The organism is Microbacterium oxydans (assembly GCF_900095745.1).
Taxonomy (GTDB): domain Bacteria; phylum Actinomycetota; class Actinomycetes; order Actinomycetales; family Microbacteriaceae; genus Microbacterium; species Microbacterium oxydans_B.
The window spans coordinates 55,058-166,720 of sequence record NZ_FMIR01000014.1; the positions used below are offsets into that span (position 1 = coordinate 55,058).

At 70.0% G+C, this 111,663-nt stretch carries 109 protein-coding genes and 1 riboswitch (2 of these 110 only partly in view); of the genes, 45 read left to right on the plus strand and 64 right to left on the minus strand.

The window, feature by feature from the left end; translation table 11 throughout:
* From BQ2383_RS06705 to BQ2383_RS06720, 4 genes are all read left to right on the plus strand, one after another.
* A protein-coding gene (locus tag BQ2383_RS06705; RefSeq protein ID WP_091031498.1) for a FadR/GntR family transcriptional regulator crosses the window boundary here: on the plus strand, nucleotides 1-439 show its 3' portion. The gene continues 239 nt to the left of window position 1, outside the view; the window shows 439 of its 678 coding nt (coding positions 240-678); the start codon falls outside the window, past its left edge; its stop codon occupies nucleotides 437-439.
* A gap of 76 nt (nucleotides 440-515) precedes the next feature.
* Nucleotides 516-872 carry a cupin domain-containing protein gene (locus BQ2383_RS06710; protein WP_091031505.1) on the plus strand — a complete coding sequence of 119 codons (357 nt, stop codon included), beginning with the start codon at nucleotides 516-518 and terminating at the stop codon, nucleotides 870-872.
* Between the two features lie 43 nt (nucleotides 873-915).
* A complete protein-coding gene (locus BQ2383_RS06715; RefSeq protein ID WP_091032260.1) occupies nucleotides 916-1,974 on the plus strand; it encodes a PLP-dependent cysteine synthase family protein in 1,059 nt (352 codons plus the stop codon).
* A gap of 23 nt (nucleotides 1,975-1,997) precedes the next feature.
* Nucleotides 1,998-2,513 (plus strand): glycine cleavage system protein R, encoded by a 516-nt coding sequence (locus BQ2383_RS06720; RefSeq protein WP_091032263.1) that lies wholly within the window; start codon nucleotides 1,998-2,000, stop codon nucleotides 2,511-2,513.
* 78 nt (nucleotides 2,514-2,591) lie between these two features.
* Here the strand turns inward: BQ2383_RS06720 and BQ2383_RS06725 are convergent, their stop codons facing one another.
* The 3 genes from BQ2383_RS06725 to BQ2383_RS06735 are packed head-to-tail and all read right to left on the minus strand — an operon-like array spanning nucleotide 2,592 to nucleotide 5,679.
* Nucleotides 2,592-3,605 (minus strand): aldo/keto reductase family protein, encoded by a 1,014-nt coding sequence (locus BQ2383_RS06725; protein ID WP_091031509.1) that lies wholly within the window; start codon nucleotides 3,603-3,605, stop codon nucleotides 2,592-2,594.
* A 54-nt stretch (nucleotides 3,606-3,659) separates the two neighbouring features.
* Nucleotides 3,660-4,154 (minus strand): hypothetical protein, encoded by a 495-nt coding sequence (locus tag BQ2383_RS06730; protein WP_091031513.1) that lies wholly within the window; start codon nucleotides 4,152-4,154, stop codon nucleotides 3,660-3,662.
* 10 nt (nucleotides 4,155-4,164) lie between these two features.
* Nucleotides 4,165-5,679: a PLP-dependent aminotransferase family protein gene (locus BQ2383_RS06735; protein WP_244175927.1), complete on the minus strand. Its 1,515-nt coding sequence runs from the start codon at nucleotides 5,677-5,679 to the stop codon at nucleotides 4,165-4,167.
* Between the two features lie 19 nt (nucleotides 5,680-5,698).
* Here BQ2383_RS06735 and BQ2383_RS06740 point away from each other — a divergent pair, with 19 nt between their 5' ends.
* Nucleotides 5,699-5,983, plus strand: coding sequence for a hypothetical protein (locus BQ2383_RS06740; protein ID WP_091031516.1), 285 nt, complete (start codon nucleotides 5,699-5,701; stop codon nucleotides 5,981-5,983).
* Between the two features lie 36 nt (nucleotides 5,984-6,019).
* Here BQ2383_RS06740 and BQ2383_RS06745 read toward each other — a convergent pair whose 3' ends face one another.
* Nucleotides 6,020-7,522, minus strand: a complete 1,503-nt coding sequence (locus tag BQ2383_RS06745; RefSeq protein WP_091031519.1) for a DUF4407 domain-containing protein — start codon at nucleotides 7,520-7,522, stop codon at nucleotides 6,020-6,022.
* A gap of 83 nt (nucleotides 7,523-7,605) precedes the next feature.
* Nucleotides 7,606-8,178 (minus strand): TetR/AcrR family transcriptional regulator, encoded by a 573-nt coding sequence (locus BQ2383_RS06750; protein ID WP_091032268.1) that lies wholly within the window; start codon nucleotides 8,176-8,178, stop codon nucleotides 7,606-7,608.
* Nucleotides 8,179-8,244: 66 nt separating this feature from the next.
* Between BQ2383_RS06750 and BQ2383_RS06755 the strand changes: the two genes are divergently transcribed.
* Nucleotides 8,245-8,868, plus strand: a complete 624-nt coding sequence (locus BQ2383_RS06755; protein WP_091031521.1) for an NAD(P)H-dependent oxidoreductase — start codon at nucleotides 8,245-8,247, stop codon at nucleotides 8,866-8,868.
* On the opposite strand, the gene rlmN is transcribed toward BQ2383_RS06755, so the two are convergent.
* The 15 genes from rlmN to BQ2383_RS06830 all read right to left on the minus strand — a co-directional run bounded on the left by rlmN (nucleotide 8,817) and on the right by BQ2383_RS06830 (nucleotide 27,675).
* Nucleotides 8,817-10,118, minus strand: coding sequence for a 23S rRNA (adenine(2503)-C(2))-methyltransferase RlmN (gene rlmN / locus BQ2383_RS06760; RefSeq protein ID WP_208617631.1), 1,302 nt, complete (start codon nucleotides 10,116-10,118; stop codon nucleotides 8,817-8,819). The genes BQ2383_RS06755 and rlmN overlap by 52 nt on opposite strands.
* Before the next feature lie 61 nt (nucleotides 10,119-10,179).
* Nucleotides 10,180-12,090 (minus strand): 3D-(3,5/4)-trihydroxycyclohexane-1,2-dione acylhydrolase (decyclizing), encoded by a 1,911-nt coding sequence (gene iolD / locus BQ2383_RS06765; protein ID WP_208617632.1) that lies wholly within the window; start codon nucleotides 12,088-12,090, stop codon nucleotides 10,180-10,182.
* Complete coding sequence (iolB, locus tag BQ2383_RS06770; protein ID WP_091031524.1) at nucleotides 12,090-13,001, minus strand: 5-deoxy-glucuronate isomerase; 912 nt, start codon at nucleotides 12,999-13,001, stop codon at nucleotides 12,090-12,092. Before iolB ends, iolD begins: the two co-directional genes overlap by 1 nt.
* A gap of 25 nt (nucleotides 13,002-13,026) precedes the next feature.
* The gene (locus BQ2383_RS06775) at nucleotides 13,027-14,550 is read right to left on the minus strand and encodes a CoA-acylating methylmalonate-semialdehyde dehydrogenase (RefSeq protein ID WP_091031527.1); all 1,524 of its coding nucleotides are present in this window, start codon (nucleotides 14,548-14,550) and stop codon (nucleotides 13,027-13,029) included.
* Nucleotides 14,551-14,575: 25 nt separating this feature from the next.
* Nucleotides 14,576-15,475: a Cgl0159 family (beta/alpha)8-fold protein gene (locus BQ2383_RS06780; protein ID WP_091031531.1), complete on the minus strand. Its 900-nt coding sequence runs from the start codon at nucleotides 15,473-15,475 to the stop codon at nucleotides 14,576-14,578.
* A gap of 1 nt (nucleotide 15,476) precedes the next feature.
* The gene (gene iolC / locus BQ2383_RS06785) at nucleotides 15,477-16,433 is read right to left on the minus strand and encodes a 5-dehydro-2-deoxygluconokinase (protein WP_091031534.1); all 957 of its coding nucleotides are present in this window, start codon (nucleotides 16,431-16,433) and stop codon (nucleotides 15,477-15,479) included.
* Nucleotides 16,434-16,495: 62 nt separating this feature from the next.
* Entirely contained in the window at nucleotides 16,496-19,183 is a 2,688-nt protein-coding gene (locus tag BQ2383_RS06790; RefSeq protein WP_091031538.1) for a hypothetical protein, read from the minus strand.
* 48 nt (nucleotides 19,184-19,231) lie between these two features.
* On the minus strand, nucleotides 19,232-20,488 hold the full coding sequence (locus tag BQ2383_RS06795) for a CehA/McbA family metallohydrolase (RefSeq protein ID WP_091031541.1): 1,257 nt from the start codon (nucleotides 20,486-20,488) through the stop codon (nucleotides 19,232-19,234).
* A complete protein-coding gene (locus BQ2383_RS06800) occupies nucleotides 20,488-21,561 on the minus strand; it encodes an ABC transporter ATP-binding protein (RefSeq protein ID WP_091031545.1) in 1,074 nt (357 codons plus the stop codon). Before BQ2383_RS06800 ends, BQ2383_RS06795 begins: the two co-directional genes overlap by 1 nt.
* A complete protein-coding gene (locus tag BQ2383_RS06805; protein ID WP_205828681.1) occupies nucleotides 21,561-22,415 on the minus strand; it encodes a carbohydrate ABC transporter permease in 855 nt (284 codons plus the stop codon). Before BQ2383_RS06805 ends, BQ2383_RS06800 begins: the two co-directional genes overlap by 1 nt.
* Nucleotides 22,412-23,359: a carbohydrate ABC transporter permease gene (locus BQ2383_RS06810; RefSeq protein ID WP_091031549.1), complete on the minus strand. Its 948-nt coding sequence runs from the start codon at nucleotides 23,357-23,359 to the stop codon at nucleotides 22,412-22,414. Before BQ2383_RS06810 ends, BQ2383_RS06805 begins: the two co-directional genes overlap by 4 nt.
* Nucleotides 23,360-23,361: 2 nt before the next feature.
* A complete protein-coding gene (locus BQ2383_RS06815) occupies nucleotides 23,362-24,771 on the minus strand; it encodes an extracellular solute-binding protein (protein WP_091031553.1) in 1,410 nt (469 codons plus the stop codon).
* 62 nt (nucleotides 24,772-24,833) lie between these two features.
* Nucleotides 24,834-25,997 carry a Gfo/Idh/MocA family protein gene (locus tag BQ2383_RS06820; RefSeq protein ID WP_167381552.1) on the minus strand — a complete coding sequence of 388 codons (1,164 nt, stop codon included), beginning with the start codon at nucleotides 25,995-25,997 and terminating at the stop codon, nucleotides 24,834-24,836.
* A complete protein-coding gene (locus BQ2383_RS06825; protein ID WP_167381553.1) occupies nucleotides 25,994-26,902 on the minus strand; it encodes a TIM barrel protein in 909 nt (302 codons plus the stop codon). Before BQ2383_RS06825 ends, BQ2383_RS06820 begins: the two co-directional genes overlap by 4 nt.
* A 71-nt stretch (nucleotides 26,903-26,973) precedes the next feature.
* Nucleotides 26,974-27,675: an MgtC/SapB family protein gene (locus BQ2383_RS06830; protein ID WP_244175928.1), complete on the minus strand. Its 702-nt coding sequence runs from the start codon at nucleotides 27,673-27,675 to the stop codon at nucleotides 26,974-26,976.
* Nucleotides 27,676-27,846: 171 nt separating this feature from the next.
* Here BQ2383_RS06830 and BQ2383_RS06835 point away from each other — a divergent pair, with 171 nt between their 5' ends.
* From BQ2383_RS06835 to BQ2383_RS06855, 5 genes are all read left to right on the plus strand, one after another.
* Nucleotides 27,847-28,608 carry a GntR family transcriptional regulator gene (locus BQ2383_RS06835; protein ID WP_091031567.1) on the plus strand — a complete coding sequence of 254 codons (762 nt, stop codon included), beginning with the start codon at nucleotides 27,847-27,849 and terminating at the stop codon, nucleotides 28,606-28,608.
* A gap of 47 nt (nucleotides 28,609-28,655) precedes the next feature.
* The gene (locus BQ2383_RS06840; RefSeq protein ID WP_091031572.1) at nucleotides 28,656-29,213 is read left to right on the plus strand and encodes a ribosomal protein L7/L12; all 558 of its coding nucleotides are present in this window, start codon (nucleotides 28,656-28,658) and stop codon (nucleotides 29,211-29,213) included.
* Between the two features lie 83 nt (nucleotides 29,214-29,296).
* A complete protein-coding gene (locus tag BQ2383_RS06845) occupies nucleotides 29,297-29,935 on the plus strand; it encodes a bifunctional 4-hydroxy-2-oxoglutarate aldolase/2-dehydro-3-deoxy-phosphogluconate aldolase (RefSeq protein WP_091031574.1) in 639 nt (212 codons plus the stop codon).
* 40 nt (nucleotides 29,936-29,975) lie between these two features.
* On the plus strand, nucleotides 29,976-30,671 hold the full coding sequence (locus BQ2383_RS06850; RefSeq protein WP_091031577.1) for an ankyrin repeat domain-containing protein: 696 nt from the start codon (nucleotides 29,976-29,978) through the stop codon (nucleotides 30,669-30,671).
* A complete protein-coding gene (locus tag BQ2383_RS06855; RefSeq protein WP_091031580.1) occupies nucleotides 30,668-31,429 on the plus strand; it encodes a sulfite exporter TauE/SafE family protein in 762 nt (253 codons plus the stop codon). Before BQ2383_RS06850 ends, BQ2383_RS06855 begins: the two co-directional genes overlap by 4 nt.
* A gap of 16 nt (nucleotides 31,430-31,445) precedes the next feature.
* Here BQ2383_RS06855 and BQ2383_RS06860 read toward each other — a convergent pair whose 3' ends face one another.
* Nucleotides 31,446-32,276, minus strand: coding sequence for an SDR family oxidoreductase (locus tag BQ2383_RS06860; protein ID WP_091031583.1), 831 nt, complete (start codon nucleotides 32,274-32,276; stop codon nucleotides 31,446-31,448).
* A 44-nt stretch (nucleotides 32,277-32,320) separates the two neighbouring features.
* A complete protein-coding gene (locus BQ2383_RS06865) occupies nucleotides 32,321-33,079 on the minus strand; it encodes an SDR family NAD(P)-dependent oxidoreductase (protein ID WP_091031587.1) in 759 nt (252 codons plus the stop codon).
* 218 nt (nucleotides 33,080-33,297) lie between these two features.
* On the opposite strand from BQ2383_RS06865, the gene BQ2383_RS06870 reads away from it, so the two are divergent.
* A complete protein-coding gene (locus tag BQ2383_RS06870; protein ID WP_091031589.1) occupies nucleotides 33,298-34,032 on the plus strand; it encodes an aminoglycoside 3'-phosphotransferase in 735 nt (244 codons plus the stop codon).
* A 19-nt stretch (nucleotides 34,033-34,051) separates the two neighbouring features.
* Here BQ2383_RS06870 and BQ2383_RS06875 read toward each other — a convergent pair whose 3' ends face one another.
* The 3 genes from BQ2383_RS06875 to BQ2383_RS06885 all read right to left on the minus strand — a co-directional run bounded on the left by BQ2383_RS06875 (nucleotide 34,052) and on the right by BQ2383_RS06885 (nucleotide 36,941).
* Complete coding sequence (locus tag BQ2383_RS06875; RefSeq protein ID WP_091031592.1) at nucleotides 34,052-34,843, minus strand: energy-coupling factor transporter transmembrane component T family protein; 792 nt, start codon at nucleotides 34,841-34,843, stop codon at nucleotides 34,052-34,054.
* Entirely contained in the window at nucleotides 34,840-36,297 is a 1,458-nt protein-coding gene (locus tag BQ2383_RS06880) for an ABC transporter ATP-binding protein (RefSeq protein ID WP_091031596.1), read from the minus strand. The genes BQ2383_RS06875 and BQ2383_RS06880 overlap by 4 nt, the downstream gene beginning before the upstream one ends.
* Nucleotides 36,297-36,941 (minus strand): ECF transporter S component, encoded by a 645-nt coding sequence (locus BQ2383_RS06885; protein ID WP_091032280.1) that lies wholly within the window; start codon nucleotides 36,939-36,941, stop codon nucleotides 36,297-36,299. The genes BQ2383_RS06880 and BQ2383_RS06885 overlap by 1 nt, the downstream gene beginning before the upstream one ends.
* A riboswitch (TPP riboswitch) is annotated at nucleotides 36,932-37,043 on the minus strand. (Overlaps the previous gene by 10 nt.)
* Before the next feature lie 82 nt (nucleotides 37,044-37,125).
* On the opposite strand from BQ2383_RS06885, the gene BQ2383_RS06890 reads away from it, so the two are divergent.
* Entirely contained in the window at nucleotides 37,126-38,943 is a 1,818-nt protein-coding gene (locus tag BQ2383_RS06890) for a D-alanyl-D-alanine carboxypeptidase (protein WP_091031600.1), read from the plus strand.
* 174 nt (nucleotides 38,944-39,117) lie between these two features.
* Here BQ2383_RS06890 and BQ2383_RS06895 read toward each other — a convergent pair whose 3' ends face one another.
* Both BQ2383_RS06895 and BQ2383_RS06900 read right to left on the minus strand, forming a co-directional pair.
* The gene (locus BQ2383_RS06895) at nucleotides 39,118-41,382 is read right to left on the minus strand and encodes an ABC transporter ATP-binding protein (protein ID WP_091031603.1); all 2,265 of its coding nucleotides are present in this window, start codon (nucleotides 41,380-41,382) and stop codon (nucleotides 39,118-39,120) included.
* On the minus strand, nucleotides 41,379-43,106 hold the full coding sequence (locus BQ2383_RS06900) for an ABC transporter ATP-binding protein (RefSeq protein ID WP_091031608.1): 1,728 nt from the start codon (nucleotides 43,104-43,106) through the stop codon (nucleotides 41,379-41,381). Before BQ2383_RS06900 ends, BQ2383_RS06895 begins: the two co-directional genes overlap by 4 nt.
* A gap of 267 nt (nucleotides 43,107-43,373) precedes the next feature.
* Between BQ2383_RS06900 and BQ2383_RS06905 the strand changes: the two genes are divergently transcribed.
* Both BQ2383_RS06905 and BQ2383_RS06910 read left to right on the plus strand, forming a co-directional pair.
* Nucleotides 43,374-44,423, plus strand: coding sequence for a hypothetical protein (locus BQ2383_RS06905; protein WP_091031611.1), 1,050 nt, complete (start codon nucleotides 43,374-43,376; stop codon nucleotides 44,421-44,423).
* Nucleotides 44,420-44,818, plus strand: coding sequence for a GntR family transcriptional regulator (locus BQ2383_RS06910; RefSeq protein WP_091031614.1), 399 nt, complete (start codon nucleotides 44,420-44,422; stop codon nucleotides 44,816-44,818). Before BQ2383_RS06905 ends, BQ2383_RS06910 begins: the two co-directional genes overlap by 4 nt.
* 25 nt (nucleotides 44,819-44,843) lie before the next feature.
* On the opposite strand, the gene BQ2383_RS06915 is transcribed toward BQ2383_RS06910, so the two are convergent.
* Nucleotides 44,844-45,905, minus strand: coding sequence for an enoyl-CoA hydratase/isomerase family protein (locus tag BQ2383_RS06915; RefSeq protein ID WP_091031618.1), 1,062 nt, complete (start codon nucleotides 45,903-45,905; stop codon nucleotides 44,844-44,846).
* 109 nt (nucleotides 45,906-46,014) lie between these two features.
* On the opposite strand from BQ2383_RS06915, the gene BQ2383_RS19440 reads away from it, so the two are divergent.
* Entirely contained in the window at nucleotides 46,015-48,051 is a 2,037-nt protein-coding gene (locus tag BQ2383_RS19440; protein WP_208617633.1) for an ATP-binding cassette domain-containing protein, read from the plus strand.
* Nucleotides 48,052-48,152: 101 nt separating this feature from the next.
* On the opposite strand, the gene BQ2383_RS06925 is transcribed toward BQ2383_RS19440, so the two are convergent.
* The 11 genes from BQ2383_RS06925 to hemE form a co-directional block, all read right to left on the minus strand.
* The gene (locus BQ2383_RS06925) at nucleotides 48,153-48,602 is read right to left on the minus strand and encodes a hypothetical protein (RefSeq protein WP_091031622.1); all 450 of its coding nucleotides are present in this window, start codon (nucleotides 48,600-48,602) and stop codon (nucleotides 48,153-48,155) included.
* Between the two features lie 122 nt (nucleotides 48,603-48,724).
* Nucleotides 48,725-50,047 (minus strand): glutamate-1-semialdehyde 2,1-aminomutase, encoded by a 1,323-nt coding sequence (gene hemL / locus BQ2383_RS06930; protein WP_091031626.1) that lies wholly within the window; start codon nucleotides 50,045-50,047, stop codon nucleotides 48,725-48,727.
* An 18-nt stretch (nucleotides 50,048-50,065) separates the two neighbouring features.
* Nucleotides 50,066-51,043: a porphobilinogen synthase gene (gene hemB / locus BQ2383_RS06935; RefSeq protein WP_091031629.1), complete on the minus strand. Its 978-nt coding sequence runs from the start codon at nucleotides 51,041-51,043 to the stop codon at nucleotides 50,066-50,068.
* Nucleotides 51,040-51,837, minus strand: a complete 798-nt coding sequence (locus tag BQ2383_RS06940) for a uroporphyrinogen-III synthase (protein ID WP_091031633.1) — start codon at nucleotides 51,835-51,837, stop codon at nucleotides 51,040-51,042. The genes hemB and BQ2383_RS06940 overlap by 4 nt, the downstream gene beginning before the upstream one ends.
* A gap of 6 nt (nucleotides 51,838-51,843) precedes the next feature.
* Entirely contained in the window at nucleotides 51,844-52,833 is a 990-nt protein-coding gene (gene hemC, locus BQ2383_RS06945; protein WP_091031637.1) for a hydroxymethylbilane synthase, read from the minus strand.
* 5 nt (nucleotides 52,834-52,838) lie between these two features.
* Nucleotides 52,839-53,519: a hydrogen peroxide-dependent heme synthase gene (hemQ, locus tag BQ2383_RS06950; protein WP_091031640.1), complete on the minus strand. Its 681-nt coding sequence runs from the start codon at nucleotides 53,517-53,519 to the stop codon at nucleotides 52,839-52,841.
* A gap of 80 nt (nucleotides 53,520-53,599) precedes the next feature.
* Nucleotides 53,600-53,872: a hypothetical protein gene (locus BQ2383_RS06955; RefSeq protein WP_091031644.1), complete on the minus strand. Its 273-nt coding sequence runs from the start codon at nucleotides 53,870-53,872 to the stop codon at nucleotides 53,600-53,602.
* Nucleotides 53,859-54,266 carry a phage holin family protein gene (locus tag BQ2383_RS06960; RefSeq protein WP_029261236.1) on the minus strand — a complete coding sequence of 136 codons (408 nt, stop codon included), beginning with the start codon at nucleotides 54,264-54,266 and terminating at the stop codon, nucleotides 53,859-53,861. Before BQ2383_RS06960 ends, BQ2383_RS06955 begins: the two co-directional genes overlap by 14 nt.
* A 1-nt stretch (nucleotide 54,267) precedes the next feature.
* Complete coding sequence (locus BQ2383_RS06965; RefSeq protein ID WP_091031652.1) at nucleotides 54,268-54,705, minus strand: hypothetical protein; 438 nt, start codon at nucleotides 54,703-54,705, stop codon at nucleotides 54,268-54,270.
* A 150-nt stretch (nucleotides 54,706-54,855) separates the two neighbouring features.
* A complete protein-coding gene (locus tag BQ2383_RS06970; protein ID WP_091031655.1) occupies nucleotides 54,856-56,424 on the minus strand; it encodes a protoporphyrinogen/coproporphyrinogen oxidase in 1,569 nt (522 codons plus the stop codon).
* A 38-nt stretch (nucleotides 56,425-56,462) separates the two neighbouring features.
* Nucleotides 56,463-57,485, minus strand: coding sequence for a uroporphyrinogen decarboxylase (hemE, locus tag BQ2383_RS06975; protein ID WP_091031658.1), 1,023 nt, complete (start codon nucleotides 57,483-57,485; stop codon nucleotides 56,463-56,465).
* A gap of 87 nt (nucleotides 57,486-57,572) precedes the next feature.
* On the opposite strand from hemE, the gene BQ2383_RS06980 reads away from it, so the two are divergent.
* From BQ2383_RS06980 to BQ2383_RS06990, 3 genes are all read left to right on the plus strand, one after another.
* Nucleotides 57,573-58,874 carry a glutamyl-tRNA reductase gene (locus BQ2383_RS06980; RefSeq protein WP_091032283.1) on the plus strand — a complete coding sequence of 434 codons (1,302 nt, stop codon included), beginning with the start codon at nucleotides 57,573-57,575 and terminating at the stop codon, nucleotides 58,872-58,874.
* A gap of 120 nt (nucleotides 58,875-58,994) precedes the next feature.
* A complete protein-coding gene (locus tag BQ2383_RS06985) occupies nucleotides 58,995-59,567 on the plus strand; it encodes an HhH-GPD-type base excision DNA repair protein (RefSeq protein ID WP_091031661.1) in 573 nt (190 codons plus the stop codon).
* Entirely contained in the window at nucleotides 59,564-59,989 is a 426-nt protein-coding gene (locus BQ2383_RS06990) for a DUF1801 domain-containing protein (protein WP_091031663.1), read from the plus strand. Before BQ2383_RS06985 ends, BQ2383_RS06990 begins: the two co-directional genes overlap by 4 nt.
* A 28-nt stretch (nucleotides 59,990-60,017) precedes the next feature.
* On the opposite strand, the gene BQ2383_RS06995 is transcribed toward BQ2383_RS06990, so the two are convergent.
* Both BQ2383_RS06995 and BQ2383_RS07000 read right to left on the minus strand, forming a co-directional pair.
* On the minus strand, nucleotides 60,018-60,500 hold the full coding sequence (locus BQ2383_RS06995; protein WP_091031666.1) for a hypothetical protein: 483 nt from the start codon (nucleotides 60,498-60,500) through the stop codon (nucleotides 60,018-60,020).
* 70 nt (nucleotides 60,501-60,570) lie between these two features.
* Entirely contained in the window at nucleotides 60,571-61,728 is a 1,158-nt protein-coding gene (locus tag BQ2383_RS07000) for an epoxide hydrolase family protein (protein ID WP_091031668.1), read from the minus strand.
* Nucleotides 61,729-61,796: 68 nt separating this feature from the next.
* On the opposite strand from BQ2383_RS07000, the gene BQ2383_RS07005 reads away from it, so the two are divergent.
* The gene (locus BQ2383_RS07005; RefSeq protein WP_091031672.1) at nucleotides 61,797-62,756 is read left to right on the plus strand and encodes a helix-turn-helix transcriptional regulator; all 960 of its coding nucleotides are present in this window, start codon (nucleotides 61,797-61,799) and stop codon (nucleotides 62,754-62,756) included.
* Nucleotides 62,757-62,805: 49 nt separating this feature from the next.
* Here BQ2383_RS07005 and BQ2383_RS07010 read toward each other — a convergent pair whose 3' ends face one another.
* Nucleotides 62,806-64,191, minus strand: coding sequence for a glycine--tRNA ligase (locus tag BQ2383_RS07010; protein ID WP_091031676.1), 1,386 nt, complete (start codon nucleotides 64,189-64,191; stop codon nucleotides 62,806-62,808).
* A 113-nt stretch (nucleotides 64,192-64,304) separates the two neighbouring features.
* On the opposite strand from BQ2383_RS07010, the gene BQ2383_RS07015 reads away from it, so the two are divergent.
* Nucleotides 64,305-65,774, plus strand: a complete 1,470-nt coding sequence (locus BQ2383_RS07015) for a peptide MFS transporter (protein ID WP_091031678.1) — start codon at nucleotides 64,305-64,307, stop codon at nucleotides 65,772-65,774.
* A gap of 33 nt (nucleotides 65,775-65,807) precedes the next feature.
* On the opposite strand, the gene BQ2383_RS07020 is transcribed toward BQ2383_RS07015, so the two are convergent.
* Together BQ2383_RS07020 and BQ2383_RS07025 are read right to left on the minus strand one after the other, a co-directional pair.
* Entirely contained in the window at nucleotides 65,808-66,497 is a 690-nt protein-coding gene (locus BQ2383_RS07020) for a GNAT family N-acetyltransferase (RefSeq protein ID WP_091031681.1), read from the minus strand.
* 48 nt (nucleotides 66,498-66,545) lie between these two features.
* On the minus strand, nucleotides 66,546-67,871 hold the full coding sequence (locus tag BQ2383_RS07025) for an alpha-hydroxy-acid oxidizing protein (RefSeq protein ID WP_091031684.1): 1,326 nt from the start codon (nucleotides 67,869-67,871) through the stop codon (nucleotides 66,546-66,548).
* Between the two features lie 62 nt (nucleotides 67,872-67,933).
* Between BQ2383_RS07025 and BQ2383_RS07030 the strand changes: the two genes are divergently transcribed.
* Nucleotides 67,934-69,373 (plus strand): MFS transporter, encoded by a 1,440-nt coding sequence (locus BQ2383_RS07030; RefSeq protein ID WP_091031687.1) that lies wholly within the window; start codon nucleotides 67,934-67,936, stop codon nucleotides 69,371-69,373.
* Nucleotides 69,374-69,391: 18 nt separating this feature from the next.
* Here BQ2383_RS07030 and BQ2383_RS07035 read toward each other — a convergent pair whose 3' ends face one another.
* The 4 genes from BQ2383_RS07035 to BQ2383_RS07050 all read right to left on the minus strand — a co-directional run bounded on the left by BQ2383_RS07035 (nucleotide 69,392) and on the right by BQ2383_RS07050 (nucleotide 73,546).
* Nucleotides 69,392-69,793 carry a hypothetical protein gene (locus tag BQ2383_RS07035; protein ID WP_091031689.1) on the minus strand — a complete coding sequence of 134 codons (402 nt, stop codon included), beginning with the start codon at nucleotides 69,791-69,793 and terminating at the stop codon, nucleotides 69,392-69,394.
* Between the two features lie 29 nt (nucleotides 69,794-69,822).
* Nucleotides 69,823-70,785: a serine hydrolase gene (locus BQ2383_RS07040; protein WP_091031692.1), complete on the minus strand. Its 963-nt coding sequence runs from the start codon at nucleotides 70,783-70,785 to the stop codon at nucleotides 69,823-69,825.
* A gap of 112 nt (nucleotides 70,786-70,897) precedes the next feature.
* Entirely contained in the window at nucleotides 70,898-72,862 is a 1,965-nt protein-coding gene (locus tag BQ2383_RS07045) for a M13 family metallopeptidase (RefSeq protein ID WP_091031696.1), read from the minus strand.
* A gap of 135 nt (nucleotides 72,863-72,997) precedes the next feature.
* Nucleotides 72,998-73,546: a DUF1992 domain-containing protein gene (locus BQ2383_RS07050; RefSeq protein WP_237682262.1), complete on the minus strand. Its 549-nt coding sequence runs from the start codon at nucleotides 73,544-73,546 to the stop codon at nucleotides 72,998-73,000.
* A gap of 93 nt (nucleotides 73,547-73,639) precedes the next feature.
* On the opposite strand from BQ2383_RS07050, the gene BQ2383_RS07055 reads away from it, so the two are divergent.
* Together BQ2383_RS07055 and BQ2383_RS07060 are read left to right on the plus strand one after the other, a co-directional pair.
* Nucleotides 73,640-74,962, plus strand: coding sequence for an MATE family efflux transporter (locus BQ2383_RS07055; RefSeq protein ID WP_091031704.1), 1,323 nt, complete (start codon nucleotides 73,640-73,642; stop codon nucleotides 74,960-74,962).
* A 132-nt stretch (nucleotides 74,963-75,094) separates the two neighbouring features.
* On the plus strand, nucleotides 75,095-75,373 hold the full coding sequence (locus tag BQ2383_RS07060; RefSeq protein WP_029261253.1) for a hypothetical protein: 279 nt from the start codon (nucleotides 75,095-75,097) through the stop codon (nucleotides 75,371-75,373).
* A gap of 32 nt (nucleotides 75,374-75,405) precedes the next feature.
* On the opposite strand, the gene BQ2383_RS07065 is transcribed toward BQ2383_RS07060, so the two are convergent.
* Complete coding sequence (locus BQ2383_RS07065; protein ID WP_091032286.1) at nucleotides 75,406-75,873, minus strand: VOC family protein; 468 nt, start codon at nucleotides 75,871-75,873, stop codon at nucleotides 75,406-75,408.
* Between the two features lie 68 nt (nucleotides 75,874-75,941).
* Nucleotides 75,942-76,622: a TrmH family RNA methyltransferase gene (locus tag BQ2383_RS07070; protein WP_205828683.1), complete on the minus strand. Its 681-nt coding sequence runs from the start codon at nucleotides 76,620-76,622 to the stop codon at nucleotides 75,942-75,944.
* 95 nt (nucleotides 76,623-76,717) lie between these two features.
* Here BQ2383_RS07070 and BQ2383_RS07075 point away from each other — a divergent pair, with 95 nt between their 5' ends.
* The 6 genes from BQ2383_RS07075 to BQ2383_RS19305 are packed head-to-tail and all read left to right on the plus strand — an operon-like array spanning nucleotide 76,718 to nucleotide 80,565.
* Nucleotides 76,718-77,986 carry an Nramp family divalent metal transporter gene (locus BQ2383_RS07075; RefSeq protein ID WP_091031707.1) on the plus strand — a complete coding sequence of 423 codons (1,269 nt, stop codon included), beginning with the start codon at nucleotides 76,718-76,720 and terminating at the stop codon, nucleotides 77,984-77,986.
* 20 nt (nucleotides 77,987-78,006) lie between these two features.
* The gene (locus tag BQ2383_RS07080; RefSeq protein ID WP_091031712.1) at nucleotides 78,007-78,306 is read left to right on the plus strand and encodes a hypothetical protein; all 300 of its coding nucleotides are present in this window, start codon (nucleotides 78,007-78,009) and stop codon (nucleotides 78,304-78,306) included.
* Nucleotides 78,307-78,320: 14 nt separating this feature from the next.
* Nucleotides 78,321-78,953: a metal-dependent transcriptional regulator gene (locus tag BQ2383_RS07085; protein WP_091031716.1), complete on the plus strand. Its 633-nt coding sequence runs from the start codon at nucleotides 78,321-78,323 to the stop codon at nucleotides 78,951-78,953.
* Between the two features lie 53 nt (nucleotides 78,954-79,006).
* The gene (locus BQ2383_RS07090; protein ID WP_029261258.1) at nucleotides 79,007-79,819 is read left to right on the plus strand and encodes an HAD-IIA family hydrolase; all 813 of its coding nucleotides are present in this window, start codon (nucleotides 79,007-79,009) and stop codon (nucleotides 79,817-79,819) included.
* Nucleotides 79,820-79,822: 3 nt separating this feature from the next.
* Nucleotides 79,823-80,401 carry a YdeI/OmpD-associated family protein gene (locus BQ2383_RS07095; protein ID WP_091031718.1) on the plus strand — a complete coding sequence of 193 codons (579 nt, stop codon included), beginning with the start codon at nucleotides 79,823-79,825 and terminating at the stop codon, nucleotides 80,399-80,401.
* Entirely contained in the window at nucleotides 80,398-80,565 is a 168-nt protein-coding gene (locus BQ2383_RS19305; RefSeq protein WP_167381554.1) for a hypothetical protein, read from the plus strand. Before BQ2383_RS07095 ends, BQ2383_RS19305 begins: the two co-directional genes overlap by 4 nt.
* Nucleotides 80,566-80,584: 19 nt before the next feature.
* On the opposite strand, the gene BQ2383_RS07100 is transcribed toward BQ2383_RS19305, so the two are convergent.
* From BQ2383_RS07100 to BQ2383_RS07135, 8 genes are all read right to left on the minus strand, one after another.
* Nucleotides 80,585-82,213, minus strand: coding sequence for an ABC transporter ATP-binding protein (locus tag BQ2383_RS07100; RefSeq protein WP_091031722.1), 1,629 nt, complete (start codon nucleotides 82,211-82,213; stop codon nucleotides 80,585-80,587).
* On the minus strand, nucleotides 82,210-83,292 hold the full coding sequence (locus tag BQ2383_RS07105; RefSeq protein WP_091031726.1) for a serine hydrolase domain-containing protein: 1,083 nt from the start codon (nucleotides 83,290-83,292) through the stop codon (nucleotides 82,210-82,212). Before BQ2383_RS07105 ends, BQ2383_RS07100 begins: the two co-directional genes overlap by 4 nt.
* The gene (locus BQ2383_RS19310; RefSeq protein WP_091031729.1) at nucleotides 83,289-83,792 is read right to left on the minus strand and encodes a GNAT family N-acetyltransferase; all 504 of its coding nucleotides are present in this window, start codon (nucleotides 83,790-83,792) and stop codon (nucleotides 83,289-83,291) included. Before BQ2383_RS19310 ends, BQ2383_RS07105 begins: the two co-directional genes overlap by 4 nt.
* The gene (locus BQ2383_RS07115; protein WP_091031735.1) at nucleotides 83,789-84,979 is read right to left on the minus strand and encodes an anhydro-N-acetylmuramic acid kinase; all 1,191 of its coding nucleotides are present in this window, start codon (nucleotides 84,977-84,979) and stop codon (nucleotides 83,789-83,791) included. The genes BQ2383_RS19310 and BQ2383_RS07115 overlap by 4 nt, the downstream gene beginning before the upstream one ends.
* Nucleotides 84,979-85,884: an N-acetylmuramic acid 6-phosphate etherase gene (gene murQ / locus BQ2383_RS07120; protein ID WP_091031739.1), complete on the minus strand. Its 906-nt coding sequence runs from the start codon at nucleotides 85,882-85,884 to the stop codon at nucleotides 84,979-84,981. Before murQ ends, BQ2383_RS07115 begins: the two co-directional genes overlap by 1 nt.
* Nucleotides 85,881-86,768 (minus strand): ABC transporter permease, encoded by an 888-nt coding sequence (locus tag BQ2383_RS07125; RefSeq protein ID WP_091031742.1) that lies wholly within the window; start codon nucleotides 86,766-86,768, stop codon nucleotides 85,881-85,883. The genes murQ and BQ2383_RS07125 overlap by 4 nt, the downstream gene beginning before the upstream one ends.
* On the minus strand, nucleotides 86,765-87,736 hold the full coding sequence (locus BQ2383_RS07130; RefSeq protein ID WP_091031746.1) for an ABC transporter permease: 972 nt from the start codon (nucleotides 87,734-87,736) through the stop codon (nucleotides 86,765-86,767). The genes BQ2383_RS07125 and BQ2383_RS07130 overlap by 4 nt, the downstream gene beginning before the upstream one ends.
* A gap of 66 nt (nucleotides 87,737-87,802) precedes the next feature.
* Nucleotides 87,803-89,350 (minus strand): ABC transporter substrate-binding protein, encoded by a 1,548-nt coding sequence (locus tag BQ2383_RS07135; RefSeq protein ID WP_091031749.1) that lies wholly within the window; start codon nucleotides 89,348-89,350, stop codon nucleotides 87,803-87,805.
* Between the two features lie 166 nt (nucleotides 89,351-89,516).
* Here BQ2383_RS07135 and BQ2383_RS07140 point away from each other — a divergent pair, with 166 nt between their 5' ends.
* The 6 genes from BQ2383_RS07140 to BQ2383_RS07165 all read left to right on the plus strand — a co-directional run bounded on the left by BQ2383_RS07140 (nucleotide 89,517) and on the right by BQ2383_RS07165 (nucleotide 92,717).
* Nucleotides 89,517-90,419, plus strand: a complete 903-nt coding sequence (locus BQ2383_RS07140) for a MurR/RpiR family transcriptional regulator (protein WP_091031753.1) — start codon at nucleotides 89,517-89,519, stop codon at nucleotides 90,417-90,419.
* Nucleotides 90,416-91,561, plus strand: a complete 1,146-nt coding sequence (locus tag BQ2383_RS07145) for an MFS transporter (RefSeq protein WP_091031758.1) — start codon at nucleotides 90,416-90,418, stop codon at nucleotides 91,559-91,561. Before BQ2383_RS07140 ends, BQ2383_RS07145 begins: the two co-directional genes overlap by 4 nt.
* A 121-nt stretch (nucleotides 91,562-91,682) precedes the next feature.
* Entirely contained in the window at nucleotides 91,683-91,889 is a 207-nt protein-coding gene (locus BQ2383_RS07150) for a hypothetical protein (protein WP_091031761.1), read from the plus strand.
* 4 nt (nucleotides 91,890-91,893) lie between these two features.
* Nucleotides 91,894-92,133 carry a hypothetical protein gene (locus tag BQ2383_RS07155; protein WP_091031764.1) on the plus strand — a complete coding sequence of 80 codons (240 nt, stop codon included), beginning with the start codon at nucleotides 91,894-91,896 and terminating at the stop codon, nucleotides 92,131-92,133.
* Nucleotides 92,134-92,137: 4 nt separating this feature from the next.
* Nucleotides 92,138-92,410, plus strand: a complete 273-nt coding sequence (locus tag BQ2383_RS07160) for a hypothetical protein (RefSeq protein WP_091031768.1) — start codon at nucleotides 92,138-92,140, stop codon at nucleotides 92,408-92,410.
* A gap of 4 nt (nucleotides 92,411-92,414) precedes the next feature.
* Complete coding sequence (locus BQ2383_RS07165) at nucleotides 92,415-92,717, plus strand: hypothetical protein (protein WP_091031776.1); 303 nt, start codon at nucleotides 92,415-92,417, stop codon at nucleotides 92,715-92,717.
* Between the two features lie 18 nt (nucleotides 92,718-92,735).
* Here BQ2383_RS07165 and BQ2383_RS07170 read toward each other — a convergent pair whose 3' ends face one another.
* Both BQ2383_RS07170 and pyrE read right to left on the minus strand, forming a co-directional pair.
* On the minus strand, nucleotides 92,736-93,638 hold the full coding sequence (locus BQ2383_RS07170) for an ROK family protein (protein WP_091031782.1): 903 nt from the start codon (nucleotides 93,636-93,638) through the stop codon (nucleotides 92,736-92,738).
* Nucleotides 93,635-94,195: an orotate phosphoribosyltransferase gene (gene pyrE / locus BQ2383_RS07175; RefSeq protein ID WP_029262822.1), complete on the minus strand. Its 561-nt coding sequence runs from the start codon at nucleotides 94,193-94,195 to the stop codon at nucleotides 93,635-93,637. The genes BQ2383_RS07170 and pyrE overlap by 4 nt, the downstream gene beginning before the upstream one ends.
* 37 nt (nucleotides 94,196-94,232) lie before the next feature.
* On the opposite strand from pyrE, the gene BQ2383_RS07180 reads away from it, so the two are divergent.
* The gene (locus BQ2383_RS07180) at nucleotides 94,233-95,078 is read left to right on the plus strand and encodes an exodeoxyribonuclease III (protein ID WP_091031786.1); all 846 of its coding nucleotides are present in this window, start codon (nucleotides 94,233-94,235) and stop codon (nucleotides 95,076-95,078) included.
* Nucleotides 95,079-95,089: 11 nt separating this feature from the next.
* Nucleotides 95,090-95,899: a Cof-type HAD-IIB family hydrolase gene (locus BQ2383_RS07185; RefSeq protein ID WP_091031790.1), complete on the plus strand. Its 810-nt coding sequence runs from the start codon at nucleotides 95,090-95,092 to the stop codon at nucleotides 95,897-95,899.
* Between the two features lie 2 nt (nucleotides 95,900-95,901).
* On the opposite strand, the gene BQ2383_RS07190 is transcribed toward BQ2383_RS07185, so the two are convergent.
* Both BQ2383_RS07190 and BQ2383_RS07195 read right to left on the minus strand, forming a co-directional pair.
* Nucleotides 95,902-97,836, minus strand: coding sequence for a carboxypeptidase regulatory-like domain-containing protein (locus BQ2383_RS07190; protein ID WP_167381555.1), 1,935 nt, complete (start codon nucleotides 97,834-97,836; stop codon nucleotides 95,902-95,904).
* 156 nt (nucleotides 97,837-97,992) lie between these two features.
* Nucleotides 97,993-98,640 carry a dihydrofolate reductase family protein gene (locus BQ2383_RS07195; RefSeq protein ID WP_091031796.1) on the minus strand — a complete coding sequence of 216 codons (648 nt, stop codon included), beginning with the start codon at nucleotides 98,638-98,640 and terminating at the stop codon, nucleotides 97,993-97,995.
* Between the two features lie 98 nt (nucleotides 98,641-98,738).
* Between BQ2383_RS07195 and BQ2383_RS07200 the strand changes: the two genes are divergently transcribed.
* From BQ2383_RS07200 to BQ2383_RS07220, 5 genes are all read left to right on the plus strand, one after another.
* Complete coding sequence (locus BQ2383_RS07200; RefSeq protein WP_091031800.1) at nucleotides 98,739-100,001, plus strand: sensor histidine kinase; 1,263 nt, start codon at nucleotides 98,739-98,741, stop codon at nucleotides 99,999-100,001.
* Nucleotides 99,998-100,684, plus strand: a complete 687-nt coding sequence (locus BQ2383_RS07205) for a response regulator (RefSeq protein WP_091031804.1) — start codon at nucleotides 99,998-100,000, stop codon at nucleotides 100,682-100,684. Before BQ2383_RS07200 ends, BQ2383_RS07205 begins: the two co-directional genes overlap by 4 nt.
* Before the next feature lie 35 nt (nucleotides 100,685-100,719).
* A complete protein-coding gene (locus BQ2383_RS07210) occupies nucleotides 100,720-101,907 on the plus strand; it encodes a benzoate/H(+) symporter BenE family transporter (RefSeq protein WP_091031808.1) in 1,188 nt (395 codons plus the stop codon).
* Nucleotides 101,908-102,012: 105 nt separating this feature from the next.
* Nucleotides 102,013-102,897, plus strand: coding sequence for an ABC transporter ATP-binding protein (locus tag BQ2383_RS07215; protein WP_091031812.1), 885 nt, complete (start codon nucleotides 102,013-102,015; stop codon nucleotides 102,895-102,897).
* Nucleotides 102,894-103,982 carry an ABC transporter permease gene (locus BQ2383_RS07220; protein ID WP_091031815.1) on the plus strand — a complete coding sequence of 363 codons (1,089 nt, stop codon included), beginning with the start codon at nucleotides 102,894-102,896 and terminating at the stop codon, nucleotides 103,980-103,982. Before BQ2383_RS07215 ends, BQ2383_RS07220 begins: the two co-directional genes overlap by 4 nt.
* 61 nt (nucleotides 103,983-104,043) lie before the next feature.
* On the opposite strand, the gene BQ2383_RS07225 is transcribed toward BQ2383_RS07220, so the two are convergent.
* Nucleotides 104,044-105,087, minus strand: a complete 1,044-nt coding sequence (locus BQ2383_RS07225) for a LacI family DNA-binding transcriptional regulator (protein ID WP_091031818.1) — start codon at nucleotides 105,085-105,087, stop codon at nucleotides 104,044-104,046.
* 149 nt (nucleotides 105,088-105,236) lie between these two features.
* Here BQ2383_RS07225 and BQ2383_RS07230 point away from each other — a divergent pair, with 149 nt between their 5' ends.
* Complete coding sequence (locus BQ2383_RS07230; protein WP_244175929.1) at nucleotides 105,237-106,511, plus strand: MFS transporter; 1,275 nt, start codon at nucleotides 105,237-105,239, stop codon at nucleotides 106,509-106,511.
* Between the two features lie 8 nt (nucleotides 106,512-106,519).
* Entirely contained in the window at nucleotides 106,520-108,268 is a 1,749-nt protein-coding gene (locus BQ2383_RS07235; protein WP_091031822.1) for a glycoside hydrolase family 3 protein, read from the plus strand.
* 86 nt (nucleotides 108,269-108,354) lie between these two features.
* Here the strand turns inward: BQ2383_RS07235 and BQ2383_RS07240 are convergent, their stop codons facing one another.
* On the minus strand, nucleotides 108,355-111,663 hold the 3' portion of the coding sequence (locus BQ2383_RS07240; RefSeq protein ID WP_091031826.1) for a bifunctional proline dehydrogenase/L-glutamate gamma-semialdehyde dehydrogenase. It continues 186 nt past the right edge of the window; the window shows 3,309 of its 3,495 coding nt (coding positions 187-3,495); its start codon lies off the right edge, out of view — the gene reads right to left on this strand; the stop codon is at nucleotides 108,355-108,357.

A 111,663-nucleotide genomic window follows, 5' to 3' on the forward strand; every position in this document is an offset into this window, starting at 1 on the left:
CGTCGTCGACATGCACGACGACGACTCGATGCTCGAGATCTTCGCCGTGCGCCGGATGCTGGAGTCGCAGGCATCGGGCCTCGCCGCCACGCTGGGCACCGACGAGCAGATCGCCGAGCTGCAGCGCGAGGTCGAGGGTGTGGATGCCTCCGTCAGCATCGAGGAGCTCGTCGACCACGACATCCGGTTCCACCGCGAGATCGTGGCGATGGCGGGCAATGCGTACCTCGCGAGCCTGATCGAGCACCTGAGCAGCCAGACCGTGCGCGCCCGCGCCTGGCGCGGACTCACCGAGACGGGCGCCGTCGAGCGCACCCTGTCGGAGCACCGGGCGATCGCCGACGCGGTCGCCCAGCGCGACCCCGCACTGGCGACCTCGCTGACGACCGCGCACATCGCGGGCATCGAGCGCTGGCTGCGCCACGCGACGGCACCCTGAGCGGTTCCGGCCGCCCCGGCACCCGGACGCAGAAGTGGGTCTGACGGCACCACGGTGAGAGGTGTAGCTTCACCGCATGATCACCGACGATCCCACGCTCACCAACCCCGACCACTACCGCACCCTCTGGGAGAACGAGCACGTCCGCGTGCTCGAATACACCGACGTCCCCGGCGACAGGACGACGCCGCACGACCATCCCAACAGCGTCATGGTCACCCTCAGCGACTTCTCCCGTCGCCTCAGCGCCGGTGAGCGGACGTTCGACACGGCCCTCACCTCCGGGCAGGCGGTCTGGATACCCGCGCAGCGTCACTCCGGCGAGAACACCGGGACGACGCCGACGCACACGATACTCGTCGAACTCAAGGGCGATGCGGCCGGCGAACCGATGGCATCGACACTCGGGCCGGAACATCCCGCCGAGGGGTGAGCACACCCGGATGATCGACGAGGCGGCCGATAGTCTCGAGGGTATGAGCGACTGGACCAGCACCGCGATCGCCCTGCTGGAAGCCGACGCGAACCGCAGTGCCGACACGCACCTGCACCTCTTCCCGCTGCCGCCCGAGTGGGGCATCGATCTGTATCTCAAGGACGAGTCGGTCCACCCGACCGGTTCGCTCAAGCACCGCCTGGCGCGCTCGCTCCTGCTCTACGGACTGGTCAACGGCCGCATCCGGGAGGACACCACGCTCGTCGAGTCGTCGAGCGGATCGACCGCCGTCTCCGAGGCGTACTTCGCCCGCATGCTGGGGCTGCCGTTCATCACGGTGGTGCCGCGCTCGACCGTGCAGGAGAAGATCGACCTCATCGAGTTCTACGGCGGCACCTGCCACTTCGTCGACCGCGCCGAAGACATGTCGCCCGAGGCGCAGCGCCTCGCGTCCGACTGCACCGGCCACTACCTCGACCAGTTCACGTTCGCCGAGCGCGCGACCGACTGGCGGGGCAACAACAACATCGCGGAGAGCGTGTTCAGTCAGCTCGCGCAGGAGCGGCATCCGATCCCCACCTGGATCGTGACCGGCGCCGGAACCGGCGGCACGAGCGCGACGTTCGGGCGGTACGTGAAGTACCGCCGCCACGAGACGCGCATCGCCGTGGTCGACCCCGAGGGCTCGGCGTTCTACGACGGCTGGGCAGGCACGGTCGATCCGCCCGCCGGACGCCCGAGCCGCATCGAGGGCATCGGCCGGCCGCAGGTCGAGGCCTCGTTCGTGCCCACCGTGATCGACGAGATGATCCGGGTGCCGGATGCCGGGTCGATCGCCGCGATCCGGATGCTGCGCGAGCGCACCCTGCACTGGGCCGGCGGCTCGACCGGCACGAACCTGTACGGCGCGTTCCAGCTGATCGCCCGGATGCGGGCCGCGGGCGAGACCGGCAGCGTCGTCACTCTGATCTGCGACAGCGGCGTCCGGTACGCGGGCACGTACTACTCGGACGAATGGGTCGCGGCGCAGGGCTGGGACCTCGCCCCGCATCGCGCGCGGCTCGATCGGTTCCTGGAATCGGGCGTCTGGGGCGAGTGACGGCGTCGGGCTACGCTGGCCGCATGACAACTCTGATCCTCACCGTCGCGGGTGCAGACCGTCCTGGCCTCGTGGCCGCTGTCGCCGATGTCGTCGAGGCGCACGGTGGCAACTGGGAGAACAGCTCGCTGGCGGAGCTCGCCGGCACGTTCGCGGGCGTGATCGAGGTCTCGGTGTCGGAAGACCGGGCACCCGAACTGAGCTCCGCGCTGCGCGGGCTCCAGGGGCAGGGACTGCTGACTCTCGCCGTGCTCACCGGGACGCCGGATGCGGATGCCGCCGACGATCGGCTGCTCGAGATCCAGGTGCTCGGCAACGACCGACCCGGCATCGTGCGCGAGGTCTCTGCCGTTCTGAGCGCCCACGCGCTGAGCATCGAGGAGCTCGCCACCGAGACCCGGGATGCGGCCATGGCCGGCGGCCGCCTGTTCGAGGCATCCGTCTCCGCGAAGGTGCCGGCATCCGTCGACCTGGATGCGCTGCGCGACGACCTCGAGCGCCTCGCCGCCGAGATCCAGGTCGACATCACCCTCGGCTGACCGGGACCCGACCGAGCTACCCCCAGACAACGAGAAGGCCGCCGTTCCGAGGAACGGCGGCCTTCTGCGTGTCTGGCCTCAGGTCAGGCGCGCCTTCGGCGACACCGAGTACGTGTGCTCGGCGTCGCGGTTGACCGCGTCGCCCAGGGCCGTGTCGATCGCGGCCAGGGTGTCGGCGTCGAGCTTCACGCCCGAGGCCTTGACCGTTTCGGCGAGCTGCTCGGGACGCGAGGCTCCGACCAGCGCGGCCGCGACGTTCGGGTTCTGCAGCACCCACGCGATCGCGAGCTGCGGCATCGAGAGACCTGCCTGCTCGGCGATCGGCTTCAGGCGCTGGACGGCGGTGAGGATGTCGTCCTGCAGGAAGCTCTTGATGAAGTCGGCGCCGCTGTGCGGGTCAGTTGCGCGCGAGCCCTCGGGCACCGGCTGACCGGGCAGGTACTTGCCGCTGAGCACGCCCTGCGCCATGGGCGACCAGACGATCTGCGAGATCCCCAGCTCTTCGGATGCCGGCACGACCTTGCCCTCGATCACGCGCCACAGCATGGAGTACTGCGGCTGGTTCGAGATGAGCTGGATGCCGAGCTGCTTCGCCAGCGCGTGCCCCTCGCGCAGCTGCTCGGCGGTCCACTCGGAAACGCCGATGTAGAGCGCCTTGCCCTGGCGGACGACGTCGGCGAACGCCTGGAACGTCTCTTCGAGCGGAGTCTCGTAGTCGAAGCGGTGCGCCTGGTACAGGTCGACGTAGTCGGTGCCGAGGCGCTGCAGCGAGCCGTTGATCGACTCGAAGATGTGCTTGCGGCTCAGGCCGGTGTCGTTCGGGCCCTTGGGGCCGGTCGGGAAGTAGACCTTCGTGAAGATCTCGAGCCCCTCGCGGCGCTGTCCTTCCAGAGCCTTGCCGAGCACGACCTCCGCCGCCGTGTTGGCGTAGGTGTCAGCGGTGTCGAAGGTGGTGATTCCGGCATCCAGTGCGGCGCGCACGGTCTTGACGGCGGCGTCGTCACCGACCTGCGAGGCGTGGGTGACCCAGTTGCCGTAGGTGATCTCCGAGACCTTGAGACCGCTGTTGCCGAGATAGCGATAGTTGACCATGGAACAACGCTACTGGCTGCGTGTGATGACGGGGCTGGATGCCGGCATCCGCCGTCATGCGGGAGCGACGACCGTCCGCCGGCGCATCAGCATCACGAGGGGGACGACGACGAGCGCGACGCCGGCGACGAGGCTCACGGCATAGAGCGGTCGCGCCCAGGGCGAGTAGTCCCCGCCGCTGATCCCGAACGTGTCGGCGAGGCTCATTCCCACGCCGAACGACGCGGCGAAGTAGCCGAACGCACCGAGCATCAGCAGCGCCAGGAAGCTCATCACGGGAACCATCGGATGTGCGCGCCCGCGGATCGAGGCGATCGCGACCACCACCGCCAGCACCACGCCGATACCGAGGATGAAGGCCACCGGCTCCCACAGGAGGACCTCGCCCGCAGCATCCATCTCGGCGCGGATCTCGTCGAGCATGCGCCCGGGAACGGCGGCGAGCGGATTGAGCACGAGGATCTGCACCGCGGCCACCGCCGCGTATGCCGTGATGGCGAGCACGCCGATGATCGAGATCCAGAGTGTCCGGCGCGGCTGCGGTGTCATGCGGGACATCCTAGGAAGGCATCCCGAGAGTCTCCCGATACTCTCGCCAGGCCGCTCCGAGACGACGGATGCCCTCGGCGAGCACGTCGTCCGGGGCGGTGAACGGGATGCGGATGTGGTCGTCGGGAGACACCGACACCGCGAACGCCGCGCTCCCCGCGATCGAGACGCCGTGCGCCGCGGCCACCCGGGCGAGCGCGGCGGCGGAGCCGGCAGGGACCCGGACCCACAGCGACAGCCCGCCGCGGGGCGGCTCGACCCTCCAGTCGGGCAGGTGCTCGGCCATGAGTTCCTGCAGCAGCCGCAGGCGCTCCTGGTGGATGCGGCTGTTCGCCCGACGAAGGTCGTCGGCACGGGCGATCAGGTCGAGCGCGAGCAGCTGGCCCGGCACGCTGGTGGACTGGTCGGCGAGCTGCCGGGCCCCGCGCAGGCGGCGCACGAGCACGGGGTCGGCGCGCAGCCATCCGATCCGCAGCCCCGCCCACACCCACTTCGAGACCGACTCCACGACGATGATCGGAGCGTCCGCCCGCTCGGCCGCGAGGGTCGGCGGCACCACGCCGTCGAAGGAGATGCCGGCCACGACGCGGTCCTCGATCACCGGCACGCCGTACTGGGCGGCCAGCTCGGCGACGCGATGCCGCGCGGCGGCAGGGAGCCGCGAGCCCGTCGGGTTCTGGTGGTGCGGGTTGAGGGCCACGAGCACGGGCCGCAGCCGGGCGAGCGCCTGCTCGAGCGCGTCGACGTCGAGTCCGTCCGGACCCATCGGGACACCGTGCACCGCGCCACCGCGCAGGCTGACCGAGTCGGTGACGCCGGGCCAGGTGATCTCCTCGGCGAGCACGATGTCGCCGGGGCTCACGAGAGCATTGACGACGAGGCTGATGGCCTGCTGCGCGCCGTGCGTGACGAGGATCTGCTCGGGTGTCGTCGGCGTGCCCTCCGCGGTGTACATGTCGGCGATGAGCGTCCGCAGTGCGGGGAGGCCCGCCGGATCGGTCTCGGGCAGCAGCGCGAGCTCGAGTCGCGGCTTGTGCTCGCTGATGAGCTGCACGCCCAGCCCGGAGATCTGCGGCACGGTGCGCAGCAGGTCGATCGCATTGGGCAGGGCCGAGAACAGCGCCTCGCCGCGTCCCTGCCGCTGCACGGGAGCCACGGATGCCGCCGCACCGGCGACGCGTGTGCCGCTCCCCTGCCGCCGCTCCACCAGACCGCGCTCGGCCAGGTCGGCGTACGCGGCGACGACCGTGCCGCGCGACACGGAACTCGCGGCGGCGAGCGCGCGCTCAGCCGGCAGACGGTCGCCGGAGCGCAGCTCGCCGCCCGTGATCAGAGCCTCGATGCCGCGGGAGAGCCGCGCCGCCAGCGTGCCGTCTCCGTGGGTCCAACGGCCCAGCCGGGCCGACAGGGCTTCCGAGGCGACTTCGCCGGAGCGCACGAGAGTCGCGGAAGCATCTGCGGATGGCGCAGGAATGGCCGATCCGTGGTCCATCGGCCGGGTATTGGCCCTGTCATCGACGCTCATGAGACCCGATTCTGGACCAATGAGCACCTCTACGACCACCCTCACGGCAGATCTCGGTCCAATCGATCCCGATTGGACCATCGGCCAGCTCATCGAATGGCTCAGCGATGACTCCCGCCAGCACGACCCCGCGCTTCAGCATCCGCTGTCCCTGATCGAGGCGGCCCTGACCGGCGAGCCCTGGTCGCGGCCGCCGTCGACCGTCGCGCTGATCCGCTCGCTGACGCTCGCCGCGCCGCCGCACGGGTCATCCGTGATCGCCGACGTCCTGCTCCCGTCGCGAAGCCTGACGCTCGTCGCCTAGGAGCGACGGCTCGACGGGAGCGCGGGCCAGGTCAGGTCAGGTCGCCTGCGCAGAAGCTGACGGTGGCGCGGGAGTCGTCACGATCTCGGCGCGGTCGCGGAAGCCCTCGGCCGTCACCCGGTCCAGGGCGACCTGCTTGCGGATGGCCGCAGCCTTCTCGTACAGGCTCGGGTCGCCGTAGCTCGTGAGCACCTTGACCAGCACCGGCAGCAGCTCGATCATGAAGAACAGCGCGGCGATCAGGATGTGCGCCCACAGGATCGTGGGCTCCTTCTCGCTCAGGCGGTTCAGTCCGCTGATCTGACTCAGCAGCCCGACGGCTCCGGCGTTGCCCTGGGCCACGGCATCCGCTCGTGCGTTGTATGCGGCGAGCGCCTGGTCGTAGGTGTCGCGCGCAGCCGGCAGCTGGGACTTCGCCTGCTCGCGGTTCGTCGACTCCGACGTCGAGGTGTTCTCCTTGGCGGCGGTGCCGGCGGCGGCGAGCTCTTCGTTCGCGGTGCGCAGCTGCGCGGCGAGTGCGTCGTATGTCTGCTGCGCCTCGGCGAGCTGAGCTTTGGCGGCGTCCGAGCTCGCGCCCTCGCCGTTGACCCCGGTGCAGCCGGGAACCGTGCCCGCGCCCTCCCCGGTCAGCTCGCACTGGTAGAGCACGCGCGCCTGGTCGATCACGGCCTGCTGCGCGGTCATCTTCGCGGTCACGTCGTCGACCGTGGCCTGGGCAGCCGACTCGGTCGCCGAGGAGGATTCGGTTCCTGCGACGATGCCGGTCGCCGCCTGGTTCTCGAGCTCGGCGACCTTGGCGGTGGCGGAATCCAGCGCGATCTTCTCCGGACCGGTCTCGAGCGCCTCCTGATCGGACTGCGACTGCGTGATGTTGGTCGACGCGACCTCGCGGGCGATGTCGTTGTGGAAGATCTGCAGCACGAGCGGCTCGGCGACGACGAAGCCGATGATCGCGGCCATGATCACACGCGGGATCGCGAGGCCGATGAGCCGCCAGACGTTCCGCGTCGAGCTCATGGTCGAGGTGAGGAAGCGGTCGAGGTTGAAGATGATGAGGGCCCACACGAGCGCGAGCGGCACGGCCAGCCAGATCGCCGCCTGCACGCCGGTGGTGAGGGCGAAGAGCATCGAGATCGCCGAGACGAGCGCGGTGCCGGCGAGCACGAAGAACATCTGCACGAAGCGGGGCGTCTCGCCGGGGACGCGGTCGAGGATCTCGCCTTCCGCGCCACCGAGGATCGCGAGGGTCCGGGCACGGGAGCCTGGCGTACGCGGGGCGCGCTTGCGGCGAGGCTTGCGGGCACGGGGCTCGCGCGGGGGCTTCACCGGCGCGGACTCCTCTTCGGCGGCGACCGCATCGGCGATCGGGGTCGCCTCGGCAGGATCTGCGACGGGGACCTCGCGGGTGGCGTCGTCGGCGCCGGTCGGCTCGAATTCGCGCAGGAAGTCGAGGTCATCGGTGACGGCGTCGGGTTCGCCGTCGATGATGATCCGACCCTGAGAGTCGTAGCGACCCGGTCGATGGGCGGAATAGGGCATCCGAACAATCTACGAAAGGTCGCCTGTGGATAGCGTGGAAAAGTCCTTGGAGTGCCTCACAGGTTCCGTGCCGTCCGGCGGAATCAGGATGCCGGGAGCAGACGGTCGAGGGCGGCGGCGTACGCGGCCAGCCCGTCGTCGAGGGTGAAATGTCCGGCGGCGGCGAGTGTGCCGAGACCGTGGATCAGCCCCCACAGCGCCACGACATCGGTCGGCCGGTCGAGCCCCACCGCGGCCGCCCCCTCGGCGAGCACGGCCTCGAGCCCGTCGATCAGTGGCGCCATCGTGGCGGTCGGGGATCCGGGGACGCAGACGGTCGGGTCGTAGACGGCGTCGAACGCGTGCGGATGCTCGATCGCGAAGCGGATGTACGCCGACCCTCCGTCGGTGAGCGCCGCCCGCGGGGTCGAGGCTTTCTCGGCGGCGGCGCGGACCTGGGCGAGGAGGTCGGCCATGCTGCGCTCGGCGATCGCCTTGAGCAGGCCGAGCCGATCGGAGAAGTGGTGGTACGGCGCGTTGTGGCTGACGTTCGCCGCCCGTGCGACCTCGCGCAGGCTGATCTCCGCCGCCGGCATCCGCTCCAGCAGCTGCATGGCGGCGTCTTCCAGGGCACGGGCGAGATCGCCGTGGTGGTAGCCGTCCTTCGAACTTGACATGAGCAACATCATCTCCTATCTTGACACTGTCCACCAGCTTGACACTGCCCAGATAGGAACAACGCCATGACCGCTCTCGTGATCGACGGCCACCCCGACGCCCGCTCCTTGACCGCCGCACTCGCGCAGCGCTATGCCGCGGGGCACGGCGATGCCCGCGTGCTCGCTCTGCGCGACCTCGACTTCGATCCGCACCTGCGCTTCGGCTACCGCGAGCGCATGACGCTCGAGCCCGACCTCGTCGAGGCGAAGCAGGCTCTGCACGATGCCGACACGATCGTCGTCGCGACACCGGTGTGGTGGGGCGCACCGCCGGCCCTCCTCAAGGGCTTCTTCGATCGAGCGCTGCTGCCGCAGCAGGAATACCGCTACTCGAAGCTCGGTCTCCCCGAGGGCCTGATCCCCGCGCGCCGTGGACGTCTGCTCCTGCTCGCCGACACTCCCTGGTTCTTCCTGCCGTTCACCGGCCTCCCGGCACAGACGCAGATCGTGCGCAACACCATGAAGTTCTGCGGCATCCGCTCAGTACGCACGCACCGCATGCTCGGTGTGAAAGATGCCAAGGCGGCGACCATCACCCGCTGGCTCGACCGCGCCGAGCAGCTCGGCACCATCGACGCCCGTCGCGCGGGCGGGACTCAGGCCATCGCGGCGGAGGCGGCCTCGTCTTCGGTGGTGGCGACGAGCTGACCGCAGGCGCCGTCGATCTCCTTGCCGCGGGTGTCGCGGAGGGTGGTCGGGATGCCGGCATCGTTCAGGCGGCGCACGAACTCGTTCGTGACGTCCTTCTCGGATGCCGTCCAGATCGAGCCGGGCGTCGGGTTCAGCGGGATCGGGTTCACGTGCACCCAGCCGCGTCCGCGCTGGTTGAGCTTGTCGGCCAGCAGGTCGGCACGCCAGCCGTGGTCGTTCATGTCCTTGATGAGCGCATACTCGATCGAGACGCGGCGGCCGGTCTTGGCGTAGTAGTCGTAGGCGGCATCCAGCGCCTCATCGACCTTCCAGCGGGAGTTCACCGGGATGAGCTCGTCGCGCAGGTGGTCGTCCGGCGCATGCAGCGACAGTGCGAACGTGACGGGGATGCCCTCGTCGGCGAGCTTCTTGATCGCCGGCACCAGGCCGACGGTCGACACCGTGATGCCACGGGCGCTCATGCCGAGGCCGTCGGGCTGCGGGGCGACCATCGACCGCACCGCATCCATGACGCGCTTGTAGTTGGCGAGCGGCTCACCCATGCCCATGAAGACGATGTTCGAGACGCGCTCCATGCTGTGGTCGTCGGACTTCTTGCCGCCGAGGCCGCCCTCGGCGATGAGCCGGTTGGCGCGGACGATCTGCTCGATGATCTCGGCGGTGGACATGTTGCGGGTCAGCCCCGCCTGTCCGGTCGCGCAGAACGGGCAGTTCATGCCGCAGCCGGCCTGGCTCGACACGCACAGCGTGATGCGGCCGGGGTAGCGCATGAGCACCGACTCGACCAAGGCGCCGTCGTGCAGACGCCACAGGAACTTGATCGTGTCGCCCTTGTCGGTCTCGAGGCGGCGGACCTCGGTGAGCAGCGGCGGCAGCATCCCGGCGACGAGCTGCTCCCGGGTGTCGGCCGGGAGGTCGGTCATCTGCTCGGGGTCGGACGTGTAGTGGCGGAAGTAGTGCGTCGACAGCTGCTTCGCACGGAAGCCGGGCAGCCCGAGCTCCTTGACCTTCTCGACACGCTCGGTCGGCGTGAGGTCGGCCAGGTGCACCGGCGGCTTGCCGCGCTTCGGGCTCGCGAACTGCAGGAGCGGACGCCCCTCGGCATCCTTCTGCTGGGTCCATCCCTCGGTCGCCGGGCGCACCTGCGCCGGGCGCGTCTCACGGACCTTGCCCTGGGCCGGCCGACCCTGCGGGGCGGACGCGGATGCTGCGGGGCGCGTCTCGCGCGTGCGGGGAGTCTCGGTCATACCCTCCAGGGTACGCGGTGCCGGGTGGGAAGCGCCTGGAGCACAGGCAGCCCGACCCGACTCACCCCAGCAGCGGGCGCTGTGCGGCGCGCTGACCCTCGTACTCCTCGCGGGCCCGCTGCGCGGTCTCGGTGCTCGAGACCTCGGCCACCGGCACATCCCACCAGCCCTCGCCGTCGGGGCCGTAGACCGTCGGATCGCTCTCGACGTGGATGAGCGTCGTCCGCTCGGAGGCCTTCGCAGCGGCGACCGCGGCGCGCAGGTCGTCGACCGCCGCGGATCCCTTCGCGATCTCGATGACGTCGACGCCGTAGCTGCGCGCGTTCATGGCGAGGTCGACCGGCAGCACGTCGCCGCGCTGGAAGTTGCGCGCCTCGTCGTCGTAGCGGCGGTACTTCGTGCCGAAGCGCTCCGAGCCGACCGTCTCCGAGAGATGCCCGATCGAGGCATAGCCCTGGTTCTGGATGAGCACGACGATGATCTTGATGCCCTCGGCCACGGCCGTCGCGAGCTCGGAGCTCAGCATCAGGTACGAGCCGTCGCCGACCATGACGACGACGTCGCGCTCGTCGCCGGATGCCGTGAGCCCGCGCTTGACGCCGAGGCCTCCCGCGATCTCGTAGCCCATGCAGGAGTACGCGTACTCGACGTGATAGCCCAGCGGGTCGCTCACGCGCCACAGCTTGTGCAGGTCGCCCGGGAGCGAGCCGGCTGCCTGCACGATCACGTCCTCGTCGGCCACGGCCCCGCGCACGGCGCCGATGATCTCGGGCTGACCCGGCAGCTCGCGGCCCGTGGGGGCGAGGGCCCGGTCGACCACCGCATCCCACTCGCGCTTCTCGTCAGCGATCCGCGCGCTCAGGCCCGGTGCGACGCGGTATCCGTCGAGCTCGTCGCGCAGCGCGACCAGGGTCTCCCTGGCATCCGCGACGACGGGCAGCTGCGAGCCGTGCTTGTAGGCGTCGAAGGCCGCGACGTTGATGTTGACGAACACCGCATCGGGGTTCTGGAAGGCCGTGCGGGACGCCGTCGTGAAGTCGCTGTACCGGGTGCCGACGCCGATGATGACGTCGGCCTCCGCCGCGATGCGGTTCGCCGCGGTGGTGCCGGTCGCGCCGATTCCGCCCAGGTACCGGGGGTGGTCCCACGGCAGCACGCCGCCACCCGCCTGCGTCGTGCCGACCGGAATGCCCGTGGCCTCGACCAACGCCCGCAGCGCCTGCTCCGCCTCGGAGTAGATGACACCGCCGCCCGCGACGAGGAGCGGCTGCTTCGCACCGCGGATCGCCGCGACCGCCCGCGCCAGCGGTCCGCGCTCCGGCAAAGGTCGGCGGATGTGCCACTCGCGGTCCTGGAGGAACTCGAGGGGGACGTCCAGCGCTTCGGCCTGCACGTCTTCGGGCAGGGCGATCGTCACCGCACCGGTCTCGGCGGGATCGGTGAGGACGCGCATCGCGGCGAGCGCGATCGAGAAGAGCTGCTCCGGGCGCTGCACCCGGTCGAAGAACACCGAGAGCGGGCGGAACGCGTCGTTCACGGTGAGACCGATGTCGTGCGGCCGCTCCAACTGCTGCAGCACGGGGTCGGCGACCCGGGTGGCGAAGGTGTCGCTCGGCAGCAGCAGCGCCGGCAACCGGTTGGTGGTCGCGAGGGCCGCACCGGTGAGCATGTTCGTGGCGCCGGGACCGACCGAGGCCGTGCTCGCGAACGTCGCCCTGCGCCGATGCATCCGGGCGAAGCCCACCGCCTGGTGCACCATCGCCTGCTCGTTGCGGGCCTGGTGGTAGGGCATCAGGTCGGGCTGCTCGAGGTTGTACTGCTGCAGCGCCTGACCGAGACCGGCGACGTTCCCGTGGCCGAAGATGCCGAACATGCCGGGCACGGTGCGCTCGCGGATGTCGCCGTCGACCGTCCACTGCCGCGAGAGGAACTCGACCAGCGCCTGGCCGACCGTCATCCGTCTGGTCTGCATCAGAGTTCTCCCTCTGCTCGGTAGGGCAGCCGCGGATCGATGTCCTGCCCGCTCCAGCTGTCGCGCACCCACGCGTGCGCGGGGTCGTCGGTGATGAGCCAGGACCGCTCCCAGTCAGGGCCGGCCATGACGTTCAGGTAGTAGAGGTCGTAGCCGGGGGCAGCCACGGCAGGACCGTGGAATCCGAACGGCACCAGCGCGATGTCGCCGGTGCGCACCCGCTCGGCGACGTCGATCTCGCCGGCATCCGAGGAGTAGGTCGCGAACATCCCGAAGGCCGCGTCGGCGGCGGCGGCGTCTCCGCCGGAGCGCGTGGGCGCCGCCTCGAAGTAGTAGATCTCCTCGAGTCGGGATTCTCGCCCCGGCACGTGCTCGTCGTGCTTGTGCGGCGGGTACGACGACCAGTTCTCGGCGGGCGTGATGACCTCGCACACGATGAGGCGCTCGGCGTCGAGCGCCTCCGGTGTGCCGAAGTTGTGCACCTGCCGGCTGGAGGCGCCGGCGCCACGGAGCTCGACCGGGGTCTCGGCCGCGAGGATGTGCCGCGTGGGATGCACGACGGAGGTGGGCGATGAAGCCACGGCCACCCGACCGGAGCCCGTGATGACCGCCGTGGCCGCCGCCGAGAGGTAGAGCACGTCGCTCGGACCGTCGAACACGGACCGGCGACCGGCGAGCGCTGTCTCGGTGGTCGATCCCTCCTCGGTGTGCGCCACGGAGAACGATCCGGAGAGCGGCACGATGATCCGCTCCACCCCGGTGTCGGCGAGCGCGAGGCTCTCCCCCGCGCCGAGCTCGCCGATGCGGATGCCGGTGTGCGCCCAGCCGGGCGTGGTGTCGTCGACGACGCTCTCCCAGCCGTCGCGGCCGATCGCGCCGCGGCGGTGGAACCAGTTCCCGTCCTCGGTCATGGCGTCTCCTGCCCGCATCCGCTGGTCAGCTGTTCTGGGGGAAGCCGAGGTCGATGCCGCCGTGGAGGGCGGGGTCGAGCCACCGACTGGTGATCGCCTTCTCGCGGGTGAAGAAGTCGAAGCCATGGACACCGTACGCCTTCGCGTCGCCGAACAGCGATGCCTTCCACCCGCCGAACGAGTGATAGGCCACGGGGACCGGGATGGGCACGTTGATGCCGATCATCCCGACCTGGACCTCGTGCTGGAAGCGGCGGGCCGCCCCGCCGTCGTTCGTGAAGATCGCGGTCCCGTTGCCGAACCGGCCGGAGTTGATCAGGTCGACCCCCTCCTGGAAGGTCTGCACCCGCACCACCGACAGCACGGGCCCGAAGATCTCTTCCTGGTAGGCCCGCGAGGATGTCGGGATCTCGTCGATGAGCGTCGGCCCGAACCAGAAGCCGTCCTCGTTCCCGTCGACCCTCAACCCTCTGCCGTCGACCACGATGCGCGCCCCGTCGGCCTCGGCGATGTCGACGTAGCCCGACACCTTCGCGCGGTGCTCCGCCGTGATCAGCGGACCCATGTCGGGCTCGCCGTCGGCACCGCCCGCACCGTCGCCGATGCGCAGCCCCGCGATGCGCTGCGAGATGCGCTCGATCAGCGCGTCCGCCACCGGCTCGACCGCGAGCAGGACCGAGACGGCCATGCACCGCTCCCCCGCCGCGCCGAATCCCGCGTTCACGGCCTGGTCGGCGACGAGGTCGAGATCGGCATCCGGCAGGACGAGCATGTGGTTCTTCGCGCCGCCGAGTGCCTGCACGCGCTTGCCGTTGCGGGACGCGGTCTCGTAGATGTACTGGGCGATGGGCGTCGAGCCGACGAACGAGATCGAGGCGACGTCCGGGCTCTCCAGCAGCCCGTCCACCGCCTGCTTGTCGCCCTGCAGCACGGTGAACACGCCGTCGGGCAGCCCGGCCTCGGCCCAGAGGGCGGCGAGCCAGAGCGCCGCGGACGGGTCCTTCTCGCTGGGCTTGAGCACCACGGCGTTGCCCGCGGCGATCGCGACCGGGAAGAACCACATCGGCACCATCGCCGGGAAGTTGAACGGGGAGATGATGCCGACGACGCCGAGCGGCTGCTTGAGCGAGTACACGTCGATGCCGGTCGACACGTTCTCCGAGTACGCGCCCTTGATCAGGTGCGGGAACCCGGTCGCGAGCTCCACGACCTCCTGGCCGCGCAGGATCTCGCCCATCGCATCGGAGCGGACCTTGCCGTGCTCGGCGGTGATGATGGCTGCCAGCTCACCCTTGCGCGCGTTCAGCAGCTCGCGGAACGCGAACATCACCGCCTGGCGCCGCGCGATCGAGTAGGCGCCCCACACCTGGAATCCGCGCTGCGCGGAGGCGATGGCGTCCGCGATCTCGGAGTCGTCGGCCAGGGCGACGTGCCCGGTCACCGCCCCCGTCGCGGGGTTATGGACGGGAGCGGTGCGACCGCTCGCCGAGGCGCGGGCGGCACCGTCGATCCAGTGGCCGATGACGGGGATGTCGGAAGCGGAGGTCATGCGTGTCCTTCTGCAGAGAGGGCGATCAGGCGGTCAGCCCGGGGTGGACGAGGGAGGCCGCGACGTCGATGGCGGATGCCACGTCGATGTCCGACGAATAGAGGAGAGTGCGGCCGACGGTCAGTCCGCGCACGCCGGGAAGCGACAGGGCGTCCTCCCAGGACGAGAACGTGTCGTCGGGATCGGCGCCCGCGTCGCCGCCGAGCAGCAGCACCGGCAGCGTCGTCGCCGCAAGCACGCGTTCCATGTCGTCGACGACCGGCAGCTTCAACCAGGTGCTCGCGCTGCTCGCACCGAGCCCGCTGGCGATCGCGATCGACAGCATCACGGCATCCGGGCTCAGGTCGTTGACGACCCGGCCGTCGACCCGGCGGCTGAGGAACGGCTCGAGCATGATCGGCAGGTCGGCACGGGCCGCCGCGGTCACCGCGTCGGCCGTCGAGGCCAACGTGGGCGCCGTCCCGTCGTCGTCGAGGTTCACGCGCAGCAGGGCCTTGGCGAAGTCGATGCCGGAGTCCACCATCGCGGGCACGTCGTACCCGGTGTAGCGGTCGTCCATCTCGAAGGTCGCTCCGCGGAGCCCGCCGCGGTTCATCGACCCGACGACGATCTTGTCGTCGAGCAGGCCCAGCATCGCCAGGTCGTCGATGATGTCGGGGGTGCCGAGCACGCCGTCCACACCCGGATGCCGCAGGGCGATCGCGAGCCGATCGAGCAGCTCGTAGCGGTCGGCCATGGCGAACGGCGACCCGCCGACCGCGAGCGCACCGCGCGCGGGGTGGTCGGCGGCGATGATGAACAGCCGCCCGTCCCCGCGGATGATGTCGCGGCGGCGGCGTCCGGCCAGCGTCTCGCGGATCGTGTGCGGCGACTCCGCACGCACCGTCCGGAGTCGGTGGAAGTCCTCTTCGGTCAGTGCTGTCATCTCACGCATCTCCGTTCACGACCTCGGCGACCTCGCGCTCGGTCGGCATCGCCGTCGAGCATTCCCGGCGTCCGGCCACGATGCCGCCCGCCGCATTCGCATAGGTCAGGGTCTTCCCCAGCTCCCACTCGGCGAGCAGTCCGTGGCAGAGCGCGCCGCCGAACGCGTCGCCGGCACCGAGTCCGTTCACGACCTCGACCGCGGTCGCGGGGATCTCGACCTGCCTCGACCGGGTCTTGGCGAGCACGCCGCGTGGTCCCTGCTTCACGATCGCCAGCTCGACGCCGCGCTCGAGGAGCGCATCCGCGGCACGCTGCGGGTCGGTCTCGCCGACCGCGACCTCGCACTCCTCGCGGTTTCCCACGGCGACCGTGGCGAACTCCAGCGCCCGCTGGATCTGCACGCGGGCCTCGTCGGGCGTCTCCCAGAACATGGGGCGGTAGTCCAGATCGAACACCGTGTGCGCACGGCGTCCGCGCGCCCGGAGGAGATCGAGGTGCGTCTGCCTGCTCGGCTCCTCGCTCAGGCCGGTCGCGGTGAACCAGACGAGCGCAGCCTGCCGCACCGCGGCCTCGTCGACGTCGCCCGGCCGGATCTGCAGGTCGGGGGCGGTCGGCTCGCGATAGAAGTACAGCGGGAAATCGTCGGGCGGGAAGATCTCGCAGAACGTGATCGGGGTCTTGTAGGTCGGGTCGGTGGCGACGTACCGGCTGTGCACCCCGAGGCGCTCGAGCTCTGTGCGCAGATACCGCCCGAAGGGGTCGTCCCCGACGCGGGAGAGCAGGGCGGTGTCGTGGCCGTACCGTGCGGCGGCGACCGAGACGTTGGCGGCGCTGCCGCCGAGGTACTTGCCGAAGCTGGTGACCTCGCCGAGGCCGACGCCGTCCTGCAGCGGATACAGGTCGACGCCCAGACGCCCGATGGCCAGGATCTCCGGGGCCGGTGAGTGCTCGGTCATCGCGCCTCCTCCCTCTCGCTCATTTGTCTTAACATTAGCACTTAGTAGCTCACTCGCCGAGATCAGTCGATCGCCCGGCGGATGCTGAGCATCCCGCCGCCGACCGCGCGAGCAGCCGCCACGTCGAAGGCGCCGCCCTGGACCTCACCGGCCAGGTCGACCCGCGCCCAGTCGCCGGGCGACGTGAACGCCAGCTCGCGCTCCTCGGCCAGGTAGTTCACGAACCGGAGCTCCGCCTCGGTGCCGACGCGCCGCGCCGACTCCAGCACGACATCACCCGACAGCCGCACGGGGAACGCCGCCTCGGGCAGCGGGCCGTCGGCCGCACCCGAACCGCGGACGACGAGCGGGTCGTGCCGGAAGAGATCGGCGGCGCGCACCGCGGTCGCGTCGTCAGCGCCGACCAGGATCGCCAGATCGGTGTGCACGGCGACTCCGAGGTACTGGGCGCCCGGCACGGGGATCTCGGATCCGGCCGGCTCGTCGCGCAGCGGATGCACGTTCACGCTCATCATCCCGACCGAGCGCGACAGCGTGACCGCGAGAGCATCCGGCGCGTCGGCCGTCGACACCAGCTCGTACTCCGACAGCTTCTGCACCAGCACCGCGGTCGAGCCCGCCGCGGCGAAGCGGTACGCCGGATAGGTCGGCAGCGGGAACTCGCCCCAGCCACCCTCGGCCTCGCGACCGCGCACGGTCGTGCCGTACTGCCCGGCACTGCGGGAGGAGTCGAGCCCGGCGCCGTCGACGGGCACCAGCACCCGGAGCCGGTGATCGGAGGCGGTGTTCACGTAGTCGATGCCGACGCGCAGGAAGCCCTCGCCCTCGCGCAGTTCGATCGTGGTCTCGGTCACGAGCGGCACCGTCGAGGTCGAGCGCCGGCGGTCCGCGTCCAAGCGCTCCGGCAGGTCGTAGACCCGGCGGATGCGGATGCGGCCGCGCAGCGGCCCCTCCTCGAGCACGGTCACCTCGACCGACGAGGGCGCCGAGACGGCGGATGCCGCATCGACCGGACCGTAGTTGTAGGAGTCGCCGCAGTCGCCGTCGTCGACGAGAGCGAGCGCGCCGTCGATCGACGAGCCGTCCGCACCGTCGATGCGGACGGTGCCGTCGGCGTTCACGGTCGCGGTCAGCGCGCCGTTGGAGAGCGATCCGCTCGTCACGGTGACCGCGTCAGCCGATGCGGGCGCCGTGGTCTCGCCGACCGCGGCGAGCGCGAGGCCGTCGACGTCGACGGCCAGGAGCGCCCGGTGCCGAGGGTCGGCGATGGTCTCGACGTGCCAGACGTCGTCGCCCGCGGCATCCGCGGCGACGCGCTCCTCGAGCTCGACGGTGAACGCGGCCAGGTCCCACACGCCCTGCGGGCTCTCGGCGACCTGGAAGCGCAGCGACCGCTCGCCCCACTCGTAGCCGTTGATCTGCTGGCCGAAGAGCTCGCGGCCGTGGATGCGGCGGAGGATCTTCGGCAGGTCGGCCGTGCGCATCCACTCGTCGCCGAGGACGGTGGTCAGCGGGTCGAGCAGCTGCACACCCGCGGAGAGCGAGCCCGCGTCGACACCGTGCAGCGTGACCTCGACCTGCGCGCGCCGGGCGAACCCCGAGGGGTTGAACACGAGGTGCTGTGCGGGCGAGACGGCAGCCGAGACGTCACGGAGCACGGTGTCGATCACACCGCGCGCGATGTGGCCGGCGGTGTGGATGCGCGTGCCCACCTGCTCGGCTGTCGCGTCGACGCCGCATCCGGTCACGGAGTCGTGCGCGGTGCTCTCCACGATGCGGTACCAGGCCGTGTCGAAGAACGAGCGGTGGTCGCGGGTGCCGTACATCAGGTCGAGGCGCTCGGCGGCGGTGAGCGCCTGCTCGGAGCGGGCCATCTCGCGCTTGAGGTTCGTGCGGATCGAGAAGACGCCGGGCAGGAGGTTGCCGCGGGCGTGCGAGCGCATCTCACCGTGCACCTGCGGGAGGGCCGCAAGCGATGCGGCATCCGTCTCATACCGGGAGAGGTGCTCGTCGAGCGTCGCGATCGACAGGTGCGGTTCGCGCCCGCCCGCGTCGTAGTCGCGGATGACCTCGGCGAGGTCCTCGGGCGGTGCCGAGTGGTCGGTGCCCAGCATCGCGAGCACCGGGTCGTCGCCGTACCAGGATGCGGTGCGGGCGGCGTAGTCGGGGGCGAGTTCGGGCAGCTGCCCCGGCAGGGCGAACATGTCGAGTCCGTTGCCGTAGCCGTCGAAGAGGTACTCGCACCGCACGGCGTCGCCGTTGGGAGCGACCCACGAGAAGGCGTGCTCGGCGATGTCGGCGGGGACGCCGCGCCAGAGGGCGCTGTGCCGGATGCCGAAGCCCGACAGGATCTGCGGCATCTGGGCCGCGTGGCCGAACATGTCGGGGAGGTAGCCGACGGGCATCGTGCGTCCGAGACGCGCGCTCGCGGCGCGGCCGAGCTCGAGGTTGCGGATGATCGTCTCGCCGTCGCAGCCGAACTCGTCGAGGAGGATGAGGAACGGGCCGACGCTGAGCTGCTCCCGCTCGACCAGCGCCACGACCCGGTCGCGCATGTCCGGGCGCATCTCGAGGTAGTCCTCGATCGCCGCGGCCTGTCCGTCGAGCGTGAACCGGTACTCCGGCTCCGCCTCGAGGATGCCGATCAGCCGGTCGAGCATGTGCACCAGGCGCAGACGGAACACATCGTGCGGCTCGTACCACTCGCGGTCCCAGTGGGTGTGGGGGACGACGACGATCTCACTGGTCACGGGCGGGACTCCTGATTCTCTGGGGAAAGGTGTGGGGCGTGCGGCCGGTCAGGCGCACAGGGCGGCGATGCTGCGGTCGGGGTGCAGCAGGTAGTGGGGGCCGGCGGAGCGCGCGGCCGGGAACGCGACGCGATCGCCGTGCACCGAGCGACGCTCGCCGGCGCCGTCGACGAGGATCAGTCCGTCGGCGTCGATGGCGAGGAGCTCGTCCTCGATGCGCAGGAGGACGGGGGCGGTGAAGAGGTCCGGTGCGGTGAGCCCGTCGCGCACGGTCACCCCGCCCATGATGGCGGTGCGCCCGGCGGCGACTCCGGCGAGGATCGCCTCGGGCGATGCGTCCTCCGCCGCGACCCAGGTCGTCGGAGTGCCCGGGCCGACGCCCTGGCTCTGCATGTGGAAGTCGGCGCCGCCGAGGAGCACGGCATCCTTGTCCCACCGTTCGTGGAAGGCGAGCGGCGAGGTCGCGATGAGCTCCCGGTACCAGGTCGAGTGCCACAGCTCGATCGCCCGCGGGGCGCGCTCCAGCGGATGCAGCCACGAGCAGTCGCCCGAGATCGGGTGGTTCACGCTGAGCACACCGCCGCGGCGCTCGACCTCGTCGACCCACTCCTGCGCGGGGCGGCGGAAGTCGATCCAGCCGATGTCGCCGAAGGCGTTCGCGTGACCGCGGTGCGTGGTCACCTCCTGCCCGGGGAGCAGCGTGATGGAGTGCTGCATCCCGACACCCGGGAGGTGCGCGTGGTGGCTGGTGGTGTTGTGGTCGGTGACGGCGAGGAAGTCGAGCCCGGCCCTCGCGCCCAGTGCGGCGAGCCCCGAGATGCTCTCGCGGCCGTCCGAGTGGAGGGTGTGGGCGTGGAAGTCGCCGGCGAACCAGCGCAGGCCGGCGGGCGCCGGGAGGTTTCTCGTACTCCCCCGCGGCACCCCGGTCACGGGGGCCGCATCCGGTCCGTGATCGATCGTCGACTCCGCGGGGAGCGAGATCTCGACCGTGATGTCGGCGCCGCCGGCACTCAGCCGGTGCACGCCGAGGATCACGTTCCACTCGCCCTCCTCGGGGCGGCCGGGCAGGTACCCGGGCGTGGCGTCGTCGGTGCGGATCACGGAGGAGGTACGCGCACCGCCCGACCATCCGCGCCACCCTGCGGCGCCCTCGCAGCCGAGGTCGATCACCGCCGCCTCACTGTCGTACGAGATGCGCACCTCGAGCGAGTCGGTGCCGGCGGGCACGTCGAACGGCACCCGCACGTAGCGGTCGGCGTTCTGGATCTCGTGGGTGAGGTGGAGGGTGGTGCGGATGGTGCTCATCAGCCGATCCGCTCGGTGCTCTCGGCGTCGAACAGCAGCACACGGTTGAGCTGCGGGACGATCCAGCCGCGGTCGCCCGGCGCCGGCTCCTGCTCCTCGGGGACGACGACCTGGAGCTTGTGCTCCCCCGCGCTCACGAGCACCAGGCTCGTCGCACCGAGGGTCTCGGTCACGACGACCTCGGCAGCGATACCGCCCTCGACGGGCTCGGTCGACCAGCGCAGGTACTCGGGACGGATGCCCCAGATCACGGTCTGCCCCTCGCGCGCCGACGCGGCGGCTTCGGTCGGAACCGTCACATCGGATTCACCGATCCGCACGGTTCCTCCCGAGACCGCGGTCTCGAGCAGGTTCATCGGCACCGAGCCGATGAACCCCGCGACGAACGTGTTGTTCGGGCGGTGGAAGATCTCGCGCGGCGAGCCGATCTGCTGGAGCTTGCCGGACTTCATGACAGCGATCCGGTCGGCGAGCGCGAGCGCCTCGGCCTGGTCGTGGGTCACGAATACGGTCGTGACCCCCAGGTCGCGCTGCAGCTCCTTGAGGAACGTGCGCGCCTCGAGGCGCAGCCGGGCGTCGAGGTTCGACAGCGGCTCGTCGAGAAGCAGCACGTCGGGGCGGGTCGCGACGGCGCGGGCGAGAGCCACGCGCTGCTGCTGACCACCGGAGAGCTGGCCGGGGCGGCGCTCGATGAGTCCGTTCAGCGACAGTCCGTTCGCGACCGACTCGGCCGTGGTGCGGCGCTCGGTCTTCCCCACGCGGCGGATCCGCAGCGGGTAGGCGATGTTGTCGCCCACGTCCATGTGCGGGAACAGCGCGTAGTCCTGGAAGACCATCGCGACGCCGCGCTCGCCCGGCTCCGCATTCGTGACGTCTTTCTCGCCGATCGTGAGCTTTCCGGAGGTGATGCTCTCCAGACCCGCGATCGACCGCAGCAGCGTGGTCTTCCCGCAGCCGGAGGGGCCGAGGAGCGCGAAGAACTCGCCGTCCGCGATCTCGACGTCGACACTGTCGACGCCGCGCACCCCGCCGGGGTACTCCTTGACGAGTTCGGTTGCAATGATGGCGGCCATCAGGACTTGATCCCTCCGTGGAAGCGGAAACCGTAGCGACGGTTCACAAAGAAGTAGATGAGCAGGACAGGCACCGAGAACACCAGCGAGAACGCCGAGATCAGACGGAGGTCGGCCTGGCCGCTCTCGGTGTAGAAGGTGTACATGAGCACGGCGGCCGGCTGCATGTCGGGCGTGCGCAGCAGCAGGAACGGAACGAGGAAGTTGCCCCAGACCTGCACGATCGTCCAGATCGCGATGAACGCGAGACCCGGGCGGGCGATCGGCACCACGATGTCCTTGAGGATGCGGAAGGGGCCGGCGCCGTACAGCCGCGCCGACTCCTCGTAGGACTTCGGGATCGAGTCCATGAAGTCCTTGAGGATGAAGATCACCGTCGGCAGGATGCCGCCCGCCAGCACCAGGATGACGCCGACGTGCGTGTTGATCAGCTGCAGCTGGTTGATGAGCTGGAACGTCGGGACCATGGCCGCCGTCCCCGTCACGATCGACGAGAGCAGCAGCAGACCGTAGAGGATGCCGTCGCGGCCGGGGATGCTGATCCGGCTCATCGCATACGACGCCAGCGCGCCGAGGACGATCACGAGCGCCATGGTTCCGACGCCGAGGATCAGCGAGTTGAGGATCGACTTCATCGCGTAGGGGTTCTCGACCAGTCGCGCGAAGTTGTCGAGCGTCCAGTCCGGCCACGACACCGTCAGCGACGGGGTCGCGTCGAACGGGGCCAGGACCAGCCACACCATCGGCAGGGCGAAGAACAGCGACACGATGACGAGCACGACCGTGAACAGGATCCGCGAGACGAAGTGGGTCACCGAGCGGTCGCGCACGACCGTCTTGATGGTGGTCATCATGAGGTCACCTTCTTCTTCTTGGTGCTCTTACCCCGCGAGACGCGCGTGTACATCAGCGCGATCACGAGGTTGATGAGGAGCATGATGAGCGAGATCGCTGCACCGAGGCCCAGCTGCCCGCCGGGGATGGCGGTCTGGTAGATGTACACCGACAGGATGTCGGTCTGACCGTTCGGCCCGCCCGCGGTGAGCAGGTAGGGCGTGAAGGTGTTGAACGTCCACAGCGTGATCAGCAGGGTGTTGGTCAGCAGGTGGCCCTTGATGTTGGGCAGGATCACATCGCGCAGCTGCTGCCACGTGTTGGCGCCGACCATGCGCGCGCTCTCGAGCTGCGACGGTGGCACCGCGCTGATCGCCGAGGAGAACAGCTGCATCGAGAACGCGGTCCCGACCCAGATGTTGAAGATGATGATGCACTCCATCGGGTGCTCGATCAGCCACGCGGCGCCCTCGGTGCCGAGGAGGGAGTTCAGGGTGCCGGTGCGCCGATCCAGGAGCGCGAGCCAGAGGAACGACGCCACCGAGGCGGGGATGACCCAGGCGGCGAGCACGAGCGTCTCGATGAAGGTCTTCACCCCCGCACGCACGTTGCGCAGCATCCAGGCCAGCGCGAAGCCGAGGATCGTCTGCCCGATGATCCCCGAGACGAGCACGAAGACGAGCGTGAGCCACAGCGAGTTCCAGAAGCGCGGATCGTTGAGAGCCGTGGAGAAGTTGTCCAGGCCGATGAACTCCGGGTTGGCGGCGGCGAAGCCGGTCAACCGGTAGTTGGTCATGCCGAGGTAGACGGTCCAGATCGCCGGGAAGAGGAGGAACAGGCCGATCAGGAGCAGACCGGGTGCCGCGAAGAGCGTGGCCCTGGCCCGACCGAGACCCGCGACATCCTCTGCGCGGCGCCGGCGGGGAGTGGTGACGCTCCCCGCCGGCATCGTTGCTTGCGTCATGGTCACTCGGAGATCGCGTCCGGACCCACGACGCCTTCGAGACCACGGACGTAGGTCTTCAGCGCATCGTCGACCGAGGTTCCGGTGGCGACGTCGAGCGTGGCCTGCTGCAGCAGCACCGACACCTGCGGGTAGGCCGCGAGTCCCGGACGGTAGGCCGTGATCGGCAGCACCTCTTCGCTGACGAAGGTGAGCATCGGGTCGGAGGAGAGCAGCTTCTCGTTCACGTCGTTGCGGGGCGAGATGGCCAGGGTGCCGGCGGCACGCGCCTCGTACGCCTCGGGAGAGTTCATGAAGGCGAGCAGCTCCCAGGCGAGTTCGGCGTGCTTCGAGTTGGGGTTGAGCACACGACCGGTTCCCCCGGACATCGAGACGAAGTCCTGACCGTCGATGCCCTCACCGGGCTCGACCGCCGGGATCTTGGCGTAGCCGACGGCGCTGTCACGGTCGGCCATGGGGGCGGTTCCCACACCCTCCTCGGGGTTGATCACGGAGCGCCAGAAGTAGTCGCCCTCGAGCAGGATGCCGATCTTGCCCTCGGCGAAGAGCTGGAACGAGGTGTCGCGTCCCGAGGCCTCCTGCTGGAGGACCGGGTCGCCGAGGCCCTCGTCGACGTAGATGGTCTCGTAGAGGTCGAGCGCCTTCTCCATGCCGTCGGTGGCGCCGATCCACTTGCCGTCCTCGTACACCTGCTCGCCGGTGCCGACCAGCATGGGCAGCAGCCCCTGCATGGTGGTCGCCTCGCCCATCGCCGTGCCGGCGTTGAGCTGGATCGGGGTGACGCCGTCGAGCTTCTTGAGGTCGCGCGACGCATCGAGGATGTCGTCCCAGCTCTCGGGACCCCAGTCCTCGTCGAGCCCCGCCTGCGCGAAGAGGTCCTTGTTGTAGTAGAGCACGCGGCCGTCGGCGCCCTGCGGCACCCCGTAGCGGTCGCCGTCGAACGAGAGGGCGTTCTGCACGGCATCCGGGATCTGCGCCCAGCCGTCCCAGTCGTCGACCGCGTCTCCGCCGACATCGGCGAGCGGCTTGATGTATCCGGCCTCGGCGAACTCGCCGACCCAGATGCCGTCCATGCCGATGATGTCGGCGCCCTTGCCCGACTGCAGGTCGAGGGCGATCTTGGTCTTGTAGTCCTCGTCGTCGACGCCCTGGGGCTGGAACTCGACGGTGACGTCCTTGTCCTCCGCCTTCATGGCCTTCTCGAACTCGGGGATGACCCAGTCGGCGATCCAATCCGCCTCGGCGGCGTTCTTGCCGCCGGTGATGGAGTTGGTGGTGAGGGTGAGGGTGACCGGTCCGGTTTCCTCCTCGGCCTCCGGCTCTGATCCTCCGGAGCAGCCGGCGAGGACGACCGCACCGACAGTGGTGAGGGCGAACGCCGCAAGAAGGCGGCGCTTTCCATTCGTGACCATTTCTGGACCTTTCTGTGTCGCTGATCGCCGAGCGGATGCCGCTCGGTCTCGGGTGGGGGTGACTACTGCGCGGCTTCGGTGCTCGGGTCGAGTGCGAAGCCCTTCGAGAGCGCGAGCGCGCGGATCATCCGCTGCCCGACGCGCACATCGGCGATCGACTCCTCGACGCTCGCCCCGTCGGGGCGCTCGCCGCGGACCAGTGCCGCCAGCGCGAACAGCTCGTTCTCGAAAGCCTCTTGCTGCATCCAGCGCGATTCGCTCACGCGGATACCCAGCTCCGGGTGGTTCTCGGTCACACGGAGGATCGTGGGGAGGTTGGTCACATACGGCACTCCGAAGACGAGCTCGATCGAGCCGGTCTCGTGGTGGAAGGTGACGGTCTCCTGGTAGTCGGGGTAGGCGTCGATGTAGTGCCAGTCGAGGGTCCACGGTGTCTCGTCGCGGGCGAGCGCACCGCGCAGGTGGACCGAACCGGGCATCTTCGGCCCCCAGTGCTGCGCGAACTGGACCTCGCCCAGACCGCCGATGAGCATGCGCAGCAGCCCGACGTCGTGCACGATCGAGCCGAGCACGACGTTCGTGTAGAGCGTGCGCAGGTCGACGGGGAGGTCGGAGCCGACGGCCGAGTCGACGATCGCCGACGTCGCGTCGATCAGCGGAGCGAGGGTCTCGCGGGAGACGTCGCCGGTGGGCGCCGCGAGGCGGGCGTACGCCAGCTGCGAACCGTCCAGCGGGTGCATCACCTGCACGCTCACCGCGCGCAGGTCGACGTCGGCGAGGAGCTCCTTGGCTCGGAGGGACGCGAGGTCGTACTCCTTCATGTACCCGACGCGCACCCAGTCGCGCAGGTCGATCCCCGCCTCCGCGGCGTGGGCGGTGAGCGCATCGAGCTCGGCGAGCGAGTAGGCGAGGGGCTTCTCGGCGAGCACCCGGATGCCGGCCCGCACGAGGCGCAGCGTATCGCCGGCGTGGGAGCCGGTGGTGGCGAGGATGGCGGCGTCGATCGCGAGCGCACCCTCGTCCTTCGCGGCGATCAGGTCGTCGACGGAGGAGAACCGACGGTCGTCGGCGACCCCGTAGCGGACGGCCATGGCGGCGGTGCGCTCGGCGGAGAGGTCGACGAGGGCGGCGATCTCGAAGCTCTCGGCGTTCCTGCGCAGCAGCGGCAGGTGGACGCTCTGGCTGATCGCTCCCAGGCCGATGACGGCGACGCGCGTGATGCTCATGCGAACCACTTCCGGAGGGCGTCGCGGTTGGCGATCTGCTCGGCCTTGGCCTGCTCGACCTCGGCGGCGGAGCGGGGAACCACGTCCTGCTCGACGATCAGCCATCCGTCGTATCCGCTGTCGATGATCTCGTCAACGAGCTCGGTGACGGCGAGGTCGCCATCGCCCAGAGGCACGAAGACGCGCTTCTCCCACACCGACCGCATCGGGTCGTCGGTCTGCAGCGCCTCGCGCAGGATCTGCGTGCGCGCATCCTTCAGGTGCAGGTGGTTGATGCGGTCGCGCCAACGACGGTAGTCGGGCAGCGGGTCGCCTCCGCCGATGAGGAGGTGACCGGAGTCGAAGGTGAGTCCGACATCGGTCGACGCGAGCAGCGCGTCGACTTCTTCCGGCGTCTCCACGTAGGTGCAGGCGTGGTGGTGGAACGTGGGCTCGAGGCCGCGGTCGCGCACCCGGGCGGTCGTGATGTTCACGCGATCGGCGAACCGGGCCCAGTCGTCGCCGCGGAGGGTGAGCTCGGGAGCGCCACCGGGGCGTGCCTTGCGCTCGGCGCTGCCGGAATCGGCGAGGGTCGGGAGCGGGGCGAGGACCGGACCGGTCTCGGCGGCGGCGACGAAGACGTCGAGGATGCCGTCGAGGTCGGCGAGCGCGCGCTCGAATTCGTCATCGGTGCCCGCGAAGGGCAGATCGATCCAGCCGCCGGCGAGTTCGAGGCCGTACCTCTGCAGGCGATCCGTGAGATCCGTCCCGCGACCGAGGAGGCCGACCGGACCGAGGTCGATGCCCTGGTAGCCGGCTTCGCTGATCCAGCGCGCGAGCTCCTCCCCTTCGGGGAGAGCGACGAGATCCGGCCGAGCCAGCTCGAAGACTCCGTAGCTCACCGGCGCATTCGCGATACGGATCACTCGATTTCCTTTCTCCATTGAACGGCGGACCCGAGGCCCGGTGAAAATGTTAGCAGGTAATTACATATGCATCAATCGTCGTCCGAGAAGCCCTGGACCACGACCGATCGCACCCCGTCGAGCCGCGCGATCGCGTCTATCAGCTCCGACCGCATCTCGGGCGAAGCCTCCGCGAACTCGAGCGTCGCGCGCATGTCGGAGTCCCCGTGGATCCGTGCGGCTCCGAGGAGGGTGGCGGGAAGACCGCGGCGCTCGGCGGCGGCGAGCACCTCGCGGATGGCACCGCGCTCGGACTCGTACTGCAGCGTGACCCGCAGCCGCTCCGGCTCGGGCCGCAACCGGTCGCGCACGCGGGACAGGGGGCCGACCGTCAGCAGATGCAGCCCCGTGCCGGCGATCGCCAGCAGCGGCATGTTGGCCCCGCACGCCATGCCGATCGCCGCCACGACCCAGATGGTCGCGGCGGAGGTCAGCCCGGAGACGGCGTTGTTGCGCACGAAGATGACCCCGGCCCCGAGGAAGCCGATGCCCGAGACCACCTGCGCCGCGATGCGAGAGGGATCGACGGCCACGTCCGGGCCGAGCACTCCGTCGAATCCGTAGGCCGAGATCAGCGTGAAGATCGCGGAGCCGATCCCCACCAGGACGTGCGTCCGCAGCCCGGCGCTCTTGAGCTTGCGCGATCTCTCGATCCCGACGGCGAGCGAGAGGACGAACGCCAGAGCGAGGAGTCCGAGCTCCACGAGCAGGTGCGGATCCCCCACGATGCTCACGAGAACTCCATCATGTCCGAACAATAGCACTTTATGCATTTCACGGGTCAGGTCGCCCTCGGAACGGATATCTCCGCGCGCCTCACCGCCCGGATCCGCCGAAAGAGAGGTGACATGGGCGATCGTATGATTGTCGCTACAATATGACTCCCTCACAGAAAGCGGAGCACCATGGCCGATCTCGTCACTCCGTGGCCGAACGATCTGTTCGCCGACATCGACCGCACGGGACCCGTCCCGCTCTACTTCCAGGTGTCGACGCGCCTCCAGAGCGCGATCCAATCCGGCGCCATCCCCGCCGGTGCCCGCCTCGAGAACGAGATCTCGATCGCCGAGCAGCTCGGCCTGTCCCGGCCCACCATCAGGCGCGCCATCCAGGAGCTCGTCGACAAGGGCCTCCTCGTACGGCGCCGTGGCATCGGCACCCAGGTCGTGCAGGGCTCCGTCACACGCCAGGTCGAGCTCACCAGCCTGTTCGAAGACCTGCAGAGCGCCCATCACGAACCGGGGACACAGGTGCTCACCCACGAGGTGATCGCGGCACCCGACGAGGTCGCGGCTGCGCTGGGCCTCGCCCCCGGCACCGAGGTGCTGCATCTGCGCCGACGACGCAGCACCGACGGCGTCCCCGTCGCCGTGCTGGAGAACTACCTGCCGGGCGAGTTCGCGAACATCTCGTCGGAGCAGCTCGAATCCCGCGGCCTCTACCAGGTGCTGCGTGCGCGCGGCGTGGCCATCCGCGTCGCCAAGCAGAAGATCGGAGCCCGGCGGGCGGAGGCCGACGAGCCCGAGTTGCTGGAGATCGAAGCCGGCGGGCCGCTGCTGACGATGGAGCGCATCTCGTTCGACCAGTCCGGCGCGGCGATCGAGTTCGGACACCACTGCTACCGTCCCGACCTCTACCGCTTCGAGACCACGCTCGTCGCCAAGTAGCCCGCAAGCCCCTGGGGCGGCGGATGGCGTCTCCGTAGACTGACCCCATGGATGCTGTGCTGTGGATCGTCGGGATCGTCGTCGGCCTGATCGTCGTCGTCGCGATCCTGACGATCGCGCTGCGCGGGATGCGGCCGAAGCTTCCGGAACCGCAGGTCTTCACGCCGACGGCCGCGACGCCTCGCTCCGCACCCGCCTCCTCGGCGTCGGCACCCGCCTCCGGACTCACCCCCGACGTCGTCGCCGAGATCGACCGGCTCGTCGGAGCAGGGCACAAGATCCACGCCATCAAGCTCTACCGCGACCACACCGGCGTGGGCCTGAAAGAGGCGAAGGATCGCGTGGAGCACTGGTCGGCCAGCACGACCGCTCCGCACCTCGCCGCCGTGTCGAACGCCAGCGCCGTGCACTCCTCCATCACCCCGAGTGCGCTGACGCCGTCGACCGTGCGCGCCTCACTGCCGGCATCCGTGGCATCCGAGATCGACGGTCTCATCGCCCGCGATTCCCAGATCGGCGCGATCAAGCTGCTCCGGGAGCAGACGGGCCTCGGGCTCAAGGAGTCGAAGCTCCTGATCGACGCCTGGGTTCCGCACCGCAGCTGAGCGCGACGGACCGGTACCTCCCCGCGCGGAAGCGGACTCCCCGGCAAGGGAGAATGGGAGGGTCCCCCACCGCAAGGAGCCTCATGACAGACCGTCTCGACCGCGCCCGCAGCACCGGCATCCTCGCCGTGCTCCGCGCTTCGTCCCCCGAGCTGGCCCTGGAGGCCTCCGAGGCGATCATCCGCGGCGGGGTCACCGGCATCGAGGTGACCTTCTCGACGCCCGACGCGCCCGCCGTGATCCGCGAACTCATCGCCCGCCACGGCGACGCCGCGTACATCGGCGCGGGGACCGTGACGACCGCCGCGCAGGCAGCGGCGGCCGCGGATGCGGGGGCGGAGTTCCTCGTCAGCCCCGGCACGCTCCCTCACCTGACCCGCTCGATGCTCGACACCGATCGCGTCGTGATGACCGGCGCCATGACCCCCACCGAGGTGATGGGCGCGCTCGAGCTGGGCGTCGACGTCGTGAAGATCTTCCCGGCATCGCTGGGCGGCCCGTCGTACCTCGGCGCACTGCGGGGCCCGTTCCCCGACGCCCCGCTCATGCCGACCGGCGGCGTGAGCCCCGACAACCTCGCAGCCTGGTTCGCGGCGGGTGCGGTCGCGGTCGGCGCCGGTGGCGACCTGGCCAACGGCGCATCGATCGCCGCATCCGACTGGGCCGACATCGAGCAGCGCGCCGCCCGGTTCACGGCCGCACTCGCCGCCACTCGCAGCTGATCGGCCGACGGCGTTCAGCATCGTTTGGTATACCAGACGCATGCGTGTGCGCCCGACCCTCATCCTCAGTGCACTCGTCGCCGTGCTGCTGACCGCGACGGCTTGCACCGCGAACCGCGCCCCGTCCGCACCGACACCGGAGGTCTCCATGTCCGACGCCACTCAGGACCTGCTCATCGCCGCCGGAGACGGAGATGAGGATGCCGTGCGCGCGGCCCTCGATGCGGGAGCTGCGATCGAAGCGCGGGGCGACGGCGGCATGACCGCCCTGGTCGCCGCGACCAAGGCGGATCAGGTCGACGCGGCACGGGCGCTCATCGAGGCCGGCGCCGACGTGAACGCGAAGGACGACATCCAGGACTCCGCCTACCTGTACGCCGGGGCCCGCGGTCACGACGAGATCCTGCGCCTGACGCTCGAGAGCGGCGCCGATCTGACGAGCACGAACCGCTTCGGCGGCACCGCCCTGATCCCGGCCTCCGAACGCGGACTGCTGTCGACGGTCGAGATCCTGCTCGAGGCGGGTGTCGACCCGAACCACGTCAACAACCTGAACTGGACGGCGCTGCACGAGGCGATCGTGCTCGGCGACGGTTCCTCCCGCTACGTCGAGGTCGTGCGCGCGCTTCTCGACGGCGGGGCGGACACCGGCATCCGCGACGGTGACGGTGTGCTGCCGGTCGACCTCGCGAGGAAGCTCGGCTACGACGCGATCGTCGCCGAACTCGAACGGTGATCGCGCTCGACCCGTGGGCCTGGGTCGCCCTCGCCGTGGCCGCGGTCACGATCGGCATCTCCAAGACCGCACTGCCCGGCGGCAGCATCCTGGCCATCGCCCTGTTCGCCGCGGTGCTGCCCGCCCGCACCTCGACGGCCGCGACCCTGCTGCTGCTCATGGTGGGCGACCTGTTCGCGCTGTTCGCCTACCGCCGGCACGCCCACTGGCCGACGCTGCTACGCCTCGCGCCCGCGGTCATCGCGGGACTCCTCGTCGGATTCGCGTTCCTCGCACTCGCCGGTGACGGGGTGGTCCGCCGGGCCATCGGCGTGATCCTGCTCCTGATGATCGCCGTGACCCTGTGGCGCCGATGGCGGCAGAGCAAGGCCGACGCGAAGGCCGACACGGTGGCCCCGCCGTCGGGTGGCATCGTGCTCGCGGGCGCCTACGGCACGCTCGGTGGTTTCACGACCATGGTCGCCAACGCGGGCGGACCGGTCATGTCGATGTACTTCCTGGCCACCCGCACGCCGGTGCAGGTGTTCCTCGGCACCTCGGCGTGGTTCTTCGCCATCATCAACGTGATCAAGGTGCCGTTCCTCGCCGGCCTCGGGCTGTTCCACCCGCCGGTGCTGCTGATGGATGCCGTGCTCGCCCCGCTCGTGGTGATCGGTGCGCTGCTCGGCCTCCGGGTCGCGCGGCGCATGAACCAGCGCGTGTTCGACCGCATCGTGATCGTGCTGACGATCCTCGGCGCGGTGTACCTGCTGATCTGAGCGGCGTGCCCCGCCCTCAGTCGAGGAAGATGTCCGGAAACAGCGCGCTGTCGGGTGTGCCGGGGATCGCGGCGTAGCCGGAGAAGTCGGTCACCCCGTCGTCCTCGAGCACGTCTTCCACGATGAGCGACTGCCCCGTGTACGACGCCGCGGGCTTGAGGAGCACGGCGTACGCGGCGTCCGCGTAAATCGCGGGCGTGCGGCTCGCGGCCATGACCTTGTCGCCGCCGAGCAGGTTCTGCACAGCCGCCGTCGCGATTGTGGTGCGGGGCCACAGCGTGTTGGCGGCGATCCCGTCGCGCGCGAACTCCGCCGCGAGGCCGAGCGTCGCCAGCGTCATGCCGAACTTCGCGAGTGTGTACCCCGTGTGCGCGCCGAGCCACTTCGGGCTCGGGTTGAGCGGCGGCGAGAGGGAGAGGATGTGCGGGTTCTCGGCATCCTTCAGGATCGGCACGGCCGCGCGAGACAGCATGAAGGTGCCGCGCACGTTGACGTCCTGCATCAGGTCGTACTTCTTGGCGCCCAGGTCGAGCGAGCGCGAGAGGTCGATGACGCTGGCGTTGTTGATGACGATGTCGATGCCGCCGAACTCGCCCTGCGTCTTCATGACCGCTTCGGTGATGTCGTCGTCGTCGCGCACGTCGCCGACGATCGGGAGCGCGTTGCCGCCGGCTGCCCGGATCTGCTCGGCGGCCGTGTGGATGGTGCCTTCGAGCTTCGGATGCGAGGTGTCGGTCTTCGCGAGCATCGCGATGTTCGCACCGTCGGCAGCTGCCCGCAGCGCGATCGCGAGTCCGATTCCGCGGCTGCCGCCCGACATCAGGATGGTCTTTCCGGCAAGGGACATGGTTTCTCCTGGGTTCTGATCGCGACGGGAAGTGGGGGCTGCGGTCATCTCGGGGCCATGCGGATGGCGCCGTCGAGACGGATGGTCTCGCCGTTGAGGTAACCGTTCTCGACGATCTGCTGCACGAGGGCGGCGTACTCGTCGGGGCGACCGAGGCGCGACGGGAAGGGAACCTGCTGGCCGAGCGAGTCCTGCGCGGCCTGCGGGAGCCCCATCAGCATCGGCGTCTCCATGATGCCGGGGGCGATCGTGCACACCCGGATGCCGTGGCGGGCGAGTTCGCGTGCGACGGGGAGGGTCATCGCGTGCACCCCACCCTTGGATGCGGAGTAGGCGGGCTGACCGATCTGCCCGTCGAAGGCGGCGACGCTCGCGGTGTTGACGATGACGCCGCGCTCCTCGTCGTGCAGCTCGTTCTTCGCGATCACGGCCGAGGCCTGCGAGATGACATTGAACGTGCCGACGAGGTTGATGCGGATCACGCGCTCGAAGTCGGCGAGCACCGCGGGATTCCCCTCGCGGTCGAGCACCTTGGCGGGCGGCGCGATACCGGCGCAGTTCACGACGACGCGCAGGGGGGCCGCGGACTGCGCGGCGGCGACGGCCGCCTGCACCTCGTCGGCGCTCGTGACGTCGGCGGCGACAAAGAGTCCGCCGAGCTCGTCCGCGATCTCCGCGCCCTTCGACGAGGGGAGGTCGATGATCGTGACATGGGCTCCTGCCGCCACGAGCCTGCGTGCGGTGGCGAGCCCGAGGCCGGAGGCCCCTCCGGTGATGAGTGCACCCTGACCGCTGATCTGCATCTGAGGTTCTCCTTCGAACGTCGTTGCGCGACACGCTTCGCTGGAACGCGGTCTCAGCCTACGTGGTTCCTGGTTCCACCACGAAACGGGTGGCGCCAGCCCGCAGGAGCTGCGTTCACAGCGAGCCTACGACACCGTCTCCACCGAGAACGGTCCAGACATCCGAAGCCTGCGGCCGGATCGGTCCCCCCATCCGAAGCCTCCGGCAGGATGGGAGCATGACCATCCCCACCGAAGACGTCGTCGTGCCCGATCGCGTCCGGCTCCTCGCCCGCGGTGCGGACCTCGAGTGCGTGTGGCGGAACAATGCCGGCGGGCTGACCTTCCGCGCCACAGGCCAGGGCGAACCGTTCTTCATCAAGTGGGGACCGCGGAACCTCGAGTCCACGCTGCGCGACGAGGCGGAGCGGATGCAGTGGGCCTCGCAGTGGATCACGGTGCCGACCGTGCTCGACAGCGGCGCCGACGAGACGCACGAGTGGATGGTCACCGCCGGGCTCGACGGGCTGAGCGCCGTGGACCCACGGTGGATCGCCGAACCCGCGACCGCCGTGCGTGCCGTCGGCGAGGCACTCCGCGCCATGCACGACGCCCTGCCCGTCGCGGACTGCCCCTGGGAATGGAGCGTGTCGTCGCGCATCGAGAACGCCGAACAGCGCGGCATCGTCATGCCGGAGGCACTCCGAACCGCACCCGAGATCGACCGCCTCGTCGTCTGCCACGGCGATGCCTGCTGCCCGAACACTCTGGTGGGCGACGACGGCCACTGGCTCGCGCACGTCGACCTGGCCATGCTCGGCGTGGCCGACCGCTGGGCCGACATCGCCGTCGCCGCCATGAGCACCGAGTGGAACTACGGCCCCGGCTGGGAGGACGCGCTCATCGAGGCCTACGGCGTCGAGCCCGACCGCGAGCGCCTCGCCTACTACCGAGATCTCTGGAACGCGACGTGATCCCGCGCTGACACCGCGCTCAGGCGCCAGGGCCGAGGATGAAGTTCCACGCCCCGGTGGCGACGGCTGCCGCGATCGCGATACCCGAGATCGCGGCTCCCACGGCGAGCAGCATCCATTCGGCCGCGCCGAACCGCGACTCGCGCGCCCAGGTCCGCCGCCCCGGAGCCCCGAATCCCCGGGCCTCCATGGCGGTGGCGAGCTTCGCTCCGCGGCGGATCGACAGCACGAGCAGCGCGAACGCCATGCCGAGGAACCGGCGGATGCGACCACGATCGGCCACGCCCCTCGCTCGGCGGGCGAGCTCGAGCGCTCGCCAGTCGTCGAGGAAGAGCCCCACCATCCGCAACCCGGCGAGCGCGCCGAGCACGAACCGGGCGGGGAGCCGCAGGATCTGGCCGAGGCCGTCGGCGAGGTCGGTCGGGTCGACCGTGATGAACAGGACGACCGAGGGCAGCGCGATCGCGAGCACCCGCAGCATGGTGGCGAGGGCGAGCGCGAGCGACCCCTCGCTGATCCGCAGCACGAACCAGTCGACGTAGACGGTGCCGCTCGTCTCGCCGTAGAGCGCGATGGTCAGGCCGGTCAGGGGTGCGGCGAGCCAGACCGGCCAGGTGCGCATCCAGAACTCGCGCCAGCCGATTCCGGCGGACAGGAACAGCACGAACTCCAGCACGAGGGCGACGGATGCCGACACCGGATCGAGCGTCAGGATCAGCGGCACCGCGATCAGCGCACTGACCCCGAGCTTGGCCACCGGATTGACGGCGGCGAGCGCTCCGGTGCGCGCCTGCGTGTCGAGCAGGGTCATGACACGCCTCCGAGTTCGAACCGCTCGGCGTGCAGCGCGCGTGCCACGTCGAGGTCGTGGGTGATCGTGACGATCGCCGACCCCTCGTCGCGGAGCGCCGCGAGCATGGCGACGAGTTCCGCCCAGGTGCGGGCGTCCTGCCCGAAAGTGGGTTCGTCGAGGACGAGTATGCGGGGCCGGGTCGCGATGGCCGCAGCGACCGTGAGCCGGCGCTTCTCGCCTCCGGAGAGCGTGTACGGGTTGGCGGCGGCGAGGTGCGACAGCCGCAGACGGTCGAGCAGTTCGTCGCTGCGGGCGGTGATCTCGTCTTCGGGCGTGCCGAGCGCCCGCGGACCGACGGCGAGCTCCTCACGCACGGTCTTGGCGAGCAGCTGATGCTCCGGCTCCTGGAACACCATGCCGATGCGGGTCAGCAGATCCCGCGACGCCCAGCGGATCGGCGAGGGATCAGCCCCGGCGGCGAGCACGGCGGATGCCGTCAGGTCACCCGCGGCCGGCGGAAGGAGTCCCGCGAGAGTGAGCCCGAGCGTGGACTTTCCTGCGCCGTTCGGACCGGTGATCGCCAGCGCCTGGCCGGCGTGCACGTCGAGGTCAATACCGGTGGCGACCGGGCGTCCCTTGACGCGGGCGACGGCGAGTCCGCGCGCCGAGAGCAGAGTCTCCCCCGGCATCCCGCGCGGGGGCGGCGGGGCGGCGGGAGCGTGCCCCGGCACCCACACGCCGTCGGCCGCGAGCCGTGCACCCTGGTCGCCGAGCACCTCGCCGGGTGCCCCGTCGGCCACCACTCCCCCGGCCCCGATCACGATCACGCGGGTGATGAGCGGCAGCCAGACCTCGAGGCGGTGCTCGACGACGATGAGCGTCGCGGGCTGCGCCTGCAGCATCCGCTGCACCGCGTCACGCACCTCGACGACCCCGGTCGGGTCGAGGTTGGCGGTCGGCTCGTCGAGCAGCACGAGACCCGGACGCATCGCGAGCATGCCGGCGAGCGCGAGCCGCTGCTTCTGTCCGCCGGAGAGCGCCTTGGTCGGGTGGTCCAGCGGCACATCGAGGCCGACGGCATCCAGCGCCGCCTCCACCCGCGGCCAGATCTCCGCCCGCGGAACGCCGAGGTTCTCGCAGCCGAAGGCGACGTCGTCGCCCGCTCGCGCCAGGATCACCTGCGAGTCCGGGTCCTGCAGCACGAGGCCGGCACGCCCCCGGGTGGCGACGGCGGGAGCACCGTCGACGAGCAGTTCGCCCGTGCTCTCGCCCTCTTCCTCGCCGCCGAGCACGCCCGCGAGTCCGTGCAGCAGGGTGGACTTGCCCGCGCCGGACGCGCCGAGCACCAGCACGCGCTCACCGGGGTCGATGCGGAACGAGACGTCGCTGAGCGCCCAGGCGAGGCGACTCGCGTGGCGCCACCCCCAGCCGCGTGCCTCGACGGCGGCGGGGACGGTGTGATCCGCCGTCATCAGACGCGGACGCGCGCCTCGCGCCCGGAGCCGAATCGGTCGAGCGCTCCGGTCGCGGCGATGCCTCGCGCCAGCACCCACGACAGCGCACCCGCGATGACGGCACCGGAGATGACCGTGCTGATCAGGTAGATCGTCGTGAAGGCGGGCCCGGAGCCGGCGTACCAGAGCACGAGGTTGTTGATCCCGCCCGCGAGGGCAGCACCGGCACCCGCGAGGATCGCGACCGGCAGCGACCAGCGGCGGTAGAAGAAGAGGAGGAAGATCAGCTCGGCGCCGAGGCCCTGCACGAGTCCTGCCTCGAGTGTGAGGAATCCGCCCCACTGGTTGCCGATGAGGGCGGAGACGACCGCCGCGAGCAGTTCGACGTAGATCGCCGCGCCCGCCTTGCGGATGATCAGCCCGCCGAGCACGCCGGCGAAGAGCCACGGGCCGTCGAGGAGGCCCTGGACGCCGGGGAGCAGCGGCTCGAGCAGGGCCTTCGGGCCGAGGTAGCCGACGTTCCACGCGAGGAAGATCAGGCCGGCGGCGACACCGATGACGCTGGCGACGACGATGTCGACGATGCGCCAGCGCAGGAAGCTCCTGGCCGGGGGCGAGGCCTGGGCCTTCGTGGACGCCGATGTGGACGTGGACGTGCTCATCTGAACTCCTCCCTGCGCTGGCATGACCCAGATCAGGTTCGACGGTCGAAGCGCGATTCGCTCCCTCTCAGCCCGGCTCGCCGGACTCCCGTGGTTGTGCTGAAGAGCCTACCGGCTCACGACACCCCGTGCGCGACGAGGCTGCGCGCCGCGCAACGCGCCCGGGATTGGGTACCGTAAACGAGTGACCGCTTCAGATCCCGCCGACGAGGCGACGGGCGTCGTCGATGGCGACAGCTCGCCGGACGCCGTCCCCTCCGGACCCGTCGACGACCTGCCGGCCGCGCGGGACGCTGCACCAGCGGACTCCGGCGACTCCTCAGCCTTCGCCGCCGACCGGCTGTTCGCGGGCGATGTGCGCCCTCCGGACGCCGTCGTGGCCCCGGCGATCCCGGTCGACTCCGCGGCGATCGGCGCGCTGTTCACGACGCAGAAGTCCACGGGCGGCGACGTCGAGCCGGAACCCGAGTTCCTCACCGAACCCGTCGAGCCCGTCGAGGCCATGGAGCCCGCTGAGCCCGGGGATGCGATCCCGACGACACCCCCGCTGACCAAACCGCCGTTCGTCCCGTCCGAGCGGACGACCGGTGAAGAGCCGGCGGACGACGCGAATGCTCTCCTCGACGCGAGCGCACCGCAGTGGGCGGATGACACGACCGGGGCGACGGCCCTCACCTGGGTCGATGCCGCAACGGTCGCCGCGCACCCGCCTCTCGCCACCCTCGACGAGCCGGCCGAGGCTGAGCAGACAGGCGGACTGATGCGCGGGGCCCACCTGCGACCGGCGATCGCCCGTCCGGGGATCCTGGTGCCGTTGGCGACGCTGGTCGCGATCGTCGCCGCCTACGCCGGCACGACGATGCTCTGGCCGCTGCACGAAGTGCCGCCCACGGTGCAGTCCGTCGAGTTCAGCACGGTCCCCGCCGCCGCGGCTGCGCCCACCTGGCCCGGCGAGGGCAGCGCCGCTGTCGGCATCGGCGGGTTGAGCACGGTGGCCTCGAACCCCGGTGCCGTCAGCATCGCGAGCATCACCAAGGTCGTGAGCAGCCTGATGGTGCTCGACCGGATGCCGCTGGCCCTCGGCGAGCAGGGCCCCGAGTTCCGCTTCAGCTACCGCGACAGCGTGGAGTACTGGGACTACCGGCGCAGTGATCAGTCGGCGCTGGATGTGCCCGTCGACGGCGTGCTGACCGAGTACCAGCTGCTGCAGGGCACGCTCCTCGGCTCGGCGAACAACTACATCGATCGGCTCGCCTCCGAGATCTGGGGCTCCGACCGGGAGTTCGCGTCCGCCGCGGAGACCTGGCTGAGAGAGCGCAACCTCACCGGCATCACGGTCGTCACCCCGTCGGGCTTCGACGAACGCAACGTCTCGACGCCCGATTCGCTCATCGCACTGGGCGAGCTGGCGATGCAGAATCCGGTGTTCGCCGAGATCGTGGGCACGAAATCGGTCGACCTGCCCGGCGCGGGCACGGTCGTCAACACGAACAAGATGCTCGCCGACCCGGGTGTCGTCGGCATCAAGACCGGCACGCTGGTCGGCTGGAACCTGCTCACGGCGAAGGATGTGACGGTCGGCGACACGACGGTGAAGTTGTACGCCGCCGCGCTGAACCAGGCGGGCGACGATGAGCGGCTCGCCCTGACCCGCTCGCTCTTCGCCGAGACCGAAGCTGCACTGCAGGCGCAGGGCCCGGCGGTCGCCGCGGGTACGGTCGTCGGACGCGTCACGACCCTGTGGGGTGAGGATGTCGAGGTCGTCACCGACTCCGACGCCGATGTGGTGCTCTGGAACGGCGCCCTTGCGACGGCGACGCCGACCTTCGACCTCGCGGACGAGCGCGATGAAGACGACACGGTGGGAACGATGACCACCGTCGGACCGCTCGACAGCGCGACGGTTCCCCTGGTCCTGGCGCGAGACGTCGAGGGCCCGAGTCCCTGGTGGCGTCTGACCCACCCGCTCGAGCTCCTCGGCATCACCACCGACGCACGCTGACTCTCTCACCCTGAAGAGTCAAAGAACGCCGCCTCCAGGCCTGAGGAGGCGGCGTTCTTTGACTCCTCACCTGCTGCGCACACAGCACCTGGCACGCAGAACCGCGCACACAGCACAGCGCCCCACCCCGCGTGTGCGGGAGGGGGCGCTGTGCGTGAGGCGTGTGCGGCGGGATCAGCCGCGAGGAGCGGAGCCGTCGGCGCCGTCCTCGAGCAGAGCCTGCGCGGCGGCGACCTCGGCCGCGGGCGCCTGGGCCCCGACCGATGCTCCGGCCACGGCGGCGGCTTCTTCCTTCGCACTCTCGTCGTCGCCGGCCTCTCCGGTGACGACGACGGGCGTCGATCCGGTGAGAGCGTCTTCAGCGTCGATGTCGGTCGCTGCCTGCTCGAACTGCGACTGGTACAGACGCCAGTAAGCGCCCTGCGCGGCGATGAGCTCGTCGTGCGTACCCTTCTCCACGATGTCGCCGTGCTCCATCACGAGGATGAGGTCGGCGTCGCGGATGGTCGACAGGCGGTGCGCGATCACGAACGACGTGCGACCCTCGCGGAGCGCAGCCATCGCGTGCTGCAGCAGCAGCTCGGTGCGGGTGTCGACCGCCGACGTGGCCTCATCGAGGATGAGGATCGACGGCTGCGCGACGAACGCCCTGGCGATGGTGATGAGCTGACGCTCGCCCGCCGAGACGTTCGCGGCATCCTCGTCGAGCACGGTGTCGTAACCCTCGGGAAGGGCATGCACGAAGCGGTCGACGTAGGTCGCCTTGGCGGCGGCGAGAACCTCTTCATCGGTCGCCGTGGAGCGACCGTATCGGATGTTCTCGCGGATGCTGCCGGCGAACAGCCACGGGTCCTGCAGCACCATGCCGGTGCGTGAGCGCAGTTCGTCGCGGGTCGCCTCGGCGATGTCCTGACCGTCGAGGGTGATGCGTCCGCCGCTGAGCTCGTAGAAGCGCATGATCAGGTTGACCAGCGTCGTCTTGCCCGCTCCGGTGGGTCCGACGATCGCGACCGTCTGCCCCGGCTCCACCCGGAACGACAGGTCCCGGATGAGCGGGCGGTCGGGCGTGTACGAGAACGCGACGTTCTCGAACTCGATGACGCCCTTGCCCTCGACGAGCTCGGGAGCATCGGCGTCGTCCGCCTCCTGCTCGTCGGCGTCGAGCAGCTCGAACACCCGCTCGGCGGATGCCGTGCCCGACTGGACCACGGCAGCCATGCCCCCCAGCTCGGACAGCGGCTGCGTGAACTGCTGCGAGTACTGGATGAACGCCTGCACGTCGCCGAGTCGCAGCTGGCCGTTCGCCACCATCAGGCCACCGAGCACCGCGATGCCCACGTAGCTGAGGTTTCCGACGAACATCATCGCCGGCATGATGATGCCGGAGAGGAACTGTGCCTTGAAGCTCGCCTGGAACAGCTCTTCGTTCTCGACCTGGAACTTGTCCAGAGCATCTTTCTCGCGTCCGAAGACCTTCACCAGCGCGTGACCGGAGAATGCCTCCTCGACACGGGCGTTCAGTCGACCGACCTTGCGCCACTGCGTGCCGAAGGCCTTTTGCGAACGCGGTCCGATGATGCCGAAGATGACCGCCATGAGCGGCAGCGTGATGAGTGCGACGAGCGCGAGCTGCCACGAGATCGAGAACATCATGACGAGCACGCCGATCACGGTGAGCACCGAGGTGAGTGCACCGGAGAGCGACTGCTGCATCGTCTGCGTGATGTTGTCGATGTCGTTCGTGACGCGCGAGATCAGCTCACCGCGCTGCACCTTGTCGAAGTACGCCAGCGGCAGGCGGTTGATCTTCGCCTCGACCGACTCACGCAGTCGCCACATGGTGCGCACCATGATCACGTTGATGACGTAACCCTGGATCCAGGTGAGGAATGCCGCAGCCACGTAGATCGCGAGCACCGCGGCGATCACCAGACGCAGCGCCTCGAAATCGACGCCCTGGCCGACGGTGAAGTCGCCCAGCGCCCCGACCTGGTTCGCGAAGTCGTCCTGACCCGAACCACGCAGGGCATCGATCACGACGTCTTGCGGTGTGCCGGCCGGGAAGCCGGGGAAGTCGCCGTTCGGCTGCCCGAGCTGGATGGAGATGAAGCCCTTGTAGACGAGGTTCGTCGCTTCGGCGAGCACCTTGGGCGCGGCGACCGTGAGCACGACGCCCAAGGCGCCGAGGATCGACACGAAGACGAACCAGATCGCCGAGGGCTTCAGCAGCCCGATCATGCGCGCGAAGCTCGGACCGAAGTTGTCGGCCTTGCCCGGCGCCACGCTGTCCCAGTCACCCGAGTTCTGGCGCGCCTGCTCGGCGAGCTCGGCCTCGTACTGCTCCTCGGCCGACAGCTCGACCTCGGCCACTGCCGTCGCCGCCTTTCCGCGGCCGCGGCCGCGCTTGACCGCGCCCTGTTCGTTGTTCTGCTCGCTCATGCGTCCACCCCCAGCTGCGACTCGACGATCTCTCGATAGGTGTCGTTCGTCTCGAGCAGCTGCTCATGCGTGCCGACGCCGACCATGGTGCCGCCGTCGAGGACGACGATGCGGTCGGCATCCGTGATCGTGGAGACGCGCTGCGCGACCACGATCTTCGTCACGTGCGGGAGCTCCCGCCACAGCGCCTGGCGCAGCCGGGCATCCGTGGTGAGGTCGAGTGCCGAGAACGAGTCGTCGAACACGAGGATCTGCGGCTGGTGCACGATCGCACGCGCGATCGCGAGACGCTGCCGCTGACCGCCGGAGACGTTCGTGCCGCCCTGGGCGATGCGCGAGTCGAGCCCATCGGGCATCTCCTCGACGAAGTCGCGACCCTGCGCGATGTCGAGCGCGTGCCAGAGCTCTTCATCGGTCGCCTCCTCGCGTCCGTAGCGCAGGTTCGACGCGACGGTGCCGGTGAAGAGGAACGGACGCTGCGGCACGAGGCCGATGCTGTCCCACAGCGACTCGACGTCGGCCTCGCGCACATCCGTGCCGCCGACGTGGACGGAGCCGCCCGAGACGTCGAAGAGCCGCGGGATGAGCGAGATGAGGGTCGTCTTGCCGGAACCGGTCGAGCCGACGATCGCGACCGTCTCTCCCGGCTCGGCCGCGAAGCTGATGCCGCGCAGCACCGGGGAGTCGGCGCCGGGGTAGGTGAACTCGACGTCGTCGAGCGCGACTGCTCCGGGCACCGGGAACTCTCTGACGCCGTTCTCGGGGCGCGCCAGGGTGGACTCGGAGTCGAGCACCTCGCCGATGCGCTCGGCGGAGACCGCGGCGCGCGGGATCATCATCGCCATGAAGCTCGCCATGATGACACCGCCCATGATCTGGCCGATGTACTGCATGAAGGCGAACAGCGTGCCGACCTGCACCGTGCCGTTGTTGACCTCGATGCCGCCGAACCAGATGACCGAGACGACGGTCACGTTGAGGATGAGCATGAACAGCGGGAACAGCAGCACGAACAGCGAGCCGACCTTGCGGCCGACGACCATGATGTCGGTGTTGGCCCCGCGGAAACGCTCCTCTTCGATGCGCTCGCGCACGAACGCGCGCACGACGCGCACACCGGTGAGCTGCTCGCGCATGATGCGGTTGACGTTGTCGAGCTTGCCCTGGTAGCTGCGGAACAGCGGCACCATCCGGCCGATCACGAGCGCGGCGAGGATCAGCAGCGCCGGCACCGAGACCGCGATCAGCCAGCTGAGGCCGACGTTGGTCTGGATGGCGAAGAAGATGCCGCCGATCGCGAGCAGCGGGGCGGTGACGAGCATGGTGGCGCCCATCATCGCGAGCATCTGCACCTGCTGCACGTCGTTGGTGTTGCGGGTGATGAGCGAGCCGGCGCCGAACTGCGACACCTCGCGCTCGGAGAAGCCGCTGACCTTGCCGAAGACGTCGGCGCGGATGTCGCGGCCGGCGCCCATCGCGGCGCGCGCGGCGAAGAAGGTCGCGGTGACCGAGGCGATGATCTGCCCCAGCGACACGGCGAGCATGAACAGACCCGTGCCCCAGATGTAGGCGGTGTCACCCTGGGCGACGCCCTTGTCGATGATGTCGGCGTTCAGGCGCGGGAGGTAGAGGGTCGCCGCAGCGCTGGCGAGCTGGAACACCAGCACACCGAGCAGCAGCCACCGGTATCGGGAGAGATAGCGGAAGAGGATTTTTCCCAGCACAGGCGGACTTTCTAGGAAGGATGAAACGGCGGGTTTCTCGGCAGACGGATGCCGACCGACAACCGGCCACAAGACAGAGTGCCACGAACCGTGGACATTCGTATCCCCCTCGGGGCTGACCTTCGCTGACAGCGAACCCCTCCACCCGGAGATCATCGGTTTCTGCACGCCGGCGAAAAAATGAACGACCCGGACGGGGCATCTCTTGTGTTTACTCGTTGATACAACTTGTGATAGACATATGACACAAACGAGAACGGACCCCCAATGCTTCCGCACATCGCATCTCTGCTCGACCCGATCCCGCTGGTGGGCGCGCTCCTGTCGGTGCCGCTGGTCTCCCTGATCCTCGCGGCGATCATCGCGGCGGGGATCGCGGTCTCGCCCCGAGGGGCGGCACGGCGACGGAGCCGCGTCCGGCTCACGCCCTCGGCGTCCACCGCCGTGTCCGCCCGCTATACGCCGGAGCACCGCACCCTCGGCATCGCGGCGATCGCCGTGATCGTAATCTTCGCCGCCGAGAACCTGATCACGGGGTACGTCCTGGGGATGTTCGGCGTGAGCCTCAACGGCGTCGTCGGCTGGTGGCGGTACGCGACACCCGTCTTCACGGCATCCGTCGGCGTGGCCATCCTGCTGGCGATGATCGCGACACGAGGCAGCACCCCTCCCGAGCGCCCCGTCGTCTCCGCGCGCCGGACCTGGCTGACCTTCAGCTCCCGCGTGGGGTCGGTGGGCACCGCCCTCGCCCTTCTCGCCCTCACGACGACCACACTGCTCGCCGGACTCGCATCGTCGAACCTCAACGGCGGTCCGTATGTCTACCTCGAGATCGACGTCCCCAACGAGACCATCGATCCGATCCGGCCCTGGTTCTACGGATGGGCGTACGGCATCCCCGTGCTCATCTGCACCGCCGCCCTCATCGCCGTCGTCGTGGCGGCGCTGCAGGCCAACTCTGCTCGCGCGTTCCTCCGCCCGGAGACGGTCGTCGCCGAACAGCGCGAGCGTCGCGACGTCGCGAGCGGGATCAGCCGCCTCGCGGCATCCGCGGCCCTGCTCGCTCTGGCGGGCGCACTCCGGTTCATCGCCGAGGCGGGATCGGTCGCCGGGCTCACGGTCATGGGCGACGACCGCAGCGACACCTACGACGCGTTCTGGCGATACGGAGAGCTCGCCGCCATCGGCGGTTGGGTTGCTCCGGCGCTCGAGATCACGGGGTTCGTGATCCTGTTCCTCGTGACCGCGCAGCTGGCGCAGGGCTCCGCGTCCACCGCTCCGGCCCCGCGCACCGCCGAGTCGAGGGCCGCACAGTGAGCCCGAACCCGAAGCTGTCGCCGGCCGACGAGGCGAATCCGGCTCTCGACATCTACCGACAGCTGCGTGGCCTGATCGTCTCGGGACAGCTCGGCGCCGGCGAACGGCTGCCGACGGTGCGCCAGACCGCGAGCGATCTGGGCGTCGCTCCCGGCACGGCCGCACGCGCATACAAGATGCTCGAGGGTGAGGGGCTCGTGATCTCGCGCACCGCGGCGGGCACACGGGTGGCGGAGACCGCGGGTGTGCTTCCGGCATCCGTCATCCGTCGCATCCGCGAACTGGTCGAGGAGGCCGCATCCGTCGATGCCGATCCGGATGACGTGGTCGACGTGCTCCGGACGATCTGGCAGACGCGCACCCCGGATCCGTCCGTGGCCGACGAGGGCGCGTAGGTCCGGTTCCCGCCGCGCCGCGACCTCAGAACAGGGCCGGCTGCGGCACGTAGTCCCGGGCGGGGGCACCGGCGTCCGGAGCGAGCTCCGCCAGGGTCGGCGGGTCCCACTTCGGGTTGCGGTCCTTGTCGACCAGCTGCGCCCTGATGCCCTCGACGAGGTCAGGATGCTGGTTCACGAACCACAGCACCCGTCGGTACTCGCCCTCGAGTGCCGCGCGCAGGCCCGACATCTCCCTCGCCTCGCGCACGGCATCGAGGGTCACGGTGAGTCCGGTCGGCGCGAGGCCCTCCAGGAGGTCGGCCGTGGCGACGGCATCCGTGGTCCCCTGCCGACGCAGACGCGCGACGATCTCGGTCACGGTCGGTGCGGAGAACGCCTCGTCGATCCACTCCCGCGATGCCGGCAGCTGCGTGGGCTCGGGCGTCTCGTCGAAGAGCAGCACGATCTCGCTGGGCCCGGTCGGGTCCGCGCGGAAGGCGAGTGCTTCGCTCAGCGCCTCCAGGCGGTCCGAGGGCACGAAGTGGTCGGCGAAGCCGAGATACACGGCATCCGCGCCGTTCATCGTCGATCCGGTGAGTCCGAAGTACTCGCCGAAACGCCCAGGCGCCCGTCCGAGAAGCCAGGTGCCGCCGACGTCGGGCGTGAAGCCGATGCGGGTCTCGGGCATCGCGAGCTTCGACCGCTCCGTGACGATGCGGATGGCGGCGTGGCCGGCGAGCCCGATGCCGCCGCCCATGGTGATGCCGTCCGCGTAGGCGACGACCGGCTTGGGGTACTCGGCGATCATCGCGTTCAGGGCGTACTCGGCGCGGAAGAACTCCGCGGTCCGTTCGGCCTGCCCCGCCACGATCTGCCCGTGCAGCGCGCGCACGTCGCCACCGGCGCACATGCCGCGCTCCCCCGCGCCGTCGATCAGCACGATCTGCACATCGGTGTCGTCGCGCCATGCGGTGAGGGTTTCGGTGAGGATCCCGATCATCTCCGCGTCGAGGGCGTTGATCGCCTCCGGACGGTTGAGGGTGAGCCGCCCGAGTGCCCCTTCGGTGCGGGCGAGGACACGGGAGGCAGCCTGAGAATCGGTCACGCGTGCCAGGCTACCTCTCCCGAAGGGCGGTATTCCGCGCGAAATGCGGGATCCGACAGGCTTTTCCGGCAGGATAGGGAGGAACTGTTCAACGCGACGAGAGGTCACGATGCCCGAAGGACAGGTGCTGGAGTTCACGCACGTGACGAAGCGCTTCAATGAGGTGACCGCCGTCTCGGACTTCTCCGCGCGCGTCGAGCCGGGAGCCGTCACCGCCTTCCTCGGCCCCAACGGAGCCGGCAAGACCACCACGCTGCGCATCCTGCTCGGTCAGGTGCGCGCCACATCCGGAACCGCGACGATCGGCGGCACGGCCTACAGCGAGCTGCGTCAGCCGCTGCGCACGATCGGCGCCGTGCTGGAAGAGACCGCCTACCGCCCGCGGCGCACCGCCGAACGGCAGCTGACGATCGCCGCGAAGGCGAACGGCGTGCCCCTGGCGCGTGTGGGCGAGGTCCTCTCGCTGGTCGGTCTCGACGGTGAGGGCGACTCGCGGATCGGCGGATTCTCGCTCGGCATGCGCCAGCGGCTCAGCGTCGCGCACGCGCTTCTCGGCGACCCCGGCGCCCTGGTCTTCGACGAGCCGGCCAACGGGCTGGATCCGGAAGGCATCCGCTGGATGCGTCTGCTGATGCGCCGCCTCGCGGACGAAGGGCGCACGGTGCTCGTGTCGTCGCACGTCCTCAGCGAGGTGGAGCAGGTCGCCGACAACGTGCTCGTGCTGTCGAAGGGCCAGCTGGTGCTGGCCAGCGGCATCGAGACCCTGGCCGACCCGAAGGGCGGCTCCGTCATCGTCGATGCCGCGGATCGTGATGCGCTCAGCGCCGCTCTCTCCGAAGCCGGGTTCGACATCGAGGTGCTGCGCTCGGGCCTGACCGTCCGTGGCGGTGACGCCGGCACGGTCGGCGCTGTGGCCGCCGAAGCAGGCATCGCCCTGAGCACGCTCGTGCAGCGCGGACCGACGCTGGAAGACGTCTTCATCGACCTGATGCGTGGCGGTCGGCACGCGCCGCCCGCCTACCAGGGACAGTCACAGGCGCCGATCGCTCCGCCCGTGGCCGCCGAGGCCCTGGCCGCCGACGCCCTGGCCGCCGACGCCACCCTCGCACCGAACGAGTCCGTGGTCGCGATCCCCGTCGCCGCAGCGGCAGCATGGGCGGCCGAGGCCGCCGCAGCTCCCGCCGATGAGGCCGTCGCCGACGATCTCGCCGCGGTGGGCACCGCCCGCACCGACGGCGACTCCGAGGAAGACGGTGACTCCGAGGAAGACGCCGGCGACGATCCCGCCACCGACGAGTCCACGCCCGCGGATGAGGTTCCTGCCGCCGACGACGCGCACGCTGAGCCTGCCGAAGCGAATGCCGACGTAGCCGACGAGGCGAATGCCGATGAGGCGAATGCCGACGAGGCGAGCGCGGACGAATCCGAGTCCACCGAGCCCCCGGCACGGTCCTTCGACGAGATCCTGTTCGGGGCGGCGGCGCCAGCCGCGGCCGATGCGCCAGCCGCGGCCGATGCGCCGACGCTCACCGAGGAGGCACGCCACAGCGTTGCCGAGATCTTCGACACGTCGGATGACGAGCACGCCGCGGACGAGGCTTCCGAGCAGCAGCCTGCCGACGTCGAAGACACCGACGACCATGCCTCGGGCGTCGAGATCTTCGCCGACCTCGCCGACAGCTCCGATGCCGACAGCTCCGATGCCGACAGCTCCGATGCCGATGCCGACGACGACGCGTCAGACCTCGACGCCGCTGACCTCGACTCCTCGGACAGGCCGGAGGCCGCCGATGAGGCTGTCGACGAGGACCCGCGCTCCGCTGCCGTCAGCTCGATGCTGGCCGCCGCCGCACGCGCCTACTACGAGGACGAGCCGAAGGACTATCCCCTCAGCCCGGCATCCGAGGAATCGGCAGGTGACACCTCGACCGAGAACGCCCACTGGAGCATCGCCTCCACCGGCGTCATCGACACCGTGCCCCTGGCCGCATCGGATGAGGCAAGTGACGAATCCGGCGCCGAGGAGAACCACGAGGGTGGCGAGAACCACGACGGTGGCGAGAACCACGACGGTGGCGACAACCACGAAGGTGACGAAAACCACGAGGGCGACGAGAACCACGAGGGCGACAACCACCACGGTTGAGCTCCAGCGCCGACGAGAACCGAGAACGCCCTCCCGACCACATGGTCGCGGAGGGCGTTCCTCTGTTCGGTCAGCGGCGGTCGTAGCCGGCCGCCCCGTCGTCAGGCGGGTCGGGGGCGGATGACCGGCCGACGGCTGCCCTTCGGGACGGCGGTGGGCGAGGTCGCCACGATCTCTTCGACGTCTGCCGGCTCGGTCGACACGTCGAGACGCAGCGCCTGGGTGAGCGAGAGTCCGTGCCGTGTGGTCAGGATCAGGCGGCGGTACTGCTCGTCGCCCTCGAGGTCGATCACGACGCTCGGACGACGTTTGCGGATCAGCACGAAGTCCAGGCTGCCCGCCGCCTTCCAGCTGCCGGCGGCGAGGATGCCGGGGATGTGCGTGCCGGGGTTCGGGACGCCCCGCAGCCACGTCCACGCGTCGTCCGTGAGCTGGACCTTGGTGATGGTGTCGCGGGCGATGCGGACGTTCTCCCGGTGGAAGGTGGCCGCCCGTTCGAGCGGCGAGAGCACGACTTCGAGTTGCGTCTGGTCCAGCAGCAACGTCACCATGCACTCAGTCTGCCAGCGCGGCCCTGCCAGTTGTCTGGAAGTTGCTCACAGGAACGCAACGATCCCTTGTCGATTGCCACCATTCACCCGGAGCCTCGCTCCCGGTTCGCCGGAATCGAGAGCTAGGGGGTTGCCGCAGCAGCGGCCTCGGCGGCCGCCGGGAGCGCCGCCTCGATGAGCTGGAGCTCGCGCTCGCCGTGCGCGGACGTGAGGAACCAGGCCTCGAAGACACTCGGCGGAAGAGCCACTCCCTGCTCGCGCAGGGAGTGGAAGAACGGGGCGTAGCGGAACGACTCCTGCGCCTGCGCCTCGGCATAGTTCCGCGGCTCGGACGCTCGGAACGACGCACTGAAGAGGTTGCCCGCTCGAGCCACGGCGTGCGTGACGCCGGCCGAGATGAGCGCAGCATCGAGGGCGGTCGATACCCGGGCGGATGCCGCATCCACCGTGGCGTACACCTCGGGGGTCGCGAGTCGCAGCGTCGCCAGGCCCGCCGCGACGGACAGCGGGTTCCCCGACAGGGTTCCCGCCTGGTAGACCGGGCCGAGCGGTGCGAGCAGGTCCATGACCTCGGCGCGACCGCCGAGCGCGGCCAGGGGCATGCCCCCGCCGACGACCTTGCCGAACGTGAAGATGTCGGGCAGATAGTCTTCGCCCGCCGCCGCCTGCAGACCCCAGAACCCTGCCGGGTGCACACGGAAACCGGTGAGCACCTCGTCGAGGATCATCAGGGCGCCGTGCGCGTGCGCGGTCTCGGCGATCAGCCGGTTGAAGCCGGGCAGCGGGGCGACGACACCCATGTTCGCCGCCGACGCCTCGACGATCACCGCGGCGATGCGCGGGCCGTGCTCGGCGAACACCGCGGCCAGCGCCTCGGGGTCGTTGTAGCCGATCACCAGGGTCTGCGCGGCGATCGGCGCAGGGACACCGGCCGAGCCGGGGAGCGCCAGCGTCGCGACACCCGAACCCGCCTCGGCGAGAAGCCCGTCGGAGTGGCCGTGGTAGTGCCCGGCGAACTTCACCAGTAGGTCGCGGCCGGTCGCACCGCGCGCGAGACGGATCGCCGTCATGGTCGCCTCGGTGCCGGTCGACACCAGACGCACACGTTCGATGGGACGGATCTCCCCGAAGCGGACCCGGTCGGCGATGAGCGCCGCGAGCTCAACCTCGCCCTCTGTCGGGGCACCGAACGAGAGTCCTCGAGCCGCGGCCTCCTGCACCGCCGCGACGATCTCCGGGTGCGCATGCCCGAGAAGAGCGGGGCCCCACGAGGCGACGAGGTCGACGTACTCGCGCCCCGCGGCATCCGTCACCGTGGCACCCTTCGCCGAAGCGAGGAATCGCGGCGTCCCCCCGACCGACCCGTAGGCGCGCACGGGCGAGTTGACCCCACCCGGGATCACCGCGCGGGCAGCAGAGAACAGGTCGTCATTGCGATCGGTCATGAGGACTCCTCGGAGATATCAGTCGCGCAGCCAGCCGGCGGCCTCGGTCGCCCAGTACGTCAGCACGGCATCGGCACCCGCACGACGGATGGAGAGCAGGGATTCGAGCACGGCTGCCCGGCGGTCGATCCAGCCGTTCGCGCCGGCGGCCTCGATCATCGCGTACTCGCCCGACACCTGGTACGCCCACACCGGGATGCTCACCGTGTCGCGCACCTCGCGCAGCACATCGAGGAAGGCCATCGCCGGCTTCACCATGACGATGTCGGCGCCCTCGGCCTCGTCGACGACGGCCTCGCGGACGCCCTCGCGCCGGTTGCCCGGATCGAGCTGATACGTGCGGCGGTCGCCCTTGAGCTGAGAATCCACCGCCTCGCGGAACGGTCCGTAGAAGGCGCTCGCGTACTTGGCGGCATAAGCCAGGAGGAGGGTGTCGGTGAAGCCCTCGGCATCGAGCGCCGCGCGGATCACCGCGACCTGGCCGTCCATCATCCCCGACAGCCCGAGCAGCTGGGATCCGGCGCGAGCCTGGGCGAGAGCCATCGAGGCGTAGCGCTCGAGCGTCGCATCGTTGTCGACCGAACCGTCGGCCGCGAGCACGCCGCAGTGGCCGTGGTCGGTGAACTCGTCCAGGCACAGGTCGGTCTGCACCACCAGCGCATCTCCGACCTCGGCGGCCAGCGCTTCGGTCGCGATGTTCAGGATGCCGCGCGGATCGTCGGCACCGGACCCGCGAGCGTCGCGCACCGCCGGCACACCGAACAGCATCACGCCGCCGACGCCCGCCTCCGCCGCTTCGACGGCGGCAGCGCGCAGCGAGTCGATCGAGTGCTGGGCGACCCCGGGCATCGAGCCGATCTGCACCGGCTCCGCGATGCCTTCGCGGACGAAGAGGGGCAGGACGAGCTGTCGGGGCTGCAGCGAGGTCTCGCGAACGAGATCGCGCACGGCCCGCGACTGACGCAGGCGCCTCAGTCGGACATCGGGGTAGCTCACGGCGCGAACTCGTCGGCCGCGTGCGGAAGTGTGAAATGCGAGACCGCGTCGATCAGTGCATCGACGGTCTGCCGGTCGGCCACCACCGACACCGGGAGGCCCGCGCGCTGCGCATCTTTCGCGGTCCGCGGTCCGATCGCCGCGAGCAGCGTCTCGTCGGGGATCTCCGGGAACTGCTCGCGCACCTGCTCGGCGACCGAGCCGCTGGTGATGAGGATCGCGTTGATGCGGCCGTTCTCGACGTCGCGGCGGATGCGCTCGGTCACCGGAACACCGACCGTGCGATAGGCGACGACGCTGGCGACCTCGTGGCCCGCCTTGGCGAGCTGCTTGCTCAGGACCGGCTTCGCGATCTCGCTGCGCAGGGCCAGGATGCGGCGCGGTGCGGTCTCGAGCGCGATCAGCTGCTGCGCCATACCCTCGGCCGAGTTGTCCTGCTCCGGCACCAGAGCGACCTCGTAGCCGACGGCCTGCAGCGCAGCGGCAGTCGTCTCTCCGACGGCCGCGATCTTGGTCGTACGGGGGACGATGGCACGGTGCGCGAACAGCACGTCGACCGTCGTGGCGCTGGTGATCGTGAGCCAGTCGAAGGAGCCGGCCGCCAGTTCCGCCAGGGCGGCGTCGAGCGCCGCCTGATCGGTGGTCGGCGCGAAGTTGATGAGAGGCGCGACCACGGGCACGGCGCCCTGAGCGCGGAGGCTCGCGGCGACACCGTCGCCCCACGGCCCGCCACGCGGCACCAGGATGCGCCAGCCGTCCAGCGGTCGGTCGTGCTTGATTTCGGAAGTGGTCATGAGGGTTTATTGCTCTCGGGGTACGAGGCCGGCCGCCCCTTGATCGAGCAGCCGACGGGCAACAGTGAACCCGAACTCGCGCGCTGCGTGCATCGGGTCTGCACCATCGGCAGCATCCGCTCCATTGCCACTGCCGTTCCGACGAATATACTCCCCGTTCAGGTCTTCGGTGACGTCGAGGCCGATCCGGCGCCCACCATCGACGGCGTAGACGACGGTCCTGACACGGATCGAGGAGCCGTCGACCACGGCGTGCGCGGCCATCGGCGCCTGGCATCCCGCGTCGAGTCCTTCGAGGATCGCGCGCTCCACCGTGATGGCGAGTCGGGTGTCGAGGTCGTCGAGACCGGCGAGTGCCGAGCGCAGCTCCTCGGGCGCATCCTCCCGCGTCTCGACGGCCAGGGAGCCCTGGCCCGGCGCGGTCGGCCACTCGGCGAGACCGAGCTCTTCGCGTCGCAGCGGAGACTTCGCCCCGAGCCTCGAGAGCCCTGCCGCAGCGAGGATCACCGCGTCGAGTTCGCCGGAGGTGACCCGCGCCAGCCGGGAGTCGACGTTGCCACGGATGTCGACGACCTCGGCACCCGGCGCGCGCCTGCGCACCTGGGCGATGCGGCGCGGCGAGCCGGTGCCGACCGTGCTCCCGGAGCGCAGCTCATGCAGCGGGATGCCGTCGCGGGTGAGCACCACATCACGCGGGTCCTCCCGCTTCGGGGTCGCCGCGATCACGAGTCCGTCGGGGATCGCCGTCGGCAGATCTTTCAGGGAGTGCACGAGGAAGTCGCACTCCCCGGCGAGCAGGGCCTCGCGAAGACGCGTCGCGAAGATGCCCTGGCCACCGATCTCGGAGAGCGAGGCGCGGTTGGTGTCGCCCTCGCTGGTGATGGGGACGAGTTCGACAGGGCGGCCCGATATCTTCTCGAGGGCCGTGGCGACATGACCGGACTGCGCTTGCGCGAGCGCGCTGCGACGGGTGCCCAGACGGATGGGGGTGCTCATGGCGCTTACTGCAGAACGTCCGCGATCTCGTCGAACCGGAGTCTGCGCCCCGTGTAGAAGGGCACCTCCTCCTTCACGTACAGGCGGGCGTCGGTGTAGCGGAGGTCGCGCATCAGGTCGACGAGGTCGGTGAGCTCATCGGCCTCGAGCGGCAGCAGCCACTCGTAGTCGCCGAGCGCGAACGAGGCGACCGTGTTGGCGAGGACGCCGGTGAACGCGGCGCCCTTGCGGCCGTGGTCGGCGAGCATCTTGCGACGCTCCTCTTCGGGGGCCAGGTACCACTCCGGCGTGCGCACGAACGGGTACAGGCACAGCCAGTCCTTCGGCTCGACTCCGCGGAGGAAGCCGGGCACGTGGGCGCGGTTGAACTCGGCGTCACGGTGCACGCCCATGACGTTCCACACCGGGAGGAGCGGGCGGAGCAGCTCGGTGCGGCGCAGACGACGCAGCGCCTTCTGCAGCTCCTCGGCGGTCTCGCCGTGCAGCCACACCATGAGATCGGCGTCGGCCTTGAGGCCCGAGACGTCGTAGAAGCCGCGGACGGTCACGCCGGAGTCCTCGATGTAGGCGACGATCGTCTCGAGCTCGGTCGACTCGGTCTCCGTCACGGGAACGTCGGGGTTTCGTCGCCAGACGGCCCAGAGGGTGAAGCCGGACGGGTTCTCATCGCGCTCTTCGGACATCATGCTCCCCAGTCTGCCTCGTTTACGCAGGAGCCGCTAATCACCCCGACCGGGGTAATCAGCGGCATCCTGGAATGACGTCGTCAGCGCGAGATGGCGCGCGCGATCGCCCAGACCGCGCCTCCCACGACCGCGGCGATTCCGACGGTCGCAGCGATCGCACCGAGCGGATTGCGGTCGGCGAAGACCCGGGCCTTCGCCGCAGCGCGCGTCGATGCCTTCTCGACGCGGCGGGGGATGTTGCCCTTCACCTCGATGGCGGCCAACGCGGCCTTCAGCTCGGCTCGAGCAGAGGTCACCGGGTCGATGATGCCTGCGGGAACGACGGTGCGCGGCAGGGACTCAGAATTCGTCATCGCCGGCCTCCTTCACGAGTCGGATGTCTTCGGCGACGGCCTGTGCCGGGTTCTGACGGCGGAGGACCTTGCGGAACTTCAGGATGCCGAGCAGCGCGAACAGCAGCACGGCGAGGATCAGGATGCCGAACACGACGATCGCCGACAGCCACACGGGCCACCAGGAGGAGAGGCCCGCGATCGCGAAGACCAGGATCACCGGCACCGCCCAGAACAGGAAGAACAGCGCGACGACGAACCACACGGAACCGATGCCGGCATCCTTCGAGGTGCGCGAGACCCACGCCTTGGCGGCGTCGATCTCGGCCTTGACCAGATTCGTGACGAGTTCCGGCAGATCCCCGAGGAGGGTCAGCAGGCTGTCGTCGGCACGATCTCGGTATCCGCGGGGCATGTCAGGCGCCGGTCTTCTTGGGCGCGGACTTGGCGGCAGTCGACTTCGTGGCCGTGGACTTGGAGGCGGCCGGCTTCGACGCGGGCTTGCTCGTCTTGGCGGTCGCCTTCGCGGCCTCGACAGCCTCTTCGGTCGCCTCAGCCAGGTCTTCCGCTGCCTCGCGACCGGTGGCGATGGCGGAGTCGAGGCGCTGCCCCGGAGTGCCATTGCCGGTCACCGACTTGGCCACCTTGACGACGCCGGTCCAGAGGGCGCCCGGCACGGCCGCAGCCTTGTCACCGACGAAGCCCTTGACCTTGGAAACCTGCTCCTGCACGGGATCGAGTTCCCATACCTTCAGCCACTGCGTCTTGATCTGCTCATAGCGCTCACGTCCGGCACGGGTGCCGAGGACGTAGCCCACGCCGAGTCCGACGACGAGTCCGATCTTCCCCTTCATGGGGTCTCCTCACCTAGTTCCGGTTGTCCGGCCTGCTTCGCCCGGCTTGGATGGCCCGCAGGCTTCCGCTCCCCACGACCAGGCTCCCAGCGTAGCCCCGTATGCCGATTTCGGCATCTATGGGTCAGAGGGTTGACACAGAGCGTGCACTCACTCCCACAACAGGGCGCGGCGCAGGCGGTCGGCTTCGTCGCGCGCATCCGGGATCACCTGTGCGAGGCCCGTGCCGGCGAGCCAGGCGCCGACCGCCGCGATACCGGGGACGGCCTGCACCGCGGCACGCGCGGCGGCGCGACGCTCACCGGAACCGATGATCGACGCCGGCTGCGACTGCACGAAACGACCGCGGTGCGTGGCGATCACGGCCTCGGGGGCGAGGGCGACTCCGAGCATCGTGGCGGCTTCGGCCCGCGCGAGATCGGCGGCGGCCTCGTCGCTCAGCGCCGCCGTCGCGGCGGGCTCGCCCTGCGCACCGAACGAGACCCGGACGAGGTGTCGCCGCCCTGCGGCTTCCCGCACCCAGGCCCACTTCGCGGTCGAGTGCGTGAGCGCCTTGGCCGTGTGGCTGCCCGGAACCGTGAGCACCCCGGTGCCGCGCGGTGCGGCATCCAGCGCGGGCGCGTCGAGCAGGAGGGTGACGATCTCGATCTCGGGCGACGAGGCGACCTCGGCGTTCTTCAGCGCCGGCGCTGCGGCAGAGAGGAGCGCCCGGGCGGCGGTCTCGGGGGTGGCGACGATGACGGCGTCGGCGGCGATCTCCTCGATCACGGGCTCGACCTCGACCGCCTCGGCCGCATGCAGCTCGGCGACCAGCGGACCGGTCTCGTCAGCCGCCGCGGGGGCGATCTCGGGTGCGGCCTCGGTCTCGACGTCCCAGCCCTTCGCGGTCTTGCGGATGCCCCGCACGCGCACGCCCGTGCGCACCTCGGCCCCGAGACGGGTCAGGTCGTCGGCCAGCGCATCGACGAGCCCGCTCATGCCGCCGGACAGGCCCTCGACCGCGGCGCCGGGGGTCTTCGCCGCCGTGGCGACGCCGGCCTTCGCTGCCGCATCGTCCCGAAGAGATTGCACCGCACCGGACAGCGACCCGACGCGGGTGAGCGCGGCGTTGAGGCCGGGGGCCGCGATGTCGATGTCGACGTCGTCGGGAGATGCGGAGTAGACGCCGGTGGTCACGGGAGCGACGAGGCGGTCCCGCACCTTCGATCCCATCCGCGAGGAGACCAGCTTGCCCAGGCTCAACTGGTGGCCGATCGTGAGCGGCGGACGCACTCGGTCGAGGTAGGCGCGCCAGACGCCGGACCACCCGAGGATGCGGCGGACGTCGTCCTGGAACGGGTTCGCGGGGATGCCGAGGATCCCGCCGACCGGCAGCGGTGCCGCGCCGACGCCAGGGATGCCGGCCAACCAGGCGCCGCCCGGCCGCGGGGCGACGATGCGCTCGGCCAGTCCGAGTTCTTCGACCAGCGCGCGCACCAGGCCGCCCCTGGTCGCATAGCTCTCGACGCCGGCATCCACCACGACTCCGTCGAGCTCGATCCGGCGGATCGCCCCACCCAGTTCGCCTGTGGCCTCGAGCAGCGTCACCTGCATGCCGACCTTGGCGCACTCGCGTGCGGCGACGAGTCCGCCAATGCCGCCGCCGATGACGACGACGTGCTTCTCCGCCGCGCGGGCGGCGAGGTCGGACGGCTCGGCGGAAGACGGCTCAGAGGTCATGCGGTCAATTCTCCCATCGGGCCGTCTCGGCCTGAGCCTCAGACGGTGTGTGCCAGCTCGACGATGCGGGTGAGCTGGTCGGGGTCGGTCTCGGGCGGGACGCCGTGGCCGAGGTTGAGGATGTGTGCCGGGGCCGCGCGGCCACGCTCGATCACGTCGCGCACGTGCGCCTCCAGCACCGACCAGGGGGCGGAGAGAAGTGCGGGGTCGATGTTGCCCTGCACCGTGACATCCGGTCCGAGGATCGCGGCGGCCTCATCCAACGGCTGACGCCAGTCGACCCCGACGCCGTCGGCGATACCGTCGAGCCGCATGTCGGCGAGGAACGGGCCCGTGCCGACGCCGAAGTGGATGGTCGGCAGGCCGATGCCGTCGAGTGCCGCGCGGGAGTGCGGGGCGACGAACGCGCGGTAGTCCGCCGTGCTCAGCGAGCCGGCCCAGCTGTCGAAGAGCTGCACGACGGATGCTCCGGCGTCGCGCTGCGTCTCGAGGAAGCGGCGCGAGACCTTCGCGAGCCAGCCGGCGAGGCGGTTCCACGAGTCGGGGTCGGAGTGCATCATCGCCCGTGCGCGCAGGTGCTCCTTGGAGGGGCCGCCCTCGACGAGGTACGCCGCGAGGGTGAAGGGGGCGCCCGCGAAGCCGATCAGCGGGGTATCGCCGAGTTCAGCCGTGACGAGGCGCACGGCCTCCGCGATCGCCGCGCCGTCGAGGCCGTTGGGATCGATCGCGGTGATGCGATCGACGTCGGATGCGGTGCGCACCGGGTTCGCGAACACCGGCCCGCGCCCCGGCTCGATCTCGACGTCGACACCGGCGAGGCGCAGCGGGATGACGATGTCGCTGAAGAACACGGCCGCGTCCACACCGTGCCGACGGACGGGCTGCAGCGTGATCTCGGCGGCGAGGTCGGGAGTGAGACAGGCGTCGAGCATCCGCGTCCCGACCCGCAGGTCGCGGTACTCCGGCAGCGACCTGCCGGCCTGCCGCATGAACCACACCGGAACGTGGGCGGGGCGGTCGCCGGAGAGGGCGCGCAGGAGCGGAGCGTCGGAAAGAGCCATGCTCCCATCCTCCCATTCCGCCCTTATGGGGCCGCCGAGTTCGCCCGGTCGAATCCCGGTCGCCGCGCACTCCGGTACTATCGATCTGTGCTGCTGTGTGTCACGGCGAGTCACAAGACCGCCTCCTTCGAACTGCTCGAACGCCTGAGCCGCACCCCCGACGACGTCGCTCCCACCATCGTGGGCATGACGCCGTGTGTGCAGGGTGCCGTGGTCCTCGCGACGTGCAACCGGTTCGAGGCGTACGTGGAAATGGACGAACCGCTCACCGCGGCCGGCGCCATCGGCGTCGAAGCGGTCATCGAGGCGGTCGAATCCGCCACGGGCATCCCCGCCACCGAACTCGACGGCGCCTACACGGTGCACTCGGGCCGCCGCGTCGCCGAGCACCTGTTCTCCGTCGCCTCCGGCCTCGAATCCGTCGTCTCGGGCGAGGGCGAGATCGCCGGTCAGGTGCGCCGCGCTCTGAAGTCCGCCCGCAAGGACGGCACCACGTCCCCCGAGCTCGAGCGCCTCTTCCAGCGCGCCAGCCAGGCGCAGCGCAAGGTCAAGAACGTCACCGCCCTCGGCCGCGCCGGTCGCTCGCTCGTGCGCCTCGCGCTCGAGCTGGCCGACAGCCGCATCGCCGACTGGTCCGCCGAGCGCGTGCTGCTGGTCGGCACCGGCGCCTACGCCGCGGTCACCCTCGCCACGCTCCGTGAGCGCGGCGCCGTCGACATCTCGGTGTACTCCCCCTCCGGTCGCGCCGCGGTGTTCGCCGCGAAGCACGGCATCCGTCCGGTCGCCGCCGACGAGTACGCCCGCACCGCCGCGCACTCGAGCCTGCTGATCACCTGCACCACCGCGACCGAACCCGTGCTCGGCCCGGAGCACCTGCAGCTCCCGGTCGGCGCTGCCGCCGCGGGCTGCCCGGTCGGCGCCCACAGCCGGCTCGTGGTCGACCTGGGGATGCCGCGCAACGTCGATCCCGCTGTCGCGACGCTCGAGGGTGTCGCACTGCTCGACCTCGAGACCATCCGTCTGCACGCGCCGCTCGAAGAGCTGCAGGCGACGGATGCCGCGCGCAGCGTCGTGCGCGAGGCCGCGGAGACCTTCCATGTGGTGGGCTCCCGCCAGAGCGTGACCCCGTCGGTCGTGGCCCTGCGCTCGCACATCTTCGAGCTGCTCGAGCGCGAGATCGACCGTGCCCGTGCGCGTGGCGACGAGGACGGCAAGGTCGAGCAGGCTCTGCGTCACCTCTCGGGCGTGCTTCTGCACACGCCGACCGTGCGCGCCCACGAGCTCGCCGCCGCCGGTCGCGCCGACGAATTCACCGCGGCACTTGCGGCGCTGTACGGCATCGCGCCCGAGGCCGACACCTCTGCAGCGGACGACGCCGCCTCCGCCTGAGTCGCTCGCGCTTGCCGCGGCCTTCTGCGCGCCCCTCGGCCGTTTCGCGCGCGAATGGCCGAAGCGCGCGCGGTTGGCCGAGCGAAGCGTGCCTCGACCGCAGGGTGGGACACTGGAGGCATGGCCCTTCACATCACCGGAGACACCGCCGCCGACGCCCTCCTGACCGACAATCCGCTGGCCCTGCTGGTGGGGATGCTGCTCGACCAGCAGGTTCCGATGGAGACCGCGTTCGCGGGTCCGCTCAAGATCGAACAGCGCACCGGAGCGGCGGATGCCGCGACCATCGCGCACATGGCACCGGACGAGTTCCTCGAGGCGTTCAAGCAGACGCCCGCCGTGCACCGCTTCCCAGGGTCCATGGCCACCCGCGTGCAGACGCTGTGCCAGACGCTCGTCGACGACTGGAACGGTGACGCGGCCGCTCTCTGGACCGAGGGCGAACCCGATGGGCCCGAGGTGCTGAAGCGACTGAGGGCCCTCCCCGGATTCGGCGAGCAGAAGGCGAAGATCTTCCTGGCTCTGCTGGGCAAGCAGTACGGCTTCACGGGCGAAGGCTGGCGCGAGGCCGCGGGTGCATACGGCGAAGACGGCTCGTACCGCAGTGTCGCCGACATCGTCTCTCCCGAGTCGCTCACGAAGGTGCGCGAGCACAAGAAGGCCATGAAAGCTGCGGCGAAGGCTCCGAAATGAAGCCCACGGGCGATGACGTCGCGGGGCTCATCGCCCGTTCCTCCCCCGCCGTCCGCCGCCGCGACGCCGAGACGCTGACCGCGCTCATGCAGGAGATCACCGGACGCGAACCGCAGACCTGGGGCACGATCATCGGCTTCGGCTCGTGCCACTACCGCTACCCGACCGGCACCGAGGGCGACAGCGGACTGCTCGGCTTCGCACCCCGCAAGGCCGCGACCACGATCTACCTCTTCGACGGCGTCGACGCCCACACCGCGGCCCTGGCCGAGCTCGGCCCGCACACCACGGGCGTCGGATGCCTGTACATCAAAGACCTGGAGCAGATCGACCTCGACGTACTGCGCGGCATCCTCGAACGCTCGCTGGCGTGGGTCGAGGCGGGCGGCACCCCCGAGGTGCAGCTCACCGTCACCGGCTGAGGAGCGTCCCACCCGGCCGGGGCGCTTCTCAGCGCAGGACCTCGACGAGCGCGACCCACGACACCACGACGGCCGAGAGGATCGCGAGCAGGCACCCGGCGGCAGCGACGTAGAGCCCGGACGGATGCCCGAACCCCACCAGCACGCCCGCCGCGAGATAGGCGAAGATCGGCAGGAAGCCGCCCAGGTACTTGAGCGGACGGACGCGATCCTCGGGATTCGGATCGGTCGCGATGAGTCGCGTCGCATGCACCTGGAACACCGCGGCCAGCAATGCGACCACGACGGTCACCGCCCCGAACCATGCCGCGTCGATACCGGGCACGAGCCCCAGCGCCGACACCGCGAGCGCGAGGAGCAGCGCGGCGATTCCGGCGAGGAGCCTTGCGGTCAGCGTGCGCGATTTGACGATCTCGGCGATGTTCACGCTCGCAGCGACGATCACGAGACCGGCGAGCGCAGCGGTCGCTCCCGCCATCGCGACGTTGAACTCGCTCCACGGCTCGAACATGCCGACATGCTAGACCCACCCGCGCGACCGTCGCACGGGTGGGTCTGGACAGCCGAGTCGGGTTCGGAGGTCAGCGGACGTCGGCGAAGAACACGCGGATGTCGGCTGCCAGCACGTCCGGACGCTCCAGGGCCGCGAAGTGCCCGCCCTCGTCAAAACGACTCCAGTGCACGATGTTCGAGTTGTCGCGCTCGGCGAAGACCCGGATCGTCTGGAAGTCGTCGGCGAACACGGCCACCCCGGTCCGCGCGGCGTTGATGCGCGGCTCGGCACCCTCAGCGCCGTCGTCCGCGGCATCCGCTCTGGCGTTCTCCAGGTAGCTGCGGCTCATGCCGGAGGCCGCATTCGCGAACCAGTTCACGCTGACCTCGAGCAGGATCTTCTCGAGCGGCACCAGAGAGGTGCCGTTGCCGAACGAGTTGAACAGCTCGCTGTAGGCGAGCAGCCCGACCGGGGAGTCGCTGAGCCCGACCGACACCGTCTGCGGGCGCGAGGCGTTCATCGTGTTGTAGCCGCCGACCGACTGGAACCACTGCATGTGCTCGAGGCCGGCGTAGTCGGCGGGCTCGAGCTTCTCGAACTCCGCCGGGTCACCCGAAGGGAAGGAGAACAGCTGCAGCACGTGGAGCCCCAGGAATCCCTCGGGCTCGAGCAGCCCGAGCTCGCGCGCGACCATCGCCCCGTTGTCGGAGCCGTGGATGCCATAGCTGTCGTAGCCGAGCGCACGCATGAGGCGGTCGTACGCCGCGGCGACCCGACCGACCGTCCAGCCCGTCGACGCCAGGGGTTGCGAGAAACCGTAGCCCGGAGCATCCGGGATCACGACGTCGAAGGCGTCTTCGGCACGACCGCCGTGAGCCACCGGGTCGACGAGCCGGTCGACCAGATCGAGGTAGTCGACCGACGAACCGGGATAGGTGTGGGCGAGCAGCAGCGGCGTCGCGCCCGCGTGGGTCGAGCGCACGTGGATGAAGTGGATGGTCTGGCCGTCGATCTCGGTCGTGAAGTGCGGGACGACGTTGATCCGGTCCTGGGCCTCCGTCCAGTCGAAGTCTCGCCACGCAGCGACGGCCTCGCGGAGGTAGGAGTTGGGGGTGCCGGCATCCCAGTCATCCGTCGGCGAGGGCTGCGGAAGGCGAGTGTGGGCGAGGCGATCCTGGAGATCGGCGACCTCGGTGGCGGAGACCGAGACGGTGAAGGGGCGGAAGGCGAGCGTCGTGTTTTCCATATCTCGAAGGTAGGAGGGCATTAGGTTGGATTCGTTCCTAATGGATGGATGACTTTCGAGGAGTTCCGATGGCCGACCCGACCGCCCGACTGCTCGCGTTACTGGCGCTCTTGCAGACCGGTCCGGAGCGCTCCGGAAGCGACCTCGCGTCGCGTCTCGGCGTCTCGGCGCGCACTGTCCGACACGACATCGAGCGACTGCGCGACCTCGGCTATCCCGTCGACGCCACGCGCGGATCCGTCGGCGGCTACCGGCTCGGTGCCGGAGGAAAGCTGCCGCCCCTTCTGCTCGACGACGAGGAGGCGGTGGCCGTCACCGTCGGTCTCCGCGCGGCGGCCGGGATCTCCGGCATCGCCGAATCGGGGGCGAGGGCACTCGCCAAGCTCGAGCAGGTGCTGCCGTCGCATCTGCGCCCCACGGTCGACGCCCTCCGCTCGAGCGTCGACCGCGCCCCCGAGAACAACGACACGGACGCCCCGGACCCCGAGGTCGACGCCGCCGCGCTGCAGGCCATCGCGAGCGCGATCCGCAACGAAGAGTGGCTGCGCTTCGACTACGAGGGCGCGCCCGTGCTGGTCGAGCCGTACCGACTGCTCACGTGGGTGCGCCGCTGGTACCTCGTGGCCCGCGATCCGCAGACAGACGAGTGGGGAACCTACCGCGTCGACTGGATGGACCTGCGGATGCCGACCCATCGGCGCTTCGATCCGCAGCCCCTCCCCGGTGGCGACTACACGGCGTTCGCGATGCGGACCATCGCGGTGAGCGGCTGGAAGGTGCACGCCCGGCTCCGCATCGACGCCCCGGCCGAAGCCGTGCTCGACCGGATCCATGCGGCGGTCGGCGTGGTCGAACCGGTCGACGACGAGCACTGCATCCTCGTCACAGGTGCCGACAGCCTCGACACCGTGGCCGCGTACATCGGGATGCTGATGATGGACTTCACGGTCGAGAGCCCGCCCGAGCTGCTCCCGCGCCTGCAGCTGCTCTCCGAGCGGTATGCGCGGGCGGTCGCCGGGAGCGCATGAAAGACCCCGCCGGCCACTCGGGCCGACGGGGTCTGGATCGCTGCGATCCTCAGGCGCCGCGCAGACGCTCCGCGAGGTACGCGTGCAGCTCGTCGATCGAGACGCGCTCCTGCGCCATGGTGTCGCGGTCGCGCACCGTGACGGCGCGGTCGTCGAGCGAGTCGAAGTCGACCGTGACGCAGTACGGGGTGCCGATCTCGTCCTGGCGACGGTAGCGGCGACCGATCGCACCCGCGTCGTCGAAGTCGACGGCCCAGGAGCTGCGGAGCGTGTCGGCGACCTCGCGGGCGAGCGGCGACAGCTTCTCGTTGCGCGACAGCGGCAGCACGGCGGCCTTGACCGGGGCGAGGCGCGGGTCGAGCTTGAGCACCGTGCGCACGTCGGTGCCGCCCTTGGCGTTGGGCACCTGCTCCTCGACGTACGCGTCGACGAGGAACGCCATCATCGCGCGGGTGAGGCCGAACGACGGCTCGATCACGTACGGGGTGTAGCGCTCGCCCGTGGCCTGGTCGAAGTACGTCAGGCTCTGGCCCGACGCCTCGCTGTGGCTGGAGAGGTCGTAGTCGGTGCGGTTGGCGACGCCCATGAGCTCGCCCCACTCCTTGCCCGCGAACCCGAACTTGTACTCGACGTCGATCGTGCCCGCCGAGTAGTGCGCGCGGTCGTCCTCAGGCACGTCGAACTGACGCATGTTCTCCGAGTCGATGCCCAGGTCGATGAACCAGTTCCAGCAGGCCTCGACCCAGTGCTCGAACCACTCCTGCGCCTCGGCCGGGGGCGTGAAGAACTCGATCTCCATCTGCTCGAACTCGCGGGTGCGGAAGATGAAGTTGCCGGGCGTGATCTCGTTGCGGAACGCCTTTCCGACCTGGCCGATGCCGAACGGCGGCTTCTTGCGGCTCGCGGTGAGCACGTTCGAGAAGTTCACGAAGATGCCCTGGGCGGTCTCGGGGCGCAGGAAGTACATGCCCGACTCGTCGTCCACGACGCCGAGGTAGGTCTTCACCAGACCGGAGAACGCCTTGGGCTCGGTGTACTGACCCTTGGTGCCGCAGTTCGGGCAGGGGATGTCCGCGAGGCCGTTCTCGGCCTTGCGGCCCTTGCGCGCCTCGAAGTCCTCGATGAGGTTGTCGGCGCGGAAGCGCTTGTGGCACTGCAGGCACTCGACCAGCGGGTCGGTGAAGGTGGCGACGTGACCCGACGCCTCCCACACGCGCTTGGGGAGGATGATGCTGGAGTCGAGGCCGACCATGTCGCCGCGGCCGCGGACGAAGGTCTGCCACCACTGGCGGCGGATGTTCTCCTTGAGCTCCGTACCGAGGGGGCCATAGTCCCAGGCCGATCGAGAACCGCCGTAGATCTCACCCGCTTGGAACACGAACCCGCGGTGGCGGGCGAGGGCGATGACCTTGTCGAGGCGGGACTGTTCGGCCATGGTGGCTCCAATGGTCGGATGCGGGAGGAAACCCGTGAACACGGGCACCTCATTCTATCCGTCGTCCCGCGCGGGACCTGGCCCCTCAGCCCGCCGCGGAGTACCGTCCTGGCATGAGCACTCCTGCGCGCACTCGGCGAACTCGCGACGAAGACACTCGCTTCTTCGGACAACCCTGGGCGCTCGTGCACATCTTCGGCGTCGAGATGTGGGAGCGGTTCAGCTTCTACGGCATGCAGGGCATCCTGCTCATCTACCTCTACTTCGAGGTGACCGAGGGCGGCCTCGGCATCCCCAAGGCTGTTGCGGGCGGCATCGTGGGTGCGTACGGAGGGTCGGTCTACCTCTCGACGATCCTCGGGGCCTGGCTCGCCGACCGCCTGTTCGGCGCAGAGCGCGTGCTGTTCGTCAGCGCGATGGTGATCGTGGCGGGGCACCTCGCCCTCGCCCTTCTTCCGGGCGCGGTCGGCGTCGGCGTCGGCCTCGTGCTCGTGGCACTCGGATCCGGCGGGCTCAAGGCGAACGCCACATCAGTCGTCGGCAGTCTGTACAGCGCCGACGACCCGCGCCGGGACGCCGGTTTCTCGCTCTTCTACCTCGGCATCAACCTCGGCGCGTTCCTGGGGCCGATCCTCACCGGCATCCTGCAGTCCTCGCTCGGCTTCCACTACGGCTTCGGCCTCGCGGCGATCGGGATGACGCTGGGACTCATCCAGTACTCGTTCGGCCGCAAAGCGCTGCCCGCCTCGGCGCGGGAGGTGCCCAACCCGCTTCCGAAGTCCCGCTATCTGCTGGTCGGGCTCATCGCGGCCGCCGCGATCGTGCTCATCGCCGTCCTCGTGCTCACGGGCGTGATCCGACCCGACAACCTCGCCACCCTGGTGATCGGTGTCACGATCGTCGCCGCGGTCGCCTACTTCTCGGTGATCCTCGGGAGCCGTCGCATCGACGCCACCGAACGATCGCGAGTGTGGGCGTTCCTGCCCCTCTTCATCACCAGCGTCGCGTTCTGGTCGCTGTACCAGCAGCAGTTCACGGTGCTGACGATCTACTCCGACCAGCGCCTGAACCGCAACCTGTTCGGCTGGGAGATGCCCGTCTCCTGGGTGCAGTCGATCAACCCGGTCTTCATCATCATCCTGTCCGGTGTCTTCGCCGCGATCTGGACCAAGCTCGGAAAGCGTCAACCATCGACGCCGGTGAAGTTCGCGCTCGCGGCCATCATCATGGGATCGGCGTTCCTGCTCTTCCTCCCCTTCGCCGGCGGCGGCGAGAACTCCACACCACTGCTGGCGATCGTCGGGATCCTCTTCGTGTTCACGGTGGCGGAGCTGCTCATCTCGCCGGTCGGCCTGTCGGCCGCCACCAAGCTCGCACCGGGTGTGTTCCGCACGCAGATGGTCGCGCTGTTCTTCCTGTCGATCGCGCTCGGGACGGCGATCTCCGGATGGCTCGTGCAGTTCTACAACCCCGACGACGAAGTGCCCTTCTTTTCGATCCTCGGCGGCATCGCCATCGTCGTCGGCATCGGACTACTGGTGAGCGTCAAGCCCGTGCTGAAGCTCATGCGCGGGGTGCGCTGAGCGTGCGCGCCGCTGTTCAGGCGGCGCCGCGGGTCACGCAGTGAAGAGGTAGCCGCGCGCGTTGTCGTAGCCGGCGATGGTCAGGCCGCTGCCGAGCAGGCCCTCCATCTGTGCGCGCAGACGCAGACGCCACTCGTGAGCGGCTTCCGGGTCGGAGACACGCATCGCCTCGATGTCGGCCGGGATCTCGAGGGTCTCGACGACCGCATCGTCGGCCGGGGGCTTCGCGATGTCGGCGAGCGCCCACTCGACGTCCAGGCGGTCGCTCTCGTCACCCGCGTCGCCGCCACCGAAGATGCCGTAGCGGTTCACGGAGTAGCCGGTGGCGCGGGCGCCCAGCACCGAGAAGAAGAAGTGCGCGTTGCGCGCCACGAGCGGGTCGAACACCCAGGTGATGCGCCCGACGTCGCGTGAGAACGCCCACTGACGCTGGTGCTCCTTGAGTTCGCGACCCCAGCCGCGCCCGCGGTACTCCGGCAGCAGCGCGGTGATGTGCGAGTGCATCGCACGTCGGGCGGGCTCGCCGAAGAAGGCGATGGAGGCGCCGACCATGCGCTCGTCGTCGCCCTCGCCGTCGAAGAAGCCGACGACGTAGTTGCCCGATTGCTGCAGGGCGCGCAGGGTGCCGGCATCCACCACGCGCTGCGGACCCCGGATGGAGTCGAGCAGGCCCTGGGCGTCGAGGATGAGTTCAACGGTGTCGAGATCGCGGATGGTTCGCACGGACCCAGTCTGCCCCTCCTCGGCCCGTTCGGGGAAACGCGACCGCGATCAGATCTGGCGCAGCGCGTCGCGATCGAGCTGCGACACGGACGTCAGCCCCGCGAGACCGAGCGTGATGTCGACCTCGGCGAGCACGTTGCGCACGACCTCGCGCACGCCGGCCTCCCCGGCGATACCGAGGCCGTAGGCGTACGGACGCCCGAGCGCCACGACCGTGGCTCCGAGAGCCAGGGCGATCACGGCATCCGCACCACCACGCACGCCGGAGTCGAAGACGATCGGCACGCGACCCGCGACGCGCTCGGCGATCTCGGGCAGCACGTCGAGCGTCGGCACCGACCGGTCGATCTGGCGGCCGCCGTGGTTCGAGATCCAGATGCCGTCGACGCCGGCATCCAGCGCGGCCTGGGCATCGTCGGGATGCACGATGCCCTTCAGGATGATCGGCAGGGTCGTCCACTCCCGCGCCTTCGCCAGGTCGCTCCAGGTGAGTGCCGGGGTGGAGAACACGTCGAGGAAGGTCTCGACCGCGGCCCGAGGCAGCGGCGAGCGCAGGTTGTCACGCAGCGACCCCCCGCCCGTGAGCGGCGCACCCTTGCGCGCGATCGTGAGGGCGGCGGCGACCGCTTTCGGCGTGACCTTGACACCGGGCGCATCGCCCTTCGGCGCTGCGACACGCTCCCGCACCAGCTGCTGGAACACCGGGTCGCTCGTGTACTGCGCGATGCCCATCCCCCGCGTGAACGGCAGGTACGCGAGATCGAGATCCCGCGTGCGCCAGCCGAGCAGATGGGTGTCGAGCGTGATGACGATCGCCTCGCACCCGGATGCCTCGGCGCGGGCGAGCAGCGAGCGGTTGAGGTCGTCGGACGCCGACCAGTAGAGCTGGAACAAGCGAGAGCCGTCGGGTGCGGCATCCGCCACCTGCTCCATCGGGAACGACGCCTGGTTCGACAGCGTGTACGGGACGCCGGGGGATGCCGCCGCGCGGGCCACGGCGAGATCCGCATCCGCGTGCGCCATCTCCATCACTCCGAGCGGGGCGAGCAGCAGCGGGGTCGGCCTGCGCTTGCCGAGGAACTCCACGCCGAGGTCGCGGGTCGAGACGTCGCGCAGCGGGCGCGGCCACACCTGCCAGCGGTCGAATGCGCGGCGGTTGGCCGTCATGGTGCGCTCGGACCCCGCACCACCAGCGATGTAGGCGAACGCCTCGGCACTCAGTGCCTTGCGGGCGGCCGCCTTCAGCGCCACGGCGTCGATCGGCACCGCGGGTCTCGTCCCGCTGATGCCGGCACGGTAGATGTCGGACTGGGTGCGCCGGGAGATGCCGCGGTGGGCGGCGGGATCGTCCGGAGCGACGCTGCTCGTGACCATGACCACATGCTAGTCAGGCGCCCGGCGACCCTGCACCGTGGGATCGCCGATAGCCTGGGCCGGTGGGTGCGAACGACGACAGGGCCAGGAAGCGCCTCTCCCGCACCCCGCCGAAATGGGCGATCGTCGCGGTCCTCGCCTTCGCCGGACTCTGCTCGTCGTTCATGTTCACGCTCGTCGTGCCGTTGCAGGCCGAGCTGCCGCAGCTGCTGAACGCCTCCCGCGAGGACACGACCTGGGTCGTCACGATCACGCTGCTCGTCGCCGCCGTCGCCACTCCGATCTCGGGCCGGCTGGGCGACATGTACGGCAAGCGCCGGGTGGTGATCGCGCTGCTCGCGATCCTGATCCTCGGCTCGGTGATCGCCGCGGTCTCCGGCTCGATCATCGGCGTGATCATCGGGCGCGCGCTTCAGGGCGCCGTGACGGGCGTCGTTCCCCTCGGCATCGCGATCATGCGCGACGTGCTGCCGCCCGAGCGGCTCGGCACCGCGGTCGCCCTGATGAGCGCGACCATGGGCGTCGGCGGCGCGATCGGCATGCCGGTGGCTGCCCTTCTCGCGCAGAACGCCGACTGGCACATGCTGTTCTGGCTCGCGGCAGCCCTTGGGGTCGTCGGCCTGGCGCTCGTACTGGCCGTGATCCCCGAGGATGTGCTCCGCTCCCCCGGGCGACTCGACGTGCTCGGCGCCATCGGGCTCGCCATCGGTCTCACCGGCATCCTGCTCTTCGTCTCCCGAGGTGCGCAGTGGGGTTGGACCTCACCGCTCACCCTGGTCTGCATCATCGGCGGACTCGTGGTGCTGCTGGTGTGGGGCTGGTACCAGTTGCGCACGAAGGACCCGCTGCTCGACCTGCGGGTGGCGGCGCGCCCCGCCGTGCTGTTCACGAACATCGCCGCGATCGGCATGGGCTTCGCGCTGTTCGCGTCGAACGTGACGTTCCCGCAGATGCTCGAGGCTCCGTCGATCGGCGGGGGCTTCGGTCTCGACATGGTCGCCGCATCGCTCGTGATCATGCCTGCCGGCCTCGTGATGATGGTGATCTCGCCGCTCTCCGGCTGGCTGGAGCGCACCGTGGGGCCGCGCCCACTGTTCACGGTCGGCGCCACCGCGATCGTGCTCGCCTACGTGTTCGTCCTGCTGTGGTCGAGCGAGGTGTGGCACGTCCTCGTCGCGAACCTGCTGATCGGGGTGGGCATCGGGTTCACGTTCGCTGCGATGCCGATGATCATCATGCGCTCGGTTCCCGCCAACGAGACCGGCGCTTCGAACGGACTGAACGCGCTGTTCCGCTCGGTCGGCACTTCCAGCGCCTCGGCCGTGATGGGCGGCATCCTCGCCGCGATGAGTGTCGAGGTCGATGGTGTCGCCGTGCCGACCCGCGCCGCGTTCGAGGTGTGCTTCTGGCTCGCGATCGCCGCCGGCATCATCGCGGTCGTGCTGTCGCTCTTCATCCCGAAGCAGCGCAGCTCCGAGCAGCATCCGTCGCTGCCCGGCTGAGCTCTGCCCTCTCTCAGGTCAGCGGGAGATCGTGCGCGGGTCCGGATCACCGTCCCGCGGCGGGCGCAGCCGGTCCGGGATCGGCCAGGCCAGGGTGAACTGCGCAGTCGCCGGACGGGTCATGTCCCCGAAGTCGTCGATCTTCACGACGATCCGACCGGGCACGCTCTCCTCGTCCGGCGTCACCTCGAGGATGCGCACCCGCAGCGGGCGGTCTGCTTCCCCCTCGAGCATCCACGGGTCGGCGAGCCACGCGATGCCGTGCTCCTCCAGCGCGGTCTCGGCATCGAGCCATTCGGTCGGATCGGATGCCGGTCGACCCAGCACGTCGACCGCGACCCAGTCGTCGCCCTCCGGATGGATCCACCCGAGCAGCTCGCCGTCGTCACGGCGGTGCGGCGTCCAGTCAGGTCGGGGCATCCCTCGATGCTAGCGAGGGGACCGTGATCTCAGTGCGTGTACTCCATGAGTTCGACGCCGAGCACCCGGAAGGCGTCATGCGCGCGCAGCCGGTGCGTGATCGACAGGTCGTCGAAGCAGACGATGAGCGAGTAGGCGACGCCGGCGCGCGGACCGGCGAGCACACCCGCCTCGGCGCGAACCCCGCGGTCGCGGCCGGTCTTGTTCACGAACAGCAGTCCGTGCGCGTCATGGTCGTGCGCGAAGGGGTCGAGGCCAGTGGATGCCGCGACCAGACTCAGGTCCTGGTTCAGGCTCAGCCACTCCGACACCTGCGCGCTGACCGCGGCGTCGACGACCTGCGAGTTCACGAGAGCGGAGAAGAGACCGGCGAGTTCGCGGGCGGACCCCACGGCGACCTGCGGCGCGTCGTCGGGCCCCCGGCGGTCGCGGAAGCGGTCGAGCAGGGCGGTGCGGCGCAGTCCGAGCGACTCGATGCGTTCGCGTACCCGGTCGTGACCGACCTTCTGCAGCAGGGCATTCACGGCGATCGGATCGCCGGCCGTCGCGGCCAGAACGGCGAGATCCTCGAGCGGCAGCGCCGGGGCGTGCAGATGCCGCCACAGACCGGAGCTTTCGACGGCGTCGACGCTCTCGCGCTCGATGATCTCGAACGGATCGAGGGCCCCGCTCTGGAATCCGGCGGCCACTTCGATCAGCAGCGGCACCACCCCGAGCCCCGCGACGGGCATGGTCACGTGATCGTCGCCGGCCAGCACGTGCACGTGATTGTCGAGGTCGACGACGTGCACCGACACCTGAGCGCCGGAATCGACCAGTCCCTCGAGCGAACGCAGGGTGGCCGTGAAGGAGCGGCGCCCGAGCGCGGCGCGACGCGGGAGGCGGCGGCTGGTCCGCTGCGAGCGACGGCCCGCAGAAGACTCCGGCGCACCGCCGAGGGACTCGGGGGCCGAGGAGTTGCGGAACCCTTCACCAGGCTCGAGAGCGCCCACGCGTGATCCTTACGAGGGGGGGATTTGCGGGATACCACGGGGAGGCACTCCCCAGCGGCAGGGCTATCGTAACCCCACCGCCGGGGGATGCATCACAGAGTCAGACGATTGGTCACCAGATGGTCACACGCGACGCCTCGGGGAGCCACAGGGCGTCGTCCTGGCCCACGCCGAACGCCTCGTAGAACGCGTCGATGTTGCGCACGATCTGGTTGCAGCGGAACTCGTTCGGCGAGTGCGGGTCGATGGTCAGCAGCCGCAGCGTCTCGGCGTCGCGGCTCTTCTGCTGCCACACCTGCGCCCACGAGAGCAGCAGGCGCTGCACGCCCGTGTACCCGTCGATGACCGGGGCCTCCGCGCCGCCGAGCGAGAGCTCGTAGGCCTTGAGCGCGATGCCGAGGCCGCCGAGGTCGCCGATGTTCTCACCGATCGTGAGGGCGCCGTTGACATGGTGCTCGGCGTCGAGCCCTTCGGGGACGAGCGCGTCGTACTGCGCGATGAGCGCCTTGGTGCGCTCCTCGAAGGCCGCACGGTCGGCGTCGGTCCACCAGTCCTGCAGGCGGCCGTCGCCGTCGTAGCGGCTGCCCTGATCGTCGAAGCCGTGACCGATCTCGTGCCCGATGACCGCGCCGATCCCGCCGTAGTTCGCGGCGGCGTCACGGCTCGCGTCGAAGAACGGATACTGCAGGATGGCGGCGGGGAACACGATCTCGTTCATCGACGGGTTGTAGTACGCATTGACCATCTGCGGCGGCATGTGCCACTCGAGGCGGTCGATCGGCTTGCCGACCTTGTCGACGTGCCGGTCGTGCTCGAAGATCGACGCCCGACGAACGTTGCCGAACAGGTCGGCACGGTCGATCTCGAGGCTCGAGTAGTCGCGCCACACCTCGGGGTGGCCGATCTTGGGGGTGAAGGAGTCGAGCTTGGCGAGCGCGCGCTCCCGGGTCTCGGCCGTCATCCACTCGAGCTCGGTGATGCTCTGCCGGTATGCCTCGATCAGGTGGGCGACCAGCTCGTCCATCGCGGCCTTCGCCGTCGGCGGGTAGTGCCGCTCGACGTAGACCTTGCCGATCGCCTCGCCGAGAGCACCCTCGGTGAGCGAGACGCCGCGCTTCCAGCGCTCGCGGATCGTCGGCACGCCGGTGAGCTCGGTGCCGTAGAACGAGAAGTTCTCGTGCACCAGGTCGTCGGTGAGGTACGGGGCCGCGGCGTGCACGACCTTGGCCCGCAGCCATGCCTTCCAGTCGTCGAGACGCTCGGGCGTGAGCAGCGAGCCGAGTCCCTCGAAGAAGCTGGGCTGCGAGACGACGACCTCGTCGAAGGCGGCCGGGTTCGACGGTGTGACGGCCTCGCGCCACGGAGTCAGGTCGACGCCCGTGAGCTCCTGCAGCTCGTCCCAGGTCTTGAGGTTGTAGGTCGCCACGGCGTCGCGGCTTCGCACGTTGTCCCAGTGATGGCCCGCGAGCTCGGTCTCGAGTGCGATCGCACGGTCGGCGTTCGCCCCGGCATCCGGGACGCCGGCGAGGTCGAGCAGCCGCTCGAGGTGCGCGCGATAGGCGGCCCTGGTGTCGGCGAACGTGTCGAGCCGGAAGTAGCTCTCGTCCGGCAGGGACAGCCCGGCCTGCATGAGCACGGGCAGGTAGCGCTCGGGGTCGCCCGGGTCGCCGTCGACGTACATGCCGATCACGGCCGCGCGGCCGTCGCGGTCGTAGGCGCCGACGGTGCGCAGGAACGCCGGGATTCCGTCGATCGCGTCGACCTCCGCGAGGGTCTCCGTCAGCGGAGAGAGGCCGGCGGCATCGATGCGCTCGGTGTCCATGAAGCTCGCGAACAGGTCGCCGATCTTGCGAGCGAGCGTGCCCTCCTCGGCATCCTGCGACTCCTCGATGATCGCCCTGACGTCTTTCTCGGCCTGCTCGGCGAGGAGGTGGAACGAACCCCAGCGCGCCTTGTCGCCGGGGATCTCGGTGCGCGAGAGCCAGGCGCCGTTCACGTGACGATAGAGGTCGTCCTGCGGGCGGATGTCGGAGCTGAACTCATCAAGGGCGAGGCCTACGGGAAGAACGTCAGTCATGCGCACCAGCCTATGACCCCCCTCGGACTCCGGGCCGGTTCGCTGCACCCTCTTCGGCCGATCGCGCTTCGTTCGGCCAGACTCGCGGCATCCGGCCGAACGAGGCGCATTTCACCGCGGGAAGCGCAGCGGACTTCAGCGGCGTCGCCGACCGAAGCGTCGGCGGCGCGGCTCCGGCGTGGGCGCGGCCGCGGGCCTCACCGCCCGACGCTCCGCCCAGGCCACCACCTCGGCATCGACATCCCGCGGTTCGGTCACGACGGGAGGGCCGCCTTGGAGCTGGCGACGCGCCTCGCGCACGCGCTTGTTGAAGTCGTCGAGCACGTCGCGCACGTCCGACTCGCGTCCGAGCAGATCGAGCTGATCGTTCAGCTCCCGATCCTCGGTGCGCAGCAGGATGGCGGGCGGGCCGAGCCCGGTGAGATTCTCGGTCTCGATCTTGCGACGGATCCACCAATCCGGATCGTGATGCGTGCCGAGTCCTTCCAGCGGCTTGCCGGCGCCGGGCAGGTCGTCGAAGTCGCCGCGGCGGATCGCCACCTGGATAGCCGTCTCGATGAAGGCGGTCCTGTCGACCGCGGCACCGGCCCCCGGCGGGACGCCCGACTCCTCGTCGTCGTCCGCCCTCTCGGCGTGCTGCTGCTTCGCGCGATAGCGCGCGGCCGCTTCTCGGGGATCCGTCATGATGCACCTCCGCCGCATCCGATTCCATTCCACCCTACGACGGCTCTCGGGGCACGGACGGGCGAGGTCGGCGCCAGGTCATAGGCTCGGAGGATGACCGCGCGCCCCTCCCTCAACCGAGAGATCCTGCGCCTCGCGGTCCCCGCCCTCGGCGCACTGATCGCGGAGCCCGCGTTCCTGATCGTGGATGCCGCCCTGGTCGGACACCTCGGCACCACCCCGCTCGCCGGCCTCGGCATCGCGGGAGCGGTGCTACAGACCATCGTCGGGCTCATGGTGTTCCTCGCCTACTCGACCACCCCGGCCGTCGCCCGCCGCTTCGGCGCCGGACAGCCGGGCGAGGCCGTGTCGGTCGGCATCAACGGAATGTGGCTCGCGCTCGGACTCGGGGCCGTGCTCGCCGTCGTCGGCGCGGTCTCCTCACCGTGGCTCGTCTCGCTGTTCGGAGCCGGCGAGGAAGTCGCCGCCCAGGCCAACGAGTACCTGGTGATCTCGATGTGGGGCCTGCCGGCGATGCTCATCGTCTTCGCCGCGACCGGGCTGCTGCGCGGCATGCAGGACACGATGACGCCGCTCTGGATCGCGGGGCTCGGTTTCGGCGCGAACGCCCTGCTCAACTGGCTCTTCATCTACGGACTCGGATGGGGCATCGCGGGCTCCGCCGCCGGCACCGTGACGGCGCAGTGGGGCATGGTCGCCGCGTACGCATTGGTCATCCGCCGCCTGGCCTCCCGTCACAGCGCCTCGCTGCGCGCCCAGGGCGCCGGCCTCCGCAGCACCGCGACGTCGGGCGGATGGCTGTTCCTGCGCACCGTGAGCCTGCGCGTCGCCCTGCTCGCGACCGTGGGCATCGCCACCGGCATCGGCACCGAAGAGCTGGCCGGGTGGCAGATCGTGTTCACGATCTTCTCCGCCGCGGCGTTCGCGCTCGATGCCCTCGCGATCGCCGCGCAGGCGCTCATCGGCAAGGAGCTCGGCGCCGGAGACGAGAAGCAGGTGCATCGCGTGCTCGGACGCACCGTGGCCTGGGGCGCGTGGTTCGGTGTGATCGTCGGCGGCCTGATCGCCGCGCTGTCCGGCGTGCTCGGCATCGTGTTCACGGGATCGGCGGAGATCGCCACCCTCGTGCAGCCGGCGCTGCTCGTGCTCGCGGTCGCCCAGCCGATCGCGGGTGTCGTCTTCGTGCTCGACGGGGTGCTCATGGGCGCGAACGACGCCCGCTACCTCGCCATCGCCGGCGGCCTGAACCTGGTGCCGTTCCTGCCGGCGCTGTGGATCATCGCCGCGACCGGGGTCGGCGGCACCGCCGGACTCGTGTGGCTCGCGGTCGCCTTCTTCGGCGTCTATCTGCTCGCGCGTCTGGGCACTCTCGGCTGGCGCGTGCGATCCGGGCGCTGGCTCGCGGCGACCGTCTGACGCCGGGCGTCCGGCACTGCACCGATCCGCTCCATCACTGCTTCTCCCCACCCTCCGGAATCCGCGGAATACTACGCGCGGAAACCCTGGTGCACTCGACGATGATCGGGGGACACTGAAGGGATGCTGGGGATGACGGAACCACAGGTATGGACGCTGATCGGCGTGTTCGCCGCGGGGATGTTCGGCACGATCACGCTGATCTCGACGATGTTCCTGCGCACGATGCAGAACGAGTTCGAGAGCGTGCGAACCGAGGTCCGCAACGAGTTCGCCAGCGTGCGGACCGAGATGCGGAGCGAATTCGCGCATGTGCGTACGGAGATCAGCTCGGTCCACGGGCGCATCGATCATCTGGATCGCGACGTCAACGCGATCTACCGCCACCTCTTCGGCATCGACCGCGGCTGACCGCGCCGTTCATTGCCACCGAGAGCGCGAGCTCAAGCGATCTCGAGCTCCGAGATCACGATCTTCTTCATGTGCATCAGCGCCTGGATCTGCTCCGGCCGCTGCTGCAGAAGGTCGAGCCCGGCGGGGACCACCTGCCAGCTGACGCCGAACCGGTCTTTGCACCAGCCGCATGCCTCCGCCTCCGGCACCGCGGAGAGCGCCTGCCAGTAGCGGTCGATCTCTTCCTGGTCGGCGCACTCGATCACGAAAGAGACGGCCTCGTTGAAGGTGAACTCCGGTCCCCCGTCGAGGCAGCCGAATCGCGTCCCGTTCAGAGTGAACTCCCCGTTGATGACCTTCCCGGTCATGCCCTCGAAGTGCTCGCTGAGATTCTCATCCGGATAGTAGGTCACGCTGTCGATCGACGAGTTCGGGAACACCGAGACGTAGTACTCCATCGCCTCCTGCGCCCTGTCGACGAACCAGAGGAACGGGCGGATGGGTGTGACGACTGCCATGTCGGCCTCCTTGATCGGCACTCACGCTACGCTCGCGGCCACGGCCTGTCGAGGGGCTCCTGCGGCGATCAGCCCGCGTACCTGCGGCACCACTCGTACATGATCACGGCGGCGGCGGCGCTGGCGTTGATCGAGCGCGTCGAGCCGTACTGGGTGATCTCGATGTGGGCGGATGCTGCGGCGAGCGCCTCGGCGGAGAGCCCCGGTCCCTCCTGTCCGAACAGGAGCACGCAGCGCTGCGGGAGATCGGCCCGATCCACGGGCACGGCGCCCTCGACGTTGTCGACCGCGATGATCGGGAGGCCCTCTGTCGCAGCCCAGGCCGCGAAGGTCTCGACGTCTTCATGGTGCACGACGTGCTGGTAGCGATCGGTGACCATGGCCCCGCGCTTGTTCCAGCGCCGGCGACCGATGATGTGCACGGTGTCGGCGAGGAACGCGTTGGCGCTGCGCACGATCGATCCGATGTTCATGTCGTGCTGCCAGTTCTCGATGGCGACGTGGAACGGGTGCCGCTGGGTGTCGAGGTCGGCGACGATCGCCTCCATCCGCCAGTAACGGTAGCGGTCGATCACGTTGCGGGTGTCGCCTGCCGCGAGGAGTTCGGGGTCGTACTGCTCACCTGCAGGCCACGCCTCTTCTCCTCCGGGCCAGGGGCCCACTCCATAGCCGGGCTGGGCAGTCGAGCCGCCGTGCGTCGGGCCCGCCGGAGTGTCGGCGGTCGTGTGTTCCGAAGCGGCGTCGTCCATCCCGCCAGGCTATCGCCGCGGCGAACCACTCAGATATTTAGGTCCACCGAAAAATACGCTACGGTTTCGGTGTGCCTAAAAATTCCTCGCTCCCGATGACGACCCCGACCGCGCCCCCGGCCAGGGCTCCGCGCAGCCTCTGGCTGCTCGGTCCCGCCCTCGTCGCCGGCGTCGCGTACCTCGACCCCGGGAACGTCGCCAGCAACATGACCGCGGGGGCCCAGTACGGCTACCTGCTGGTGTGGGTCGTGCTCGCGGGCAACATCATGGCGTGGCTGATCCAGTACCTCTCCGCGAAGCTGGGCGTCGTCACCGGGCAGAGTCTCCCCGAAGTGCTGGGCGCACGACTGAAGCGGCCATGGGCTCGCCGCGCGTATTGGCTGCAGGCCGAGCTCGTCGCCATGGCCACCGACCTGGCCGAGGTCATCGGCGGCGCGGTGGCGCTGAACCTGCTGTTCGACGTGCCGCTGCTCCTGGGCGGACTGATCACCGGCGCGGTCTCGATGATCCTGCTCACGGTCCAGTCCCGCCGCGGGGCCCGCCCGTTCGAGTTCGTGATCATCGGGCTCATGGCCATCATCACGATCGGCTTCGTCGCCGGCGTCTTCGTCGCTCCGCCGGACCCTGCCGGGGTGCTGGGCGGAATGGTCCCCCGTTTCGAAGACACCGGCTCGGTCCTGCTGGCCGCATCCATCCTCGGCGCGACGATCATGCCGCACGCGATCTACGCGCACTCCTCCCTCGCCCGCGACCGTTTCGGCGCCACGACCACCCACGCCGGCGACGAGGCGGTGCGCACCGAGACCTCGCGCATCCGCCGCCTACTCACCGCCACCCGCTGGGACGTGTCGATCGCGATGGTGATCGCGGGCTCCGTGAACCTCTGCATCCTGCTGCTCGCCGCCGCGAACCTCGCCGGCGTCGAAGGCACCGACTCGCTGGAGGGCGCGCACGCCGCCCTCGCCGCGGGGCTCGGGCCCGTCGTCGCAACCTTCTTCGCCGTCGGACTCCTCGCATCCGGACTGGCCTCGACCTCGGTGGGCGCCTACGCGGGAGCCGAGATCATGCACGGCCTGCTGCACGTGCGCATCCCGCTGCTCGCCCGTCGCCTGGTCACGCTGATCCCCGCGCTCATCATCCTCGGCATCGGCTTCGATCCGACACTCGCCCTGGTGCTCAGCCAAGTGGTGCTCTCGTTCGGCATCCCGTTCGCCCTGATCCCGCTGGTCGTGCTCACGGCGCAGAAACGCACCCTCGGCGCGTGGGTCAACCGGCGCTGGACGACGGCCGCCGGAATCATCGCCTCCGTGCTGCTGATCGCCCTCAACGGAGCGCTGCTCTGGCTCGTCCTGACGGGCGCCTGACCCCGGATAGGCTCGACAGCATGTCTGCCGAGAACGCCCGCCGCAACGTCCGCATCCTCACGTGGATCGGGCTCGCGACGGGCGTGATCGGCGGCCTGCTGATCGCGTTCCCGAAGGTCATCGGCCCCGGCAGCCCGTGGGTGCAGCTGGCCCTGGGCGTCGCCACTCTGGTGCTGGCGTTCCGCGCGCGCAAGATCGGCATCGCCGAGATCGAGGGGTTCGACGGCCGGCTCTCATTGGCCGCCGCCCTCCTCGGCTTCCTGGTCCTGTTCTTCGCCGGTCAGGCCGCGTACAGCCTCCTGGCCGCCGCGACGAACTGACCTAAGCTGGTCCGGTGGCATCCCCTGCAGCTGACGACTATCTGAAGACCGTCTACGCGCACACCGAGTGGCAGGACGCCCCCATCACTCCTTCGGTGCTCGCCGCGAAGCTCGGCATCGCCCCCTCGTCGGTCACCGAGATGGTGAAGAAGCTCGCCGCCGCGGGTCTCGTCTCGCACGTGCCCTACGGTGCGGTGCGGCTGACGGATGCCGGGACCGTGCGCGCCCTTGCGATGGTGCGCCGGCACCGCCTGATCGAGACCTGGCTGGTGCAGGAGTTCGACTACGGCTGGGACGAGGTGCACGACGAGGCCGAGGTGCTCGAACACACCATCAGCGACCGGCTGCTGGAGGGCATCGACGCGCGCCTCGGCCGCCCGCGCTTCGACCCGCACGGCGATGCGATCCCCGACGCCGCCGGTCACATCGAGCGTGAGCCGTTCGTGCTGCTCGCCGATGCGCCGGCCGGACACGCGGGTCGGGTGCTGCGCGTCGACGACCGCGACCCCGAGCTGCTGCGAGCGCTCGAGGCGCTGGGCCTGGCGGTCGCATCGACGGTCGCCGTGACCGTGTCCGGGGTGGAGATCGACGGCGCGCAGACGGCACTGCCCGACGGCGCGGCGCAGGTGGTCTGGCTCAGCGCCTGACGGCTCCGCAACACGGTCAGGTGCACGTCGCCTGTGGCCTCTAGGCTGTGCACATGGCTCAACGTGACGACATCGAATGCTGGCTCACCGACATGGACGGCGTGCTCGTCCATGAGAACGACGCCATCCCCGGAGCATCCGAGCTGCTCGCCGGTTGGGAGAGCGCGGGCATCCCGTACCTGGTGCTGACGAACAACTCGATCTTCACCGCCCGCGACCTGTCGGCTCGCCTGCGCACCAGCGGACTGCACGTGCCCGAGGAGCGCATCTGGACCTCGGCCCTCGCGACCGCCGACTTCCTGAAGCAGCAGCTCCCCGGGGGCTCGGCCTTCGTGATCGGCGAGGCCGGCATCCTCACCGCTCTACACGATGCCGGTTTCATCATGACCGAGACCAACCCCGATTTCGTGGTCGTCGGGGAGACGCGCAACTACTCGTTCGAGGCGATCACGAAGGCCATCCGCCTCATCATCGGCGGCGCGCGCTTCATCGTGACGAACCCGGATGCCACGGGCCCGAGCGCCGACGGACCGCTGCCCGCGACGGGCGCCATCGCCGCGCTCATCACGAAGGCCACCGGCAAGGAGCCGTACGTGGTCGGCAAGCCGAACCCGATGATGTTCCGCTCGGCCCTGAACAAGATCGGCGCGCACTCGAAGCGCACCGGCATGATCGGCGACCGCATGGACACCGACGTCGTCGCCGGCATCGAGGCGGGTCTGCACACGATCCTGGTGCTCACCGGCATCAGCGACCAGGCCGAGATCGAGAAGTACCCGTTCCGCCCGGATGAGATCGTGCAGTCGGTTGCCGACCTGCTCCCGCGGATCACCGAGACGATCACGACGGTCAAGATCAAGAAGTAGCCGATGGGCGCACTCGACGAGGGTGAACGACTCCGGGCGGCGGACGCCGCGGCCTGGCGTGCCTGGCTCGAGGCGAACCACGAGCGCGCGGCGGGCGTCTGGTTGCTGAGCGTGCGCGGATCGTCGGAGGGCGTCGGCTACGAGGATGCCGTGCGGCAGGCGCTGTGCTTCGGATGGATCGACGGCCCGGTGCGCGTCTTCGATGAGGGAACCGACGACCGCGCCAACGGACAGTGGTTCTCTCCGCGCCGCCCCGGCAGCGGGTGGGCCGCGACGAACAAGGCGCGGATCGCGGAGCTCGAGGCGGAGGAGATGCTCGCGCCGGCCGGCATCCGCGTGCTCGAGGTCGCGAAGGCGAACGGCTCGTGGACCCTGCTCGACGGCCCGGAGGCCGGGATCGAACCGGAGGAGTTCGCCGCCGCGCTCGATGCGGTTCCCGCCGCGCGGGAGCACTGGGACGCCTTCCCGAAGTCGGTCAAGAAGTTCGGGCTCACACACATCGCGATGGCCAAGCGCCCCGAGACCCGGGCGGCCCGCATCGCGAAGATCGTGGCGGATGCCGCGGAGGGGAAACGCCCATGAATCAGAGCGACGTGCTGTTCCTGGTGGTCTTCCTGATCCTGCTCAGTTCACTGGCGGTGTTCGTCGTGCAGTTCGTGCGCTCCCGCCGCGGACGCGGTGGCTCGGACGACGGCCGCGCGGGCTGGTGGGAAGGCCCCTGGGACGAGGACGACAAGTCCCGCTGACCCCGGATCCCACCCCTGATCAGGACGCCAGCGACGCTCCGGGGATCGCGGCGAGCAGCTCGCGCGTGTACGGATGCTGCGGGGCGTCGAAGATGCGCTCGGGGGTGCCGCTCTCGACCACGATGCCGCGCTGCATGACATGCACCTCGTCGGAGATCATCCGCACCACGGCGAGGTCGTGACTGATGAACAGGTAGCTCAGGCCCAGGCGCTTCTGCAGGTCGGCGAGCAGGTCGAGGATCTGCGCCTGCACCAGCACGTCGAGCGCCGACACGGCCTCGTCGAGCACCACGAGTTCGGGTTCGAGCGCGAGTGCACGGGCGATCGCCACGCGCTGGCGCTGCCCACCGGACAGCTCATGCGGGAGGCGCTCGGCCATCGCCGCGGGCAGGGCGACCTGCTCCAGCAGCTCGAGCACGCGGGCGTGACGGGAGGCCGCGGTGCCGATGCGGTGCACGCGCAGCGGCTCGGCGATCGACTGCTCGACCGTGTAACGGGGGTCGAGCGAGGCGTAGGGGTTCTGGAACACCGGCTGCACGCGGCGGCGCAGCGCGAACAGCTCTTTGCGGCGGAGCGTGGTCAGGTCTGTCCCGTCGAACAGGATCGATCCCGACGTCGCGTCCTCGAGGCCGAGCACCATGTTCGCGGTGGTCGACTTGCCCGAGCCGGACTCGCCCACGATCGAGACGGTCGTGCCGCGACGGATCTCGAAGCTCACCCCGTCGACCGCGGTGAACGTCTGCGGCTCGCCCGCCTTGGGAGACCGGAGGGCGAACTCCTTGCGGAGGTCGCGGATCTCGACGAACGGCGTCCCCGTGGCGGCCTCGCGCTGCGGCAGCACATCGCGGCGGGAGGCGAGGCTCGGCGCCGCGGCGAGCAGCTGCTTCGTGTACTCGTGCTGCGGGTTGCCGAGCACCTCGGCCGATGTGCCCTCCTCCACGATGTGACCGCGGAACATCACGACGATGCGGTCGGCGCGCTCGGCAGCGAGGGCGAGGTCGTGCGTGATGAGGAACACGGCGGTGCCGAGGTCATCGGTGAGCGCATCGAGTTGGTCCAGGATGCGCCGCTGCACGGTCACGTCGAGGGCCGAGGTGGGCTCGTCGGCGATGAGCAGGCGCGGCTTGCAGGCGAGACCCATCGCGATCAGCACGCGCTGGCGCATGCCGCCGGAGAACTCGTGCGGGTACTGGTGCGCCCGCTGCGCGGCATCCGCGATCCCCACCATCTCGAGCAGCTCGACGACCCGCGCCTTCGTGGCATCGCCGTGGGTGTGGCCGTGCACCTCGAGAGCCTCGCCGATCTGCTCACCCACGCGCATGAGCGGGTTGAGGTTCGACATCGGGTCCTGCGGCACGAGGCCGATCCCGGCACCGCGCAGGGAGACCATCGCGTTCTCGGGCAGATCGGTCAGCTCGCGCCCGTCGAAGCGGATGCTGCCAGCCGTGATCGCACCGTTCTCGGGCAGCAGACGGTTGACCGCGGCGGCGGTGGTCGACTTGCCCGACCCGGACTCCCCCACGATCGCGACGGTCTCACCGGCGGCGACGTCGATGCTGATGTCGCTGATGGCGGTGACCAGTTCGGAACCGGTTCGGAAGGCGACGGCGAGGCCGCTGATGCTCAGCACGGGCTCGGTGGTGCTCATGGTGTTCTCGTTCCTTCGTTGTCGTCTAGAAGTGCGGGGAGCGCCGTGCACCACAGCGCCTCGGTCGGCGCGGGTTCGGGGGCGAAGAGGCGGTTGCTCAGCAGGACCGTGGCGGTGCCGGTGCCCGGCGCGAACCCCAGAACGCAGCCCGTGAAGCCCGGGTGCCAGAGCATCCGGGTCGGTCGGCCGCCGACCGCGACCGTGTCGCTGCGCCAGCCCAGCGCCTGCCCGGCATCGGGTCCGTCGCGGAACAGCTCGGCCACGGCATCCGGATGCCACAGCTCGGGGTGCCGCTCGGGAGCGGCGAGTGCGGCGCCGAGGGTGAGCAGGTCGTCGGCGGTGCTGAAGAGCCCGGCGTGACCGGAGACGCCACCGGCGGCGTGGAAGCTGTTGCCATCGTTCACGCGGCCCGTGATCTCGTCTTCGCGCCAGGCGAATGTGCGGTCGGCGGCGAGGATCGGATAGGGCTCACCGGTGGCGACCATGCGGCGTTCGGCGGCGTCACCGAGCGAAGACGAGGCGACCGGCGCGGCGAACGCGCCGTATCCGGTACGGCTGAGTCCGAGGGGTGCGGTCACGAGCTCGCGGACGGCGGCATCCAGAGGCAGCCCGGCGATGGCGGCGATGATGCGGCCGAGCAGGAGGAATCCCAGGTCGGAGTAGTGACGGCCCTCGTCGAGGCCGTAGCGGAGCGGGATCGCGTCGGCCGCGGCCGCGGGGTCGGCGTGCGCGTGATCGAGGTAGAGCGGCTGCCACTCCCACAGACCCGCGCGATGCTGCAGCAGGTGGCGCACGGTCGTTCCCGGCGCACAGGACGTGCCGGGAACGAAGCGGTCGACCGGATCGTCGAAGCCCAGCTCACCACGGCTGACGAGTCGCAGGATCGCGGTCGTGGTCGCGGCGACCTTCGATACCGAGGCGATGTCGAACGCGGTCTCGGTCGTCATCGGCGTTCCGGCCAGGTCGGCCAGGCCGCCCGCGGCGACGTCGCGCCCGGCATCGGTGACGACACCCGCGACGGCGCCCCGCGGGGCGGAGTCCGTGGCGAGGACGGCGGCGACCGCTGCGGCGGCACTCATGTCCACTCCCTGCGCATGCGCTGTTCGGGCTCACCGAACTCCGGCTGGGTGCGGGTGGCTCCGTCGGGGTGCCATCCTTTGGCCTCGTAGAACCCGATCGACGGCAGGTTCGCCGCGAACACCCACAGCGTCGCGGCCTCGGCCCCGGCATCCTGCAGCTCCGCGGATGCCTGCGCCAGCAGCGCTCCGCCGATCCCGCCCCCGTGAGCACGAGGCGAGACGTACAGAGAGTGCACGGCGCCGTTGATGCGGCCACCCGCGCCGGGGCTCGCGGCGTACCGGGTGATCCCGACGATCTCGCCGTCGCGCTCGGCGACGAGCACGACGCCCACCGGATCGGCGAGCACCCGGCGCCACAGCGCTTCGGCACGCTCATCCGTCATCGCGTCGATCGCCGCGTCGGGGAGCAGACCCCGGTAGCTCTCCCGCCAGCACGCGAGGAACACCTCGAGCACCCCGGACAGGTCGTCCGGGGTGGCGGGGCGCACCTGCAGGCTCACGATGCCGAGGCCTCCGTGAGCACGAGGGAGTCGATGGAGGCGACGGGCTCGGGCATCTGCAGCGGGCCGACCCCGGGCGTGATGGTGCCGAGGATGCGCGGCTCCCGCGCACCGGTGCCGCCGGGGACGATCGCGGGAACGCCGTGCATCGTGGACCAGCCGATGAGCGCGAGGAGGATCGCCTCTTTGCTGTCGGCCGCGGCACCCAGCTCGTCGGCGAGCACGACCTCGGTCGCCGGCAGAGCGGCGCGCAGTCCGTCGAGGATCAGCGGGTTGCGGCACCCACCACCCGACACCGCCAGGAACCCGATGCCGGCGGCCTCCACGTCGCGCGCGACCGTGCGGACCGTCAACTCCGTCAGGGTGCGCACCACATCGGCGACGGAGATCTCCCGACCCTGTGCGGCGAGGTGCTCGTGCACGTAGCCGAGGTGGAAGTGCTCCTTGCCCGTGCTCTTGGGCGGGGTGAGGGCGTAGTACGGGTCTTCGAGCAGAGCGGCCAGCAGCGCCTCGTCGACCTGTCCGGTGCGGGCGATCGCGGCGTCGTCGTCGTAACCGAGCGGGTTGAGGCCGTGCTCCACGATGACCGCGTCGACCAGCGCGTTCGCGGGACCGATGTCGTAGGCGACGAGGCCGACCGGCCGCACCACGGTCATGTTCGAGATGCCGCCCAGGTTCAGGGCTGCGGAGACACCGGCGCGCGAGCGCAGCAGCAGCTCGTCGAGGAACGACACCAGCGGGGCGCCGTGACCGCCGACCGTGATGTCGCGGATGCGGATGTCGGAGACCACCGGGGCGCCGACCTTCTCGGCGATCCAGGCCGGCTGCCCGATCTGCAGGGTGCCCAGCGCGTGCGCGCCGTCGACCCAGTGGTAGACGGTCTGTCCATGCGAGCACACCGCGTCGACGCCGCCGACCTCGGCTGCGATGTCGGCCGCGACATCGGCGAACGCCTGCCCGATGAGGGTGTCGAGCTCCGCCACCTCGGCGAGGGTCGTCTGGGCGGGCGGCAGGGCAGCGATCAGCCGGGCCCGCAGCTCGGGGGCGTAGGGCACGCTCGTCGCCGCGAGCACCGTGCCGTGCAGATCCACACCGTGCGCGGTGAACCCGCCGCTGGTCGTGAAGTCGACGACGGCGGCATCGATCCCGTCGTGCGAGGTGCCGGAGATCAGTCCGAGGACGCGCATCAGTTCTCCTCCAGTGCGGTGCGCAGCCGTCCGTCGGCGGCGCCCAGTCGTGCGGTGGCCGCGGCGAGGTCCTCACCGCGGCGGATCATGATCGACGCGAGCTTCACGTCGTAGGCGGCGGTCTCCAGCGCAGCCACCGCCGTGTCGCGGTCGGCATCCGCGATGGTCTGCACCATCCGGATGGCCCGCTCGCGCAGCTTGTGGTTCGTGGCCTTCACATCCACCATCAGGTTGCCGTAGGCCTTGCCGTTGCGCACCATCGAGATGGTCGAGAACATGTTGAGCACGAGCTTCTGCGCGGTACCCGACTTGAGCCTGGTCGAACCGGAGAGCACCTCGGGTCCGACCTCGACCTCGATGCCGTGCTCCGCCGCCGCGCTGAGCGCGGTCCCGACGTTGCACGACAGGCCGATGCTGAGCGCCCCGAGCTCGCGCGCCCGACGGACGGCCGCGATCACATACGGCGTGCGTCCGCTCGAGGCGATGCCGATCACGGTGTCGAGCGGGCCGATGCCGGCGGCGTCGATGGCCGCAGCGCCCGCCTCCGCGTCGTCTTCCGCACCCTCGACGGGGTTCACGATCGCGCCCGGCCCACCGGCCATGATCGCGAACACCAGCTCCGGCGGTGTGCTGAAGGTGGGCGGGCACTCCGAGGCGTCGAGCACGCCGATGCGGCCGGGGGTTCCGGCGCCGACGTAGACCAGGCGACCGCCCTGCGCCATGCGTGCGGCCGTGGCCTCGATCGCCGGGACGATCTGTCCGAGGGCGCGCTGCACGGCGGCCGGCACCGTGGCATCCGCCTCGTTCATGGTCTGCGCGAGTTCCGCCACGCTCATCAGGTCGAGCTCCGCGTAGCGGGGATCGCTGGCCTCCGTGGCGAGTCCGCCGAGGTCCTCCATGGTCATCGCTTTCCTCTGTTCCGGGGGTCGAGACTGTCGCGCAGGCCGTCGCCGAGCAGGTTCAGCCCGACCACGAGCAGCACCACGATGACTCCGGGCGCGATCATGGTCCACGGGGCGATGGTGACGAGCGTGCGCGCCTCGAAGATCATCGAACCGAGCGAGGGCGCAGGCGGCGGGGTGCCGAGTCCGAGGAAGCTCAGCGAGGCCTCGGTGAGCACGGCCCACGACAGCGAGAGCGTGACCTGCACGATGATGATCGACGTGATGTTCGGCAGCACGTGCCGGAACATCGTCGCCATGCGGCTCTGCCCCGTGCTCTTGGCGGCCTTGACGTATTCGACCTCGCGCAGCGACAGCACGGGGCCGCGGGTGACGCGGATGAAGATCGGCACGTAGACGATCGCGATGGCCACGGCGATGGTGAACCAGTTGCGCTCGAACACCGATGCCAGCGACAGCGCGAGCAGCAGCGGCGGGAAGGCGAACAGCACGTTGGTGACGGCGGTGATCGCGCCGTCGGAGAAACCGCGGTAGAACCCGGCGATGAGTCCGCACACAGTGCCGACCACGGTGGCGAAGGCGACCGCGACGACCGAGATCAGCGCCGAGTTCGCGACGCCCGCAGCGACGCGGGAGAACACGTCGCGACCGAACTGGTCCGTCCCGAACCAGTGCACGGCCGACGGCGGCTGCAGGCGCGAGGGCGGATCCTGCGCGAGCGGGTCGAAGGGCAGCAGCCCGAACGCCGAGACGAGGCTGAGCACCGCGAGCAGCACGACGATGATGAGGCCGGTGAGCCCGCTCCGGCTGCGCAGCAGGAGGCGCACGCGCTCCCCGGTGCGCCCACCGCCGGGGGCGAGTGCTGAGGTCTGAGAGATGTCGGTCATGCGGCACGCACCCGAGGATCGATGACCCGGTAGAGCAGGTCGGTGAGCAGGTTGACGATGACGAAGGCGAGCGCGATCACGAGGACGGTGCTCTGCACGAGCGCGTACTCCTTCTGCTGGATGCCGAGCAGCACCTGTCGTCCGATGCCGGGGAGCGAGAAGATCTGCTCCACCACCACGGCGCCGCCGAGGAGGTAGCCGAACTGCAGGCCGGTCATCGTGACGATGGGGACGAGCGCATTGCCGAGCACGTGGCGCACCTGTAGGCGGCGCGGCGGGACGCCCTTCGCCTTCGCGGTGCGGATGAAGTCGTTGGCGCGGATCTCGAGCACCGCGGTGCGGGTCGTGCGCATGATCGGCGCGGCGATGCCGAAGCCCAGCACGATCGACGGCAGCAGCATCTGCTGGAGGTTGAGCAGCGGGTCCTCGAAGAGCGTGGCGTAGGCCTGGCCGTTGGGGTTGAAGCCGAACGACGAGGCGAGCACCGCCAGCAGTGCGGTGCCGAGCAGGAACGCGGGGATCGAGAGTCCGGCGAGACCGACCACCTGGCCGAAGCCGTCGCGGACCGAGTCGGGCTTCGACGCCGAGAGCATGCCGAGCGGGATGCCGATGGCGAGGGCGATCACGATCGAGAAGATCGCGAGCTCGAACGTGACGGGGAGGGCGGCGGCGGTGAGCTCGAGGACGCTGGTCTGCGCCCGGGACGAGAAGCCGAGGTTGCCGGTGAAGATGTTGCCGAGCCACGAGAAGAACTGCACGAAGAGCGGCTGGTCCAGGCCGTAGTAGGCCTCGAGGGCCGCGCGCTGCGAAGGCGTGAGGGCGGCTGCCTCGGTGCCGAGGCCGGAACTGATCTGGTCGCCGGGGATGGCGCGCAGCATCAGGAAGACGAAGATGGCGACGCCGAGGAGCGTGCCGAGGGCTGCGAGGATGCGTCGCAGCACGCTGTTGCGGAGGAGCTGTCTGAACATGCGCGTGTGGGGGTGCCTGTCGTCGGGGAGGGAGGGGGCGCGGGCCTGCCGCGCCCCCTCGATCCGCTACTTGATGGAGGTGGTCCGCAGGTACTGCAGCGAGCCGTTCACCATGGGGACGAAGCCGTCGACGGTCGAGGCCGTCGCCGTGTAGGTGTAGCTCGTGAACAGCCAGATCCACGCGGCGTTGTCCTCGAGGTTCTCGGAGACCTGCTCGTAGATGTCCTTGCGCTTCTCCGGGTCGGCCGTCTGGCGTCCCTCGGCGAACAGCGCGTCGAGCTCGGGCGAGGAGTAGCCGGCGACCTTGTTCAGGTTTCCGGTGCTGGTGAAGTAGCGGCCATACATGCCGTCGGGGTCGGGACGACCGCCGTTGAGCGCGACGGCGGCGTCGAAGTCGGCCGCGATCCAGCGGTCGACGAACGCGCCGGATTCGAGGACCTCGATGTCGAGCGTGATCTTCGCGTCGGCGAGCTGGGCCTTGAGGTTCTGCGCCTCGTTCACCGAGGTGGCGTACTCGCCCTGCGAGACGATCGTCTTGACGGTGACGCCGTCTTCCTTGCCGGCCTTCTTCAGGTAGTCGGCGGCCTTGTCGAGGTCGCGCTCGGGGCACGGACGCGCCTCGGGGTCGGACTTGTACGCGGGCGACGTGATCGGACCGGTGACCTCACCCTCGCCGAGGGCGGCGGTGTCGAGCACCTCCTGGCGGTCGATCGCGCACTGGATGGCGAGGCGCACGTTGACGTCGGCGAGGTCGCCGCGCGTGGCGTTCAGCTGCAGGGCGTGGTAGCTCAACTGCGGGGTCGTGGCGACCTCGACGTTGGCGCCCTCGGCGGTCTGCGCGACCAGCGGGTCGTCGAACACCGCGAGCTGCACGTTGCCGGACTGCATCGCCGAGACGATCGACGACTCGTCGGGGATCACGCGGAACTCGACGGTGTCGAGCAGCGCGGCGTCGCCCCAGTAGTCCTCGTTCTTGGCGAGCGTGATCGACTGGCTGGCCTTGCGTCCGTCGAGGATGAAGGGACCGGTGCCGTTCGGGGTGGTGTTGAGCGCCTCTTCTGTGTCGTCGGACGACAGCATGGCCATGTTGATCACGGCGAGGTTGGCGGGGAGAGCGGCGTCGGGAGCGCTCAGCGTGAGGGTGACGGTCGTCTCGTCGGTGGCCTCGACCGCGGTGACGGAGGCGAGGGAGCTGCTCGCGACGGCGGCGGTGGCCTCGGCGGCGATCGCGTCGAGCGAGTACTTGACGTCTTCGGAGCCGAACGTGCTGCCGTCGGCGAAGGTGACGCCCTCCCGCAGGTGGAAGGTCACGGTGAGACCGTCGTCGGAGACGTCCCAGGACTGGGCGAGGCCGGGCACGACGTTGAGGTCCTCGTCGAACTCGGTCAGCGTGCCGTACAGGTTCTGCAGCACGTTGACGGCCTGGAACTGCGTGGCCTTCCAGGGGAAGAGGGTGTCCGGGTCGCTGGTGACGCCGATGACGAGGTCGCCGCCGGCCGCGCCCTCCGAGGAGTCGGGATTCGATGCCGGTGCGGAACAACCGGTGATCACGAGCGCCAATGCGGCGGCCGTGGCGGTGAGAGCGCCGAATGACGCTCGCCGTGCTGTGCTCATTGCAGATTCCTCCTGGCTGGGACGCGTCGCCGTGGCGTCGGGTCAGGCGCTGTTGCCTGCCGCCCCGTGAACGTCGTCGGTCTTGGTTGGTACCAAAAGTACACGAACGTCACTACAGATGTAACAGAAGTTCCTCTACTGTTATGAACAGCGATCGGAGACCGCAATGCCCCATGAAGCTGCCCGCGAAGAAGCCGGCGCACACCCCGTCCTCGTCCGCATGCGCGCGATCCGTCCCGAGCTGCGTCCGAGCGAGCAGCGCATCGCCGACCTCTTCCTCGCCGATCCGGCAGGCACCGCGGGGCTCTCGGTCGCCGAGCTCGCTCAGCGCTGCGACACGTCGACCACCTCGGTCGTGCGCTTCTGCAAGCGGCTCGGCTACGAGCACGTGCGGGAGCTGCGCAACCACGTGCTGCGCGACGTCGAACGGGAGACCTTCGACACCGCCGCCCTCCCCGCCGTCTCCGGCGACATCGACCGCAACGACACCCTGGCCGACATCGTCGCCAAGGTCTCGCTCGCCGAGACGCTCTCCCTCGCCGACACCGCGAAGGTGCTCGACACCGAATCGCTGCGCGCCTCGGTGGAAGCCATCACGTCTTCGACCAGGGTCGACATCTTCGGCGTGGGCGCGAGCTCCATCGTCGGGCTCGACCTGCAGCGCAAGCTCACCCGTATCGGTCGTACGGCGCTGGACTGGTCCGACCCGCATGCCGCCTGGACCTCGGCGGCGACGCTCGGACCGGGCAACGTCGCGATCGCGGTGTCGCACAGCGGCGCCACCACCGACACGATCGAGTTCCTGCTGCTCGCCCGTCGGGCCGGCGCGACCACCATCGCGATCACCAACCACGCCGGGGCTCCACTGGCCGATCAGGCTGACATCGTGCTCACGACCGCCGCTCGCGAGACGGGGTTCCGCTCGGGCGCGCTCGGAAGCCGGATCGCCCAGCTCATGGTGGTCGACTGCATCTTCATCGGCGTCGCCCAGTCGAACTACGACCGCTCGATGGAGGCGTTGCGTGACACTTTCGCCGCCGTGCACCGCGTGCGCACGGGCGGAGCGTGACGAACGCCGGGCACGCACGGACAGGACTGTTCGCCGCATTCGCGGGGCTCGGCGTCACGGCGGCCTTCGTCCCGGCGATACTGCCCTCCGCCGAGCGGGCGATCGGCGCCGACCTCAGCGCCGCGGTCCCCGCCCTGTTCGCGGGGCTGCTGGTGGGCGTGCTGGTCTCCGGGCCCCTCCTGATGCGCCGGCCGCCGCAGACCGCACTCATCCTCGGCAGCGCACTCCAGGCCGCCGCCGTCATCGCTGTGGCCGCGGCGAGCACGCCCGGGGTGTTCATCGCCGCGGCGATCGTCGCTGGTTTCGGGTTCGGGCTGGTCGAGGCCTCGGGCTCGGTGGCGGCGAAGTCCCTGGCTGTCGGCAGCGCGACGGGACTGCTGAGCGCGCTGCTGGGTACGGTCGCGGTGTGCGCCGCGGTCACGCCGCTGCTCGTCGCCCTCGGGTCAGACGCGCGTCCTGCTCTCGGCCTCCTCGCGGTGGTGCCGCTCGCCTCGGTCGTGATGCTCGCCGGCCCGACTTCCGCGGTCTCCGCCCCCGAAGCTCCCGCGCATCGCGATGTGCGCGGGCTGCTCGTGCTGCTGCCGTTCGCCGTGGCACTGCCGCTCTACGTCGGCGTCGAGACCGTGCTGTCCGGCTGGTCGGCCGTGATCCCGGAGCGGATCCTCGAGGTCGATCCCGCTCTCGCCGCCCTGGGAACCTCGGCGTTCTGGACGCTGATGGCCGTCGGCCGCTTCGGCGCGGCGGCCCTGCGCCGGGCGTCCGTGTCGCCGATCGTGATCCTCGCCACCGCGACGAGCGGGGCAGCCGTGCTGATGGCCGCGGCCGGGATGCTGGTGGGGTCCGCGCCGGTGGGCGCACTCGTCGCGTTGGCCGCGGTGGTCGTGCTCCTCGCTCCGAGCTACGGACTCATCCTGGGGCTCGCCCTCGACCGGCTGGATCCTGCGCGCAGCGCGGCCGTGACGGGTGCGCTCGTTGCCTGCGGCGCTGTCGGCGGCACGTTCGTCCCCACGCTGATCCTGCTGGTCGGCCGTGACCCGGCATCCAGCACGACGTTCTTCGTGTCGGCTGCCCTCTGTGCGCTCGTGCCGGTGCTGGTGCTGATCGCGGCGCGATCCCACCACCCGGCACCGACGAGCGACTGACTTCTCCTCCCCCTTTCCGAGTGTCGAAGACCTTTCCACGGATGCCGGAATACCGCGGGTCGCCGCCGAAGAAGCGGCGTAACGTCGCTTCTGCACCCGCACCACGGCAAGGAGAGCACCCGTGTCCACTGAGATCCTCGCGATCATCATCAGCGCCGTCGGCATCGTGCTCACCCTCGGCACGAGCCTCTTCGCTGCCGGCGCGTGGATGATTCGCCGCTTCGACGAGCGCATCGACGCGATCGCTGCCGACGTGACCGACCTGAAGATCTCCGTCGCTCGCCTCGAAGGCCCACCGCGGCACCTCATCACCGCGGGAAGAAGATGACCCCGTGACCACGGAGACCTGGACCATCGTCATCAGTGCCGTCGGCATCGTGCTCACCCTCGGCGCCAGCCTCTTCGCCGCCGGGGCATGGATGATCCGCCGTATCGACGACCGCATCGACGCCGTCGACGAGAAACTCAGCACCCGCATCGACGCGGTGGCCGCCGACGTCACCGACCTCAAGATCTCCGTCGCCCGCCTCGAAGGCCCGCCGCGGCACCTCATCACCGCGGGAAGAGGATGACCCCGTGACCACGGAGACCTGGACCATCGTCGTCAGCGCGATCGGCATCGTACTCACCCTCGGCGCGAGCCTTTTCGCCGCCGGGGCATGGATGATCCGCCGCATCGACGACCGCATCGACGCCGTCGACGAGAAACTCAGCACCCGCATCGACGACGTCGACGAGAAGCTCAGCACCCGCATCGATGCCGTCGCCGCCGACGTGACCGACCTCAAGATCTCCGTCGCCCGCCTCGAAGGCCCGCCGCGGCACCTGCTCACGGCAGGGAGGGGATAACACCGTGACCACGGAGACTTGGACCATCGTCGTCAGCGCGATCGGCATCGTACTCACCCTCGGCGCGAGCCTTTTCGCCGCCGGCGCGTGGATGATCCGCCGCATCGACGACCGCATCGACGCCGTCGACGAGAAGCTCAGCACCCGCATCGATGCCGTCGCCGAGAAACTCAGCACCCGTATCGATGCCGTCGACGAGAAGCTCAGCTCTCGGATCGACGCGGTCGCCGCCGACGTCACCGACCTGAAGATCTCCGTCGCCCGCCTCGAAGGCCCGCCACGGCACCTGCTCACGGCGAGTCGCTGAGCAGCGTTCCGGTACGACCTACCGCAGCACGAGGGCGGCGGCGCCGATGAGGGGCCCTTCGTCACCCAGCCCCGAGCGCACCACGCGGGTGCGCCGGGAGTATTCGTGCACGGCGCTGGCGGTGAGGGCCTGCTGCACGAGGTCGATGTAGTCGGGTGACACGCGTGAGAAACCGCCACCGATGGCGACCACGTCGAGGTCGACCAGGGTCGCGGCGTCCGCGAGCGCTTCCCCGACAGCTCGGGCCGAGCGCTCGATCGCCGAGCGAGCGACGGTGTCGCCGGCCGCTGCGTCGCGCGCGAGGTCTTCGCCCGTGGCACCGGTCCAGCCCTGCTGCTGCGCCCAGGCCGCGCTCGCCGGCCCGGATGCGATCTCTTCAAGAGTCAGCCCGCCCTCACGACGCACCTGTCCGAGGTGTCCGGCGTTGCCTGTCGCACCGGGGATGTACGCACCGTTCGCGACGAAGCCGCCGCCGACACCGGTCGAGACGACGATCGACAGCGAGGCACCGGCACCTTGCGTCGCTCCGAGCCAGGATTCGGCGAGCGCGAGCGCACCACCGTCGTGGCCGAGAACCGTACGCACGTCGCGCCCCACGACCGTGGATGCTGCGGCGTGAACCGCCTCGGCGAGCGCGAAGCCGCGTGCGAGCGGCATGTTGACGGGCATGATCGTGCCGAGGGTCCGGTCGACGGGTCCGGCGCTGCCCGCACCTGCACCGACCAGCTCGGCATCCGCGGGCAGGGCGGCGAGCGCGTGCTCGACGATCGCGACGACCGCGGCGTTCAACGACTCGACCGTGGCTTCGCGCCCGGTCGCCTGCCGGCTGCGGCTGCCCGTGACGAGCACGCCGTCCTCCGCGACGAGCGCGGCCTCCATCTTCGTGCCGCCGACGTCGACGGCCAGCGCGTAGCGCGTCACTGGGGGTCGAGCCCGAGGTCGTCGAGGTCGAAGGCGGCGCGCCATTCGAGTCCCTCGGCTTCGATGGCGGCCTGCGCCCCGGTCTTGCGGTCGACGATCACGGCGACGGCGACGATCTCGGCACCCTCCTTGCGCAGCGCCTCGACCGCCTTGAGCGCCGACTGGCCAGTGGTCGAGGTGTCTTCGAGCACGACGACCCGCTTGCCCTTGACGTCGGCACCTTCGATCTGGCGGCCGCGGCCGTGGTCCTTGGGCTCCTTGCGCACGACGAACGCGTCGAGCGGACGATCGGTGGCGACCGAGGCGTGCAGCACGGAGTTCGCGATCGGGTCGGCGCCGAGGGTGAGCCCGCCGACGGCCACGACGTCGAGGTCGCCGATCAGGTCGAGCATGATCCGGCCGATCGCGGGAGCCGCCCTATGGTCGAGCGTGAGCTTGCGCATGTCGACGTAGTACGTCGCCTTCTTGCCGCTGGAGAGGGTGAAGTCGCCGTGGAACACCGCCTCGTCCTTGATCAGGTCGAGGAGGGTCTGGCGGTCTGCGTCGAGTGCGGTCACGGCATCCAGTGTAGGAGGTGGGCTCTAGGCTGGACGCATGCGCTTGGCCACCTGGAACGTCAACTCCATCCGCACCCGCGTCACCCGCACCGTCGAGTTCGCCGTCCGTGAAGACATCGACGTGCTGGCGATGCAGGAGATCAAGTGCAAGCCCGAGCAGTTCCCCTACGGACCGTTCGAAGAGGCCGGGTACCACGTCGAGGTGCACGGCCTGAACCAGTGGAACGGCGTCGCGATCGCGAGCCGCCTGCCGATCACCGACGTACGCACGGCGTTCGACGGGATGCCGGGCTTCGCCAAGGGGCATGAGGGTCCGGATGCTCCGCTCGAGGCCCGCGCGCTCGGCGTGATGGTCGACGGGGTTCGGGTGTGGAGCCTGTACGTGCCGAACGGTCGTTCGCTCGACGACCCGCACTACCTCTACAAGCTGCACTGGCTCGAGCAGCTGAAGAAGTCGACGGCGGCCGAGCTCTCGGCGAACCCCGACCTGCCGCTCGCTCTGGTGGGCGACTTCAACATCATCCCGTTCGACCACGACAACGGCGATCCCGACATCGTCGTCGGCCGGTCCACGCACGTGTCCCCGCAGGAGCGCGACGCGTTCTTCGCGTTCCAGGACGCGGGGGTCACCGACGTCGTGCGCCCGCTGCTGCCGGAGGGGTTCACGTACTGGGATTACCAGCGCCTCAAGTTCCCGCGCAACGAGGGCATCCGCATCGACTTCGTCCTGGGCTCGCGCACGCTCGCCGAGGCTGTGACCGGTGCGTCGATCCACCGGAACGAGCGCAAGGGCGAGCAGCCCAGCGACCATGTTCCCGTGGTGGTCGACCTCAGTTTCGGCGGCGCCGATGACGACGACGACCTTCCGATGATCTTCTCCTGACGGTCGTTCCTGTGACCGTGCGGCTGATCGCCACCGATCTCGACGGCACGCTGCTCGACTCCTCGTCCGCTGTCACGCCGCGCACGCGCGAGGCGCTCGATGCGGCTCGCGAGCGCGGCATCCATGTGGTCCCCGTCACGGCACGTCAGCCGATCGGGCTGCGGGCGATCGCGGCCGATGCGGGTTTCGACGGCTGGGCGCTTTGCAGCAACGGCGCCTATGCCGTGCGCCTGGACGACGGGCGGATGCTGTTCGCCGAAGAGCTTCCGCCGGACACGATCCGCACGCTGGTCGAGGCGCTGCGCGCCAGCATCCCGGGCCTGCTGTTCGCGAGTGTGCGGGAGGCCGGCGAGACCTTCGTGGCACAGGACGGCTACGCCGAGATCGCGCAGCTCTCCGACCACAAGCGCGACCCTCGAACGATGGGTGGCGTGCCGCTCGAGCAGGTGCTCGCGGCGCCCAGCCTGAAGCTCGTCATCCGGCATCCGGAACTCGCCCCTGCCGCTCTCTTCGACACGCTGCGCAGCCTCGGGCTGACCGGGTTCGAGGCGACCCTGTCGGGCGCTCCGTTCGTCGAGGTGATGGCCGAGGGCGTGACGAAGGCCACCGGCCTCGCCCGTCTGTGCGAGCACCTCGGCATCGACCGCGCCGATGTCGTGGCATTCGGCGACGCGCTCAACGACGTCGAGATGCTGCGCTGGGCCGGGCGCGGTGTCGCCATGGCCCATGCGGAACCCGTGGTTCAGGACGCGGCCGATGAGACGACCGCCTCGAACGACGACGACGGCGTGGCACAGGTGATCGAGCGACTGCTCGGCTGAGTTCAGCTCTCGACCCGGCGCCGACGCACGAGCAGTCCACCCAGAACGGCGAGCATGACGCCGAGCGCGATGATCGCGGTCGGCGTTTCCGCCCCGGTGGCCGCCAGTCGCGGTCCCGGAGTCACCGCAGCGCCACCGCTGGCCTCAGCCGCCGCTGTCACCACGAGCGTCGCGCTCGCGATCACGGCGCCGCCCGACAGCGCGACGAGACTGTGCGTGCCTGCTGGCGCGCTGGCCGGAATCCGCAGGGATCCTCGGAGGACACCATCCGCGTCGGCGGTGAGGGTACCGAGCGCGATCGGGTCGGAGCGCAGTTCGAAGGCGATGGTCGCTCCCGGAGCGAAGCCGGCACCGGAGACCGTGATGTCCTTGCCCGCCTGGATCGAGCCCACCGAGAGGCCCAGCGTCGGCTTCGGCTGGGGCTGCCCCTCCACGGGAACGAGCGTGAAGTCGACTCCGTTCACCGGCGTGCCGACTGCTGCGGGGACGGGTGTCGCTTGTGCAGCGGTCGTCACACCGTCGAAGTACTGCGGCTTCGCCGTGAGCGTGGAGCCGTCGAGGAACTCTGCCGACGCCTTGAGGATGTACGTCCCCGGCAGCAGGCGCAGCGTGTACTCGCCCGTGAGGTAGTCGGCCTGTGCGGAACCGACGAGTCGGTCGCCCTGCCACGCTTCGACGAGGATCCCCCGCACGTCGTCGCTGTCGATCGATACGCTCCCGGAGATGAGGCCGGCGCGGTCCATCACGGCATCGATGCCCGTGACACGCTGGCCCGAACCCACCACGACCGGAGTCGCTTCCTCGATGGTGCGCGCGTCCTCCCAGTACTCATCCGCGTGTTCGTCGCTGAAAGAGCGGAATTCGACGACGTAGGTTCCCGGCGGGAGCGCTGCCGAATAGGTCCCGTCGCCTTCGACGGAGTGACCGGAGATGTATCCGTCGCCGTTCGTCGATCTGATCCATACCGTCGCCATGGGGACCTCCCGGCCCTCCTGCGTCACCGTGCCTTCGATGTGGCCGACCGCGTCGAGGGCCGCGTCGATGCCGGCCGCTGTCTCGGTGCCCGTCACGGAGACCGCAGTCGCCGCGTCGTACCCGTACACGTTCTGCCAGTACTCCGTGGCGAGCTGTTCCCCGTCCGGCGAGAGGAACTGCACGACGTACTCCCCCTCGCTCAGCCCTTCGATGCGGTATGAGCCGTCGGCCCCGGTCTGAGCTGCGCCGACGATCTCATGCTGGTCGAGGGCGTTCACCGTCACGCCGGCGAGTGCCGAGCCGTCGCTGGCGGTCGTCACGACACCGGAGATAGTCGCGCCGCGCTTCAACGACGCATCGATGCCGGTGACTGCCGTCTCCTCACCGATGACGACCAACGTGCCGTCGCTCCAGATGGCGGTGTCCTTCCAATACTCGCGCTGGAGGTCGGTGCCTACCGGGAAGAACGACACGAGATAGGAGCCGGGGGCGAGCCCCGTCAGGGAGTACGCACCGGACTCGTCCGTGTAGTCCTCCACCCAGGGCGTCCCCTCACCACCGGTCGACACCAGCACCCCGGCGAGCGGAGTGCCGTCGTCCTCCTGGGTGACCACGCCGCTGATCGATCCCGTCGAGACGCCCGCGGGCGCGGCGGGCGCGCTCACCGCGGGCGCGCTCACCGCGGGCACGGCAGGCGCTGTTTCCCCGGGCGCGGCCGGCTCGGTTTCCTCGGGCGCGGCCGGCTCGGTTTCCTCCGGCGCGGCAGGCTCGCTCACCTCCGGGTCACTCACCTCGGCCACGCTGATGTCCACCGCGCCCGTTCCTTCGGCGCTCCACGTCACCGCGTCCGAGACCGAGTCTCCTGAATCGGCGGCCATCGCTGATGTGGCACCGCCGAAGGCGAAGGCGAGAGCCGCGACCCCACCGATGACAGCCTGAATGAATGCGCGACGTCGCGCCATGTTCCCCACCCTCCGAAGCGAGGTGGCGCCCGGCACCGTGCCGTCGCGTTCGACCTCGAAAAGCCGCCGATCGCTCGGCAGCATCTGCCCTGAATCTACCGGCTCAGGGCAACGGAGCGGAATAGTCGATTCGCGTGATCAACCCTGCGTTCGTGTTCACCCGAAGGTCCCGACCTCCGGCACGCGATCGGTGCGGCCGTAGCGGAGGAACATCACGCCGGCCTCGTCGGTGACCGGCGGCTGCAAGAGCCGCAGCACTGACGGCAGCGCGTTGTCGTCGAAGACCTTCTTGCCGGTGCCGAGCAGGATCGGATAGACCCAGAGGTTCAGCTCGTCGAAGAGCCCCTCGGCGAGCAGCGTGTGCACGAAGTCGATGCTGCCGATCACGTGCACCTCGCGATGGGCGGCCCGCAGCGCCGCGACCTCTGCCGCGAGGTCATCCCCGACCCGGCTGCTGCCCTGCCAGTCGAGCGCGAGATCGGCATCCCTCGTCGCCACGTACTTCGGGACGCGGTCGAACAGCCGGCCGATGTGCCCCTCGGGGCCATCGGTGTGGTGCGGCCAGTACGACGCGAAGATGTCGTACGTCCGACGACCGAGCAGCAGAGCATCGAGCCCCCGCATCCCGTTGTCCACCTCGGCGCCCATACCGGGTGACGGGTATCCCGCCTGCCAGCCGCTGAAGCGGAAACCACCCGACGTGTCTTCGCCGACGCCGCCCGGTCCTTGCGCGACACCGTCGAGGGTCATGAAGAGGTCGATCAGGATGCGGCCGGATGCGTCTTCGGTCTTGTCAGCGCTCATGTCAGTCAGTCAATAACAAGCGAATCCCGCCTACCAGCCCCTCCCCGATCCGCCGCTCGGGGGATGCTCCGGCGCGGTCGCCGCTCTACGGTGGAGAGATGCCTGCCCCTGCGTTCACCCGCACGCCGACCGCGCGCGAGCGACGAGCCGATGTCATCCTCGCCGCCGTCATGTTCGTCGGCGCGGTGCTGAGCGCGGGGCTCTCCTCGATCGCGGAGATCTACGGCGACGAGCAGGCACCCCTGTGGTGGGCACTCGTCTACGCCGTCGTCGCCACCGCTCCCCTGGCGTTCCGCCGCCGCTGGCCGGGTACCGCCGCCGTGATCGTGGCCGCGGCTTATTTCACGGCCGTCACCATCCGCGTCCCCGAGATCTACGTCGGCAACATCGTGATGTTCCTCACGCTGTACACGGTCGGCGCGTGGATGAACGACCGTCGTCGCGCGATGCTCGTGCGGGTCGGGATCATCGTGGGCATGTTCGTGTGGCTGATCCTCACGATGTACCGCGACGCGATCAGCGAGGCCGACAAGGCCGATGTCGCCGCCGGAGCCATGTCGCCGTACGTCGCCTTCATGCTGATCCAGCTGCTGCTGAATGTGCTCTACTTCGGCGGTGCCTACTACTTCGGCGAGCGCTCCTGGGCGGCGGCGGCGCAGCTGGCCGTGCTCGAGCAGCGCACCGTCGAGCTCGAGCGCGAGCGCGAGGTCACCGCAGCCCAGGCCGTCGCTCTCGACCGGGTGCGCATCGCCCGCGAGCTGCACGACGTCGTCGCCCACCACGTGTCGGTGATGGGCGTGCAAGCCGGCGCCGCGCGTCTCGTGCTCGAGCGCGATCCCGCGGAAGCCGCCCGCATCCTCTCCGGCGTCGAGGGCTCGGCGCGCGACGCGATCCACGAGCTTCGCCAACTGTTGGAGACCCTGCGCACACCGGGCGGCGAGACGACGGATGCGGCATCCACCCTCGCCCTGGACGACATCGCCGAGCTCGCGGAGGCGTCGACCGAGGCCGGGTTGCCGACCGAGTATGCGGTGATCGGCGAGGCCGTGCCCGTGCCAGCTCTCGTCGCCGTGAATCTGTACCGCATCGCCCAGGAGTCCCTCACGAACGCCCGTCGCCATGCCGGCAGCGGCGCGACAGCCGACGTCCGCGTGCGCTACGACGACGACGGCGTGGAGGTCGAGATCGTCAACACCGGGCGCGCGGTCGCCCACCTCCGTCCGGGGCTCGGGCAGCTGGGGATGCGGGAGCGTGCCGCGGCATCCGGAGGCACGCTCGAGGTGACGTCGCGGCCGCTGGGCGGGATGCGTGTGCGCGCCCGCGTGCCACTCCCGACACCGACCGGATCGAGCGTGCGATGAGCGAACCGATCCGGGTGCTGCTGGTCGACGACCACGCGCTGCTGCGCGCGGGCTTCCGCACCATCCTCGACACCCAGCCCGACATCACGGTGGTCGGCGAGGCCTCATCGGGAGCAGAGGCCGTGGCGCAGGCATCCGCCCTCCATCCCGACGTGATCACGATGGATGTGCAGATGCCCGACATGGACGGTATCGAGGCGACCCGTCGCATCGTCGCCGATCCCGCGGTCGCGGCGGCCATCGCGATCGTCACGACCTTCGACCGCGACGACTACCTGTACCAGGCGCTGGATGCCGGAGCCAGCGGATTCCTGCTCAAGAACGCCGGCGCCGAGGATCTGATCGCCGCCGTCCGCGCTCTGGCGGCCGGCGACGGGATGCTCGCCCCCGAGGTGACGCGTCGGGTTCTCGCGCGGTTCGCCGCGACCCCCGCACCGGCCACCTACTCCACGCCTCCGACGGGCACCCCTGCGCCCAGGGTCGCCCTCGCCGAGCCGCTCACCGAGCGTGAGGCCGAGGTGCTGACCCTGCTCGCCGACGCGCGCAGCAACGCCGAGATCGCGCGGGCGCTGTACATCGGCGAGGCCACGGTCAAGACGCACGTCTCGCGCATCCTGCAGAAGCTCGGCGCCCGCGATCGCGTGCAGGCCGTCGTGCTCGCGCACCGCATGGGCCTCGCGTAGGCGAGCCGATACGCCTCCGCGATAACCTCGGAGCCATGCCCGAAGCCGCACCCCTGTCCCGCTCGATCCTGGCGGGGGTGGTGACGGCCCTGGTCGGATTCACGAGCTCCTTCGCGGTCGTGCTGACCGGGCTCGATGCCGTCGGAGCGGACGCGGCGCAGGCGGCGAGCGGACTGCTCGCCGCGAGCGTGACGATGGGCCTCGCGTGCGTCGTGCTCGCGTGGCGGTATCGGATGCCGATCACGGTCGCGTGGTCCACTCCCGGCGCGGCCCTACTGGTGGCGACGGGCATCGTGGAGGGCGGCTGGCCGGCGGCGGTCGGGGCGTTCCTCGTGACCGCCGCACTCATCCTGCTCACGGCCCTGTGGCCGGCACTCGGCGGCCTGATCGCCCGCATCCCGCCGTCGATCGCGCAGGCGATGCTGGCCGGCGTGCTGCTGCCGCTGTGCCTGGCGCCGATCACGGGCATCGTCGCGAACCCGTGGGGCGTCATTCCGGTCGTGCTCACCTGGCTGGTGTTCGCCCGGCTCGCGCCGCGGTGGGCGGTTCCACTCGCGTTCGTCGCTGCCGCCGTGGTCGTCGCGGTGTCGCTGATCGGCGCTTCCACGGTGGACGAAGGCGCCCCGTTCGATCCCGCCGTGCTGCTGCCCCGGCTGGAGTTCACGGCGCCGACGTTCACGGTCGGGGCGCTGGTGGGGCTCGCGCTGCCGCTGTTCATCGTGACCATGGCCTCGCAGAACGTGCCGGGCATCGCCATCATGCGCAGCTTCGGCTACGAGGTGCCGTGGCGTCCGGCCATGCTGGTCACCGGCCTCGGCACCGCGCTCGGGGCGACGGCGGGCGGTCATGCCATCAACCTCGCCGCGATCAGCGCCGCCCTGGCCGCCTCACCGGATGCCGACCCCGACCCGAAGCGGCGCTGGGTCGCGGGCGTCTCCACGGGAGTCTCGTACCTCGTGCTCGGTGCGTTCTCCGCTGCCTTCGCCGCTCTCGTGGTGCTCGCGCCCGCCGCCGTGATCCCCGCGGTCGCCGGCCTCGCACTGTTCGCCGCGTTCGGGTCATCCGTGCAGCAGGCCATCGACGATCCGGGCGAGCGCATCCCCGCGGTCGTGACCTTCCTGGTCGCGGCATCCGACATCGCCGTCTTCGGCGTCAGCGCCGCGTTCTGGGCGCTGGTCGCCGGTCTCGTCGTGCGCACGGTGCTGCACTCCGGTCGTCGCTAGCCCGGGGTCAGCCGCGGGGCGGACGGGGTGGACGGGGGTGAGTCCGCCACAGGGGGGATGCCCCGGGATGCCTGCGCTCCGTAGCGTGAGGGTATGACGACAGGAATGCTCGAACTCTCCGGCATCACCAAGAGCTACGGCTCTCGGCGCGTGCTCGACGACGTGTCTTTCACAGTGGCCCCCGGCCGCTTGACGGGCTTCGTCGGCGGCAACGGCGCCGGCAAGACCACCACCATGCGCATCGTCCTGGGGCTGCTGTCCTCCGACGGCGGCAACGTCGCCCTCGATGGCGCACCGCTCACCGCCGAGGACCGCCGGCGCTTCGGTTACATGCCCGAGGAACGTGGCCTCTACCCGAAGATGAAGGTGCTCGAGCAGATCGTGTACCTCGCCCGCCTGCACGGCTTCGGCAAGCAGGATGCGACCGACCGGGCGACGGAGCTCCTCACCGAGCTCGGCCTTGGCGAACGACTGAACGACACGATCGAGTCGTTGTCGCTCGGCAACCAGCAGCGTGCGCAGATCGCCGCCTCGCTCGTGCACGACCCCGAGGTGCTCATCCTCGACGAGCCTTTCTCCGGCCTCGACCCGCTCGCGGTCGATGTGGTCGCCGGCGTGCTGCAGTCCAGCGCCGCGAAGGGCGCATCCATCCTGTTCTCCTCCCACCAGCTCGATGTGGTCGAACGCCTGTGCGACGACCTCGTCATCCTCGCCGGCGGCACGATCCGCGCCTCCGGCTCGCGCGATGCGCTGCGCGCCGAGCACGCCCGTGACCGCTACGAACTCGTCTCGGCCGGAGACGCCGGATGGCTGCGCACCGAGCCCGGTGTGACGGTCGTCGACTTCGAGGGCGGCTATGCCCTGTTCGACGCCGACGGCCCTGAGACGGCGCAGCGGGTGCTGCACTCCGCCGTGCAGCGCGGCGACGTCGCGAGCTTCGCGCCGAAGCATCCGTCCCTCGCCCAGATCTTCAAGGAGGTCATCCAGTGAGCACCCCTGCCCCCGTCCGCAGCACCAACGGCATCTGGCTCGTCGCCGAGCGCGAGATCGGATCGAAGCTGCGCAGCAAGGCCTTCCTGATCTCGACCGGCATCCTGCTGGTGCTCGCCCTCGCCGGCATCATCCTCGGTGGCTTCGCGAGCAAGAACACCGAGACGACGCCGATCGCCGCGACCGCGGAGACCTCTGCCGCCGTCTCCGCCATCCCGGGCTTCGAAGTCACCGAGGTGGCCGACCAGGCCGCCGCCGAGGCGCTCGTGCGTGACGACAAGGTCGAAGCCGCGGTGCTGCCCGGCGACGGACCCTCGGGATACACGATCGTCGCACTGCAGGATGCGCCGAGTTCGCTGGTCTCGGCACTGTCCCAGTCGCCCGACGTCGTGATCCTCGAGCCGGTCACGACGAACCCGCTCCTGCGCTACTTCATCGCGATCGCGTTCGGCCTCGTGTTCATGATGGCCGCCGCGACGTTCGGCGGCACCATCGCGCAGAGCGTCGTGGAGGAGAAGCAGACGCGCGTGGTCGAGGTGCTGCTGTCGGCGATCCCGGCGCGCACCCTGCTGGCCGGGAAGGTCATCGGCAACACGGTTCTGGCGATGGGCCAGATCCTCGCCCTCGCGGCCGTCGCCACGATCGGGCTGATCGTCACCGGTCAACGCGAGGTGCTGACCACGTTGGGCGCGCCGATCATCTGGTTCGCCGTGTTCTTCCTGTTCGGCTTCATCCTGCTGGCGGCCATGTTCGCCGCCGCCGCCTCGATGGTGTCACGCCAGGAGGACATCGGCTCCACGACCACGCCGATCACGATGCTGATCATGGCGCCGTACATCCTGGTCATCGTGTTCAACGACAACCCGCTGGTGCTGACGATCATGTCGTACGTGCCGTTCTCGGCCCCGGTCGGCATGCCGATGCGCCTGTTCGTCGGCGAGGCGCAGTGGTGGGAGCCGCTGCTGAGCCTGGTGATCCTGCTCGCGAGCTGCGTGGCCGCGATCGCCATCGGCGCGAAGATCTACGAGAACTCGCTGCTGCGCATGGGTTCGCGGGTCAAGCTCAGGGACGCACTGCGCGCCTGACGCACCGCGGGAACGAGAGACCCCCTGCAGCCGATGTCCGGCGGCAGGGGGTCTTCACGTTTCAGACCGGGGCCGTGGACTTCCGCTCGACCAGCGTCGCGGGGAGCGTGTAGTAGCGGACAGGCGTGTCCGCGCCGCCGATCGCCGTGCGCAGGAGGTCGACGGCGAGGCGCCCCATCTCGTCGTACGGCTGGCGCATCGTGGTGAGCGGCGGGTTCATCAGCGATGCCGCCCGCTCGTCGTCGAAACCCGCGACCGAGATGTCCCGGGGAACCACGAGCCCATGCCGCGCGATCGTACGCAGCACCGCTGGCGCGACCAGGTCAGCGACGCAGAAGATCGCGTCCGGGCGATCCCCCGCGGCGAGCAGGTCGTCGAGCGGCGCGACGAGCTCGATCGTCTCGTCGCCCAGTTCACGCCAACCGAGCACCAGGTCTTCGTCGACGGGGATGCCGGCGGCCGCGAGCGCTTCGCGGTAGCCGGCGAGGCGCTCCTCGATGAACAGCCCTTCGCCCCAGGAGGGGTCGAGCTCATCCATCGCCGCCCCCACGAAGGCGATGCGCCGGTGGCCCTGCTCGATCAGGTGCTCGGTCATCTGCCGTGCACCCTCGCGATTGCCGACGGTCACCGTCGCCAGGTGCAGTGTGTGGACGCTGTCGTCGATCGCGACCACCGGCAGCCCGATGCGGTCGCACGCGGCGCGGATCGCGAGCTGATCGGGAACGCTCACGGCGATCACACCCTCGGTCGGCACATCGGCCAGGCCCTCGATCAGTGCGTCGAGTCCCCCCTCGCCCTCCGTGGCGGGGTGGATGAAGAGGTGGATGCCGGCTTCGGCGGCCGCGGTGACCGCAGACCTCAGCACCGGCTCCCACCACCCCCACGAGGAGTCCGGGACGATGACGCTCAACGCGCTGAAGGAACCCCGCCGCAGCGCTCGCGCCGTTCCCGAGGGCCGATAGCCGAGCGCCGCGGCGACTTCGCGCACGCGGGCGGTGGTCTCGGCGCTGACGTCCGGGCGGCCGTTCAGAGCCCGGGAGACGGTGGCGACGCCGACGCCCGCCTCACGCGCGACATCGGTCAGGGTCGCTCTCGCGGTGGCCATGCCTTCTCCCTGGTGCTGAAGTCGTACTTGACGAATTCTTTCTTGTGCTCGTACTCTATGAGAACCTTACCGGAAACGTTTCCGGTAACGATTCCGGATCGCACCCGAACAGCCATCCGAAACCCATCCACTCAAAGGAGAGTCACGCCGTGACCGATACCCGCCCCGCCGGTTCCGCACCGGCATCCGACGTCGTCGCGACGAGAGTCGGGCCGTTCTTCATCGTCGTCTACGCCCTCGCCCTGTTCGGCATCTGGATGTCGATCATGCTGCCCGCGTCGGTCACCATCGCGCTGCGCATCTCCGAGCTCGACCCCGAGGGCAAGACCACGAGCTACTCGATCGCGGCCGGCGTCGGCACGCTGGTGGCCCTGCTCGCCAACCCGTTCTTCGGCCGCCTCAGCGACAATACCCGAAGCCGCTTCGGACGCCGTCGTCCCTGGATCGCGATCGGCCTGCTCGGCACCATGGCCGGCGCACTCGTCATCGCCCTGAGCGGATCGTTCGCGATGCTGCTGGTCGGCTGGATCATCATGCAGGCGTTCATCAACGCCTCCATCGCCGCCGCGCTCGCCGTCGTCGCCGACCGCGTCCCCGCTGCTCAGCAGGGTCTCGTCGGTGCACTCTCGGGCATGGCCTCCTCCGCCTCCCTGGTCGTCGGCGTGTACTTCGTAGAGTGGTTCCCGACGAACATGCTCGCCCAGTTCGGACTCCCGGTGCTGATCGCCCTCGTCTTCTGCGGCATCCTGATGTGGCTGCTGCGCGGAGACGACTCCCGCGACCTTCCGCGACAGCCCTTCGGTGTGGCCGAGTTCTTCGGCAGCTTCTTCATCAACCCGCGCAAGTCCCCCGACTTCGCCCTGTTCCTGGTGACGATGTTCCTGGTCTCCTGCGGCATCGCGGTGGTCGGCACCTACACCGTGTACATCCTGCAGGACCGGGTGAACGTGTCGGATGACCAGATCGGCGGCGTGATCACCCTCGCCTACGTGATCCCCGGGCTCATCGCCACCGTGCTGTCGCCCTTCGTGGGCTGGCTCAACGACAGGACGAAGCGCCGCAAGATGCTCATGGGGGCGGCGGCCGTCGTGATCGCGATCGGCACCCTGTCGCTCTCGTTCACCACCGAGGTCACGCCGTACCTGATCGCCGTCGCCATCGCGTCCGGCCTCGGAACGGGTCTGCTCTCCGGCACCTACATCGGTCTCGCGATCTCGACGATGAACGACCCGAACTCCTCGGCGCGCGACCTGGGCGTGACGAACATCGCCTACACGCTGCCGTTCTCGATCATGCCCTTCGCCGCCCCGCTCCTGCTCGGCATCGGCGGCGGTCAGGGCAACTACCCCGCGCTGCTCATCACCGGCGCCGTCCTCTCCCTCGTCGGGCTCGTCCCGCTGGCATTCATCAAGGCAACGAAGTAAGGAAACCCATGGCCGACTACCTCGACCCCGCCCTGCCCACCGCCCGACGGGTCGAAGACCTCCTCAGCCGGATGACCGTCGCCGAGAAGGCCGCGCTGATGTTCCACCCCTCCACCCAGCCGGGCCCGACTCCCGACGACCCGGCGGCTCTCGCCGTCGCCGAAGAGGATGCCGTCGTCCGCGGCATCTCGCACTTCAACGTGCTCGGCGGCGAGGATTCCGCCGCCGTCGCCCGCTGGCACAACACGATCCAGGAGATGGCCGAGAGCACCCGGCTCGGCATCCCGATCACGCTGTCGTCCGATCCGCGCCACGGCTTCCGCGACAACCCGTTCACCGGCCAGGCATTGAACAGCCTTTCGCGCTGGCCCGAGACCACGGGCATCGCCGCGATCGGCACCACCGACGCCGCACGCCGCTACGGCGAGAGCATCCGTCGCGAGTTCCTGGCGATGGGCATCCGCGTGTACCTCGGGCCCATGGCCGACATCTTCAGCGAGCCGCGGTGGTCGCGCGGGTTCGGAACCTGGGGTGAGCATCCGTCCAGGGTCGCCGAGTTCACCGTCGCCTTCATCGAGGCGCTGCGCGGAGGCGCCGAGCTCGGTCCCGACTCGGTCGCCGCCGTCGTCAAGCACTTCCCCGGCGGCGGACCCCAGCTGCGCGGCGACGACGCCCACGACCCGCGCTACCCCGAGCAGGTGTACCCCGGCGGGCAGCAGGAGCTGCACATCGAGCCGTTCACCCGCGCGTTCGCCGCCGGAGTGACCCAGGTCATGACCTACTACGGCAAGCCGGTCGGCACCGCGTGGCCCGAGGTCGGCTTCGCATTCAACGAGCCGGTCGTCCAGGGCATCCTGCGCGAGCGCCTCGGCTTCGACGGCATCGTCGTCACCGACTGGAACCTCCTCGAGTCGACGAAGGTCGGCGGCCTCGACTTCGGCCCGAACGGATGGGGCCTCGAAGATCGCACGCCCGTGGAGCGGACGAAGATCGCCCTGGATGCCGGTGTCGACCAGTTCGGCGGCGACCGCAACCCGGCCCTGATCGAGGAACTGGTCGACGGCGGGCTCGTTCCTGAATCCCGCCTGGACGAGTCGGTACGTCGACTCCTGCACGAGAAGTTCCGCCTCGGCGCCTTCGAGCACCGTCGGGTCGACGTCGACGAGGCCCGCGCGATCTGCGGCTCTCCGGAGCTGATGGAGGCCGGAGAGGAGGCACAGCGCGAGTCGCTCGTGCTCGTCTCCCGCACCGATGACACCCCTATCCCGCCGACCGCCAGGATCTTCCTCGACGGGCTCACAGCCGACGAGGCCGACATCCCGAACGAGATCGTGGACGACCCGAAGTCGGCGGACGCGATCGTCGTGCGCCTCGACGCCCCGTACGAGAACGGTCGCGGGTCGCTGGGCGACTTCTTCCGCGGGGGCAGCCTCGAGTTCTCGGCAGCGCAGCTCGATCGGCTGCGCTCCTCCGCGGCGATCGCCCCCGTGCACGTGGCCGTGTTCCTGGAACGGCCGGCCGTGCTCGGCCCGCTCACCGAGATCGCCGCGAGTGTCGTGGGCGATTTCGGGGCCAGCGACGCACGCGTGCTCGAGGCGCTCACGGGTCGCGCGGCGTTCACGGGCACCCTGCCCTTCGACATCCCCTCGTCGATGGCCGCCGTCGAGGCCTCTCGCGAGGACGTACCCTTCGACACCGCGGCGCCGGGCTTCCGCTTCGGCCACGGCATCCGCACCGAGGTCGTCGTCACGGTCTGAACCGAAGAAAGCCCCCTGCTCCGCAACGCGCGGGGCAGGGGGCTTCTCTGTTGTGCTTCTCTGTTGTGCTGCGGCTCAGACCCGGGTCAGATCACGCCGTCGGCCAGCGTGGTCGGGTTGCCGAAGCGGTGGTTCGTGATCGACACGGCCTGCTCGTGCAGGAACGGCAGCATCTCGACGCGGCCGGCACCGGTCACGGCGTGCGACCAGACCGCCACATCGGGGCTTCCGTCGAGCGCCTCGTGCAGCGCTGCGGCGTCGCCACCGACCAGACGCACGCGGTGCCACGAGTCCGCCGCCTTCGCGTAGCGCTTGGTCCATGCGGCATCCGACTCGTGCTTGACGGTGACGCCGTGCGCACGAAGCGCCTTCTCGATGCGCGAGGGCAGGGCCGGAGCCGAGACCGTGAACGGGCTGCCGCTGCGCAGGGCGGCGGCGAGCACACGGATGCCGTCGACGAGCGGGGCGTGCTCGGCGATACGCACGTCGACCGCGACCGGACGGTAGCGGAAGAGGTTTCGCTCGACTCCGAGGCCGGACTTGTCGCTCACGGCGCCGAACTCGTCGACCCAGGCGCGCTCGTCGGATGCCGCGGCGCGCTGCAGCCAGTCCGCCTCGACGGCATCGACCTCGGCCGCCGCGGCGTCGAGCAGCGCGCCGACCGCGGGGACGACGGCGGCACCGGCTGCGACCGCCGGAAGCTCCGCCGGGGCCCACTCGCCCAGCCCGAAGAGGTAGTTCGGTCCACCCGCCTTGGCTCCGGCGCCGACGGCCGAGCGCTTCCAGCCGCCGAACGGCTGCCGCTGCACGATCGCCCCGGTGATGCCACGGTTCACGTACAGGTTGCCGGCCTCGACCCGGTCGAGCCAGGTGGCGACCTCATCGGAATCGAGCGAGTGGATGCCGGCGGTGAGGCCGTAGTCCACCGCGTTCTGCAGGCGCAGGGCCTCATCCAGGTCCTTGGCGTGCATGATGCCGAGCACCGGGCCGAAGAACTCGGTCAGGTGGAAGTACGAGCCCTCCCGCACACCGGTCTTCACACCCGGAGTCCACTGCTTGCCCTCATCGTCGAGCTTGCGGGGCTTCACCAGCCAGCGCTCCCCCTTCTCCAGCTTCGTGAGCGCCGTGAGGAGTTTGCCGTTCGCCGGCTCGATGATCGGGCCCATCTGCGTCGCCGGGTCGTCGGGGAGCCCGACCCGCATCGAGGTCACGGCATCCACCAGCTGACGCTCGAACCGCTTCGAGTCGGCGACCGACCCGACGAGGATCGCCAGTGATGCCGCGGAGCACTTCTGCCCGGCGTGCCCGAATGCACTGCGGGCCACATCAGCGGCCGCGAGATCGAGGTCGGCGGACGGGGTCACGATGATCGCGTTCTTGCCGCTCGTCTCCGCGAGGAGCGGGAGGTCGGAGCGGAACGAGCGGAACAGCTGCGCCGTCTCGTACGCACCCGTGAGGATCACGCGGTCCACCGCGGGACCGGCGACCAGGCGCGTGCCCAGGTCGCGGGAAGCGAGGTCGACGAGCGCGAGCAGATCGCGCGGCACACCGGCGGCCCACAGCGCCTCGACCATCACGGCACCGCAGCGCTGGGTGAGCTTCGCGGGCTTGATGATCACGGCAGATCCCGAGGCCAGACCCGCGAGCACACCACCGGCGGGGATCGCGACCGGGAAGTTCCACGGCGGCGTGACCACGGTGACCTTCGACGGCATGAACTCGGCGCCCGAGACGGTCTCGAGGTCCTTGGCGCGCTCGGCGTAGTAGTGAGCGAAGTCGATGGCCTCGCTGATCTCGGGGTCGGACTCGGCGATGGTCTTGCCCGCCTCATGGGCCATGATCTCGATGAGCTGTCCCCGGCGCGCGGCGAGCTCGTCTCCGGCACGGTGCAGCACGGCGGCACGATCGGCGGCCGGCAGCGCCGCCCATTTCTCGGCGGCGGCGGTGGCGGCGTCGAAGATGCCGTCGAGTTCGGCATCCGTCTCGACCTTGGCGATCGCGATGGTGTCGAGGCCCAGCGTCGATCCGACCGAGCGGCCGAGGATCTCGCGACCCCAGGCACGGTTCGCGGCGATCGCGGGGTCGGTGTCGGCCTGGTTCTCGAAGCCCGTCGTCGTCCCCTGGGCGACCTCTGCCGTGCGGTCCTGCACGCGGTGCGATGCCGGGACGAACTCCGGCTCGTCGGTCGCGAGCGCGGCGAGCGAGCGCTCGAAGCGCTCCCGCTCCCGGGTGAGGAGCGTCGGGTTGGAGGCCAGCTCGAACACCGCCGACATGAAGTTCTCGGGGCTGGCGTTCTCTTCGAGGCGGCGCACCAAGTAGGCGATCGCGACGTCGAACTCGGCCGGGTTCACGACCGGCGTGTAGAGCAGCAGGCGGCCGACGTCCTTGCGGACGGCCTCAGCCTGGCCGGTCGCCATGCCCAGCAGCATCTCGTACTCGACGAGCGGGTCGGCACTGTCAGGGTCAGCGACCCCGCGCGCCTGCGCGAGCAGCCAGGTGTAGGCGATGTCGAACAGGTTGTGGCCCGCGACGCCGATACGCACGGCATCCAGTCGCTCGGGGGTCATCGCCCAGTCGAGCACCCGCTTGTAGTTGGTGTCGGAGTCCTGCTTGGTGCCGTAGGTCGCGAGCGGCCAGCCGTGGATCGCGGCGTCCACTTCTTCCATCGCGAGGTTCGCGCCCTTGACGACACGCACCTTGATGGGCGCCCCGCCTTTCGCGCGGCGGGCCGTGGCCCACTCCTGCAGGTGCTGCATGGCACCGAGGGCATCGGGCAGGTAGGCCTGCAGCACGATGCCGGCCTCGAGGTTCTCGAGGCCCGGCTGGTCGAGGATGCTCGTGAAGGCCGCGATCGTCAGGTCGAGGTCGCGGTACTCCTCCATGTCGAGGTTGATGAACTTGGCCTTGCCCGGCGCCCCTTTCGCCGCTCTGCTGGACGCCTCGGCCTTCGCGGCGAGTTCGTAGAGCGGGGTCAGCTTCTCGACGACATCCGCCACGGCCTCGTCGAACGACCACATCGACAGCTGGCTCACGACGCTGGAGACCTTGATCGAGACGTAGTCGACGTCGTCGCGGGCCAGGAAGTCGCGCGTGCCCTGCAGACGGTGCCCGGCCTCGCGCTCGCCGAGCACGGCCTCGCCGAGCAGGTTGAGGTTGAGGCGGTTGCCGCTCTTGCGGAGCTTCGCGATGGCCGGGCCGAGCTTGGCGGGGGTCGCATCCAACACGAGGTGCCCGACCATGGCGCGCAGCACGCGGCGCGAGATCGGCACGACCACGCCGGGGAGCTTCGGCGCCCAGAAGCCGCCGGTCTTGATCGCGGCGCGCAGGTATCCGGGCAGAAGTGTCGGCGTGATCTCCGAGATCTCGGCGAGCTTGCGGCCGGCGACGCGCAGGTC

Coding starts and splice junctions, on each gene's coding strand:
- BQ2383_RS06720 (WP_091032263.1), top strand. CDS start 1,998: ATGACAACTCTGATCCTCACCGTCGCGGGTGCAGACCGTCCTGGCCTC.
- hemC (WP_091031637.1), bottom strand. CDS start 52,833: ATGAGCACCCCCATCCGTCTGGGCACCCGTCGCAGCGCGCTCGCGCAA.
- BQ2383_RS07060 (WP_029261253.1), top strand. CDS start 75,095: ATGACGGAACCACAGGTATGGACGCTGATCGGCGTGTTCGCCGCGGGG.
- BQ2383_RS07010 (WP_091031676.1), bottom strand. CDS start 64,191: ATGGCCGAACAGTCCCGCCTCGACAAGGTCATCGCCCTCGCCCGCCAC.
- BQ2383_RS07225 (WP_091031818.1), bottom strand. CDS start 105,087: ATGGCCACCGCGAGAGCGACCCTGACCGATGTCGCGCGTGAGGCGGGC.
- BQ2383_RS07135 (WP_091031749.1), bottom strand. CDS start 89,350: ATGAGCACAGCACGGCGAGCGTCATTCGGCGCTCTCACCGCCACGGCC.
- BQ2383_RS07080 (WP_091031712.1), top strand. CDS start 78,007: ATGTCTGCCGAGAACGCCCGCCGCAACGTCCGCATCCTCACGTGGATC.
- hemL (WP_091031626.1), bottom strand. CDS start 50,047: ATGACCGATCGCAATGACGACCTGTTCTCTGCTGCCCGCGCGGTGATC.
- BQ2383_RS06820 (WP_167381552.1), bottom strand. CDS start 25,997: ATGAGCATCACGCGCGTCGCCGTCATCGGCCTGGGAGCGATCAGCCAG.
- BQ2383_RS06970 (WP_091031655.1), bottom strand. CDS start 56,424: ATGACCTCTGAGCCGTCTTCCGCCGAGCCGTCCGACCTCGCCGCCCGC.
- BQ2383_RS07050 (WP_237682262.1), bottom strand. CDS start 73,546: ATGACGGATCCCCGAGAAGCGGCCGCGCGCTATCGCGCGAAGCAGCAG.
- BQ2383_RS07090 (WP_029261258.1), top strand. CDS start 79,007: ATGGCTCAACGTGACGACATCGAATGCTGGCTCACCGACATGGACGGC.
- BQ2383_RS06755 (WP_091031521.1), top strand. CDS start 8,245: ATGACCGCTCTCGTGATCGACGGCCACCCCGACGCCCGCTCCTTGACC.
- BQ2383_RS06960 (WP_029261236.1), bottom strand. CDS start 54,266: ATGCCCCGCGGATACCGAGATCGTGCCGACGACAGCCTGCTGACCCTC.
- BQ2383_RS06840 (WP_091031572.1), top strand. CDS start 28,656: ATGGATGCTGTGCTGTGGATCGTCGGGATCGTCGTCGGCCTGATCGTC.
- BQ2383_RS06925 (WP_091031622.1), bottom strand. CDS start 48,602: ATGGTGACGTTGCTGCTGGACCAGACGCAACTCGAAGTCGTGCTCTCG.
- BQ2383_RS06865 (WP_091031587.1), bottom strand. CDS start 33,079: ATGCAGATCAGCGGTCAGGGTGCACTCATCACCGGAGGGGCCTCCGGC.
- BQ2383_RS06885 (WP_091032280.1), bottom strand. CDS start 36,941: ATGAGCACGTCCACGTCCACATCGGCGTCCACGAAGGCCCAGGCCTCG.
- BQ2383_RS07210 (WP_091031808.1), top strand. CDS start 100,720: ATGCCCGAAGCCGCACCCCTGTCCCGCTCGATCCTGGCGGGGGTGGTG.
- BQ2383_RS06750 (WP_091032268.1), bottom strand. CDS start 8,178: ATGTCAAGTTCGAAGGACGGCTACCACCACGGCGATCTCGCCCGTGCC.
- BQ2383_RS07125 (WP_091031742.1), bottom strand. CDS start 86,768: ATGACCGACATCTCTCAGACCTCAGCACTCGCCCCCGGCGGTGGGCGC.
- BQ2383_RS06810 (WP_091031549.1), bottom strand. CDS start 23,359: ATGACGCAAGCAACGATGCCGGCGGGGAGCGTCACCACTCCCCGCCGG.
- iolB (WP_091031524.1), bottom strand. CDS start 13,001: ATGACCGAGGACGGGAACTGGTTCCACCGCCGCGGCGCGATCGGCCGC.
- BQ2383_RS07015 (WP_091031678.1), top strand. CDS start 64,305: ATGAGCACTCCTGCGCGCACTCGGCGAACTCGCGACGAAGACACTCGC.
- BQ2383_RS06800 (WP_091031545.1), bottom strand. CDS start 21,561: ATGGCCGCCATCATTGCAACCGAACTCGTCAAGGAGTACCCCGGCGGG.
- BQ2383_RS06805 (WP_205828681.1), bottom strand. CDS start 22,415: ATGATGACCACCATCAAGACGGTCGTGCGCGACCGCTCGGTGACCCAC.
- BQ2383_RS06940 (WP_091031633.1), bottom strand. CDS start 51,837: ATGACCACTTCCGAAATCAAGCACGACCGACCGCTGGACGGCTGGCGC.
- BQ2383_RS07200 (WP_091031800.1), top strand. CDS start 98,739: ATGCCTGCCCCTGCGTTCACCCGCACGCCGACCGCGCGCGAGCGACGA.
- BQ2383_RS06955 (WP_091031644.1), bottom strand. CDS start 53,872: ATGACGAATTCTGAGTCCCTGCCGCGCACCGTCGTTCCCGCAGGCATC.
- BQ2383_RS06965 (WP_091031652.1), bottom strand. CDS start 54,705: ATGAAGGGGAAGATCGGACTCGTCGTCGGACTCGGCGTGGGCTACGTC.
- BQ2383_RS06740 (WP_091031516.1), top strand. CDS start 5,699: ATGAGCACCTCTACGACCACCCTCACGGCAGATCTCGGTCCAATCGAT.
- BQ2383_RS07195 (WP_091031796.1), bottom strand. CDS start 98,640: ATGAGCGCTGACAAGACCGAAGACGCATCCGGCCGCATCCTGATCGAC.
- BQ2383_RS06710 (WP_091031505.1), top strand. CDS start 516: ATGATCACCGACGATCCCACGCTCACCAACCCCGACCACTACCGCACC.
- BQ2383_RS07115 (WP_091031735.1), bottom strand. CDS start 84,979: ATGCGCGTCCTCGGACTGATCTCCGGCACCTCGCACGACGGGATCGAT.
- BQ2383_RS06860 (WP_091031583.1), bottom strand. CDS start 32,276: ATGTCCCTTGCCGGAAAGACCATCCTGATGTCGGGCGGCAGCCGCGGA.
- BQ2383_RS06845 (WP_091031574.1), top strand. CDS start 29,297: ATGACAGACCGTCTCGACCGCGCCCGCAGCACCGGCATCCTCGCCGTG.
- BQ2383_RS06905 (WP_091031611.1), top strand. CDS start 43,374: ATGCTTCCGCACATCGCATCTCTGCTCGACCCGATCCCGCTGGTGGGC.
- BQ2383_RS06815 (WP_091031553.1), bottom strand. CDS start 24,771: ATGGTCACGAATGGAAAGCGCCGCCTTCTTGCGGCGTTCGCCCTCACC.
- BQ2383_RS07105 (WP_091031726.1), bottom strand. CDS start 83,292: ATGAGTGCCGCCGCAGCGGTCGCCGCCGTCCTCGCCACGGACTCCGCC.
- BQ2383_RS07075 (WP_091031707.1), top strand. CDS start 76,718: ATGACGACCCCGACCGCGCCCCCGGCCAGGGCTCCGCGCAGCCTCTGG.
- BQ2383_RS07000 (WP_091031668.1), bottom strand. CDS start 61,728: ATGGAAAACACGACGCTCGCCTTCCGCCCCTTCACCGTCTCGGTCTCC.
- BQ2383_RS06870 (WP_091031589.1), top strand. CDS start 33,298: ATGACCATCCCCACCGAAGACGTCGTCGTGCCCGATCGCGTCCGGCTC.
- BQ2383_RS07215 (WP_091031812.1), top strand. CDS start 102,013: ATGCTCGAACTCTCCGGCATCACCAAGAGCTACGGCTCTCGGCGCGTG.
- rlmN (WP_208617631.1), bottom strand. CDS start 10,118: ATGACCGAGACTCCCCGCACGCGCGAGACGCGCCCCGCAGCATCCGCG.
- iolD (WP_208617632.1), bottom strand. CDS start 12,090: ATGCAGACCAGACGGATGACGGTCGGCCAGGCGCTGGTCGAGTTCCTC.
- BQ2383_RS06875 (WP_091031592.1), bottom strand. CDS start 34,843: ATGACCCTGCTCGACACGCAGGCGCGCACCGGAGCGCTCGCCGCCGTC.
- BQ2383_RS07140 (WP_091031753.1), top strand. CDS start 89,517: ATGCCCCATGAAGCTGCCCGCGAAGAAGCCGGCGCACACCCCGTCCTC.
- hemE (WP_091031658.1), bottom strand. CDS start 57,485: ATGGCTCTTTCCGACGCTCCGCTCCTGCGCGCCCTCTCCGGCGACCGC.
- BQ2383_RS07065 (WP_091032286.1), bottom strand. CDS start 75,873: ATGGCAGTCGTCACACCCATCCGCCCGTTCCTCTGGTTCGTCGACAGG.
- BQ2383_RS06995 (WP_091031666.1), bottom strand. CDS start 60,500: ATGTTCGAGCCGTGGAGCGAGTTCAACGTCGCGATGGCGGGAGCGACC.
- BQ2383_RS07025 (WP_091031684.1), bottom strand. CDS start 67,871: ATGGTCACGAGCAGCGTCGCTCCGGACGATCCCGCCGCCCACCGCGGC.
- BQ2383_RS06735 (WP_244175927.1), bottom strand. CDS start 5,679: ATGAGCGTCGATGACAGGGCCAATACCCGGCCGATGGACCACGGATCG.
- BQ2383_RS07180 (WP_091031786.1), top strand. CDS start 94,233: ATGCGCTTGGCCACCTGGAACGTCAACTCCATCCGCACCCGCGTCACC.
- iolC (WP_091031534.1), bottom strand. CDS start 16,433: ATGACCGAGCACTCACCGGCCCCGGAGATCCTGGCCATCGGGCGTCTG.
- BQ2383_RS06715 (WP_091032260.1), top strand. CDS start 916: ATGAGCGACTGGACCAGCACCGCGATCGCCCTGCTGGAAGCCGACGCG.
- BQ2383_RS07190 (WP_167381555.1), bottom strand. CDS start 97,836: ATGGCGCGACGTCGCGCATTCATTCAGGCTGTCATCGGTGGGGTCGCG.
- BQ2383_RS07095 (WP_091031718.1), top strand. CDS start 79,823: ATGGGCGCACTCGACGAGGGTGAACGACTCCGGGCGGCGGACGCCGCG.
- BQ2383_RS06745 (WP_091031519.1), bottom strand. CDS start 7,522: ATGCCCTATTCCGCCCATCGACCGGGTCGCTACGACTCTCAGGGTCGG.
- BQ2383_RS07055 (WP_091031704.1), top strand. CDS start 73,640: ATGACCGCGCGCCCCTCCCTCAACCGAGAGATCCTGCGCCTCGCGGTC.
- BQ2383_RS19440 (WP_208617633.1), top strand. CDS start 46,015: ATGCCCGAAGGACAGGTGCTGGAGTTCACGCACGTGACGAAGCGCTTC.
- BQ2383_RS07130 (WP_091031746.1), bottom strand. CDS start 87,736: ATGTTCAGACAGCTCCTCCGCAACAGCGTGCTGCGACGCATCCTCGCA.
- BQ2383_RS06985 (WP_091031661.1), top strand. CDS start 58,995: ATGGCCCTTCACATCACCGGAGACACCGCCGCCGACGCCCTCCTGACC.
- BQ2383_RS06880 (WP_091031596.1), bottom strand. CDS start 36,297: ATGACGGCGGATCACACCGTCCCCGCCGCCGTCGAGGCACGCGGCTGG.
- BQ2383_RS07070 (WP_205828683.1), bottom strand. CDS start 76,622: ATGGACGACGCCGCTTCGGAACACACGACCGCCGACACTCCGGCGGGC.
- hemQ (WP_091031640.1), bottom strand. CDS start 53,519: ATGATGTCCGAAGAGCGCGATGAGAACCCGTCCGGCTTCACCCTCTGG.
- BQ2383_RS07035 (WP_091031689.1), bottom strand. CDS start 69,793: ATGCCCCGACCTGACTGGACGCCGCACCGCCGTGACGACGGCGAGCTG.
- BQ2383_RS06835 (WP_091031567.1), top strand. CDS start 27,847: ATGGCCGATCTCGTCACTCCGTGGCCGAACGATCTGTTCGCCGACATC.
- BQ2383_RS07005 (WP_091031672.1), top strand. CDS start 61,797: ATGGCCGACCCGACCGCCCGACTGCTCGCGTTACTGGCGCTCTTGCAG.
- BQ2383_RS07100 (WP_091031722.1), bottom strand. CDS start 82,213: ATGAGCACCACCGAGCCCGTGCTGAGCATCAGCGGCCTCGCCGTCGCC.
- BQ2383_RS06730 (WP_091031513.1), bottom strand. CDS start 4,154: ATGACACCGCAGCCGCGCCGGACACTCTGGATCTCGATCATCGGCGTG.
- BQ2383_RS19305 (WP_167381554.1), top strand. CDS start 80,398: ATGAATCAGAGCGACGTGCTGTTCCTGGTGGTCTTCCTGATCCTGCTC.
- murQ (WP_091031739.1), bottom strand. CDS start 85,884: ATGACCATGGAGGACCTCGGCGGACTCGCCACGGAGGCCAGCGATCCC.
- BQ2383_RS06795 (WP_091031541.1), bottom strand. CDS start 20,488: ATGAGCACCATCCGCACCACCCTCCACCTCACCCACGAGATCCAGAAC.
- BQ2383_RS06895 (WP_091031603.1), bottom strand. CDS start 41,382: ATGAGCGAGCAGAACAACGAACAGGGCGCGGTCAAGCGCGGCCGCGGC.
- BQ2383_RS06780 (WP_091031531.1), bottom strand. CDS start 15,475: ATGACAGCACTGACCGAAGAGGACTTCCACCGACTCCGGACGGTGCGT.
- BQ2383_RS06725 (WP_091031509.1), bottom strand. CDS start 3,605: ATGGTCAACTATCGCTATCTCGGCAACAGCGGTCTCAAGGTCTCGGAG.
- BQ2383_RS07045 (WP_091031696.1), bottom strand. CDS start 72,862: ATGACTGACGTTCTTCCCGTAGGCCTCGCCCTTGATGAGTTCAGCTCC.
- BQ2383_RS06990 (WP_091031663.1), top strand. CDS start 59,564: ATGAAGCCCACGGGCGATGACGTCGCGGGGCTCATCGCCCGTTCCTCC.
- BQ2383_RS07235 (WP_091031822.1), top strand. CDS start 106,520: ATGGCCGACTACCTCGACCCCGCCCTGCCCACCGCCCGACGGGTCGAA.
- BQ2383_RS07205 (WP_091031804.1), top strand. CDS start 99,998: ATGAGCGAACCGATCCGGGTGCTGCTGGTCGACGACCACGCGCTGCTG.
- BQ2383_RS06775 (WP_091031527.1), bottom strand. CDS start 14,550: ATGACCTCCGCTTCCGACATCCCCGTCATCGGCCACTGGATCGACGGT.
- BQ2383_RS06850 (WP_091031577.1), top strand. CDS start 29,976: ATGCGTGTGCGCCCGACCCTCATCCTCAGTGCACTCGTCGCCGTGCTG.